The organism is Paracoccus stylophorae, assembly GCF_028553765.1.
In the GTDB taxonomy this organism is placed as follows: Bacteria; Pseudomonadota; Alphaproteobacteria; order Rhodobacterales; family Rhodobacteraceae; genus Paracoccus; species Paracoccus stylophorae.
Map to the genome: position 1 here is coordinate 1,230,602 of NZ_CP067134.1, position 113,878 is coordinate 1,344,479.

Consider the following 113,878-nt stretch of genomic DNA (forward strand, 5'->3'; position numbering starts at 1 on the left):
GCCCTGCGCGCCGCCGCGATCTCGTCCTTGCCCAGAGGAGAGCCGTGGGCCTTGGCGCTGTCCGACTTGTTGGGCGCGCCAAAGCCGATGATGGTCTTGCAATCGACCAGCACCGGGCGGCCGTCTTCCTGCGCCGCCTCTTTCAGGGCGCGTTCGATGTCGGCGGCATCGTGGCCGTCGCAGGACAGCACGCGCCAGCCCGACGCCTCGAACCGGGCGCGCTGATCGGTCCGGTCCGACAGGCTGACGCGGCCGTCGATGGTGATGTCGTTATTGTCCCACAGCACGATCAGACGGCCCAGTTCCTGCGCGCCGGCAAGGCCGATCGCCTCCTGGCTGATGCCCTCCATCAGGCAGCCGTCGCCGGCGATGACCCAGGTGCGGTGGTCGCACAGTTCCGATCCGAACTCGGCCCGCAGCGCCTCTTCGGCCATGGCCATGCCGACGGCGGCCGCAAGCCCCTGACCCAGGGGGCCGGTGGTGGTTTCGACCCCCTCGACATGGCCGTATTCGGGATGGCCGGCGGTGATATGGCCAAGCTGGCGGAAATTCCTGATCTGCTCGATCGTCATCTGCTCGTATCCGGTCAGATGCAGCAGCGCATAGATCAGCATCGAGCCGTGGCCCGCCGACAGCACGAAACGGTCGCGGTCGAACCAGTGCGGCGCGCCGGCGTCGAATTTCAGATGGTTGCGGAACAGCACCGTGGCGACATCGGCCATGCCCATCGGCATGCCGGGATGGCCGGAATTGGCCGCCTCGACGGCGTCCATCGCCAGAACGCGGATCGCGCTGGCCAGTTTCCAGTGATCGGGGTCGGCCTTGCGGCGGGCGTCGATGTCCATGGCGGTCCCTTCTGCGGGCTGAGATGCTTTGCCGTTTCTGTTAGGGGCGATGGGCGCGGGTTGCAAGCGCGGGCGGGACGCACCCGCCGGGCCGGACGTGCAGGACGGGCCGGCGCAGGGACGAAGGCGATGCGGCGTCAGTCGCTTCCGTCGGGCACCGGCGCCAGCGGCCTGACCCGCAGCCGTGTGATGCGGTTTTCGCGCCGGGCAAGAACCTCGAACCGATAGCCGTGAAAGCTGAAGACCTGTCCCTGTTCGGGGATCGACTGGGCCATGTGGATGACCAGCCCCGCGACGGTGTTGGCCTCGTCGTCGGGCAGGTTCCAATCCAGTTGCCGGTTCAGATCGCGGATCGTCATGCCGCCATCGACGGTGTAATCGCCCTGGCCGTTGGGCGTCAGGGTCTGGTCGGCGTCGGTGTCGTGTTCGTCGGTGATCTCGCCCACGATCTCTTCCAGAATATCCTCCAGCGTGATCAGCCCGCGCAGCGTACCGTATTCGTCCACGACCAGCGCGAAATGCGTCCGGCGCTTCAGGAATTCGCGCATCTGTTCGTCCAGCGCCGTCGTCTCGGGCACGAAATAGGGCTGCATCGCCACCGCCGTCACGTCGAATTTCTGCAACGCCGACGGATCGCGGCTTTCGCGCAGCGACTTGTTGACCGCGCGCAGCAGATCCTTGGCGTGGATGACGCCCACGACATTCTCGCGCTCGTCCCGGAAGACCGGCAGGCGGGTGTGCGGGCTGGCCAGCACCGCGTCGAGGATCTCGGCCGGCGGGCGGGCCGCGTCGATCATCTGGATGCCCGAACGGTGGCGCATGATCTCCTCGACCGTGCGGTTGCCCAGATCCAGCGCGCCAAGCAGCCGGTCGCGATCCTCCTTCTGCACCGCGCCGGTCGCGTGACCGATGGACAGCGCGCCCTCGATCTCTTCCTGCAACGAGAACATGTGCGATCCCGGATCGGTCTTCAGGCCGAAAAGCCCCAGAATCCCGCGCACGATCAGCCGCACCACGGTCACGATGGGCGACAGGATCAGCGTCACCCACCGGATCGGGCGGGCCACCATCGCGGCCACCTTTTCGGGCGCCGAGATGGCATAGGTCTTGGGCATCACCTCGGAAAAGATCAGCACCAGCACCGTCATCACCAGCGTGGCCATGGCAACGCCGCTGGACCCCAGAAGCCGCGTGAACAGCGCGGTGGCAAGGCTGGCCGACAGGATGTTGACGACGTTGTTGCCCAGAAGGATCGCGCCGATCAGCCTTTCGCTGTCAGCCGTCACCTGCAACGCGGCCTTGGCGCCGGCATCGCCGCGGTCGGCGCGCGAGTGCAGCTTGGCCCGGCTGGCGGCCGTCAGCGCCGTTTCCGAGCCGGAGAAGAAACCCGACAGCATCAGCAGGACCAGGATGGCCACGACGGTCAGCCAGAATGCGGAATCCAGAATACTTGAAGGGTCGTCCATGGGTCCTTGCCGTTCTTCAGTCGGTTGCCTCGTCCGTGGGGACGGACGAGCCGGCAACGCGCGCAAGCGGATGATGGTTCAGCACCAGATCGCGCATCCGCGCGTCCAGCACATGGGTATAGATTTCGGTCGTGCCAAGATCGGCATGGCCCAGCAATGTCTGGATGCTGCGCAGATCGGCGCCGCCTTCCAGCAGATGGGTCGCGAAGGCGTGGCGCAGCACATGCGGGGTCACGCGCGCCGGATCCACGCCCGCCCGCGCCGCAATCGCGTTCAGCAACCGGCCAAGGCTTTGGCGCGGCATGTGACCGGCGCGACCGGGGGCCGGAAACAGCCATCGCGCGCCGCTGCCCGCCACCAGCCGGCCAAGCGGGCTGTCCCGATGCGCCGCGTCGCGCACCGACAGCCACGCTGTCAGCGCCGATCTTGCGGCGCCGGTCAGCGGCACCATCCGGTCCTTGCCGCCCTTGCCCCGGATCAGCAGCAGTTCCGGGTCGCCCCGGCACGCGGCCACCGGCAGAGAGACCAGTTCGCTGACCCGCATCCCGGTCGCGTAAAGCAGCTCGATCAGGCACAGGTTGCGCGTCTTTTCGGCCCGGTCGCGGCCGATGTCGGGGGCGGCGGCCAGCATCGCGTCGATCTCGGCGCGATCCAGCGTCCGGGGCAGCAGCTTCGCCCGGCCCGGCCCGGATATGCGGATCGCCGGATCGTCGTCGCGCCAGCCTTCCTCCAGCGCAAAGCGCGTGAATTGCCGGATCGAGGACAGCCGCCGCGCGCGCGTGGCCCGCGACAGGCCCTGCGCGTCGCAATGGGCCAGATAATCCTCGACTGTCTCGCGCGTCAGATCGGCCAGCGCGGCGTCGCGGCCCGCCAGCCAGTCCGACAGGTCGCGCAGATCGCGGCCATAGGCCAGCAACGTGTTCTGCGCCGCGCCCGCCTCGGCCGCCTGGGCGTCCAGAAACGCCGAAATGGCGCGATGATCGGCGGGAACGGCCATCAGGGCGATCCGGTCATGTGCGGGCGCAGCGCAAGCTGCGCGGCGGCCAGATCGGCGTCCTCGCGCAGGCCCAAGGCGCGCAGCGCGGCCAATCCGCGCGCGGCACGCGCCAGATCGCCGTCAAGACCGGCATCGACATCCGCCATCGCTTCCAGCAACGCCTGACCCTTGGGAACGTCCGGTGCCTCGGCCGAGGCTGCGGGCGGGGCGGCCTGCAATTCCGCCGGGATCGGCTGCGCCCGGTCGACCGGCAGCCCACGCCATTGCCGCAGCCAGCGCGCCGCCTGCGCCGCGTCCGGGTCCGATCCTTCGGGCACCGTCTGGGGCAGATCCGCCGCGATCATCGCGGCCAGCACGTCGGCCATGTCGGCCGTGCGAAATTCGTCGAAGGCGCGGGGCAGGGCGGTCAGCGGATCGCCTGCGGCAATGGCCGCCTCAAGCGTGCGCATCGCGCCGGCGCGTTCCCAGACGCCGCCGGATGCGGCGGGTTTCTGTTCGGCATAGATGTCGCGCAGCGGTGCGGGCGCGATCGCCCCGGCCCGCGCCAGACGCTCCGCCGCCTCCAGCCGCGCCTTCCAGCCATTGTTCAGCCGCAGGTCGGATTGCGCGAACGCGACCGGCAGCGGCCCGGTCGGCAGCGGTTGGCCGATCGCCTCGTGAATGCGGAACTCCAACGGCGTGACGCGGTCCGAGGGCGCGATGGTCTCGCCGCTGTCGACGAACCCGTCGTCAAGAAAATGCGTCAGCAACAGCGCCTCGTGCCGGTCGATCAGGCCCAGGGCGTCGGCGCCGTGCAGGCCGATGGCAGCGGCCGCCCAGTCGCCCGTCTGCGCCAGGCAGAAGATCCGCGCCGCGAAGCTGGGCGCGACCCCGGGCGTGGTGTCCATGATCCGGCAGGCGCGGCCCTCGTCGCCCTGCAACAGCGCGATGTCGAATAGGCGCCGGAATACCTCGGGGTCGCCCGGACCGGCGGTCAGCAGCAGGGTCTGCGCCGAATCCAGCGCGCCCATGTCAAGCAGTCGGTCGGCCCGCGCCAGGAACAGCCGCCCCACATCGTCCGAACCGCTGGCCGTGGGCGGGGTCAGCTGCGCCAGCAGCAGGCGTCGCAACAGGGCGTTCATGGCCGGCAGCCGGGCGGGGGTCTGCACGATCAGCGGCGCCAGATCGGCCGGATCGCTGCCCTGCCACAGATCGGCGGGCAGCCCGGCCTTGCGCGCGGTGATCGTGCCTGCGGCGTCGGGGTTGCCGCCATCCAGCCGCGTGACCTGAACCGTGCCGACCGCGCCGCTTGCCGCGACCGGTCGCGCGCGGTCGCGCGGCGGCGGCGGCCGCTGGCCGGGTCGCCAGGCCGAGCTTTCGCGCGCCGGGCCGCGCACGCTGCCCGACAGCCAGTCGCTGGCCGAAAGCGGGCGGTTCTGCTGCGCCATCGCCGGGGCGGGCGCCCAGGTTGCGGCGACCAGCAGGGCCGTCATCGCGGCAAGGATGCGGGATCGCGCGTCAGTCACCCGCGCCACCGATGGCCACCGGGCTGCGGACTTCCTGCCGGACCGGCTCCATGTCGCCCAGATAGGCATAGCCGATCAGGCCGATCACGCCCGCCACAATCAGCACCGCCAGAACCTTGATCAACCGCATCGACATCCGCCTCGTTCGTCGTTCACTGCATCGCTGTCCGACGCTTTCTACGCCGGTTGAGCCCGAATATATATGGCAATTCCGGAAAGATCACGCCATTCAATGGCGCGATGGAAGGGGGCCGGATGAAGCAGCGGATGAGGCGGCATATTGTGCTGGTCGGCATGATGGGGGCGGGCAAGACCGCCATCGGGACGGAAATGGCCCGGCGTCTGCACGTCCCGTTCACCGATTCCGACCACGAGATCGAAACCGCCGCCGCCATGACCATCGCCGAGATCTTCGCTCGCGACGGCGAGGCGTTCTTTCGCGACCGCGAAACGCGGGTGCTGGCCCGGATTCTGGATGGACCGCCGGGCGTTGTCTCGACCGGAGGGGGCGCGTGGATGCGGGCCGAGAACCGGGCGCTGATCGGCGCGCGCGGCCTGTCGGTGTGGCTGAACTGCGATCTGGACACGCTGTGGCACCGGGTCCGCCAGCGCAGCACGCGGCCGCTGCTGAAGACGGCCGACCCGCGCGGCACGCTGGCGGCGCTGATGGCGCAGCGCAATCCGGTCTATGCCACGGCGGACCTGACCTTCGACGCGCGGCCCGGAGACACGATCGAGGCTGCGGCAACCCGGCTGATCGCCGCCGTTCGCCAGGCGCATCCAGACATCCCGGAGGCAAGATGACCGACGCCCTGACCGTTCATGTCCCCTTGGGCGCGCGCGCCTATGACGTCCGGATCGGCACCGGCCTGATCGACCGCGCGGGCGACCAGATCGCGCCGCTGCTGCACCGGCCCCGCGCGGCCATCGTGACCGACGAGGTCGTGGCCGGGCTGCATCTGGACCGGCTGCGCGATGCGCTGTCGGCCGAGGGGATCGACAGCGTGCCCCTGATCCTGCCGGCCGGCGAGGGCACGAAAAGCTGGCCGCATCTGACCCGCACCGTCGACTGGCTGCTGGAACAGCGGATCGAACGGCGCGACATCGTGATCGCCTTCGGCGGCGGCGTGATCGGCGATCTGGTGGGTTTTGCCGCCGCGATCCTGCGCCGCGGCGTGCGCTTCGTGCAGATCCCCACCACGCTTCTGGCGCAGGTGGACAGCAGCGTGGGCGGCAAGACCGGCATCAATTCGGGCCACGGCAAGAACCTGATCGGCGCGTTTCATCAACCCGCCTTGGTGCTGGCCGATATCGGCGTGCTGGACACGCTGAGCCGGCGCGATTTCCTGGCGGGCTATGGCGAGGTGGCGAAATACGGTCTTCTGGGGGATGCCGGATTCTTCGAATGGCTAGAGGCGCACGGCGCGCGGCTGCGCGACGACATGGGTCTGCGCCAGCGGGCGGTGGCTCGTTCGGTCGCGATGAAGGCCGGGATCGTGACCCGCGACGAGACCGAGCAGGGCGAACGCGCATTGCTGAATCTGGGCCACACATTCGGCCACGCGCTGGAGGCGGCGACGAGCTATTCCGACCGCCTGCTGCATGGCGAGGGGGTGGCCATCGGCTGTGCGCTGGCCTTCGATCTGTCGGCGCGGATGGGGCTGTGCAGCCAGGAGGCGCCAAGCCGCGTGCTGGCGCATCTGCGCCAGATGGGCTTGCCCGCGACGCTGGCCGAGATCGGGGGCGATCTGCCCGACGATGCGGGGCTGATCGGGCTGATGGGTCAGGACAAGAAGGTGGTCGATGGCCGGCTGCGCTTTGTGCTGGCGCGCGGCATCGGAGAGGCGTTCGTCAGCGACGCGGTCCCGACGGATCTGCTGGCGCAGGTGCTGCGCGACTCTCGGCGCGGCTGACCGGGCAGTCCCGTCGGGCCGTCCGCGCCCGCAGGACGCGCGCGCGGCACGGGCTTTTCAGCGCTGCGGGTAGCCGATTCCCTGAAGCGCGTCCGAGATTTCCGACAGCACCTCGGGATCGTCGATGGTCGCGGGGGGGTTGAACTGTTCCCCCTCGGCGATCTTGACCATCGTCGCGCGCAGGATCTTGCCCGACCGGGTCTTGGGCAGCCGTTCCACCACGCAGGCCAGCTTGAAGGCCGCGACCGGGCCGATCTGGTCGCGCACGCGGGCGATCACCTCGCGGACGATCTGTTCGTCCGAATTCTCGACCCCCTTCTTCAGGCACAGGAAACCCACCGGCATCTGTCCCTTCAGGCTGTCCGCGACCCCGATCACGGCACATTCGGCAACGTCGGGGTGGCCCGCCAGAACCTCTTCGATGGCGCCGGTGGACAGGCGGTGGCCGGCGACGTTGATCACATCGTCCGTCCGCGCCATGATGTAGAGATAGCCGTCCTCGTCGACATAGCCCGCGTCGCCCGTCTCGTAATAGCCGGGGAAATGGTCCAGATACGCCTTGCGGAACCGGTCTTCGGCGTTCCACAGCGAGGGCAGGGTGCCCGGCGGCAAGGGCAGCCTGACCGCGATCGCGCCCAACGTGCCGGGGCCGACCGGATGGCCGGCCTCGTCCAGGATCTGCACGTCGTATCCGGGCATGGCCACCGATGGGCTGCCTTTCTTGACCGGCATCCGTTCGATGCCGAACGGGTTGGCGGCGATGGCCCAGCCCGTTTCCGTCTGCCACCAATGGTCAAGCACCGGCAGGTTCAGCTTGTCTTCCAGCCACTGGATCGTGTCGGGGTCGGCGCGCTCTCCGGCCAGAAAGACGGCTTGCAGGCTGGACAGGTCGTAATCGCCGATCAGTTCGCCCTTGGGGTCCTCGCGCTTGACGGCGCGGATGGCGGTGGGGGCGGTGAAGAAGGATTTGACCTTGTGGTCCTGGATCACCCGCCAGAACGTGCCGGCATCGGGGGTGCCGACGGGCTTGCCCTCGAACACGATTGTGGTCGCGCCGGCGATCAGCGGCGCATAGCAGATATAGCTGTGGCCCACGACCCAGCCCACGTCCGAGGCCGCCCAGAACACGTCCCCGGCCTCGATGCCGTAGATGTTCTTCATCGTCCAGTTCAGCGTGACCAGATGACCGCCGGTGTGGCGGATCACGCCCTTGGGCTGGCCCGTCGTCCCCGACGTATAGAGGACATAGACCGGATGATTGCCCTCGACCGGCACGCATTCGGCCGGCTCGACCCCTGACTGGAACTCGTCCCACGCCACATCGCGGCCCGGCGTCAGCGTCGCTGCCTCTTGCGCGCGCTGGAAGATCACGCAGAAATCGGGTTTGTGGCTGGACTGTTCGATGGCCGAATCCAGCAGCGGCTTGTATTTGACGATGCGGTTCGGCTCCATCCCGCACGAGGCGGTGATGATCGCCTTTGGCTGCGCGTCCTGGATCCGCACGGCCAGTTCGTGCGCGGCAAAGCCGCCGAACACGACCGAATGGATCGCGCCCAGACGCGTGCAGGCCAGCATCGCCTCGACCGCCTCGGGGATCATCGGCATGTAGACGATGACCCGATCGCCTTTTTCGACGCCCTTCGCGCGCAGCGCCCCGGCAAGGCTGGCGACGCGGTCGCGCAGTTCGCGAAAGGTGACGCTGGACCGGGAATCGGTGATCGGGCTGTCATGGATGATGGCGGGCTGATCGCCGCGCCCGGCCGCGACATGGCGATCCACGGCGTTCCAGCAGGTGTTCGTCAGCCCGTCCGCGAACCATTCGCCGACCGGACCCTGATCGAAGAACGCCTTGCTGGGCGGGCGATCCCAGTCGATCTTTTCGGCCTGGGCCATCCAGAACCCCTCGGGATCGGATTTCCAGCTGGCGTAAACGTCCCGGTATGCCATGGCATGCCCCCCTTATCCTACGCTGCCCTTCTGTTACGTGGCCCAAGGGGGCCGAGGCAACAGTGTTAGCGGCACCCCCGCGCCGCGCGCGCCCGGAATTTGCATGTTTTCGCACCCGTATCGCGCGGAAATTTGCAAAACCGAAAGTCCTGCAAAACCCCTGCGACGCGGCGCCGGTTTTTGCAAAATGCAGCAGCGGCCGGCGTGGCTGCCGGGCCGGGTGATTCGCCGCCCCGCGACAGTTTCGGCGGTTCAGCTGTAATGCGCGACCGGGGTGCCGGCCAGCACGCTCATGTTCAGCAGGCCGCGCGTGGTGATCGAGGGGGTCACGATATGGGCGCGGTTGCCCATGCCCATCAGGATCGGCCCGACCTCAAGCCCGTTGGCGCGCATCTTCAGCGCGTTGCGCACCCCCGAGGCGGCGTCCGTGCCGGCAAAGACCAGCACGTTCGCCGAACCTTCCAGGCGCGATCCGGGGAAGATCCGCTCGCGCAGCGCCGGATCCAGCGCGGCATCGACCTGCATTTCGCCCTCATACATGAAATCGGGCTCGCGCGCGTCCAGCAGCGTCATCGCCTCGCGCATCTTGCGGCCGGTATAGGTGTCCAGATTGCCGAACTGCGAATGCGCGCACAGCGCGATCTTGGGGGTCATGCCGAAACGCCGGACATGGCGCGCCGCGCCGCGCACGGTTTCCATGATCTGCTGGGGCGTGGGATCGTTCTCGCACTGGGTGTCGGCGATGAACAGCGGCCCGTCTTCCAGGATGATCATCGACAGCGCGCCGACCGGTTGCAATCCGCCGCGCGCCAGGATCTGGCGCACATATTGCAGATGCCAGTTATACTGCCCGATCGTGCCGCAGATCAGGCTGTCGGCCTCGCCGCGATGGACCATGACACAGGCGATGGCGGTGGTGTTGGTGCGCATGATCGCCCGCGCGATGTCGGGGCTGACGCCGCGCCGTGCCATCAGCTGGTGATAGGTTTCCCAGTAATCGCGATAGCGGGGATCGTTTTCCGGGTTCACGATCTCGAAATCCTTGTCGGGGCGGATCGGCAGGCCGGCGCGTTCGGCCCGGGTCGAGATGACGTCGGGCCGCCCGATCAGGATCGGCACGTCGGTGGTTTCCTCAAGCATCGCGTTGGCGGCGCGCAGCACGCGTTCGTCCTCGCCCTCGGCAAAGACGATGCGGCGGCGGGCGGTGGCCGCGGCCTCGAACACCGGGCGCATGATCAGCGCCGACCGGAAGACCGAACTGTCCAGCTTGCGCTTGTAGGCGTCCAGATCGTCGATGGGCCGCGTCGCGACGCCCGATTCCATCGCCGCGCGCGCCACGGCGGTCGACACGATGCCGACCAGTCGCGGATCGAAGGGTTTCGGGATCAGGTAATCCGGCCCGAAGGTCAGCGTCTCGCCGCGATAGGCCGCTGCGGCCTCGGCCGCGGTGGTGGCCCGGGCCAGGGCCGCGATACCCTCGATGCAGGCCAGTTCCATCTCGTCGTTGATCGTGGTCGCGCCGACATCCAGCGCGCCGCGAAAGATGAACGGAAAGCACAGCACGTTGTTGACCTGGTTGGGAAAATCGCTGCGGCCGGTGGCTATGATCGCGCCGGGCGCCACGGCGCGGGCGTCGTCTGGCAGGATTTCGGGCGTCGGGTTGGCGAGCGCGAAGATCACCGGACGTTCGGTCATGCGCTGCACCATCTCGGGCGTCAGCACGCCCGGACCCGACAGACCCAGGAACAGATCGGCGCCGTCGATCACGTCCGACAGCGTGCGCAGTTCGCTGTCCTGCGCGAATTCGGCCTTCTGGGCGTTCATGTCCTCGGTCCGGCCCTTATAGACCAGGCCGTGAATGTCGCACAGCCAGATGTTGCGACGCTGGACGCCCAGCTTGACCAGCATGTTCAGACAGGCGATGCCGGCCGCGCCGCCGCCGGTCGAGACGACCTTGATATCCTCGAAATTCTTGCCGGCGACGCGCAGCGCGTTCGTCGCCGCCGCCCCCACGACGATGGCGGTGCCGTGCTGGTCGTCGTGAAAGACCGGGATGTTCATCCGCTCGCGGCACAGTTTCTCGACGATGAAGCAGTCGGGGGCCTTGATATCCTCAAGATTGATGGCCCCGAAGGTGGGTTCCAGCGCGCAGACGATATCGGCCAGTCTTTCGGGATCGGACTGGTTCACCTCGATGTCGAAACAGTCGATATTGGCGAATTTCTTGAACAGGACCGCCTTGCCCTCCATCACCGGCTTGCTGGCCGCGGCGCCGATATTGCCCAGGCCCAGCACGGCGGTGCCGTTGGTGACGACGGCGACAAGATTGGCGCGCGCGGTAAAGCGGCTGGCGGTGGCGGGATCGGCCTGAATCTCCAGACAGGCCTCGGCCACGCCGGGCGAATAGGCGCGGGCCAGGTCGCGGCCATTGGCAAGCGGCTTGGTCGCCCGGATCTCCAGTTTGCCGGGTCGCGGAAATTCGTGATAGTCCAGCGCCGCCTGACGTGCGGTATCCTGCCTGCGTTCGCTCATCCTTGCCCCCTCCGACTGGGAATGTAGTTCACCGTTAAACCATTCCCACGGAAAGGAACAGGCGGCTTCGGCTTGCGTTGGCGGGGCCGAGGCGCAAGACTGCCGGCAAGATGCGGCAAGGGGAACGGCGATGTCACTGATGGATGCGGCGCGCGAGGTGCGCGAAATGGCCTATGCGCCCTATTCCCGCTTTCGTGTCGGGGCGGCGGTGCGCGGTGCGTCGGGCGCGATCCATCGCGGCTGCAACGTCGAGAATGTGGCCTATCCCGAAGGCACCTGTGCCGAGGCCGGGGCGATTGCCGCGATGATCGCCGCAGGCGACACCGAACTGGTCGAGGTCGCGGTGATCGCGGACAGCCACGCCCCGGTTCCGCCCTGCGGCGGCTGTCGCCAGAAACTGGCCGAGTTCGGGCGCCACGACACGCCCGTCCTGCTGGCCACGCTGGACGGCGCGACCTTGTCCACGACCATCGGCGAATTGCTGCCCGGCCGCTTTGATCAGGACCATATGAGCCGGGCGGAATGACCGATCCGCGCGCCGTCATCGCGGCGGTCCGCGACGGGCACGGTCTGGACGGGCCGGGCGCCACGCTGATCGCGCAGGGTCTGGCCGACGGGTCGGTCAGCGACGCGCAGGCGGGCGCCTTTGCCATGGCTGTGCTGACGCGCGGCATCGGCGATGCGGGCCGGGTGGCGCTGACCCGCGCGATGCGCGATTCGGGCGATGTCATGCGGTGGGACCTGCCTGGCCCGGTCGTGGACAAGCATTCGACCGGCGGCATCGGCGATACGGTCAGCCTGATCCTTGCGCCGCTGCTGGCCGCGTCGGGCGTGTATGTTCCGATGATCTCGGGTCGCGGGCTGGGCCATACCGGCGGCACGCTGGACAAGCTTGAGGCGATTGCGGGCTTTGTCTGCGACCAGACCGAAACACAGTTTCGCGCCATCGTTGAAAATGTTGGCTGCGCCATCGTGGCCGCCACCGCCGATCTGGCGCCCGCCGACCGGCGGCTTTACGCGATCCGCGATGAATCGGGCACGGTCGAATCGCTGGACCTGATCACCGCCTCGATCCTGTCCAAGAAACTGGCCGCGGGGCTGGACGCATTGGTGCTGGACGTCAAGGCCGGATCGGGCGCGTTTCTGAAGACGCCCGACAGCAGCGACCGGCTGGCGCGCGCCCTGGTGCAGACGTCGAACGGGGCGGGCTGCCGCGCCTCGGCCCTGATCACCGACATGGATCAGCCGCTGGCGCGGTCGGCGGGCAACGCGCTTGAGGTGGCCGAGGCGATCCGGGTGCTGCGCGGCGAGGCGGGCGCGCTGCGCGATCTGACGCTGCATCTGTGCGCGGAATGCCTGCGCCTTGCGGGGCGGGACGCGGACGGTCTGGCCGGCAGGCTGGATTCGGGCGCGGCGGCCGAGATTTTCGGCCGCATGGTCGCGGCGCAGGGCGGACCGCGCGATCTGCTGGATCGGCCCGACCGCCATCTGACCGCCGCGCCCGTGACGCGCCCGGTGCCCGCGCCCGAGGGCGCGGTGGCGGGCATCGACGTCGCCGCACTGGGACACGCGGTCGTGGCGCTTGGCGGGGGCCGCATCCGGGCGGGCGACAGGATCAACCACCGCGTGGGGTTGAGCGAACTGGCCAGGCTGGGCGAACCCGTCGGCCGCGACCGGCCGCTGGCGGTGGTGCACGCGGGCGACGACACCGCGGCCCGAATCGCCGTCGCGGCCGTTCGGGCGGCCTATCGCATCGGCGCGCCAACCCTGCCCGGCCCGCTGGTCCGCGACAGGATCGTGGAATGAGCGGGAACCGCGCCTTTCTGATCGTCATGGACAGCGTCGGCATCGGCGGCGCGCCCGATGCCGACCGGTTCTTCAACGGCGACACCGCCGATACTGGCGCGAACACGGTCGGGCATATCGCCATGGCGCAACCGCTGAGCCTGCCCAATCTGGACCGGCTTGGGCTGGGGGCGGCGATCCATCTGGCCTCGGGGCTTCGGGCGCCGGGTCTGGGGTCCGAGCCGCAGGGCCTGTGGGGTGCGGCGACCGAAATCTCGACGGGCAAGGACACGCCCTCGGGGCACTGGGAAATCGCCGGCGTGCCGGTGCCGTGGGAATGGCACGTTTTTCCCAAGACCGTGCCCGCATTCCCCGACAAGGTGACGGCGCGGATCTGCGAACTGGCGGGCACGGACGGGATCCTGGCCAACTGCCACGCTTCGGGCACGCAGGTGATCGAGGATTTCGGCGCCGAACATATCCGCACCGGCTGGCCGATCTGCTATACCTCGGTCGACAGCGTGTTGCAGATCGCCGCGCATGAGGAGCATTTCGGACTGGACCGGCTGATCGCGTTGTGCCGCGACCTTGCCCCGATGCTGCACGGGATGCGCGTGGGCCGCGTCATCGCGCGGCCCTTTCTGGGCGAGGCGGCCGGCGCCTTCAGGCGCACGCCGAACCGCCGCGACTTTGCCATCGCCCCGCCCGCCGACACGATCCTGGACATCGCCGCGAGGGCCGGGCGCGTCACCCACGCCATCGGCAAGATCGGCGACATCTTCAGCCATCGCGGCATCGCGCACCTGCACAAGGGCAAATCCGACGCCGATCTGGCCGACCATCTTCTGCGTCTGGCAACCGACGCCGAACCGGGCAGCCTGGTTTTCGCCAATTTCGTCGAATTCGACACGAATTTCGGCCACCGGCGCGATCTGCCGGGCTATGCCGCGCAGCTGGAATGGTTCGATGGCGTCGCGGGCCGGCTGATCGACCGCCTGCGTCCGGGCGATCTGGCGATCTTCACCGCCGATCACGGCAACGACCCGTCCTGGACCGGCACCGATCACACCCGCGAACGGGTGCCGGTGCTGGGTTTCGGAGCCGGCGCGCGCGCCGTCGGGCTGGTCGGGTTCAGCGATATCGGCGCGTCCATCATGAAGCATCTGGGCCTCGATCCGCCGCAACACGGAAAGTCGTTTCTTTGAAGAAGACGGAACTGCATCTGCATCTGGAAGGCGCCGCACCGCCGGAATTCGTCCGCGCGCTGGCGGCCGAAAAACATGTCGATCTGTCGCGCATCTTCGACGCGCAGGGCCATTACGCCTATGAGGGATTCGACGATTTCCTGCGCGTCTACGAGGCGGCGACCGGCGTGCTGCAAACCCCGCGCGATTACGCCCGCCTTCTGGCCGAGGTGCTGGAACGCAGCGCCGGACAGGGCGTGATCTATACCGAGCTTTTCGTGTCGCCCGAATTCTGCGGCGGCGGCGATCTGGCTGCGTGGCGCGACTTTGTGGCCGCCATGGCCGAGACTGCCGCGGACATGCGCGCCCAGGGGATCGACAGCCGCGGCGTCGTCACCTGCATCCGCCATTTCGGCCCCGACCGCGCAAGACGGTCCGCCATCTGCGCCGCCGAGACGGGGGGCGAGACGGGGGGCGACTGGATCGCCGGTTTCGGCATGGGCGGGGCCGAGGCGGTGGGCAAGGCGACCGATTTCGCGTGGAGCTTTGACTGCGCGCGCGAGGCCGGGCTGGGCCTGACCTGCCATGCCGGCGAATGGGCCGGACCGGACAGCATCCGGCAGGCGCTGGATCTGGGCGTGACCCGCATCGGCCACGGCGTCCGCGCGATCGAGGATCCGGGGCTGGTGCGCGATCTGGCCGCGCGCGGCACGGTGCTGGAGGTCTGTCCCGGCTCGAACGTGGCACTGGGGCTGTATCCGGACTGGACCGCGCATCCCATCGCGCGGCTGGCCGATGCGGGCGTGAAGGTGACGGTCTCGACCGACGATCCGCCCTTCTTCCATACCACGATGCAGCATGAATACGACCGCCTTGCCGACGCGTTCGACTGGGGCGAGGACGAATTCGCACAGATCAACCGGTGGGCCGTCGACGCCGCGTTCTGCGACGCGGCCACCCGAGACAGGCTGAGAAAGGAATTTCCGTGACCGACCCGCATCTGACCGTCATCACCCACCCCCTGGTGCAGCACAAGCTGACGATCATGCGCCAGAAGGACGTCTCGACCGCCGGATTCCGGCGGCTTCTGCGCGAGATCAGCCTGCTTCTGGCCTATGAGGTGACGCGCGAACTGGAACTGACCACGACCACCATCGAAACCCCGTTATGCCGGATGCAGGCCCCCACGCTGGAGGGCAAGAAGCTGGCCCTGATCTCGATCCTGCGGGCGGGCAACGGGTTGCTGGACGGGATCCTGGAACTGATCCCGGCGGCGCGGGTCGGCTTTATCGGGCTGTATCGCGACCCCCAGACGCTGAAGCCGGTCGAATATTACTGCAAGGTGCCGGCGCTGGACCAGCGCATGACCATCGTCGTCGATCCGATGCTGGCGACCGGCAATTCGGTGGTCGCGGCCATTGACATGCTGAAGGCGCGCGGCGCCAGGAACCTGCGTTTCCTGTGCCTGCTGGCCGCGCCCGAAGGCGTCGCCCGGATGCGCGAGGCCCATCCCGACGTGCCGATCTTCACCGCCGCGCTGGACGAACGACTGGATGAGCACGGCTATATTGTGCCGGGTCTGGGCGACGCGGGCGACCGGATGTTCGGCACGAAATAGGTCCGCGTTAACCCGGATTTCAGCTTTGCGGCCTAGCGTTCGGCCAGGGCGGTGAAATCGCGGGTGGTCTGATGCGGGCGTTCTGGTGCGGGTTCTTGGCGATGGCGATGGCGTGGGCGGTGACGGGGCAGGCGGCCCCGGTGCCGTTGCCGCCCGACGGCTTCGACGGGGCGCAATATATCGACCGCACGGGATGCGTGTTCGTGCGCACGGGCGCGGGCTGGGCCGCGCGCCGGGACAGGAACGGCCGGCCGATCTGCGGCTTTCCCCCCACGCTGTCGTCGCGCCGCACGGACTCGGAGGGGGACGGTGTTGCGGAAACAGAGGCGCGCTCGCCCGCGGATATGCTGGCCGACACGCTGGCCGCCGGGCTGAGGGACGGCGAATTTCTGGCCGAATCCGCCCCGCCGCCTGACCGGCGCGACCCCTTGCCGGCCCCGCAGGACGATCCGATGCAGGCTCAACTGGACCAGCTTGTCGGCCATGACGCCGCGTTGCGCCGGGCGCTGTCGGGTGCGGGCGCGGGCGGGTCGGATCTTTGCGCGATGCTGGGATATGAGATGGCCGACGATCCCGCGCCGATCCTTGGCGGCGACGTGACGCAGGGGCTGTGCGCGGGGATGCGCGCGGCGGTGCCGGTCAAGCGGATCACTGCGGGCGCTGCGTCACGTGCCGACCCGCTGCAAGCCGGGTCGCCTTCCCGCAGCGGCACCGAAGCGGTCTCGGTGGTGCAGGACCGGCGTCCGCCGGCATCGGCGGCGTCGGCCCGCCGTCCGGTCGCGCCCAAAGGCAATGCCGATGCACGCGGACCCGCCATCGCGTCAGCGCCCACGGTCGAGATGATCCCTGCCTCGGCGCGCTATGTGCAGATCGGCGGTTTTGCCGATGACGAAAACGCGGTCGCCGCGATCCGTCGCCTGTCGGCGATGGGGTTCCGGGTCGCGCAGACGCGCCGCCGGGACGGCGACCGCGTCCTGCGCCTGATCCTCGCAGGTCCGTTCACGGACCGGCGCGATCTGGTCGCCGCGCTGAACAGGCTGCGCGCCAGCGGCTATCCCGGGGCCATTGCACGCTGAGACGGCCGAGGCTTGCCGCGCCACCGCTGCCCACCGACGCCGCGCGCCGCCGCGTCATGGAAGCGATGCGGAATCGCCTTGTCCGATCTGCACCATCCGGTGTTTCTTGCGACCGACCGACACCTTCAGCCCGTCCCCGATCAGCGCCGCATCGACCGGCATCTGCGGGTCGCTGACCGGCGCATTGTTCAGCCGCAGCCCGCCCTCGGCGATCAGGCGCTTGGCCTCCTTGCCGCTGGCGGTGATGCCGGTCTGGACCAGCATCTGCGCGACCGACAGCCCCGGCGTCAGCGCCGCGGCGGGCAGCGTCGCGATCTCCAGATCGCCGCCCGCGCCGCCCTGCTCGAACACCTCGCGGGCGGTCACCTCGGCGCTGGCGGCGGCCTCGGCGCCGTGCAGCAGCGTCGTCACCTCGTTGGCCAGCCGCACCTTGGCCTCGTTGATCTCGGACCCTTGCAGCGCGCCCAGACGCTCGCACTCATCGAGCGGCAATTCGGTATAAAGCTTCAGGAAGCGTCCGACATCGGCATCGGTGGTGTTGCGCCAGAACTGCCAGAACTCGTAAGGCGACAGCATCGCGCCGTTCAGCCACACCGCGCCGCCCGCCGACTTGCCCATCTTGCGCCCGTCGCTGGTCGTCAGCAGCGGCGAGGTCAGCCCCCAGACCACCGCGTCATCGACTCGCCGCGTCAGATCGATCCCGTTGACGATATTGCCCCACTGGTCCGACCCGCCCATCTGCAACCGGCAGTCATACCGGCGATGCAGTTCCAGAAAATCATAGGCTTGCAGGATCATGTAGTTGAATTCCAGAAAGGACAGCGACTGTTCGCGGTCCAGCCGGGACTTCACCGATTCGAAGGACAGCATCCGGTTCACGCTGAAATGCCGGCCGATGTCGCGCAGGAATTCCAGGTAATTCAGCCCGTCCAGCCATTCGGCGTTGTCCAGCATCAGCCCCGCGTTCTCGCCGTAATCCAGATAGCGCGCGAAGACCTGTCCCATCCCCTGGATGTTCGACCGGATCGCGGCCTGATCCAGCAGCGGCCGTTCCTCGGACCGGAACGACGGATCGCCCACCTTGGTCGTGCCGCCGCCCATCAGCGTGATGGGGCGGTTGCCGGTCTTCTGGAACCAGCGCAGCATCATGATGTTCAGCAGATGTCCGACATGCAGGCTGGCCGCCGTCGCGTCGTATCCGATATAGGCCGTGACCGGCCCGTCCAGCAGCGCCCGGTCCAGCGCCGCAAGATCGGTGCAGTCGGCCAGATAGCCGCGTTCGATCATCACGCGCAGAAAGTCGGATCCGGGGACATGGGTCATGGGCTGTTTCCTTCTGATCGGGGCGGATATACCGGCTGGAACAGCAAAGGAAAAGCACGATGATCCGGGCCTTGGGGATGATGTCGGGAACCTCGATGGACGGCGTCGATGCGGCCATGATCCAGACCGACGGCGTTCGCATCGCAGGCTTTGGCCGCAGCGGGTTCCGCGCCTTTTCCGACAACGAATCGGCGGTCCTGCACGCGGCCCTCGGTTGCTGGCCCGGCGATGCCGGCGTGGCCGAGGCGGCAGACATCGCGGTCCGCAGCCACGCCGCGCTGGCGCGGCTGTTCCCGCAGGCCGAGCTGATCGGCTTTCACGGCCAGACGCTGGCCCACGATCCGGGCCGGCGCGGCACGCATCAGGCGGGGTCGGGCGCGGATCTGGCGCAGGCGACGCAGCGCCCGGTGGTCTGGGATTTCCGCCGCGAGGATGTGCGGCGCGGCGGCGAGGGGGCACCGCTGGCGCCGTTCTTTCACTGGGCCTGCGCCGACTGGGCCTGCGAACGCGGCCTGCTGTCGCGCGCGCCCGTGGCGTTTCTGAACCTGGGCGGCGTCGGCAACATCACCTGGGTCGATCCCGCCGCGCGCGCGCCCCAGGCGGACGGCGCCTGCCTGGCCTTCGACACCGGGCCGGCGAATGCGCCCCTGAACGACCTGATGCGCAGCCGCCGCCGGCAAAGCCACGATGCGGGCGGTGCGCTGGCCCGCGCGGGCCGCGCCGACGACCGGATCGTCGCGCGCTTTCTGCGCGATCCGTATTTCGACCGCCCGCCGCCCAAATCGCTGGATCGCGACCGCTTCGCGGGGCTGAGGGATGCGGTGGCGCCTTTGGCCGATGCCGATGCGGCGGCGACACTGGTTGCCGGGATCGATCTGACGCGGCGAGTCGATGACGCGGTGGTCTCGTGGCTGCCCTCGCCGCCGTTGATGGTTCTGGTCTGCGGCGGCGGTCGGCATAACGCCGCGATCATGGCGGCGCTGCGCGCGGCGCTGCCCGCACAGGTTCAGCCGGTCGAGGCGGCGGGCCTGGACGGCGACATGCTGGAGGCTCAGGCATTCGGCTGGCTGGCGGTGCGGGTCCGGCGCGGCCTGCCGATCTCGGGCCCGATGACCACCGGCGTCCCCGAACCGGTCTGCGGCGGCCGCATCAGCCATCCGCGCCCGCTCTGACCCCCGGGCGGAACTGCACCGGGGCGTGCAGGTTGTTGTCCGGCAGGGGGCGCGCAAGCCCATCGGATCAACAGGGAGGAGACGACATGACAAGACAACTTCTGGGAACCGTCGCGGCACTGGCGCTGCTGGCCGGCGGGGCGGTGGCGCAGGACGCGCAGGATGCAGACGCCACCGAGGCGCAGGATGCCGGCGCACAGGTGATGGTCGAAGAGTGCGCCCCCGTCGTCACGGTGACGCAGACCCCGCCCCAGGTCACGATCGTGATCCCCGACGGCGAAGACCCCGAGCCGCAGGTGACGGTGATGCAGGCCCCGCCCGACGTCAGCGTCGAGAGCTGCGAACCGAACGTGACCCTGATGCAGGACGGCCAGCGAAGCGAGGCGCAGACGCAATTCACCGCCGCCGATCCCGACATTCGCGTGGACGCGGCGGAAGAGGCGCAGTTGACGATCACGCGCGAGCCGCGGACAGGATCGGGGTCCGACGCATCGACAGAGGCGACAGCGGATCAGCCCGAGGCGGCGGATGCCGCAGATGCGCAGGCCCAGCCTGCCGCCGAGGAGCCGGCAGCGGCCGGGGACGACACCGCGACAGTCGCCGGCGGCGATGAAGCTGCCGAAGGCGCGGCAGAGGCCGAGGCGTCCGGTGAGGCTGCCTCTGCCGAACCCGCCGAGGGTGAGGATGCGGCAGAGATGACTGCGGCGGACGCGGCCGCCGAGGACGCGGAGGCCGAAGGCGACGACGCGGCATCGGCGGATGACGCACCGGCCGAGCCTGTCGTTGACGGTGCTGCATCTGGCGGCGAATCTGCCGAACCGGCGGACGGTGCCGAGCCGGATGCAGAGCAGGCAGCGGGCGAAGAAACATCTGACGCGGCGATGGATGCACCTGCCGAGGATGCCGCAGCCGATGAGGGGGCGACGGACGCGGCACCTCAGGACGAGGCCGCGACGGAACCCGCTGATACCGATGCGGCTGCGGAACCGGAGGCTTTGGAACAGCAGGATCAAGGCGCTGCCGATAACGACGATCAGGATCAGGCAGTTGTCGCCGATGAAGACGGCGAGGTTGCCATTGGCAAGACCGGCGCGGTTGCCGACACCGATCCCGACCAGCAGGAAGCCGCCGCAGCGGCGGGCGACGGGCCGGGCGGCGACAGCACCGTGACCACGCCCGATGACGGCGGCGACGTCACCGCAGCGCCCGAACCGCCGGCGGAGGATGTCAGCACCGAGGCGGGCGGCACCGGTCTTGCCGGCGCGGCCGCGCAGCCGCAGGCGACCGAAACCGCCGAGGGCGAATTGATCGCGACGACGCCCGAAGACGATTCCGCCGCCGCCGACAACGCCGAGCCTGTGGCGGCCGGGACTGCGGCGCCGGATGCCGCGCAGGTGGATGCTGAACCGGCGACGGGTGACGCCGCCGCGGGCACAGGCATCGCGGCCGAGGCCGAGGCCATCGCGCAGCGCGAGGGCCAGACGGTCGTCGATGCCGACGAGGTGGTCGATTCGGGGCTGGACGGGTTGCAGGTCTTTACCTCGGGCGACGAGGAGATCGGCGAGATCGACAGCTTCGACGTCGAGGCCGGGCAGGCGATCATCGCCGTCGGCGGATTTCTGGGGCTGGGCGAACGCCAGGTGGCGGTGCCCTTGTCCGACATCTCGTTCCAGCGCGACGGGCGCAGCGATGTCCGGGCCTATCTGGGGCTGAGCGCGGATCAGGTCGAGGCTTTGCCGGAATATCAGCCGGCGGACTGAACCAGCGGCGGCGGCGCGGATGCGCCGCCGCGGCGCAAAGCGGGGCGGGGCGGCAGTTTTTTGTCCTGCTCTCTTGACGGGGGCGCGCGGGCTGCGTAAACCGCGCTTCACCCCGGCGGGCGATCAGCCGGGGGATGCAAGTGTGCGGTTGTAGCTCAGTTGGTTAGAGTACCGGCCTGTCACGCCGGGGGTCGCGGGTTCGAGTCCCGTCAACCGCGCCATTTGCAGCAATTCGCCCGATATATGTGCGGTTGTAGCTCAGTTGGTTAGAGTACCGGCCTGTCACGCCGGGGGTCGCGGGTTCGAGTCCCGTCAACCGCGCCATTATCCCCCCTCTCGTCTTCCCTCACCCTGTTGCCGGCCGTTGCGCAACGGCAGCGTGCGTTGCCGGATGTCGCGTGCCGCCCGCGCGCCGCGCCATCGCCTGCAAATGCTGGGATTTGGGCCGCACCGCGCGTGTACGCGGCCGGCACAGGGCGTACACAGGACGGTCACCGACAACGCGCGCTGGTGGGGCGCGGCGGGATTTGGGGACTCCTGTTCCGGGGCCGGGTTGGGTATGACAGGATGAGGGGCGGGTTCGGCTTGCGCGGACCCGATGGACGGACGCAGGCAGAGGCGAGAGGCGAGAGGCGATGAAGGACATGGAGGATGCGACGTCACTGATCGCGCGCATGGGCGAGGCGGCACGGGCGGCCTCGGTCGAACTGGCCGTGGCACCGGCCGAGTGCAAGCGGGCGGCGCTGATCGCGGCGGCGGGGGCGATCCGGGCGGCCACGGACACGATCCTTGCGGCCAATGCCCGCGATCTGGATTTCGGGCGCGACAAGGGGCTGAGCGATGCGATGATCGACCGGCTGCGGCTGGACGCGGACCGGCTGCGCGGGATCGAGGACGGTCTGCGCGACGTGGCCGAACAGCGCGATCCGGTGGGCGAGGTGGTCGCGGAATGGGATCGGCCCAACGGTCTGCATATCCGGCGCGTCCGCACGCCCATCGGGGTGATCGGCGTGATCTATGAAAGCCGGCCGAACGTGACCGCCGATGCCGGTGCGCTGGCGCTGAAATCCGGAAACGCGGTGATCCTGCGCGGCGGGTCGGAAAGCCTGCATTCCAGCGGCGCGATCCATGACTGCATGGTGCAGGGGCTGCGTCAGGCGGGCCTGCCCGAGGCCGCGATCCAGCTTGTGCCGACGCGCGACCGCGCGGCGGTCAGCGCCATGTTGCAGGCGCAGGGGCTGATCGACGTGATCATCCCGCGCGGCGGCAAGGGGCTGGTCGGGCTGGTCCAGCGCGAGGCGCGGGTGCCGGTCTTCGCGCATCTGGAAGGCATCTGCCACGTCTATGTCGATCGCGACGCCGATCCCGACAAGGCGCGGCGCGTGGTGATGAACGCCAAGACGCGGCGGACGGGGATCTGCGGTGCGGCGGAATGTCTGCTGATCGACCGCGCCGCCGACCCGGAATTGCGCGCGGCGCTGATCGCCGATCTGGTGGCCGCCGGCGTCGAGGTGCGGGCCGAGGGCGAACTGGCCGATCTGCCCGGCACGGTCGCGGCCCGGCCAGACGATTTCGGGCGCGAGTTTCTGGACATGGTGATGGCCGCGCGGCTGGTCGACGGGGTCGAGGATGCCATTGCCCATATCCGCCGCTTCGGCAGCCAGCACACCGAATCGATCCTGACCGAAAACGACGCCACCGCGCAGCGGTTCATGGCCGGGCTGGAAAGCGCGATCCTGATGCACAACGCCTCGACCCAGTTCGCCGACGGGGGCGAGTTCGGCATGGGCGCCGAGATCGGCATCGCCACCGGCAAGATGCACGCGCGCGGCCCGGTCGGCGCCGAGCAATTGACCAGCTTCAAGTATCTGGTCAGCGGCGATGGCGCGATTCGCGGCTAGGGCCGATCAGAACGCGATTTCCGCGCCCTTGTCGTCCATGTCCCATGACAGGCGGCGGTTCGCGGCGCGCGCCGCCTCGGCCAGCAGGGCGAACTGGACCTCGGAGGGGGCGGGCGGGCGCGGCTGGCCCTGACCCAGCCACGCCCACAGGTCGGGGTCGGGGCGCATGCGGTCGGAATCGGCCACCAGTTGCCAGCCGGGCATCCGGTGCAGCGCGATGACGCGCCCGCCCCACGGCATCGCCGTTTCCAGACACATCAGCGCCAGCATGACCATGCGGATCTCGGCCCGGGCGAAATCGCCCTCGACCTCAAGCTGGGTGCGCAGCCGGCCCTGCGCCGATGCGCCGTCCAGCAGCTTTTGCACCTCGTTGCGGGCGATGCGCTGGCCGCCCTGGGCCTGGCCGAAGGCCATGCGGAACGCCTGGATGCGGCTGCGCGCCGCCGCCACCGATTCGGCGATCAGCCGCAATTCGGGGCTTTGCGCGATGGCCGGAAAGTCGGGCGACATTTCCAGCAATTCGACCCCGTTGCCGATCGCGCCCAAAGGCGAGACCAGATCGTGACACAGCCGCGAGCCCAGCAGCGCCGCCAGATCGCCGGGCGACAGATCCGCCGCGATATGCGTTGTATCAAGGGTCATGCGGGATTACCTTTCGTTGCGGGCAGACAGGGATGCGGCGTGAACGAGATTCTGGAACCGGGAATGATCGTGCGCCATCCGGGCGCTCCGGAATGGGGCGTGGGACAGGTCCAGTCGCGGATCGGCGACCGGATCACGGTCAATTTCACCGAGGCCGGCAAGCGCGTCATCGACGGGCGCCGGGTGACGCTGGACATCGTGGCGACGGATGCGATGTGATGGTTGTTCGACATGGCGATGTTTGTGCAACCTGAGGTTGTTATATGCAAGTCCCGTCGCGTGATGCGCGCCTGGCGGGGCGCGCGTGTTGCATCAGGGCCCTGCTGCGCCTAGACAGGCGCGCGGCGAACCAGCGCATGACGAAGAACCCCGCATGAAGTCCGACCCTTCCTATTTCGATATCCGTATCGCCACGTCCGAGCGCGATCTGCTGGGCGCGCAGCGGCTGCGGTATCGCGTGTTCGTCGAGGAGTTGGGCGGCACCGGCCCGATGGTCGATCACGAGGCAAGGCTGGAACGCGACGAGTTCGACCCGATCGTGGATCATCTGTGCCTGATCGACCGGCGGCGTTCGGCCGAGGATCTGGAACATGTCGTCGGCGTCTATCGCCTGCTGCCCGGCTTGCGCGCCGAGGAGTTCGGGCGGTTCTATTGCGACGGCGAATACGATCTGACGCCGCTGCGCGATTCGGGCCGCTCGATCCTGGAACTGGGGCGGTCCTGCGTCGATCCGGCGCTGCGCGGCGGATCGGGGATGTTTTTGCTGTGGAACGCGCTGGCCGATTACGTCCTGGAACTGGGAATCGAGGTGTTGTTCGGCGTGGCCAGCTTTCACGGCACCGACATTCCGACGCTTGCCCCGGCGCTGAGCTGGCTGCATCATCATCACCTGGCGCCCGAGGGTTTGCGTCCGCGCGCCCATGCGACCGGGTATCAGCGCATGGACCTGATCCCGCCCGGGCGGATCGACCGGCGCGAGGCGATGGTGGGGATGCCGGCGCTGATCAAGGCCTATCTGCGCCTGGGCGGGATGGTCGGCGACGGCGCCTTCATCGACCGCGATTTCAACACCACCGACGTGTTCCTGCTGATGGACACGGCGAAGATGTCGGAAAAGCACCGCAAATTCTATGAAAGCCGCTGGCAGCCGCAATGAGCCGGCCGCCGCACGCCGCGCCCGGACCGCAGCGCAGCCCTGCCGGGCAGGACGGGCCGGCGTGGCGCGGCGAGACGCTGCCCGCGATGCCGCGGCCGCAGGGTGTGCGCGGCTGGTGGCGGGTGGTGCGGCGCGGGGTGCCGGCGATCCTGGTGCTGCTGGCGGGGGTGGTCGCGATCCTGCCGCTGCGCGGGGCCGAGCGCGTGCTGCACGGTCCGCGCAGGCCGTGGACCGGGGTGCATGTGCAGATCGTCTGCCGGCTGGTGCTGGCGTGTATCGGCCTGCGCTGGCGGCGCGAGGGGCGGCCCATGCGCGGGCCCGGCGCGGTCGTGGCGAACCATTCAAGCTGGCTGGACATCCTGACCCTGAACGCGGCGATGCCAGTCTTTTTCGTCAGCAAGTCCGAGGTCCGGGGCTGGCCCGGCATCAACATCCTGACCGCTGTGACCGACACGCATTTCGTCGTCCGCGATCCCAGACAGGCCGGTGCGCAGGCGGCCCAGTTCGCCGCCCGCATCCGGGCCGGGCACCGGCTGCTGTTCTTCCCCGAGGGCACCTCGACCGACGGGTTGCGCGTGCTGCCGTTCAAGCCGGCGCTGTTCCAGGGCTTTCTGGACCCCGATCTGCCGGACGGGCTGGCGATCCAGCCGGTCAGCGCGATCTATGACGCGCCGCCGGGGGCGGACCCGCGCTTTTACGGCTGGTGGGCCGACATGGCGCTGGCCGATCATCTGCTGGCGGTGCTGTCCGCGCCGCGTCAGGGCTGCGCGCGGATCGTGCTGCACCCGCCGGTGCCGGTCGCGGGCGAGACACGCAAGACGCTGGCCCGGCGCTGCGAGGAGGTGGTGCGGCGCGGGGTGCAGGATCGGCTGGCCTTGACCGAAAATAAGGATTGAAGCTTCGCCGATCCGACAATATCTGGTATCGTTCCCCCTTCGCTGCCTCAAGGACTGTCCCCATGACCCGCTTTGCCGCCCCCATCGCCGAACAGATCTGGGACATGAAATACCGCATGAAGGATGCCGAGGGGCAGCCGGTCGATGCCACGGTCGAGGACAGCTGGCGCCGCGTTGCCCGCGATCTGGCGCGGGTCGAGGATGCGCCGGAGGAATGGGAAGACCGCTTCTATGCCGCGCTGGAGGATTTCAGGTTCCTGCCGGCGGGCCGCATCCTGGCGGGGGCCGGGACGGGCAGGGCGGTGACGCTGTTCAACTGTTTCGTCATGGGCACGATCCCCGACAGCATGGGCGGCATCTTCGACATGCTGAAGGAGGCCGCACTGACCATGCAGCAGGGCGGGGGCATCGGATACGATTTCAGCACCATCCGCCCGCGCGGGGCCGAGGTGAAGGGGGTGGCCGCCGACGCCTCGGGGCCGCTGTCCTTCATGGATGTCTGGGACGCGATGTGCCGCACGATCATGTCGGCAGGCTCGCGCCGCGGCGCGATGATGGCGACGATGCGCTGCGATCATCCCGATATCGAACAGTTCATCCAGGCCAAGCAGGACAGCGCGAGACTGCGCATGTTCAACCTGTCGGTTCTGGTGACGGATGCGTTCATGCAGGCGGTGAAGGACGGCGGGACCTGGGATCTGACCTTCGGCGACCGTGTCTATCACACCGTCGAGGCGCGCGATCTGTGGAACCGGATCATGCGCGCGACCTATGACTATGCCGAACCGGGCGTGATCTTCATCGACCGCATCAACCAGCAGAACAACCTGCACTATGCCGAAACCATCGCCGCCACCAACCCCTGCGGCGAACAGCCCTTGCCGCCCTATGGCGCCTGCCTGCTGGGGTCGGTCAACCTGGCGCGCCTGGTGACCGCGCCGTTCGGCCCGGACGCGCGGCTGGATGCGGATGCGCTGGACGATCTGGTGCGCACCGCCGTGCGGATGATGGACAACGTGGTCGACGCCAGCAAATTCCCGCTGCCCCAGCAGGCGGAAGAGGCGCGGGCCAAGCGCCGGATCGGGCTGGGCGTCACCGGGCTGGCCGATGCGCTGCTGATGCTGGGCCTGCGATACGGCGCGCCCGAGGCGGTGGAACAGACCCGCGCATGGATGAAGGCGATCGCCAATTCGGCCTATCTGGCCAGCGCCGATCTGGCGCGCGAAAAGGGCGCCTTTCCGCTGTTCGATGCGCGGAAATACCTGGCATCGGGCTTCATGGAAAAGATGGACGATCACGTGCGCGAGGCGGTGCGCGAACACGGCATCCGCAACGCCTTGCTGACCAGCATCGCGCCCACCGGCACGATCAGCCTTTATGCCGGCAATGTGTCATCGGGGATCGAGCCGGTCTTTGCCTATGCCTATACCCGCAAGGTGTTGCAGAAGGACGGCAGCCGCACCGAGGAAGAGGTCGTCGATTACGCCGTGCAGATGTGGCGCGACCTGCATGGCGATGCGGCCCTGCCGGATCATTTCGTCAACGCCCAGACGCTGGCGCCGCGCGATCACGTTGCCATGCAGGCGGCGGCGCAGGAATGGGTGGACAGTTCGATCAGCAAGACGATCAACTGCCCCGAGGATATCGGGTTCGAGGAATTCAAGGATGTCTATCTGTCGGCCTGGGATCTGGGCTGCAAGGGCTGCACCACCTATCGCCCCAACGAGGTGACGGGCAGCGTGCTGTCGGTCAGCGAACGGACCGACACCGCGCCCGAGGCCGATCAGGGCGCGGACGTGGTCTATCTGACCGAGCCGCTGGACCGGCCCGCAGCCCTGGAAGGCACCACCTACAAGCTGAAATGGCCGGGCAGCGAACACGCCATCTACATCACCGTGAACGACATCGTGCAGGCCGGCCATCGCCGCCCGTTCGAGGTGTTCATCAATTCCAAGAACATGGAACATTACGCCTGGACCGTGGCGCTGACGCGGATGATCAGCGCGGTGTTCCGGCGCGGCGGCGACGTGTCCTTCGTGGTCGAGGAACTGAAGGCGGTGTTCGATCCGCGCGGCGGGGCGTGGATGGCGGGCCGCTATGTCCCCTCGATCCTCGCCGCGATCGGCGGGGTGATCGAACGCCACATGATCGCCATCGGCTTTCTTGAGGGCGAGGGGATGGGCCTGAAGACCGACCCCAAGGCCGAGGCCGTCGCGGTGGGCGAGGCGCCGCGCGGCCCGGCCTGCCCAAGCTGCGGCCAATACGGCATGCGCATGATCGAGGGTTGCATGACCTGCCCAAGCTGCGGTCATTCCAAGTGCCAGTGACGCGGCGCAGCCACGGGCGGTCTGACAGGTTCGGCGGCTGACCGGGAACGGGCGGCCGTCAGGGCCGGGCGCGGTTCAGGCGGAATCACGCGCATATCTGCGGCAGGATCAATCTGGATTGATGACAAGCCGTGGTCTGGAACATATCAAGAACAGATGGCACGACAGACACTGGATCAGAAACTGGCGATTCTCAGCGATGCGGCGAAATACGACGCGTCCTGCGCCTCGTCAGGCTCGACCAGACGTCATTCCCGCGATGGCAAGGGGCTGGGGTCGAACGAAGGCAGCGGCATCTGCCACGCCTATACCCCCGACGGGCGCTGCATCAGCCTGTTGAAGATCCTGATGACGAATTTCTGCATCTACGATTGCAGCTATTGCATCAACCGCGTTTCCTCGAACGTGCCCCGCGCGCGGTTCAGCGTCGATGAGGCGGTGCGGCTGACCATCGAGTTCTATCGGCGCAATTACATCGAGGGGCTGTTTTTGTCCTCGGGCGTGATCCGGTCGCCCGATGCGACCATGTCAGACATGGTGCAGATCGCCCGCAAGCTGCGGCACGAGGAAAATTTCCGCGGCTATATCCATCTGAAGACGATTCCCGACGCCTCGCCCGACCTGATCGCAGAGGCCGGCCGGCTGGCCGACCGCCTGTCGATCAATGTCGAACTGCCCACCGATTCCGCCCTTGCCCAATACGCGCCCGAGAAGAAGCCCGAACATATCCGCCGCGCCATGGCCAATGTCCGCATGGCGCGGGACGCAAACAAGGAGAGGACGTTTACCGGCAAGCGCCCGCCCCGCTTCGCCCCGGCGGGCCAGTCCACGCAGATGATCATCGGTGCGGACGGATCGAACGACGCGACGGTCCTGCGCCAGTCGACGCGGCTTTACGCCAGCTACAGGCTGAAGCGGGTCTATTACTCGGCCTTCTCGCCCATTCCCGACAGTTCGGCCAAGCTGCCGCTGATCCGCCCGCCCCTGGAACGCGAGCACCGGCTTTATCAGGCGGACTGGCTGCTGCGTTTCTATGATTTCGGGCTGGACGAGATCACCTCGGTGACGCGCGACGGCAATCTGGATCTGGACATCGACCCCAAGCTGGCCTGGGCGCTGGCGCATCGCGGGGTGTTTCCGCTGGATGTGAACCGCGCCAGTCGCGAATTGCTGCTGCGTGTGCCGGGATTCGGGATCAAGACCGTGGACCGGATCCTGGCGACGCGCCGCCACCGCACGCTGCGGTTCGAGGATCTTCTGCGGATGGGCGCCGCCATGAAGAAGGCGCGCGCCTTTGTCACCGCCGGGGGCTGGACGCCGGGCAGCCTGACCGACAGCGCCGATCTGCGCGCGCGCTTCGCGCCGCCGCCCGAACAGCTGGCGCTGTTCTGATGCACCGGGTCAGCCTGCCGCGCATCGGCACCGCCAAGGCGTGGCGCGACGCCGCGCGCGGGTTTCTGGCCGCCGGCGTGCCGCCCGAACACATCCTGTGGGGCGATCACGCAGCCGCCCCCGATCTTTTCGGCGGCGACAGCCCGCCACCGGGCGGCGGAACGGTGACGGTGCCGCGCAGCTTCGTCGCCATGGCCGAAACCGCCGTGTGGCACAGCGACCCCGAACGCTTTGCGCGGCTGTATGCATTCCTGTGGCGGCTGAAGGACGCGCCGCATCTGATGGCGGATCGCGGCGATGCCGAGTTGGCAAAGCTGCGGCAGATGGAAAAGAACGTCCGCCGCTGCCAGCACAAGATGAAGGCTTTCGTGCGCTTTCGCGAAATCGGCGCGCCCGACGCCGCCCGGCGCAGCTTTGCCGCGTGGTTCGAGCCCAGCCACCACACGGTCGAGCCGACGGCGGATTTTTTCGTGCGCCGCTTTTCCGACATGGACTGGCGTATCCTGACCCCCGACATCTCGGCCATCTTCGAGCAGGGCGAACTGTCCTTTCACCAGGGATATGCCCGGCCAGACCTGCCCGAGGATGCCGGCGAGGCGCTGTGGATCACGTATTTTCAGAACATCTTCAATCCGGCGCGGCTGAAAGTGCAGGCGATGCAATCCGAGATGCCGAAGAAATACTGGAAGAACATGCCCGAGGCCGCGCTTATTCCGCAGATGATCGCGCAGGCGCCGGGCCGCGCAGATGCGATGGCCGCCGCCGCGCCGACGCTGCCGCCCGCCCGGATGGCGCCGGCACAGGCGCAACTGGCCTCCTGCGCATCGGCGTGGGACGGCCCGGCCGAGGATCTTCCCCGCGCGATCCGCGCCTGCACGCGCTGCGCGCTGCATTGCCACGCGACGCAGGCGGTGCCGGGCGAAGGCCCCGCCGATGCGGATCTGATGGTGGTCGGCGAACAGCCCGGCGATCTTGAGGATCTGAGCGGGCGGCCCTTTGTCGGCCCGGCCGGGCAGATGTTCGACAGCCTCGCCGCCGAGGCGGGGCTGGACCGCGACGCCGCCTTCGTCACCAATGCGGTCAAGCATTTCAAGTTCGTCGCCCGCGGCAAGCGGCGCATCCACCAGCGACCCAACACCTCCGAGATCCATCACTGCCGCTGGTGGCTGGACGCCGAGATCGCGCAGGTCCGCCCGCGACTGATCCTGGCCATGGGTGCCACCGCCGCGCAAAGCCTGACCGGCAATGGCACGGCCATCCTGTCCCGGCGCGGCAGGATCGAGACCGGACCCAACGACCTGCCGGTGCTGATCACCCTGCACCCGTCCTACCTGCTGCGGACGCCCGACGCGGCAGAGCGCGCGCGCGCAACGGCGCAGTTCAGGCAGGACCTGACCACCGCCGCCGGGATCATCGCGCAGGAAGCGGGCTAGTCGGGGGCATCGGCTGTTCGACGCCGTTAAAAGTGCACAAAAGCCCGAAACCCCGATCCGCACCTGTCTATCGGGGCAGAGGGGGTCAAGAAATCCTTGACCGGAACCGGCAGATCGTCGACTGAGACCAGCAGTGTTGGGCGCAGTGCCGCCGATGTCACGATCATGCGTTTTCGGAGTGTCATCCGATGAAATATCGCCCAGAGATAGACGGGCTGAGAACCATCGCCGTCCTGCCGGTCGTTTTCTTCCATGCGGGGATCGGGCCGTTCCATGGCGGGTTTTCGGGCGTCGATATTTTCTTCGTGATTTCGGGCTATCTGATCACCTCGCTGATTATCGGCGATCTGGAGGCGGGGAAATTCAGCATCCTGAATTTCTATACGCGGCGCGTCCGGCGCATTCTTCCCGCGCTTTTCTTCGTGCTTGCTCTCAGCAGTCTTGCGGCGTTCCATATCCTGTATCCGTTGGAATTGAACGAGTTCGCGCAGAGCGTCGTGGCGACGATGTTCTTTTCGTCCAACATATTCTTCTGGATAAAAAGCGATTATTTCGCGACCGCCGCCGAACTGAAGCCGCTTCTTCACACATGGAGCCTTGGGGTCGAGGAACAATATTATCTGTTCTTCCCCCCGCTCATGATGGTTATCTGGAAGGGCGCGCGGAAGGTCCGGTTGTCACTCTCGCTTCTGGGCTTTATCGCGGCCCTCAGCCTTGCGGCGTGTCTTGTGTTGAGTGAGACCTGGTCGGGGATGACGTTCTATCTTCTGCCGTTTCGCGCGTGGGAACTGCTGATCGGGGCGATGTGTGCGATCGTGCTTGCCCGTTGGCACATTCCGGCCAATGGCCCCGCCGCGATCCTTGGCGCGGTCCTGATCGCAATCTCGGTCCTGTTCGGCTCCGAGCACGGCTGGCCATCCTGGCAGGCCCTGCTTCCGACCGTCGGGTCGGGGCTGGTCATCCTGTTCGCCTCCGGCAGCAGCGGGATCGGCCGCCTTCTTGCGACCGGGCCGATGGTCGGGATCGGGCTGCTCAGCTACAGCCTGTATCTGTGGCATCAGCCGCTGTTCGCATTCACGCGTCTGCGCTTGCCCGACGAACCCTCGGTCAGCCTGAAATTCGCCCTCATCGCGCTGGCCATCCTGCTTTCATGGTTTACGTGGCGTTTCGTCGAAAAGCCGTTCCGGACGCGGGGACCGGAAGGCTTTGTCGTCGGCGACAGGAAGGTGGCCGTGATGACGGGGTCTGTCGCCGTGGTGTTCGTGGCGGCAGGGCTTCTGGGGGATGCCACCGATGGCTGGCCGAAGCGCACCGCCCCCTCCGGTCTGACCTTCGCGCAGATCACAAGCGACCTGGCCGGCGCGCAGATCGATAACCTGCCATGCGACACCGATCTGGCCTTCAACCCCGCCCTCACCGCGCCGTTGCCCGAATGCGTGTTTGCGGCCGCAGGCACTGATCCGCCGCGGCGGGCGATCCTTCTGGGCGACAGCCATGGGTCGATCATGACGGAGGCAGTCGCCGCGCGGCTGGTTTCGGCGGGTTATGAGACGTCGGTCGCCACGTTCGGCGGATGCGTTCCGTTTCCCGGCTATCGCACGGTGTTCCGGGATTGCCATGCGGCCAACACCGCCATGTATCGCCATGTGGCGGAATCCGGTTACGACGTGATCGTTCTTGTCTTCCGTCCGCAACCGGTCTTCTTCGAAGATCACAGGATCATACCGGCCGGTGACGCCTCGCCCGATCAGCCGGTGGATGTTCTGGAAATGATCCGTTCGGGATTGATGCAGCTTATCGGCACCGGAGCGAACGTCATCCTGTTCGAGCCGGTTCCCGACATGCCCCGCGATATCGGCCATCTTGCCCGCAATCGTTTCGCGTTCGATGAAGATCACGCGACCGTCGAGTTCTCGATCCCGTTTTCCCAGTATCTCGGCCGGACCGAACCGGTCCTCGACTTCCTGCGCACGATCCGCGCGCCCGATCTTACGGTGCTGGAAACGTCGCGGGTGATGTGCGACGGCATCGACCGCGCCTGTGCGGGGATAGAGGCGGGCGTGGCCCTTTACATCGACGACAATCACCTGTCCCGGTTCGGCGTCCATAAGCTGATGGCCGGGGTGGACAAGGACTTGCAGGATGCCCTGGACGCCAGCAATCTTGCCGTTCCGCCGCAGGCCGGCCGGGCGCAGGAGGCCAGCGTTCAATCGCCTTTGCGATAATGGTTCCAAGCGCAGCCCCGCGCGGGCGCCCGGACGTTTGCGCAGGAACCTTATCGCCACGGCGAACGGTCACGCGAATGGTGGAGCTGCGTGTGAAGCTTGCTCGGAGACAGGCAGGCTGAGCGCAACACTCGGAACGCACGTGCAGATTTTTTTGCTGGAGGCCCCTTGATGGAGTCATGCCTCCCGGTCTTGATGTTGAAGTGGAAGGATTTATTGTTCGGATTTTTCAATGTCGAATGCTACCGGCCAGGACTCGAGAAGCGAAACCGTGGGCGTGGTGTTTGCCACGACGGGGAAGACATACAATATCCTGGCCCGCCGTGCCGCGAGAACGCTGAAGCAGTGCATGCCAACGGTCGAGATCGACTGGTTCACCGATGCGACGCTCAAATCCGATCGGGTATTCAGCCAGATCCACCGGCTGTCGGAATCCTTTTTTCGCCCGAAGATGGAGGCGCTTCGGAAGTCGCGTTTCGATCGCACGCTGTATCTGGACGCGGATATCATCGCGCTCTCGGATGTCAGCGAACTTTTCACCGCGCTTGACGACTTCGATCTTCTCGCCGCCCATGCCGAGAAAGGTCAGGTTGAATATTGCCGGAGGGCGAGCCGCCTCGCTGCATCTCGGCGCTCAACAGCGGCGTTCTGGCGGTTCGCAAGTCGCAGGCCACCGATGCCTTTCTGAGGGAGTGGGACAGGGAAGTAAGGGAGAAGGGGGAGCGTCGCGACCAAGCAGCCATGCGCCGGGTCTTGGCGCGCTCCCGGCTGCGATATTCTGTCCTTGGACCGGAATACAACCTGATGAAACATGTGCATCTGGAGAATTGGGGCCAGAGGCTGGGTTCACCGCGCATCATCCATGCGCCCGCACTTCACGAAAAGCCCTCCGCAAACCCGGAAGCGCCTTTCGTTCTGGAGGAGGCCCTTACACCGGAATTGTCATCTCGCAAACTCGTGCGCCATGACAGGTCGCTGGGCGCAGAGCATGCGGGGATCTTGCTGACACCGCGCCAGAAGAGAGAGCGTCAGCTAAAGTCGCTTCAGAAGCAGGTCAAAGATCTGAAGGCTGACAAGAAGCGTCTTGCGGCAGAGCTGACAACTTACCGAAGAAGTCGGAGCGTCAGGCTGCTGACGAGGCTGAACTGGCGTCTGCGCCGGAACCTGGACAGGCAGGGCCCCGTGTAATCTGTCAACGCCCCGCCGAAGGTCGGGCGCTTCGTTCCAATGCTCCCAAATTACCGTTGGATAAGTGCGAACCACTTCTCGATGACGATACTGGACCCAGCCATACCGCCTGCACCTGCCGTATCGGGTGGGAAAACAAAGCGTCACCACGGGCCGCCGCGCGGGGCCGGGGTAGGATGGCGGGGAAGGGGCGTCGCAAAGTCTGCTTGCCCCTCGCGTCGACCGGCTTTGGCTGCAAGATACGCACGTCCGCAATTCTGGAATGTCGTAATGGCGCGAGTTGCCCACGGTTCAGGCCCGCAATCCGCGCGCGATTCTCCACAACCCTCCGGCATCAGTCATCGCGCTTCGGTCTGACGTGTTTGGAAGTGGATAGGGGAAAGCAGCGGGGAAGAAGATGAGCAAACCGCCGCATTCTGGTTTTAAAACGACTATTTAATAGAAGGTAGTGGCGGAGGGGCTTCATCGAAAATCCCGGCTCAGAGTCCCGCAGTCATGTGTTGGCAGAACTGCACGCGCGCGCTCGTAACGCGACAGGCTTGAACAGGGTGATCCTGTTCCGGCCGCGCTCTCCACCTTCCTGCGCAGCTCTACAGTGCTGCGTCAGGCAAAGCGGCGCGTGGGCGACGGCGGCCGGCCCCTGATCTCCGCCAGAAGCGCATTCAGCAGGCTGGGATCGCTGCAGCAGGCGGCAAGCGTGCCGGGCGTATTCGTCCTATCTCCTGAACCTGCCCGCAAGGGGAAGGCTTTCTGGCCAAGCGCCGTTTGCACCAGATCCACCCAATCGCACGCGAACGGGGGCAGGTCGCCCGGTTGACGGTCATGGCCGAGCGGCCAGATCCGGTGGGTATAGCCGTTTCTGTACTTCGGCAGTGCGACCGGAGCAATCTGAAGGAACCGTGTCACCTTCGGGTCGTTGCGGCGCATCGCCTCATCTATCTGAGCAGCCGCAGCGATGGACCCGGTGCCGAAGGACAGAAGCGACAGGACCCGGCCCTTTGCCGCCTCGATGCAGAGGGCGGCGCCCGCTTGCCAGAGTGAACCGCCTGGCCTTGCCGCCGTGTCGGCTTCGGCGGCGAAATCGGCAAGGATCCTGCCGCAGAGCCGCGCGGCACGATGTTCAAGATAGGCCGATCCGTCCACTGCCAGCCTGCCGAATCGTTCCGACACCAATGCCGCCTCTGCCCGCATCCGCGCCGCGACGGTAGCGACCTCATCGACGCCGTAGGCGATATGCAGGGGGAAGATGCCGTTCTTCAGGAAAACCGGCGTCATGTGGGCGGCGATGCGGGAAATTGCTTCGGCCCCCAGGAAGGGATCGTGGTGCAGGATGGCAAGTTGCGGACATTCCGGCAGTTCGTTCGCGTTGAGCTCTCCCACCGCCTCGCGCAACGCGCCGAGCCCGAGGCCGAGCCGCCCGGCCTCGACGATGCCATCACGTTCGGCATGGATCACATGCCCCAGAAGCGCGTGGCGCGGCGCCCGCGGCAGGGCTGCCGTCGCGGCTGGCAGCCCGTCATCTTTCGCTGCCGCGCCGCTTGCCGGGGTCAGGCCGAAGGCCGAGGGTGAGCTGGGGGCAAGACGGACAATCCAGGCATCGATCAGGTTCTCGGCCCAGTCGGCATAGCTCCAATGCGCCATGCCGTCCCGGCCGCCCCAGCCGCCCCAGTCCGGCCCCCAGGAATTTTGCACGATGAACCCCGCGGCGTCGTAGCCGATCACCGCGAATGCATGGGCCCCGATCCGTTCCTGGCTGTGGCGGATGGAATGGATGCGCTTGCCATCGCTGCGTATCCAGCCGGCATGGATATGCGCCGCCACCGCCACCGCGCCCAGTTCCTGGATCGCGGACTGGAAATCGGCGAGCTGCGGGCGCAGCCGGAAATACGCGCCCGCCGTCACATTGCGGGCGTCGCGCGCCGCGCGGCGGGTGAACGCCCAGCCCTGCTGGCCCGGCACAAACGGCGCCACATCCGCGCCGCAGACACCGGAATGGAAGAACCCCTTGATTCCCGCGCGCAGGCTCGTGCCGCCGGCGCCGTCCTCGATCCATTCATCCTGCGCCAGCGCCATCTCGTAGAGCATCCGGGCGCTGACCGGTTTGGCCTCCGGATCGGTTGCCCGCCGCTGCACGTCGATCAGCGCGGCCAACGCGAAACCGACGCAAGCCGGCTCGGATCTTTGATTATGGATGCGCCGGCGGGGATCGCGGCCGGGCAGGACGGCGTCGCGAGGCGCGGTCATCGGCGGGGCATAGAACCGGTCGCGGGTGTCGGGACGGTCTGCGACGGCGGCGGCCAGCAGCGCGGGGGGCAGATCGGCTGGATCTGTACCGATGAAGGGCGACACGCCTTCATCGTCGGGATCGGCCAGCGCGGGCGACCAGGCCGCCGGCGGCTGCCGCTCGGCCGGGGTGCGGCTGCCGGACGGCAAGGCATCGTCGATTTCCTCACGCATCCGCGCCTCGGCAAGAAGCAGCGGTATCGGCACGCCGCGATTGGCTTCGTCCGGGTGCTCGGGGCCGCCGAGGAAAAACTGGCCGCCGCTTGTGTGCAGCGCGACCACATGGCGGGTCAGCAGGTTGAATATCGGCGACCCGGAATTGCCGCCGAGGGTCGATGCATCATGCGCCATGAGCCTTGCCGCCGCCTCTTGGTGTGTGGTCGGACGTCCCGGACCGGCCATCGCGTCGGGGTTGAGGCATCGGCCGGGACAAAGCCTCAGGATGCCAAGCTCGCCTTCAAAGACAGAGGCCAACCCGCCCGCGCCGACCAGCGCAGGCGGCACAAAGCCTTGCGCGGCCGGGTAGCCCAGAACGGCGACGGGGTCGTCCCGCCCCTGCGCCCGGCCGGGGTCGATTTCCAGCGGCGGGACCTTTTCCGGCGCAAGATCCAGCGGACGGTCAAGCTCGCACAGCATCGCGTCCCACAGTCCGTGTGGCCAAATCACTGCAGCGATATCGATGCCCTGCGCCGCAGGATCCGGTCGGTCGGCGAAGGTGATGCGGGTCTGGCGCAGGGCACGGCCATCGCCAGTGCCTACGGCAAGACGGCCAAGCCTGCGTGTCACCGGTCGGCCGGAATTCAGCATGTAGGTCAGCACGTGACCGGCGGTGAGGATGCGGGCATTGCGCCCGCCGCCGCCGGCGTTCACGACCCAGCCGGTGCCCACCCGCATCCACGCGCCATCCGACTGGCGCACATCTATTCTGCCGACGCTTCTGGAATAGGCGGCGGCGATCTGCTGGAGGGCGTCCATATGCTCGCGCAGCCCTGACGGCAGCAGGGGTGGCGGCGGGCCGGGCAGCGCGCGGTTCGTCAGCGCGATCCCCGGACGCATCAGCCTGACAATCCGGCCAACGCGCGTCAGCCCGCCACCGGAATGCCGGTCACCCCGCATCAGCATGCGAAGATGCGGAACTATGTCTGAATCCGACATCGGACCATCCCCCGCCACGGGCGCAGCAATTGCCAGGGCCACATGTCAGGCTATCACCGAATCACTTCTTGTGGCACGATCATATTAGCTGAGTGTTGTAAATGGTGCGCCGCCCCTTTTCCGGGTGGTGGCGGAAGTTTGACCCGAAAGGATCTGCGTCATGGCAATTCGTCACCGTGCGGCTGCGTCGCTTTCGCTGTTCCTGCTGACATGCCCTATCGCCGCATTCGCAGAAGCCGGCCCGGACCCCCGTCCTGACATGGCCGGGATCTGCCGCGCTGCAGCCGATGAGGGCAGGGTGATCTGTGCGGATATCGGAGCACTTGATCAGACGCTGGTCTACAATCGCTTCGGATCGTTCAACCCGTTCGGCATGATCTTTGCGCTGGACCGCGATCTGGCCGTGCTGCGCGAGGACTTGTCGGAGGCGGCAAAGGGGCAGGCGGCCGCGACAAAGCCGCTGCCCGCGGCCGAGATCAGGACCGCGGCCGACTGCGCGGCCCTGACCGGCTCCGAGCACGGGCATCCCGATACAAAGCTTGCAGCCGGAAACGTGCGGCTGAAGGATTGCAAGCGCCCGCGCCCCCTGGTGCTTCGCGCGAATGTCGGCGACGTGCTGATCGTGCGCGTGTCGAACTGGCTGTTTGAGCCGGAGGCGCCCGACTTTTCGAAGAACTTCTGCAAGGCCGCGCTGACGCAGGACAGCAACGCCGAGGCCGTGCGCCCGCATGTCTCGCGCGGGGACAAGGGCGCGCTGCGCCATCACGAGGTCGCCTGCCTCGCAGCGGACGACGCCGAGACCGAGGCCGGGGACCATGAGCAGACGATCTTCCCTGAACCGACCGACTGGCCCCGCACGCGCGGCGTCAACTTTGTCGTTCAAGGCCTGACCCCGCTGCCGATCGACGGCGCGATCCATCCGGCCTGCATCGGCACCGGATCGGCGTCGCCCGACGAAAGCTTTCTGTGCAAATACAAGCTGCACCAGGAGGGGACGTATTTCTTCGCCTCGCAGGCTGCGCCCGCCGGGGGCGAGGGGAATGGCGGGTCGATCGTCCACGGGCTGTTCGGGGCGCTGATGGTCGAACGCGCGGGGACGCGCGCCTATCGCAGCCAGACCTCCGCCGCCGCCTTCGACGCGGTCTGGCCCCGCGCGGAAAGCAGTGTCCGTCATGCGCGGAGCGACATCCTCGACTACGAGCGCGTGCTTGACAACGACGACGCGGCTCTGCGCGCGCCGATCCTCAACATGGCGATGGTCCTTGACGAGCCCGCGCCGGGCGCGCCGCCGGATCAACGCGCCTTTGCCGATGCGACGCGGCTGGAGATCGTGCATTCCGACCTCAACGCCATCATCTACTGCGACCCCTCCATCGCGGGCAACGATTGCCGCGCGGAAGCCGTTGACCGGCCCGCCCTGTCGCGCGAACCGGGCTTCAACGCCTTCCGCGAATTCTCGGTCTTCTTCCACGACGAGCTGAAGACCTTCTACACCCGCAATTTCGAGGAACTGGAGCAGTTCGGCCAGCTTGCCGGAGTGAAGGACGGCTTTGCGATCAATTACGGGGCCTCCGGGATGGGCTCGCTCCTCCTTGCCAATCGCAAGGGAATGGGACCGGCCTCGGAATGCGCCGAATGCATGTACGAGGAATTCTTCCTCGCATCCTGGGCCAATGGCGATCCGGCGCTTCTGGAATGGTATGCGGACGATCCCTCGAACGTGCATCATTCCTACCTGAACGATCCGGTGGTATTCCGGAACTTTCACGCAGGCCCCAAGGAAACCCATGTCTTCCATCTGCACGCGCATCAGTGGTTCGCGGGAAACGACCCCAGCCGGGGCTCCTATCTGGATAGCCAGACGGTCGCGCCGCAGCAGGGGTTCACCTACAACATCTATCACGGCGGCCTGCGCGGGCTGGACGGCCCTGAGCGCGGCTGGTGGGATACGCAAGGGTCGGGCAACCGCAACCGCACGATCGGCGATTCGATCTTTCACTGCCATCTCTATCCGCATTTCGCGCAGGGGATGTGGGCGCTGTGGCGTGTGCATGACGTGCTGGAGGACGGCACCCGGAAGCTGCCCGACGGCCAGCCGAATGCGGCACTGTCCACCCGCTTCCCGACCGCCGAGGAACGCGGCCACAGCCGCCCCGGCTCGGTCGACCGGCTGACCGGCGCCTGGATCGGTCCCAAGGCGGGCGATCCTGACGAAACCGTCGGCACCCCCGTGCCCGCGCTGATCCCGCTGCCGGGGGAGCCGCTGCCGCTGCTGCCGACCTATGCCACGGCTGACGATGTGGACGACACCGGCGATACGCCCATCCTCAGGGCCGACGCGAAGACGCCGATGCCGGGCTTTCCCTTCTACATTGCGGGCCAGCCGGGCCATCGCCCGCCGCAGGCCCCGCTCGACATTGCCCGGGATCTGGGCGAAATCGCCGATGGCTCGATCACCAATGCCGGCACCGACGGCATCCTGGCCAAGGTGGATGACCGCGCTATCGGCGAGGGCTGGCTTGATGGCGGTATCGGGCGGCACGTGGTGGCCGACGGGTCGCGGCGGGAACTGGGCTTCGGCCTGCCCGAGAGGATTTCTGATCTCCTCGAACCCGCCGCCTTCGACGCGCTGACGGAAGAGGAGCGGTCCGCGCTGACCAACCAGATCGTCGCCAAAGCCTTCGCGCTTGGCGACCTGTCCGCCCATCTGACCGAAGCCAGGATCGAGACCTTGCCGAATGACGGCACGCGGCTTGAACGCGGGGCGATGGGCTTTCACTTCGACGGCCGGCTCTATCGGGCCGAAGGCCTGAATCCGGGGCTTCGGCTGACCGATGCGGCAGGGACCGATCTTGCCGATGCACCGGTCAACGGGCTTTATCCCACCGCCCATGCGCCGCTGCCCGACGGATCGCCCGCGCCCAACCCGAAGAATTCCTGGCCGGTGAACGGCAATCCGCCCAAACCGGGCGCCCCCTTCGCCGATCCGTGCGGCGCCACCGCGCCCGAGACCCGCGCCGCCGTGACACCCGGGGTGGACCCGTTCATGCGCACGGCCGACGGGGACACGGACTACTTCCACGACCCGTTTCTTCTGGGCTTCCGCCGCTATGAGGTGTCGGCCGTGCAGCTCGACATGATCGTGAACCGCGCGGGCTGGCATGACCCGCAGGCGCGCATCAATGTTCTGACCGCCGAATCCGACCGGTTCAAGGAGGCGGCAGGGGTTGCGCCGAAGCCGATCTCGCCCACCATCAGCGACACGGAAGAGCCGTTCTTCTTCCGCGCCCTGTCCGGGGAATGCATCGAGTTCCGGCATACGAACGAATTGCCGAAGGATCTGCAGCTGGACGATTTCCAGGTGAAGACGCCGACGGATACGGTTGGCCAGCATATCCATCTGGTGAAGTTCGACGTGACATCGTCGGACGGGTCCGGCAACGGCTGGAATTACGAGGACGGCACCTTTGCCGCCGACGAGCTTGCCGCGCGCCGCTGCGCCTCTGCCGGAAACGTGACGCCGCGGGAGGATGCTGCAGGGATCACCCTCGACGCCGGCGAATGTGAGGGTCCGGACCCCGCGCTCCACGACATCTGGCGGTTGAGCCGCAGTGAGAACCGCAACCGGTTCCAGACGACCGTCCAGCGCTGGTTCGCCGATCCGATCCTGACAATGAACGGCGATCCCGACGATCCGCAGCTGCGGGACCGGACGCTTCGCACCGTATTCACCCACGATCATTTCGGCCCGTCCTCGATCCAGCAGCACGGGTTCTACTCGGCCCTCGTCATCGAGCCGGGGGTCGGCGTGCCGCCGGGTCCGGTGCAGCTGCCCGATGCCAGCGGCGATGTCGGTGCCGAGGCCGAGCTTGCCTCGATCTGCACGCCCGACGGCGCGAGTTGCGTGGGGCCGGTTCCCGCGGCCGACCGTCTGTCCGCCGTCGCCTGGGGCGGCGAGGTCTGGGACGGGACCAAGCGGCGGGTGCGGATGCAGGGCGACAATCCCACCCATCCCGACTATCGCGAATTCGCCCTGTCGATCGCCGACTTCGCGCTGCTTTACGATCCGCGCGACCGCACCAGCGCGGCGGAATTGAAGGCCACGGCCGGACTTGGCCCGGACGGTATCGCGGGGCCGGAAGATCCGCCCTTCGCCGATCCCTTCGGCATGGGCCAGATCTATTGCGAGGCGAAGTGGCGGCTGAGCCCCTATATCCTCAACCGGAAATGCGGGGTGGCAGCGACCAAGGAGTTCGCCGCCGATTTCGACGATCTGGACAGCGACTCCTGGTTCTTGTCAGGCGATCTTGCACCGGCCTGGATTGCGGGCGGCACCAATCGTGACGATGCCCACAAGGCGCGGTTCAGGGGCGACATCTTCGCCGAACCGACCCCGACGGCGGCCGAGGTCGAGACGCTTTTCGACCATCTCGTCTCCTACCGGCAGCGCGCGGCGGGCATCCTGACCCCGCCCGCAGACCCTGCCACGGCGACGCTTGCCAGGCCCGTCGCCCCACCGCGCCGTCCCGAGTCGATCTCGGTCGATCACCACGACCCCTATCTGGTGAACTATCGCGGCGCGCCGATCCCGCTTCGGGTGGGCGACAAGGTCGCCGGTGCCGCGCCGTCCAGCGATTGCCGCCTGCGCGCGATGGGCGTGGCGGGCGACCACGCCGCGGAATCCAGCGAGGTGGCCGCGACGCTGGCCGATGGCGCGTTCGGTGAATGTTCGGTCGACACCCAGATGACAGGCGCGCAGGGCGATATGGGCGGGGCGCTGCGATCGGCCCTGCACGGCGATCCCGAAACGCCGATCCTCGAAGCCTATCAGGACGAACGGCTGGTGATCCGCCTCATCCAGGGCGCGCAGGAGGTGCAGCATACGTTCAACGTCGCGGGCCTCGCCTTCCGCCGCAATATCGACCAGGCCTTCCCCGCGGGCAAACAGCCGCTCGGCCTTTCGGACGAACGGCGGGCCACCCCGTCCCTGCGCGACGACTGCCTTGGCAATGCGGCACCTCTGGGCCCGCCGGTGCCTGCCGCACTGGACGGGCGTCCCGACACATATCGGGCATGGCGCGACACCGCCGAGGAACACGGCGCGCATTCGCAGTTCTGGCAGGACTATGAAAAGGTCATCGCCGGATGCGACAACGTGGAAGGCATCACCTTCGCGCAGGAGATCGGCATCTCGGAACATTTCGAGATGAACGGATCGCTGCGCGCCGACATTCCCGTCAGCATCGAGACGGCGGGAGGGTTCTTGGCCGAGGCGCCATCGGATGACGTGCCGGAGAGATCGTCGGATTATCTTTACAATTTCGGCTCGGTCGATGCGCTTTGGAACGGGGCCTGGGGGCTGATGCGGATCTACCGCGATCCCTCCGCCCCCGACCCGGCCACTGTCGCGGTGTTCAACACCGGCAATGCCGACGCGCCGGAGCTGACAGCGGCGGGCCGGCCCATCGGCGAACGGCTTGGCGAATCCGGATCGCGGTCGGAATCCGTGGACGGGCAATCCATGCCCGTCGGCACCGGCGGCCTCGCCTGCCCCTATCCGGGCGAGGGCGAACCGCCGCAACGGGTTATCGACGCCGTGCTTGCCGCCGTCGAGACGCGGACCGTCTGGCCAGCAGCCAAGGGCACCGATTACGGCGCGGGGCGCTATGACCCCGACGGGTTGATGCTGGCGCTGCTGTCCCCGGCCGATCTGGGGATTGCGGGCGGCATCGGGTCCGCCGAAGGATGGGACGGCGTGACGCGCCGGACTGTCGCGGATGCCGTCGCATTTCGCTACCGCCACGGGCCGCGTCCGATGACGCTGCGCGTCCGGGCGGGCGATTGCGTGCGGCTGCGCTACGTCAACGCGCTGACGGACAGCGATGGCGGTCTCAGCGACAGGCTTGGCGATGCGACGATGCCGCCGATCGTGCCACTGAATGCCGATCCGTTTCCGCATGCGCCGGAACATGGCGGCAGCAAGGGCGGGCTGCAGCCGGTCGGGCCGGACATGCGCCCCGGCGGCGTCCGTCCGTCGGATCAGGTCGCGCTCAGTGTCGGGCTGCCCGGCATGGACCTTATCCGCGACCTGCCGCTTGCCTATGGCTACGGCGCGCCCGGCCTGGCCGCCGCGTCGGGCGAAGGGGTCAGCGTCAGCCGCCCCTACCTGTTCTACGCCGGCCGGATGCGGCTGGACCTGCCGGGCGAGGCGGGACTGCTTGACCTGCGCGCGGAGATTGCCGCCCGCGTGGCCCAGCACCTGGCCGATCTCGCTCCCGCTTGGCTGTCGGAGGGGACGGACAGTTTCCCGACGGCGGGCGAGACCGATTTTCTTGTCCCGGTCGAATTGCAGTCTGACGGCGATGCGGTTTTTTCGGTTCTCGGCCAAAGCTATGGCTTCATGCTGTCGCCGGCGGCACCCTCGGGTCCGCTGTCGCAGCGGCTCTGGGATGCCGAACCCCTGATCGACGGATCGCCCGACGGTCTTGACGAATTGGTCGCGGCGGTCTGCGACGGGGCGGAATGCCTGGACCGGGACGCCGTCCGGGCGCAACTGATGGAGGCCGCGCGCCGCGCCGCGCTGGAGGAGCTGGACGCTCGCGTCCACTGGATTCCCTATGCCTTCGGCCCGGTTCCCATCCGCTCGACGTCGGATGTCGTCAGCCATGTCCAGCACGGGCTGTTTGGCGCGATCGACGTGGTGCCGCGCACCTGGAACCCGGTCGGCGTGATGGGCCAGCAGATGGCGTGCGAGGTCGTTGACCGCTATGAGATCTGCGCGGCCCACCATGCCGAGGGCGCCGATCCCGGCCCGGGCGACGGCGGCACGATGCTGTTCGATGCCCAAGGCCCCGATGGCCGGGTCGAACGGACGCGCGAATTCGTTCTTTACTATCAGGACGGGCTGAATCTCTGGGACGACGGATCGCGCATCTCCTGGGAATGGGAGGATAGCGGCAATGCCGTGACCGAGGACGACGGAACGCCGGTCAGCATGGTGCCTGACTGCATCGTCTGCGACGACAGCTATGATCGGGGCGAGAAGGGCGTGAACTATCGCTCGCCGTCCTTCTCGCAGGTGCTGTCCGAACCCGCGGTGCGGATCGAGGAAAGCGATGACCTCAATGCCTTCGTCTTCCCGCCCGACTATCTTGCCGCCCATCCAAACGCGCTGCGCCTGAAGGCCTGCGAGGGCGAGCAGATCGTTGTCAGGGTCGTGCATCCCGGCGGGCGGGCACGGCAGCGGGCCTTCGTGATGAACGGCTACAACTACGACGACCTGTTCCCCGGCTTCGGCTTCCCCCGCTCGGTCCTGCTGGCACCGGGCAAGGGGATGACCGCGTGGCTGACGCCCAAGGCGGTGCCGGGCACGGCGATCTGGCATGACGGGCCGACCCATATCCGCGCAGGCGGCGTCTGGGGTCTGCTGGAGGTGGCGGAGGCGGAGAAATGCGGCGACTGATCTGCGCCTTCGTTGCAATGCTCGCCACGCCCGCGATGGCCGAGGATCTGCAACCCGCCCTGTCCGGGATCGTAAGCTTCACCACCTTGGACGGCGCGCCGCTGGAGCGGCCGGTGCCCGGCGAGCCCTTCGATGTGACGGTGACGATCCAGAACCGTCTTGGCGCCGATCCGCCCGCCGGGCTGCAACTGGCCGGCTGGCTGCGGCCGGTGGAGGACGACAATATTTCGTGCACCGAGGCCGCGCGCAGTTTTCTTGCCACCGGTCGGCTGCCGCGCGGCGCGCTGAAACTGAACGGCGTCCTGATCGCCACCGCCTCCGAGGACGGCGCATTCACCATTGCTGATCCCGAGATCGATCTTGCCAGCGCGAACCTTCTGGGTGCGGCGCGCTTGGCCGAACCGCCGGCAAGCCTGACCGCCGATGTCGAGGGGCGGCGACTCCTTGCCACGCTGGCAGACCGGGGAGAGGTGCTGTCGATCGCCGTTCCGACCGCCGTCGCAACGGTGCTGGCCGATGGCCTTGACCGCCCGACCGTCGCCTATCCCGCAGCCCGCGGGTCGGTATGGGCGCTGGAGGCAGGGCGCCACCGCCTGACGCATATTGCACCCGATGGACGGCGACATGTTGCGGCCGTGGGCGTCGATCGGCTGGAGATGGCCCCAGAGGGCGACAGGCTGGCGGTGTCCGGGCCGGGCGGCGCCGCGCTGCGCGATGCGGTAACCGGAAAGTTGCAGATCAGCACGGACGACCCGGCCGATCACGCCATTCCTCTTGCCGACCCAAAGGGAACCTTTGGGCTCGCTGCATTATCCGGGCAGGGCGTCGAGATCCGTTACACGGATGCCCCCGAACTTGCCGTGGCCGTAAGCCTTCCCGCTCCTGCTACGCGTCTTGCTGCCGGGCTGGGGGGACGGTGGATTCTCGCTTATGATGCCTCTGGCCAGGCGCCCGTCGCGTTGATCGATGTGGCCCGCGCGCGCGTGGTCCAGACCATCGCGACGCCGGGCGCGGTTTCCGAAATCGCCTTCACCGATCGCGCCGCCTATCTGATGACCGCCGACCAGTCGCGGGTCGGCGTGCTCGACCTCGCGGCGATCCGTCCGGAACGCGCCGCAGCGCTGCGCGAGGTGATGCTGGGGCAGGCGCGTGCCGTGCCGCTTGACCACGCGGGCTACCTCGCTCCTCTCTGGCCGCAGCCGGGCATGATCGCGGTTCATGCCGAAAGCTTCACCGGTTTCGTCATTCACGATTACAGCACGATGGGCGATGCACCGCCGATGAGCGCGATCCGCCTGCGCGGCGGGGTGCCGCACCGTGTCGCCGGGTTCGACCGCAGCTTTCGCGAGGTGGAACCGGGCGTTTTCCGCACCACCGCGATGCTGCCCGGACCAGGATTGTTCGAGCTTGTGACCACCACCGGCATCGGCGCGCTGTCTTTCTGCGCGCCCCTTGCGCCGACAGAGGGGATTGTGGCGACTGCCGCGCCGGGGCGGCTTTTGGCGGAACCGATCGATGCACGGCACGTGCGCCTGACATTTCGGGGCGGCGATGGCGCGCCCGTCGGCGATGTGGTCTTCAGCGTTCTGGTGAGCGGCCTTGCGACACCTTGGCGGGATGCCGTCACGCTTCGGTCAGATGCGGCGGGGCAGGCTCTGGACCTTCTGGCGCTTCCCGCCGGCGGACCTGTCGTGATCGCCGCACGCGGCCGCGACGGGCATCTTTTTCATCCCCTGGTGCTGGAGCGGCCATGACACGATATCTTGCCCTGTTTCTTGCCTGTCTCGCCGGGCCGTGCCTTGGCGATGAAGTCAGCGATGCGCCGATCGAAACGCTGATGCCCCCCGATCTTCCCGTCACCGATGCCGCCGGGCACAGCGACGGGTTCGTGACGCGCCTCCGGCATCGCGGGCCTGTGATCGTCAGCTTCTTCTATACCGGCTGCGTGTCGCTCTGCGATGTCACGAACGGCATCCTCTACGGCGTCGACCAGACGCTTCTGGAAGACGGCGGGGAACCCGTCACTCTCGTCAGTTTCAGCATCGACCCGTTCAACGATTCCCCCGCAGCGCTCCGCGAGTCGGCGGCGAACTTCACGCCCAGCGACAACTGGCTTTGGCTTACCGCAGGGCTGCGGGGGACGCAGCCGCTGATGGACGGAATGGGAGTCACCTTCGAGAGCATTCAGACGCATGACGCGATGTTCCTTGTCGGCGATTTCTGTTCGTTCCGCTTCGCCCGGATCGTCGGCCTGCCGGAGCCTGAGCAGCTGATCGCACTTGCCAGGAACGTGCCCGAATGCGGTTCTGGCTGATCGCGCTTCTGCTCATCCCGATGCCTGCACGGTCCGAAACACCGGGAGCTGCCCTGTTCCTGCGGGGAGAGGGTGCAGAAGTCGCCATCAACGCCACGATCGATATGCCTGCGACGCGGTTCTCCTGTGCCGGCTGCCACGGAGCCGATGGCGCGGGACGGGCCGAGGGCGGGACCGTGTTTCCCCCGATCAGGTGGTCGGCCCTGGACGTCGCGGGCTACGACGAGCAGGCTTTCATCCGCGCGTTGACCGAAGGGATTACACCGGACGATCGCACGCTGTCGCGCTCCATGCCACGTTTCAAGGCGGACAGACAGCTTCTCGCCGCGCTGGCAGATCATCTCAGGACGCTCGACGCCCTCGGCGGGATAACGGCAACCGAGATCGGCGTAAGGCCAAGCGGGGATGCGGCGCTGGACGCCGGCTTCATCGCGGCCATTGCAAGGGTTAACGAAGATGGCGGCGCCTTCGGTCGGAAGCTGGTGGTGACGGAGGAGGAGAATGCCGGACTGGACCTCGTCGCCTTTGCCCGCAATCAGTGGGCAAAGATGGAAACTGCATGTCTTGCCGCCGCGATTGCTGCGATCCGCGACGACGGACACCGGACCTTGTCGATCAGCGGGGTCGCAAACGATGATGTTGTCTACCGCGTCCGCGCCGCCGGGCTGAAGATCGATCCTGCCGCACAGGCGGTGCTTCACATCGGGACAGAGGACCACGTGGCGCCTATGCGCCGGTCGCATTTCGGCTGCATCGATCAACTTGGCCCGCTTGCGGCCAGCCTGGTTCAGGACGGAGGCCACGTGACGCTGGTTGTTCCCGACCGGCAAGCCCTTGTTTGGGCGGTTTCGTCGCGGCGCTCCGGGCAGGAGATGCGCGGCTATGTGCTTGGCAGCATGATCGGCCGCGCCGCGCTGACTGCCGGGCGGGACCTCACACTCGCCACCTTGACCGAAGCCGCGCAAAATCTGACAATTTCGACGGAACTGGTGCGGTTGTCTCGATGAAGAAGTCACTCGCCACCACTGGAGGCAGTCTGTCGTCTTGGCACGTATCTTTGGTTCACCGGCTAGACGTCAAAGAATCGCGTGCGTCCTGCGGTCATGCCTGGTTGATCAGCAGTGGATTACCCGAAGGGGGCGCGAACCGGGACGGGGAAAGCGAGGAGGATGGCGAAAGCTAGACGCAGGGCGGACTTGCGCCTGGCTGTCTACACGAGGTCGCGGCCGGCATCGTGGTGCGCTTGAATGGTCATATTTCCAGGTGACGCGGTCGCCGCCCCGGTGCACACTGCGCCGTGGCGGGATGGTGCAGAACACATGACCGCCAGGGGAAAAGGGAGGATATCCGATGATGGGCTTTCCCGCGGCCGCGCTGTCGGCCACGCTGGTTCTTTTCTGCGCGACGCAGGCATTTGCCGACGATCCTTCCGCGTGCAGGACGCTTCGCATGTCCGATCCGGGCTGGACCGATATCAACGTGACCAATGCGCTTGCAAAGACGGTGTTCGATGCGCTTGGCTATGACACCGAGATCGCGACCCTGTCGGTGCCGATCGGCTATGAGGCGCTGAAAAGCGGGCAGAGCGATGTGTTCCTGGGCAACTGGATGCCGGCGCAGACGTCGTTCCGCGAGGATCTGGACAAGGCGGATGCGGTAGAGGTGCTGGGCCGCAATCTGGACGGCGCGAAGTTCACCCTTGCCGTCACGAGGGCGGGCAGGGATCTGGGCGTCGCCGATTTCGCCGATCTGGACGCTCACAAGGACGCATTCGGGGGCAAGATCTATGGGATCGAGCCGGGTGCGCCGGCGAACCAGACGATCGGCAACATGATCGCAGCCGACAAGTTCGGCCTCGGCGACTGGGAACTGGTCGAGACCGGCGAACAGGCGATGCTGGCGCAGGCGGCGCGCAATCAGGCCGCCGGCACGCCCATGGTGTTCCTTGCCTGGGCGCCGCATCCGATGAACGAAAGCCTCGACATCACCTATCTCACCGGCGGCGATGCCGAGTTCGGACCCGATTACGGCGGCGCCGAGGTCTTCACGCTGGCCCGGACCGGCTGGCCGGAACAATGCCCGAATGCGGCGAGGCTGCTGAAGCAGATGACCTTCACCGTGCCGATGGAAAACCGGATCATGGGCGCGATCCTGGATGACGGGCAGTCGCCCGAGGACGCCGCGCAGGCCTGGCTGAAGGCAAACCCCAACGTGCTGGGGCCGTGGCTGGACGGCGTGACCACGCTGGACGGGCAGCCCGGCCTTGCCGCGGTGCAGGCCGCGCTGAAGTGATGGCGGCGGGGCGGCCTAACATTCTGATCCTGATGGTCGATCAGGCCAACGGCACATTCTTTCCCGACGGCCCGGCCGATTTCCTGCACGCCCCCCATCTCAAGGCGCTGGCCGCGCGGTCCACCCGCTTTGCCAACGCCTATACCGCCTCGCCGCTGTGCGCGCCGGGGCGGGCGTCGTTCATGTCGGGGCAGTTGCCGTCCCGCACGCGGGTCTATGACAACGCGGCCGAGTTCGCCTCGGACATTCCGACCTATGCCCACCACCTGCGCCGCGCCGGCTGGCAGACCTGCCTGTCCGGCAAGATGCATTTCGTCGGCCCTGACCAGCTGCACGGTTTCGAGGAGCGTCTGACCACCGACATCTACCCCGCGGATTTCGGCTGGACGCCCGACTGGCGCAAGCCGGACCAGCGCATCGACTGGTGGTATCACAATCTCGGCAGCGTCACCGGCGCCGGCGTGGCCGAGATCACCAACCAGATGGAGTATGACGACGAGGTCGCCTTCAACGCGTGCCGCAAGCTCTATGATCTGGCGCGGGCGGCCGATGCCCGGCCGTGGTGCCTGACGGTCAGCTTCACCCACCCGCACGACCCCTATGTCGCGCGGCGGACCTACTGGGATCTGTATGAGGGCGCACCGGAATGCGCCGCGCCCCCGGCCGTCCCCTACGCGCAGCAGGATCCCCATTCGCAGCGCCTGATGAATGCCTGCGACTGGCGTGCCTTCGACATCGCGCCTGCGGACGCGGCGCGCGCACGGCAGGGCTATTTCGCCAATATCAGCTATGTCGACGACCGGATCGGCGAAATCCTCGACGTGCTGGACCGCACCGGGCAGGAGGCGATCATCGTCTTCGTGTCCGATCACGGCGACATGCTGGGCGAGCGCGGGCTGTGGTTCAAGATGAGCTTCCGCGAAGGCTCGGCCCGCGTGCCGCTGATGATCGCGGCCCCTGGCATGGCGCCGGGGCGGGTCGATACGCCGGTCTCGACCCTCGACGTGCTGCCGACGCTGTGCGACCTCGCCGCGCTGTCGCTGGACGAGATCGCGCCATGGACGGATGGCGAGAGCCTGCTGCCGGTCTCGCGCGGCGCGCTGCGCGCGCCCGTGGCGATGGAATACGCCGCCGAGGGCAGCATCGCGCCGATGGTGGCGCTGCGGGAGGGAAGCTGGAAATACACCGCCTGCAGCGCCGATCCCGAACAGCTGTTCGACCTTGCCTCCGATCCGGGCGAGGATGTGAACCTTGCCGCCGATCCACGCCATGCCGGCCGGCTTACGCGCTTTCGCGACATGGCGGCCGCGCGCTGGAACCTCGCGCGCTTCGACCGCGACGTCCGCGAAAGCCAGGCCCGCCGCCTGATCGTCTACGAGGCGCTGCGCAACGGCGCCTATTTCCCCTGGGATCATCAACCCCTGATGCGCGCGTCAGAGCGCTACATGCGCAATCACATGGACCTGAACGCGCTGGAAGACGCCAAGCGCTTTCCGCGCAAAGGGTGATGATCCCATCGTAACCCAAGACGATCAGGCAAAGCAGCCAGCCACCGTGCAGGGCGACGATCAGCGGATAATGCTCCGGCGCGATCTCGCGCGCGCCATGCGCCAGCAGCCTCAGCAGCTCAAGCGATCGAAATAACCAAGTTGCTTTTTGGGCAGCTATGCTGCTTAATCGTCTGAACAGGATTTAACGGCAATCGCGCCCGTCGACCTCTCATGAGGTTGCCGGGCTTTTTTTGCTGGAATGTGCTTGGGGAGGGCGCTTTGCACAAGGTCGATGTCGGACTGGTCCTTTCAACCACTGGTCCCTATGGCGCGCTTGGACGCAATGCGCTGGCAGGGGCGCAGATGGCGATTAACGACCTCGGCGCCGAAAAGGGCGTTCAGATCAACGCACATCACGTCGACCCGCAGGGCCGCCCCGAGCTCTATCGCAGCATGACCGCCGACCTCCTGGCCAGGCGCGACGTCCGGCATCTGGTCGGCGGCATCACCTCGTGGAGCCGCAAGGACATGATCCCCGTCCTCGAACGCTATGGAGCTTTGCTGTGGTATCCTTGCCGGTAATCCCCCCTGATTTTAAGGGGATGCGGAAGTAGAATTTTCTCGGCAGGATGAACGAGGAGATTCCGATGAAGAAGACACGATTCACAGAAGCCCAGATCATGGGTGTGCTGCGCCAGATGGAGGGCGGTGTGCCTGCCGCTGAGCTGTGCCGCGAGCATGGGATGAGCAGCGCCACGCTGTACAAGTGGCGGGCGAAGTATGGCGGCATGGACGCCAGTCTGATCAGCGAGATGAAGGCAATGACCGAGGAGAACCGGCGGCTGAAGCGGATGTTTGCAGATGTGAGCATGCAGAATGATCTTCTGAAGGAGGCCCTCGGAAAAAAATGAACCGGCCAGCTCAACGCCGAGAGTTGGCCGTGAAAGCGGTGGCGATAAAGGGTATCAGCATTGCTCTGGCCTGCCGGGCATTCGACGTCAGTGAGACATGCTACCGGTACAGCCCGAAATTGGACGAGGAGAACGAGCAGATCGACGACCTGCTGCTCGGTCTGACGATGGCAAAGAAGACTTGGGGCTTTGGCCTGTGCTTTCTGTATCTGCGCAACGTCCAGGGCCATGGCTGGAACCATAAACGGGTGTACAGGATCTACCGGGAACTGGAGCTGAACCTGCGGATCAAGCCACGCAAGCGCCTGAAACGGGAGAAGCCCGAGGAGTTGGCCGTGCCCGAGGCCCCGAACGAGGTCTGGTCGATGGACTTCATGGCCGACAGACTGGAGGATGGACGACAATTCCGGCTGTTGAACGTTCTGGACGACTTCAACCGTGAAGGACTGGGCATTGAGATCGACTTCTCACTGCCTGCGGAACGGGTTGTTCGGGCATTGAACCAGATTATTGAATGGCGCGGCGCACCTCGAACCATTCGAGTCGATAACGGCCCGGAATACCTCAGTGGCACCCTCACGGAATGGGCTGAGAACAGGGGCATTACCCTGGCCTATATCCAATCCGGCAAGCCCCAGCAGAACGCCTATGTCGAGCGCTACAACCGGACGGTCAGGCACGAATGGCTGGACTTGTACATTTTCGAAGGCATTGAAGAGGTACAGCAGATTGCTACCGAGTGGCTCTGGTCCTACAACAACGAACGCCCCAACATGGGCAACGGCGGGATGACCCCCGCCCAGAAACTGAGAGTCGCCGCGTAGATTCTACGACCAAGCCCCCGCAAAAATGGGGGGATTACCGGCCTGGATGTCCCGGACCGTCAGCCCGGCGGCGTAGAGCCCGATAATCTTGTCGTCCATCCCGTCGATCCGGGTCTGGCCCTTCTTCACCAGCTCGGGCTCGAAGCTGCTGTCGCGGTCGCGGGGCACAGCCACCGGCATCTCGCCATCCTGTCCCTTCAGCACCTTGGGCGAGGCGCCATTCCGGCGGTTGGCCTGACCCAGCGGCGCATCCTTGCCTTCTTCGTAGCCAAGATGCGCCGTCAGTTCGGCACCCAGCATCCGCTCCATGAGCTTGATCTTGAGCTCTTTCATCAGCCCGGCCTCGCCAAGCAGGTCTTCAGGGCGCTCAACCCCCTTCAGAAGTTCGTCCAGCAGTTCCTTGGAGATTGTCATGCATGCTTCCTTTTGATGAAGCATGGCCCGGATCAATCATACACAGAAGATCTGACACTCTCAAGGACGCCGCGAACCTGCCTTTGCTGCGGAAGCGAGTTCTTCCCGTTCTGGGTGTCAGCGCCCAAGCAACACCGATATTGCAGCAAAGACTGCGCGAGGGCGATGTTTCGACCGGTGCTGACGGTCGCGCGGCTGGACAAAATGTTAGAGGGCTAGGGAAGTGCTAGCCAGATAGCACCTCACAAATTACACTTAGTCAGGACGTAGAAATATATTGAGGTAAGCCTTGGCCGATACACACACCGATGAACCAGACATCCTAACCATAACTAAAGTTGATGGATACCTTCAGGAGGCTCTGCTGAGGATGGTGGGTGAGGGGGTGACGGTCCGATTTGCCCTTAGTAGGCTTCTGACCTTCACCGCCCTGCAATATGTGGTCAACAACGGCAGCGAGGACACCGCCCGCATCTTCCGAGAAGCTGCCCAAACCGTCGAAGACGGCTACTTTCACCACCGCGAAGGCGAGCGCCCCCAGCCTAACTAGTCTTTCATAATCATTCTTCCGCGCCGTTCCTCAAGATAGATGCGGATCATTTCGGGCCGCGACGGTTCGGGGTCCATCTTCGTGCGTTCGGCATCCAGCCAGTCCAGCAAGTCGCGACGAAGTCGCACCGTGATAGCTTCGGAGTCAACGGGCGGGCGGCCCATTCGCTTACTGACACTTTTTGCCATTAAATAGTCCTTGACTTGCCAGATTTATTAATGGCAGAAAGTAAGCGAACCGGCAAGGTGTTGCAGCACCATACCGGCTCTAACCGAAACGCTGATCTTAGGAGGATCACCGAATGGCTACAGATTGCCTTAACGCCGCCGACACGCCTGCCGCAAGCTTTCGCGACGTTTACGGCGCCACCGAGGCGGAAATCAGCACGCTTAACGGTCTCGCAACCGCACTCCATGACTTGGCCCGCGAGTGCAACGCGATCGACCATGCCGGCCATGATACCATGCCGCTGATGGCGTTGATCGATATCGTGGAGAGAACGGCGAAGGAAGTGAAACGCCTGCACGCCGCGGAGCACGACGTCTATATGGCTGAAAGAAGGAGTGCAGCATGAGCGCGCTGGAAAAACACCTCGACAAGCAGCAGGAAGTCGCGATGCACCTGCTCCATGTGATCGATGCAATTGATAGTTTGGTCGATGGTAAAGCTTCGGCCGATGAGGTGACCCCGTTGATTTCGATAGCACGTTACTTCGCGACGAACCTCTACACGGACCTCGATTGCGTCAATCTGCCCTAGTTTCTTCCCGCTGGTTCCCGTGACTTCCGCTTTCAAGTGGGGGAACTGGCGGGGGAAGTGAGGCCTCAAGTCAAAATATTCGATATATAATTCAGTATGTTGGGGAAATTATTGGCGGAGGGGATGGGCCTGATATCCAACCTTCTCCACCAAGCTGACACTGCCCGCCCTGCGCTTAAGTGTATGAAGGTGCGAGATAATATCGTTCTTCCGTCAATTCGTGCTCCTGATCATTCATGGCCATTACTACCGTGACCGTAGAGGTTGGCGTTGGTGTGGGCGTTCCTTTCATTCTCGAATTCGAGGCTGGAATGAGCGATGCCGAAGCGCTCGCTCAGTCGTGCTTTGATCTCGCCCTTGATGGCCTCAATTCTTGTCCATCCATCTTCGGCGACGACCACGTGGCAGTCGAGCGCCGCCTCGTGTTCCTGCATCTGCCATAGATGCACGTGGTGGACATCCGTAACGCCGTCCACGTCCCGCATCGCGGCAATCACGGCCGAGTTGTCGATATCCGGCGGGCTGCCCAGCATCAGTGTCCGGATCGGGCCGCCGATCTCGGTCAGTGCGAGATACAGTATATACAGCGCGATACCGATGGTGATTGCGGGATCGACCCAGCGCAGGTCGTAGAGAATGATCAGCGTGCCGCCGACGATCACGGCGACCGAGGCGAGCGCATCCGAGAGGTTGTGCAGGAAGAGCGCGCGGATGTTCACGCTGCCCTTCTGCATGGACCAGGTGAGCGCCGCAGTCAGAGCGTCGACCACGAGCGCCACGCCGCCGAGGATCACGACGGTCCAACCCTGAACCTCGGGCGGATCGATCATGCGCATACCGCCCTCGTAGATCAGGTAAACGCCGACGAGGATGAGTGTCGTGTAGTTGATCAGTGCAGCGACAATCTCGATCCGGCCGTATCCGAAGGTCATGCGTTCGTCGGCGGGCCGCCGCGCGATCTTGCGCGCCGCGAAAGCGATCACCAGCGACGCCATGTCCGAGAAGTTGTGCAGCGCATCCGCGATCAGCGCGAGACTGCCCGAAACGACGCCGCCCGCGATCTGTGCGACGGTCAGAAGGGCGTTCGCCCAGATCGCGATGGACACGCGCCGGTCACCGGATGCGGGATCGATGTGGGCATGGCCGTGATCATGCGGCACGGTGCGTCTCCTCATGAAGATGGTTCGGGCGAGCGAGGCCGGGGATTTGCGGCACCTTGCCCCGCCTAATTGCGCGCACGCGTCTGTTCATCCAGTGGCGGATGACGTGGCGATAGAGCCAGTCGCGCAAGGCGCCGAAGTCCTGGCGATGCCCCCGGTAGAACTCGTCTGGTATAGCGTATGTTGCGAGATCGCGGGCGATGCCGGTCTTCTGGATATATGTGTCGTCGCCGGTCCACTCGACCGGTGGGCCGCTCAAGCAGTCGGTGCTGGCCCCGTAGCCGCAAAGGCTTTCCATCTCGATGAACGCCCGTTGCAGCGATTTCAGAAAGGGCGTGTCCAGGATGAACCCTTCGAGATTGATCCATCCATTCTCGGTCTCGACCTCTACCCAGGAGTGGAGGATTTCCGCGGGGGCCAGCGGATAAACCCACTCGGGCACGACACCGCGCTGGAGCGCCTTGTGGATGGTGAAGCCATGCAGGCGACACCGAATGCCAAGGCAACGTAGCAACGCCATGAGCAGCGTGCCCTTGGTGTTGCACTGGCCGTAGCCGTCCGACAGCACTTCTGAGGCCGGGATGTCGTCGGCACGATTGTAGCCGAAAGCGATCTCGTTTCGGACGAAATCATAGGCGGCACCGATCCGGTCATGCTCGCCAAAAGCCTGCCAGCCGCGGCCCGCGACCAGATCCGCAATAGGAGCGGCTTCGAAATCCAGCAGCCGCGTGGCTGTCAGCAAGGGGTCAATGGCGGGCAAGATGCATCTCCTCGAGTCTGGCGAGGATCTACATAAATGCTCCAGCGACTGTAGCTTCAAGTCCTTTTTCTCAGAAGGCGATCAATCGCTACCGGTCGTCGGCATGAACGGCTTTGTGGTGTTCGCCGTGTGCATCGCGCAGGATGTCGATACCGCCCCACGCCGCGATCCCGGCCACGACCACACCCACGACCAGGTCCGGCCAGTTCGTTCCCAGCCAGGCGACGAGACCGCCAGCCACGACGATCCCGAGGTTCGCGGCGAAGTCGTTCCAGCTGAAGGTGTTCGCCGCGCGGATGTTGACGTCCGGTTCGCGGAGTCGGGCGAGCAACCAGACGCAGACCGCGTTGATCGCCGCGGCGATCAGGGCCATGGCGATCATGATCGTCCCGAGCGGATCTGACCCGCCGATGTAGCGGCGCCATGCATCGTAGAGGATGCCTGCAGCGAACAGGATCAGCAGCCCACCGGAGATGTTCGCCGCTCCGCGTTTCCATTTGCCGGACCGGGACAGCGCAAACAGGCTGATAGCGTAGACGAAGCTGTCGGAAAGGTTGTCGAGGCCGTTGGCGATCAAGGCGCTGGAATCGCCGAACGCACCGGTTGCAAAAAAAGCCACGGCCAGACCGATATTGAGCGCCAGAACGATCCAGAGCGTGCGTCTCTCTTTTGAATCTTGTTCTGCGGCCATTTCTCGTTTTCGGCTCGTGGTTTACGATCGAAGAACTCCTGCGGCTGGTCTAAGTTCCTGCCGCGACATTGGCATGGTCCAATCAGGCCCCAATCTCGTCGTGCTCGGTCAGACATTCAGAATGGTCCCGCAATACCTCCAGCACCCGGCAATCCGCTGTCCGCCCGCCGCTGCACTCGTGGACCATGCGTTTCAGTTCCGTGCGCAGCGCCTTCAGGCGGGCCATGCGCTGCTCCACCCGTTTGAGCTGGCGACGCGCGATGGCATCAGCTTCATCACAGGGCCGATTGGGATGGTCGCTGAGGTCGAGCAGCTCGCGGATCGCATCGAGCGAGAAGCCGAGTTGCCGCGAGTGGCGGATGAAGGACAGGCGATCGAGTTGTGAACCGTCGTAGCGCCTCTGTCCGCCCTCGGTCCGGCCAGGTTCGGGCATGAGCCCGATCTGCTCGTAGTACCGGATGGTCTGCACCTTCGTGCCGGTCTTCTTTGACAGAGTGCCGATCGTGAGCATTCTCACCTCCAGAAAAAGTATACAGTCCTTGTAGGTTTTGCGGTGTGAGCGGGCAAGTGCGGGATTCACAGGCGCGTGATGTCGCATCAAGGCGCCATCTTCATGCTTGAACCTTCAGTGGCTAGAGGATGTAGACGCGCAGACACACAAGGATCAATGGCAGGCGAACAGGATTGTCTCTTACATCGGCACAGAAGTTTCTTTGGGTTTTGGCAGGCGTGGCAGCGCTTGCCTTCGTATGGCTTTTACTCTGGTCCGACTATCGTGCCGACAGCGCCCGAACTGACGCCGAGCCGCCTTTCTTCGCTGAGTTCGAACTGACGGACCACCAGGGTATGGTTCGAACCGAGAAGGACTTTGCGGGGCGCTGGATGCTTGTTTTTTTCGGCTTTACCAACTGCCCCGACGTCTGCCCGACGACCCTATCTGAGGTCGCGGCGGTGATGGACGGTCTGGGCGACGATGCCGCCAAGGTCCAGCCGATTTTCATCACCATCGACCCCGAACGGGACACGCCCGCCGCACTCGCCGAATACGTCCCGCTGTTCGATGCGGGCATCATCGGTCTGACCGGCACGCCGGAACAGATCGCCGCCACCTCCGAGACGTTTCCGATCTTCTTTGAACGCGTCGAAGAGGCTGCGGCGCCGGATGGTTACACGATGGGCCACACGTCGCATTTGTTCCTCTTCGATCCCGACGCGGGCTTCGCCGACTCGTGGCCCTACGGCACCTCCGCCGAAGAGATCTTCGCCGATCTGGAAGAGAGGATCTGACCGAAATGAACCGCATATCCGGAGAAATAGCCCTCGGGCTGGCGTGGATCATCGCGCTCGTCGCCTTGCTTGCCGTGCTTTTCATCGGCGAGGTGCTGGGGCAGACGCCCTGTGTGCTGTGCTGGTTCCAGCGCGCCTTCATGTTCCCCTTGGCCATCGTCCTCGGGTTCGGCCTTTGGTGGCGGGACGGCCGCGTGGGGCGCTACGGCATCGCATTGGCGCTTGGCGGCGGCGCAATCGCCCTCTGGCACATAGGGCTGTACGTCGGTCTTGTTCCCGAACGCATCCAGCCCTGCACGGCCACCGGCCCCTCTTGCACCGATGACAACCAACTGGTCTTCGGCGTCCCGATCCCGCTGATGGCGCTCGCCGCCTTCGCGCTGATCGGGGCGCTGTCGGCCCTTTCATTGAAGGACACACGAACATGAACCGACGCGGCCTGATCCTGTCCGTTCTCGCCCTCGGCGTCGCCGGTTTCGGCGGAGCCACCTGGTTTGCAACCCGCCCCGGCCCGGTGGCCGAAGCGGAGCCTGTTGCGCCGGAACTCGCGGACGCGATGATCCGCCCCTACTCGCCCATCCTCGGGCCTGCGGAAGCGCCCGTCACGATCGTCGAATTCTTCGATCCGGCCTGCGAGGCCTGTCGCGCCTTTCATCCCATCGTGAAGGACATCATGGCCGAGCATGGGGATGCTGTCCGCGTCGTGATCCGCTACACGCCCTTCCACGGCGCGGCATCCGAGGAAGCCATCCGCGTGCTCGAGGCGGCGCACATGCAGGACGTTTACGTGCCGGTGCTCGAGGCCGTTCTGCGGGAACAGCCGAGATGGGCGTCACACGGTGCCCCGGCGCCTGGCCTGATCCTTCAGATCGCCACCACGGCCGGACTCGATGCCGAGGCCGCGCGCACGCAAATGCTGGCACCCGATGTCGTGGCGATCCTGAATCAGGATCGTGCCGATGTAGAGACCGTGGGAGTTCGCCAGACGCCCACATTCTTCGTGAACGGCAAGCCGCTCGATCCATTCGGGGAGGCAGAACTGCGGCGATTGGTGGCTGCCGAAGTCGCTGCCGCGCAAAGCTGAATGGAAAGGGCAGGATCAAAACGATGAAAAAGTATATTTTGACCAGCACACTGGCGGCGCTTTTGACCCTTGGAGGGCTCTCAGTGCCCGCGCTGGCCGCACCCGAGGATGTTGTCGTCGAGAACGCGTGGTCCCGCGCCTCCATCGGGGTGAACCGTCCCGGGGCCGCTTACATGACGATCCGCAACACTGGCGACGAGCCGGTGACGCTGATCGGCCTTACAACACCGCTCGCGATGATGCCCGAAATTCACGAGACGAAGACCAATGCCGAGGGTGTGAGTTCCATGAGCCCGGCGGGGGAAATCGCGATCGCCCCGGGCGAGAGCGTCGCGCTCGAACCGGGGGGCCTGCACGCAATGCTAATGCGGCTGCAAGAACCGATGACAGAAGGGGAAACCTTTCCGCTGACCCTGCTTTTCGACGACGGAGGCGAAGTGACGGTCGAGGTGACGATCCTCGGCATCGCCGCGCGGGGGCCGGAGGACTGATGCGGCGACGGGCGATCCTGGGGTACGGCGCGGCTGGTGTCGGGGTGGTCGCCCTGATGCTCTTTGCCGGTTGGTGGCAGGTCGATGGCCCCGGTGGACCTGAGCCTATCGGGCAGCGGCCTGTGGCTCTGACCGCGATGGATTTCCGTCTGACGGATCATGAGGGCAACGCGGTCGGGCCGGAAACCCTGATCCGGCGACCGACGATGGCGTTCTTCGGCTTCACCTACTGTCCCGATGTCTGCCCGACCACGCTCTCGGACATTTCGGGATGGCTCGACGATCTGGGAGACGAGGCCGACGAGATGAACGTGGTTTTCATCACGGTCGATCCCGAGCGCGACACTGTCGAAACGATGGCCGAATATGTCGGCTACTTCCATCCGGCGATTCGCGGCTGGACGGGGCCGGAGGAGCAGATAGCGCGCGTCGCGGACGGCTTCCACGCCACCTACGAAAGGGTGCCGACGGAGAGCGGCGATTACACGATGAACCACAGCGCGAGCGTCTTCCTGTTCGCAGCCTCTGGGCGGTTCGTCACCATGATCGACTATCACGAACCCAGAGAATTCGCGGTGCCGAAAATTCGCCGCGCGCTGGAAGAAGAAATGGAGGGGGCGACATGAGGCTCAGAACTTTGGCGGCTTGTGTCGCAATTGCGGGGACAGTTCCCGGGGCAGCTATCGCGATCTCCGATCTTTTGTCGAAAGAACCCGTGCCGCCGGAACTTGCCCAGGCAGGTAGCTGGATGCCCCAAGGTCCTGAAGCCCCCCAGAACGTTGACATCCCCGTGATGCTGCCCGCGGCGGCATGGGCAGACGATGCATCCGACCTCAGCCCGCTGCCCCTTCTGCAGGTCGCGTTTGCCGACAGGCCGGTAAGGGCGATCGAGCCACCGCTGTCGACGTGGTCGCGCGACATTTTACCAGGCGAGACGCTCGATTTCTTGCTGTCCGAAGCTGGACTTGCGGCTTCTGACAGAGCCGAAGTTGCCCTCGCGCTTGGCGCGGAATACGATCTGCGACGGCTGCGGCCGGGGCACTCGGTCACTGTCGCTTCGACCATGGACGGCAGCCCCCGCACCGTCTCACTTGCCGTCGAGGACGGGGTTCGGATCGAGGTGATTTTCGGCGAGCAGTTGTCCACACAGGTCGTGACTCCGGATCCGGAAATCGTAACCCTTGCCGGCAAAGCCGTGATCGACAGCTCGATCTTCGCGGCACTCGACGAAGCCGGCATACCCGCCCGTTTTTCCGTGGACCTTGCGCAGATGCTGGGTGGGACCGTGGATTTCCGCCGCGAGATGGCCGGCGGCGAAGCACTAAGGCTTCTCTGGCGTGAGGCGCGGGTCGGCGAGGACAGGATCGGACAGCCCGAACTCGCCTTCGCCGCACTGGAGATCGGCGGTTCGCTTTACGAGATCGTATGGCCGGACGACGGCAGCGGTCAGGCGACGATCTACGTCGATGGCGAGGTGCTGCGCGTCTTCGCACAGCCGGTCGAGGGTGCGCGCCTGAGCTCGGTGTTCGGACGCCGCACGCATCCGGTCTTTGGCAACGTCCGGATGCACACCGGCGTCGATTTCGCAGCGGCACGTGGGACACCGGTTCAAGCGACGGCACCGGGGCGGGTCAATTTCATCGGCTGGCGCGGCGGATATGGTCGCGTGGTCGAAATCTTGCACGGCTCCGACACCATGACGCGCTACGCGCATCTGAGCGCCGTGCCGGAAGACTTGGCACAAGGCCAACGCGTTGCGGCGGGAGACGTGATCGGCCGCGTCGGCGCGACTGGCACGGCGACAGGTCCGAACCTGCACTATGAGGTGCTCGTGGATGGGCGCCCGACTGACCCCCTCTCTGACGACCGGCTCGCCGAAGCAGCCGAGCGCGAAGCGGATGATACCGCCGCGCTCTCGCGTCTGGCCGAGGCGCGGGCGCTTCTGAATGAAAACCTCGGCAGCGAGATTGCCGAAACGATAACCGAAAGGCTCTGATCCATGAAACGCATGACCCAAGCTCTGGCCATCACGCTCGCCCTTTTCCCGGCGGCACAGGCCCTCGCAGAGGCAACGGCGATCGACGTCCGCAAGACGAACGGATGCGGCTGCTGCCTCTCGTGGATGAACCATCTCGAAGAAAACGGTTTTGCGCCGACGGGCCAGGACATGTTCGGTGGATCGCTGGTTCGCTTCAAGTTCGACAACGGCGTGCCGCAGCGCATGGTCTCCTGCCACACCGCGGTCATTGATGGCTACGTGATCGAGGGCCATGTCCCGGCCGCTGACATCCGCCGCCTTCTCGAGGAGCGCCCGGACACCGTAGGCCTCGCCGTTCCGGGGATGCCCTATGGCTCGCCCGGTATGGGGCCTGAAGATGACCGCGAAGCCTATGATGTCTTCCTCATCCGCGAGGACGGGTCGACGGAAGTCTTTTCAAGCTACGCCGAAGGATAATCTGGCCCGCCCATGGAAAATCTGTCCCCGATAATGCTCGGCTTTCTCGGAAGTCTCGCCGCCGGTTCGCTCACGGCAGTCGGAGCAGCTCCCGTGCTGTTCGGGCGCATCCCGTCCCGGGCCACGCGCGATCTGTCGCTCGGCTTCGCTGCCGGTGTCATGCTGTCAGCCTCGTTCTTTTCGCTGATCATCCCGGCATTAGATGCCGCAGAGCCGATGTTCGAGAACGGCGCGATGCCTGCGGCCATCGTATGCGTCTCGATCCTTCTGGGCATGGGGGCTGTCGCCCTGATGAACGAAAAGCTGCCGCACGAGCATTTCAAGACGGGACGCGAAGGGCCCGAAGCGGCGTCATTGCGGCGGGTCTGGCTGTTCATCATCGCGATCACGATCCACAACTTTCCCGAGGGTCTCGCGGTCGGGGTCGGGTTCGGTTCCGGTGGCATGGAAGGTGGCCTCCCACTCGCCATCGGCATCGGCTTGCAGAACGCGCCCGAAGGATTGGCCGTCGCGGTGTCGCTGCTGGGCGAGGGATATCCGAAGCTGCGCGCCTGGGGCATTGCGGCGCTGACTGGCATGGTCGAGCCGATTGGCGGTCTGCTCGGGGCCGGCATCATCACACTGTCGGAACCGCTGCTTCCATGGGGACTGGCCTTTGCCGCGGGCGCAATGCTCTACGTCATCAGCCACGAGATTATCCCCGAAACCCATCGCAGCGGCTATCAGAACAGGGCGACGCTCGGCCTGGCTGTCGGGCTCGTTCTGATGCTGTTTCTCGATGTCTGGTTGGGGTGAGGCAATGTCACTACCCAAAGTGATCGGCGTCTTTGCCGCGCTTGCTGCGTTCGCAATCGATCAGATCACCAAAGCCATTGTCGTTGCGAATGCCGCCACTTTTAGCGCCGGGATTTCCGTGTTTCCGGGATTCAACCTCGTCTTTTCTCGTAATGACGGCGTGACTTTCGGGATGCTGGGCGGCGCGCCGTGGTGGAGCCTCACCGCTCTCGCTCTTGCCATCTGTGTTTGGCTTGCTGTCATGCTGTTTCGCGTCGAAAATGCGGCCGAAACACTTGCCTACGGCGCGATCATTGGCGGAGCGCTGGGCAATGTCATCGATCGTGTGCGCTATCGGGCTGTAACAGACTTTCTCGATTTCTACATTGGCACAACACATTGGCCTGCCTTCAACATGGCCGATGTATTTGTCGTCAGTGGCGTAGGGCTCTTGCTCGCCGCGCCATGGATCAGCGCGCGGCGTCCGATCAAGTCGTGAAGACGGAAATTCTGAACCGCATCGCTCTGCGCCCCTGTTTGCTTTCGCGGATGACGCTTGGTTTCGCCGCCGGGGCGCTGACGGTTCTGACTTTCCCGCCTCTTTCGATTCTCCTGCTTGTTCCCGTTGCCTATTCCGCGTTGTTTGTCGGGCTTCGCGATCTCTCCTTCGGGCGCGCTTTCCTCGTCGGCTGGGCGTTTGGTCTCGGCCAGTTCGGTTTCGGGATTTCGTGGATTGCAGAGAGTTTCTACGTCGAGGCCGAGCGGTTCGGGGCGATGGCGATCCCGGCCGTCGCGGGATTGTCCGCAGGTCTCGCGATTTTCCCGGCCATTGCCGCCGCGCTTTTCGCCGAAATCGCGCGGCGTGGAGCCATGGGCAGTCTCTTGGCCTGCCTCCTGTTCGCGACCTCCTGGACCGTGGCCGAGTGGTTGCGCGGTCACGTTCTGACAGGTTTTCCATGGAACCTCGCCGGCTACGCTTTGGTCGATTACGCCGCTCCTCGCCAACCCGCCGCCTGGGTCGGAAGCTATGGGCTAAGCTTTCTCACCGTGTTCGTCGCGGCACTTCCCGGCGCGGCTGTCATGGCGTCCGGGCGGCAACGATTGACCGTTTCGCTCATGGCGCTGGCGGGCATCGCGACGATGTGGGCTGTCGGCACGCTTCGCCTCCAGTCGGATGCACAACAGCCACCCGGTGTCGACCTGCGCATCGTCCAAGGCAACATTCCACAAGAGGAGAAATGGGCGCCCGAGAACCGCGAGGCGACCTTCGCGCGCTATCTTGAGCTTTCAACCCAGCCCGGCGATTTCGACGTTCTTCTTTGGCCGGAAACCGCCTTTCCGGGTTTCCTCGATGAGGATACGGAGGCACGGGATCGCATTGCCGCTGCGCTACCAGACGGCAGGGTGCTGCTCACCGGTGTGCCGGACCGTGTACCGAGCGAAGATGGCACCCGATATTTCAACACGGTCCAGGCTTTTGGCGCGACCGGCAGAATCCTGACCGGATACGCGAAACATCATCTCGTACCCTTCGGCGAATATGTGCCATTCCGCGGCTGGTCGCCCATCGAGCGGCTCACGGCGGGTCTGGGCGATTTTACGCCCGGACCGGGCCCGCGAACGCTTGCGCTTCCGGGTGTGCCGCTGGTCGCCCTAGCGATCTGCTATGAGATCATCTTCCCAAGCCATGTGGTCGACGACCTGTTCAAGCCAGACTGGATCTTCAACGCAACCAACGACGCCTGGTTTGGCACCAGCATCGGACCTGAGCAGCATCTGGCTTCCGCACGTATGCGCGCCGTAGAGGAAGGCCTTCCTGTCATTCGAGCCGCGAATACGGGCATCTCTGCGGTCATCGACACGAGCGGAGAGATCGTTGCGCGGCTCGATACCGGCGAAACGGGCATCATCGACGCTAGCCTGCCCTCCGCGCGACCGCCGACACTCTACGCGAGCTTCGGGGACTGGATGCTGCTGGCGCTCATCTTGGCTTCGTGGAGCTGGGCAACGGCGACCAATGCGACGGCGCGCTACCGCCGCATGAGAAACACCGTCATGCAAAGATGTGGATAGGTGTTCCGTCCTTCACCATTGCATAGATGTCCTCGATCTGCCGATCTGTGACCGCGATGCAGCCAGCTGTCCAGTCGCGGACGTCCGTTGGGTCGATGCCGGGTCGTGGACCACCATGGATGAAGATGTCGCCCCCGGGGGATCGGCCCTGCGCCTCGGCAAAAGCGATGTCGGCCTCATTCGGATAAGAGATGCCAACCGAAAGATGATAAGTGCTTTCAGGGTTGCGCTTATCGACTATGTAGGTGCCCTCCGGGGTCCGGCCGTCTCCCTCGAATTGCTTGTGACCCTCAGGAGCGAAACCCAGCCCGACCGGATAGGTTTGCAATACGCGATCGGCTCCGTCGAGAACAAGCAAGCGCTGCCCCTTATAAAGCCGAACACGGGTCACCTCGGGTCCGCCATAGCTGCGGAACTTGCTGGCACAGCCGGACAAAAACGCTGCGAACCCGCCCAACAGGACGGCGCGGCGGGGAAATCGGATGGTTTTCACTGCTCATGCCTCTTTGGTGAGGTCGGATATGGATATTACGGTACCTTGCAAATGCTGCGTGATCAATGTGCATGGGCAAGCGCGGCCTTTGTCATCTGTGGACCAACCTGTTCACCGCCGGACGGAGGCGCCTTGGCCTCTTGGCTGTTCAGCAGGCGCAGGGCGTTGGCCACCACCAGCAATGACACTCCTACGTCGGCTGCAATAGCGCCCCACATCGATGCCACTCCAAACGCGGTAGCGACAACGAAAACGCCCTTGGTCGCCAAGGAAATACCGATGTTCTGATGGATAATCGACATTGTCCGGCGCGAATGACCGATCAGCCAAGGCACCTTGCCAAGGTCGTCGGTCATCAGGGCAATATCCGCAGTCTCGATTGCCGCGTCCGAACCAACAGCACCCATCGCGATGGCGTAATGCGCCCGCGCCATGGCGGGGGCGTCGTTCACCCCGTCGCCGATCATGGCCACCATGTCATGCGTTTCGACCAGTTCTTCGATGGCTGTCACTTTGTCTTCGGGCAGAAGCTCGGCGCGGACCTCGTCGATGCCGACCTCGGCTGCAACGGCGCGCGCCGTCCGCTCGTTATCGCCCGTCAGCATGACGATGGTCTTCACGCCTTGCGCGTGGAGCTGTGCCACGATGCCCTTGGCGTCGGGGCGGATACGGTCGCGCAATTCCAGGATGCCGGTCACGCCGGTGTCGTCGCCCACGGCAACAAGGGTGCTGCCAGCCCCTTCGATGCGGTCGCGCAAATCCTTCGGAATGGCGTCACCGAAACCCTTCTCCTCGGCAAACCGGTCCGACCCTAGCCAGATCGACCGGCCGTCAGTGCGTCCTTCAAGTCCCCTACCAGGAACGGTTCGGGTATCTTCTGCGGCGGACACCTTGATGCCGTCGGCTTCTGCCCGCGCGAGAATGGCGCGCGCCAAGGGATGCGAGGAACGTGCCTCGAGCCCCGCGGCGAGGGTCATCAGATCCTGCGCCGATGCTCTACCCAGCGGATGCACCGCCGCCACCTCGGGCTCGCCCATGGTGATCGTGCCGGTCTTGTCCATGGCCAGTGCAGTGGTCTTGCCCGGTGCCTCAACATATGCACCGCCCTTGATCAGCACTCCGGCCCGCGCTGAACAGGTGAGTGCGGCGACGATGGAGACCGGTGTCGAGATGACCAGAGCACACGGGCAGGCGATCACTAGCAGCACGAGTGCATTGTAGAACCAATAATCCCAGGCCCCACCGAAAATGAGCGGCGGCAGCAGGGCAATTGCAATGGCGAGAGCCATGACGATAGGCGTGTAGATGCGGGCGAACTTCGCCACCCATTGCTCCACCGGCGCGCGGCGGGCATGGGCGTCGCCGACCATGCGGATGATCTTGGCCAAGACGGTGTCCGAGGCGGCCTTCGTGGCGCGCACCGTCAATGTGCCTTCGCCGTTGATCGTGCCGGCATAGACTTCGTCGCCTCGTTCCTTTGGGACCAGCGCACTCTCTCCGGTGATTGGCGCCTGATCGACCGCGCCCGCGCCGTCCGTCACCTCACCATCGAGGGGGATACGGTCGCCACCGCGTACTATGAAGCTTGAGCCTACGGCGACTTGAGCCGCCGGAACGTCGGCCTCGCTTCCGTCTTCGCGGATCACGCGCGCCGTCGGTGGTGCAAGATCCAAGAGCGCCGAGACCGCATTCCTCGCACGCCCGACGCTCCAGCTTTCGAGGTAGAGCGAGAGCGAGAAGAAGAACGCAACCGTCGCCGCCTCGAAGAATTCGCCAAGCCCTATGGCACCGGCCACCGCGACCACCATCAGCAGGTTCATGTCGGGCGACAGCCTCCGTGCGGACGACCATGCCTTGGGTGCCACGAGCCAGACACCGAACAGGATCGCAACCGCGAATAGCCCTGCCTCGACCAGTGGCATCGGCGCTTCGCCGTGCCCTGCGAAGAGGCCGAGTGCCCCCCCCATGCCGGTCTCGATGATGTGCCACAGAAATCCCGCGGCCCAGAAGCCGCCACTGAGCGCCGTAAACAGCCGCTGTCGTGCAAGATGGGCCGCCTGGTCGACCGACGCGTTTTCGGCATCCCAGGGCTTGGCGGTCATGCCGGTGCTTGCGACCAGTTCTGCAATTTCGCCGTCCGATACACTCTTGGCGCTGTCGAGAATAGTCATCCGTCCATTGATCACGTCGAACGCGAGATGCTCGGCCCCGCCGATCTTCGGGCCAACCACCTTGTTCAGGATCGCGACCTCCTCGGCGCAATCGAGGCCGGACACCTGAAAACTGCGCCCGCCCGTCGGCGCGGGCGTCGTCGGCTCGATGTCGCCGCACGTTCCCGCGCTCCCGCAACAGTTGCCGCCGTTTGCCTGGTCGTCTTCGGCATGATCGTGATCGTGGTGATGGGTGTCGGACGGCATGAATGGACCTCTGGATTCGGGTGCATCACCATGACATAGCCCCTACAGTAGCTAGAGCTTCAAGAGCAAAATACGGTGGTATTTCAGTTTGTATTTTTGCTAGAAAGTGCGGTGATCCGTGCGGTTTTAGCACTACCCATGAAAACCGTCGCGAGGAGTGGCATAAGCGGAAGGAACAACAATGCTGAGTATTACTCGGACACGGATGAAGATGGCTGTCGTCGCACTCTTTCTGACCGCAAGCTGCGGCTCGCAGGAGGTCGGCCAGTTGCCTGCCACTGAACCCGAGTCCGGCGTTCCCGAGATCGTTCTCGAATTGGCGGCGGACGGTCAGGATCTCTCAACCGTCCGCCTGCTGCCTGACGACGGGTGTTACTGGTACGAGCATCGCGGTCAGGTCGAGACAACGCTCCTGCCACTTCGGGCAAGAAACGGAGCGGCTATCTGTCGGCAGGCGCAGGCCTGACGAATGCGAACGGCAGCATCCGTCGCTCGGCGCGCATCACCACAGGTCGCCAACCTCTGGTGCCGCAAGGCTGCCTTCCGCCGAATAGAGATACGCCGTCGAGCCGATCTCGACACGTGGATAGAGACTGTTGATGTGCGCCATCACCATCCTGACGCAACCCGAGCTGGCTCGGCTGCCGATACTTTGCGGAAACGGGGTACCGTGAATCCGCAAATATGTGTCGCGATCCCCGACGTAGAGGTACATGGCCCGCGATCCGAGCGCGTTCTCGGGCCCGGGTTCCACACCACCCTCGAACTGCGCATAAATCTCCGGTTCCCGCTCGATCATGTTCTGGGTCGGGGTCCAGTGCGGCCACTCGACCTTGCGCTGTATCGTATAGATACCCGGTTCGTAGAGGTCGCCACGCCCGATCGCCACGCCATAACGCATAGCGGTTCCACCCTCCTCGATATGGTAGAGATATCGCGCGACCGCATCGACATGGATATCTCCCGGTACGAGACCGTCCTTCGCGACGACTCGTTGCGGCAGGAACCGCGGGTGCAGACCCCAAGGATTGGAGGTTTCGGGGACATAATTTGGAGGCGTCACCTGTGCATCCCAGGCAGCCTTCTGCGCCTCGGTGGGCCAGGTATCGGCGAGGAGTGGGCCGGAGACCGACGCTGAAAACAGCGCTGTGGTTGATCGAACGAAGTGTCGTCTTGTCAGCATTTGGCAGCCTTTGTTCTGGGCATTTGCGCAGGCTCGCGAGGCACGAGCAGCGCTTTCGTGTCTCGATATGCAACCTCCACCAACTAGAGCTTCAAGGCATTTCTTTCCGCTAGCGCCGCACAGGTCAAAGGGGCGTGTGCAATCCCGTTGTTGCCGCTCAGCCGATCTTCGCGCCCCAGAACGAGGTGTGGTCAGCCGCGAAGTAGCCGTCCGCGACCCGGAAATACCCCTGCAACTCGACGGTGTCGCCCGCAGTGAGCGGGACCATGGTCTGCAGCCAGATCGCGGTGGCTAGCGAGACATGGGTGGCGGAGATTTCGCCGAGGGAGCCGCGGATTTCCGTCGTGCCGTTCAGCACGAGCCGCCCGCGCATGCGGGCCGTGGCGCTGGCGTTGATCTTGTAAAGCAGCGTCGCGCCGAAGAGGTAGGTGCCATCCGAAGGCGCCACGAAATGGTTGTTCGCGGCGTCGAACGCCCCCTGATCGTTATAGTCGGTGTTGTTCAGGCCGATCTTCGTCCAGGTTCCTACGCCGACATAGTTGTCGTAGTTGGTGTACGCCTTGAACCGCGGCAGCCGGGGCTGATCGACGATGCCGTTCGCGTTGTCGACGCTCAGCCCGTCGAAGAAGGTGCTGCCGTCGGCGGAGACGGCGAGCCGGAAACTGTCCGAGCCGAACAGCCCCACCAGCGCCTTGGTCACGAAGCCGGTCTGCAGCGTCAGGCCGAGATCGTCGCCCGCAGCCTCCTTGTTCATGGTGTAGAACAGATCGCCGGTGCCGCCCTCGGCCAAGGTCTTCGCGGTCCAGAGCGCCGCGTTCAGCTTGGCCGAGAACGGATTCGACGCATCGGCCGTCGTGCCGAGTCCCAGCAGCGCAAGGTTCTGCAGCGCGGCCGGCGTGGTTCCTACCCAACCTGACCCGTCATAGACCAGCAGCAGCCCCTCGTCCTCGACCCACGCCCGCCAGCCGGTCCGTGGGGGCAGGCGGAGCCAGGCGCCATCGGTCCAGAGTGCGACGTTTAGGTCCCAGCTGGCCCAGTCGCCTGTCGCGCCCGAGCCGACGATGTAGCGGTCGCCGTCGGCGGGGCTCGCAGGGGGTGCTGCCAGGTCCCGATCGATAACAGAGAGCTGAACGAGCCCGTCGAGGATCCGCAGCGCCTCGTTGTGGGTGACGTGCTTCTGGGCCTGCGCCGCCAGGATATGGGGCAGCAGGAGATGGGTGGTGGCGTCGGACATGGGTTGGCTTTCAGAACGTGAGCGTGACAGTTTTCGGCGCGCCCCGCCCGACGAGGGCGGAGAGCTGGTAGATGCGGATGTTGACGGTGTCGCCGGGGGCGAGCGGCGCGCCCCAGTCGGCGCTCTGCTGGGCGGCGGTGTAGACGGCGCTGGTGGTGGCCGCGCTCAGCACCCGCTTCACGGCCGCGCCGTCGAGGATCTCGACCTCGTAGGTTTCCAGTTCCTCCGCCAGCGGCACCTCCAGCCCGCCCCAGCTGTCGGCGGAAAGAGCGCGGGACCGGCGCGTCCAGCGGATGGTCAGATCGCCGGGCGTGCGTGGGCGACGCCACGGCTGCTCGACATGGGCGACAGAGAAGGGCCGCAGTCCCGCGCCCGCGGGGGTAAAGGTCTGCGCCACATAGGTCTCGTCGCTGACCGGGCGGCTGGCCGGGCCGATGCGCCAGTTCCACGGGATGCCAAGATCGGCCTCGGCGATCGGCAGCGACGCGAGGCTGTCGTCCAGCACCACCACCCGCGCGCCGGCGGGCGCCGGGTTGCCCATGGCACCTTCCGTGCCGCGCTGTCCGCGCAGAAGCCGGGTGAGCCGATATCGACCGGGCGCGAGCAGCTCGGCCGCGCCGGCCTGCACGATCTCCCAGACCCCAGGCGCGCTCTCGATGGCAAGCGCGTTGGCGCCCCCGAACAGGGTCAGGTCGGTGACGCTTTCCAACGTGCCGGTGAGCAGATCGACCACAAGCGCATTTCCGAAATCGAAGCGCGAGGTGGGGCCCGCGTAGAAGTCGGAGACCAGCTGGCCAATCCGGGCGCGACTGCCGAACGTCGTCAGCAGCTCGAAGCCATCGGTCGAGGGGCTGCGGAACACCGCAATCTCGCCGGGCCAGGGAACCGCATGCGCGACGACCATCGGCCGATGCGCGGGCTGGTCCTCGGTCAGCTGCGGCAGGTCCATCAGCACCGCGTCCGGCGCGCCGAACACCACGGCGCGCGTCAGCGACGCCGCGCGGGGATCGCCGGGCGGCAGGTCGTAGGTCGCGCGATCCTGGCGGACCGCCTCGATGCCGCGAGCCTCCGCGTCGGCGATGGAGACGAGCCGCAGGTCGACCAGCCGCCCGTCATGGGCGAGCCGGATCGGGTCCGCCGGATCGAGCGCGAGCCGCGAGGGCGGCAGACGGAATGCCGCCGTCTCGCGCCCCACCCACGCCTCCATCAGCGCGCGGCGGCAGCGCCGCTCGGCTTCCTCGGGCGGCACCGCCATCGGGAAGCTCTCCGAGGCGATCCGTGTCGTGTCGACGGTGATGCGCCGCGCCTCGACGAGGGCCGCGTCGTAATCCTCGTCGGCGCGGGCGACCTGCCACTTCAGCGCCTGCGGCAGTTCCGTCTCCTGGCCCCGCGTCAGTTCCAGCACGTCGCCCTCGCGGGCGGCCACAAGATCGTCGGGATCGAACGTGGCGACCGACGCCCGGCCACGCATGATGAAACGGATCACGCCCTCGGTCTCCACGGCGTCGAAGCCGAAGTGGCGCGACAGCGTGGTGATCGACGCGCGCGGACTCTCCAGCGCCGTGATGGCGTAGCCCTCGACCGCGCCCCAAAGCCCGGTGACGTCGATGCGGTCCTCGGGCAGCCCGGCGCGCAGGCAGAGGTGCCGCACGAGCGCGGCAAGCGACACCGCCCCGAGCCGCCCCGTCAGCCAGTGGCCGAGCCGCCAGTTCGCGCCGTCCGTCCAGACGTCGGTCAGCGCCGGGAAGAACGGATAGGGCCGCGCGTCCCAGGTCCAGGCGGCGCATTCGGGCACATGCACCATCCGGCCACCGTAGACCGACGAGAGTGGGTTGTTCGCCGGGGTGCCCCACCAGAGATACGTCGCCTCGAGATAGGCCCGCTGGATCGCGTCGTCGCGCCAGCCCCGCGAGAAATGCGGCGTGAAGCTTTCCGAGGACTTCGGGTCGAAGAAGACGTTGGGCTGGTTGGTGCCCCGGTCGATGGCGGGACAGCCCAACTCGGTGAACCAGATCGGCTTGGATTGCGGCGTCCATGCCGTCGGCGTCCCGCTCTCCACCCCGCCCGGCCGGTCGTAATGCGCGTTCGACCACCAGGCGCGCAGATCCTTGTAGCGGAAGACCCACGGCTTGGCCGCCGCGCCGTCAGTGATCGGGGTCCGCACCTGCGCGGTGCGATCCGCCGCGCTGGCATAGAACCAGTCGAAGCCTTCGCCCCCCGCGATGTTCCCCTGCAGGTAGGCCCGGTCGTAGATCGCGGGCCAGCCCTCGGCCGCATCCGCGTGCTCGAACCCGTCGCGCCAGTCCGACAGCGGCATGTAGTTGTCGATCCCGACGAAATCGATCTCCGGATCGGCCCAGAGCGGGTCGAGGTGGAAGAACACGTCGCCGCTGCCATCGCCCGGCTGGTGCCCGAAATACTCGCTCCAGTCGGCCGCATAGCCGATCCTGGTGCCGGACCCGAGGATCGAGCGGACATCCGCGAGGAGGTCCCGATAGGCCTGCACCGCCGGATAGGCGCTGGCGCCCGAGCGGATCGTTGTCAGCCCCGGCATCTCGGTGCCGATGAGGAACGCATCGACCCCGCCTGCCGCCGCGCAGAGATGGGCGTAGTGCAGCACCATCCGCCGCAGGCCCCAGTCGCCAGGCGTGCCTGCCCACGAAACCGACTGACCCGCGACGCTGAAGCTGGCGGGCGTCGCCGTGCCGAACAGCGCCGCGACCTGGCTTGCCGCCGTGGCGGTCTTGTCCACGGTCCCGGCGTAGCCCGCCGCAGGCGAACAGGTGATCCGGCCGCGCCAGGGGAAGACCGGCTGGCCGGTCTCGGCGGCGTTGTCGGAATACGGGTTCGGCAGCGTGTTGCCGGGCGGCACGTCCATCAGGATGAACGGATAGAAGGTAACCCGCAGCCCGCGCCCCTTCATCTCCTGGATTGCCTGCACCACCGCGAAGTCCGACGGCGTGCCGCCATAGACGGGGCGGTCCTGATCGTCGCGGCTGACCAGAAAGGCATTGGCGCGGCTGACGCCGTTCACCGACCAGCTGGCGGGCGTGGTCGATTTGGCCGACACCTCGACGCCGGGCCGCACCTTGCACGATGCCGCGCGAAGGTCGTCGCCGAACCAGGCCACCACGAGGCTGACGCTCTCGACCGCCGGGGCCATGGCCTGCAGCCGGTCCAGCGCCTCCACCATGTCCGTGGTGTCTGCCAGCGCGTTCAGGTTCTCGGGCACCGTCGCGCCGCCATCGGTCTTGCGGATGGCCTGCGTTGCATAGGTGAACTCGCCCGAGGCGGGGATCATGGTGACGGCGCGGGTAAGCCCCTCGGCGGTGTCGGGATCGGCGAGCGGCCGGAAGACTTCGAAGGACAGCTGCGGCAGGCGGTTGCCGTAGGTCGAAAGCGCCAGTTCCTCGAAGACGACATAGGCGGTGCCGCGATAGGCGGGCGTGTTGGCTGCGCCCATCTTCCCCGCAATGAACGGGTCCGCCGTCTGCGCCTCGTCGCCGGGATACCAGCGCCAGGTGACGCCGGAGAGGTCCATCGGCTTGCCGTCGGCCCAGATCCGGCCAATGCCGGTGATCGGGCCTTCACACAAGGCCACCGCGAAGCTGGCGTAGTACAGATACTCGGTGGTCTTGACCTTGCCGCCCCCGCCGCCCTTGCCGCCGCCCTGCGTCGTGGTCTTCGTCTCCTCGCGGAAATCGGTCGCCCAGATGATGTTGCCGCCCATCCGCATCCGGCCATAGAGCCGCGGGATCACCGCGCCCTCGGTGGCCGAGGTGATGCGCAGCGTGTCGAGCCGCGCGCCCTCGATGCGCTGGGTCGGCGCCAGCGACGAGATGATCCAGCTGTCGACGACCGAGCCGATGCTCGAGCCGATGAAGCCGCCGATGGTCGCGGCGCTCACGCCGAGGATCGCCCCGCCGATCGAACCGCCGATGGCGGCGCCGGCTGCACCGAGAACAAGCGTTGCCATGTCGGGGTCTCAGCGTTGCGGGAAGAGGAAGGCGAAGGCGATGCGCCGCCGCCAGGATGGGGTGAGCGGTTCCTCGATCACGCCGAGCCGCTCATAGGCGTGGAGGAAGGTGTCGGGACCAGTCAGGATCCCGACATGCTTGGCGATGGCGCGAGGCTTCATGCGGAACAGGACCAGCGCACCGGGACCGGCTGCCGTTGGTTGCATCTCGATCATCATCCGCCGCGCACCCTCGGCTAGAACCTCGCGGGGGCCGGTCTCGCCCCAGTCGCGGCTATAGGGCGGGATCGGGAACGGCTCGGGGCCGACGACCTCGCGCCAGACGCCCCGCGCCAACCCAAGGCAGTCGCAGCCGATGCCGCGCAGGCTGGCCTGATCGTGATACGGCGTGCCGAGCCAGGAGCGCGCAATTGCGATGACGCGGGTGGGATCGGCGGAGGTCACAGCACGGACCCCTCATGCCCGCCATCCTTCGTGGCGTAGCGTAGAACTGTGTCCTGGCCCGGGATGTGCGGGAAGCCGCGGAAGTTGGCGGTGTTGGCGAACTTCGCGCCACAGGTCTCGATCCGCTTGTCGCAGCCCGCGCGGATGGTGAAGGCGTCGCCGTCGGCGATGGACCGCACCGGCGCCTCGAGCAGCGTCAGCACCGCGATGCCGTCCGTCACGTCATGGCCCAAAACCTCGGTGCGTCGTCCGGCGTTCGCTCCGCTCGTCCAGTCCAGCGTGCCGAAGGTGAACCAGCCGGAGGCGAAGCCGCCGAGGCCCGAGGCGGTGAAGGACCGGTCGCGCAGCAGATCGATCACTGCGCCCGTGCCCTTGTAGGCCGGGCCCTCCAGATCGACGCCGCAGCGTGCATCGCCGAGCGCGGCATCGCAGGTCGCCTGGAAAGTCCGCCCGACCGTCTGGCCGAGCACATGCGCAAGCGAGCGGACCTCGGCAACGAAGGCCAGCCGCCCGCGCCGGATCTGGCCGATGGCGCCGCGCCGCATCAGCACGCGCTGGCTCGTATCGGTCCAGTTCACCCGCCAGACCTCGACCTCTCCATTGTCCCAGCGGCCGTCGAGAATGTCGGTCTCGGTGATCCGGTCCGAGGTCAGCACACCCTCGGCATCCTGCGCGTCGACCGAGAGGTCCGAGCCCGAGCGCACCTCGGACGCAGTGAGCCCGCTCTCGGGTTCGAAGTCCGTGCCATCGAAGCTGAGCGTCCGGTCGTGATCGGTGAAGCCGAAGCTCACGCCGTCGACGCGGGTGATCCGCCAGCACCAGGCAAGAGTTGTTGTGCCGTCGTCGAGATGGGCCTGGAAGCCGTGCGAGAGGGTTTTCATCGGCAGGTTCCCGTCATGCGGTCGTCCAGATCGGCGATCCAGTCCGCCCAGTCCGGCGGCACCTCCGCGACAGTCTCGGCAGGAGGCCGGGCGAGCCGCGCCTCGGCATAGGAGGCACAGCCCGCATCACCAGCGCCCATCGTTGCGGCGCAGCCGGTCAGCAGGATCGTGAGCGCCGCGGCCATCGCGAACCGCGTCGCGCCCGCGCTCGACGCGCTCGTTCTTGTCTTGCATGGCATCGCGTTCCGCCTCCCGTTTGCCCACGCGCTCCCCTTCCGTGCGCCCCCAGACCCGACCGAGGACGACACCTCCAACCGCGGCTAGCGCCGCGACCAGCCAGATCAGGAGCTCAGCCATCGTCCCGCTCTCCGCGGGCTGCGGCCACGCAGAGGGCGATGACGAAGACGCCGAGGCAGCCGCCAACAATCAGACCTGCGAAGAACTCAAGCATCGCCGCGGAACCCCCGCTCGATCCGGTCCCGCAGGCCGATTAGGCCGAGCCCGAGGAACATGAGCCCCGCGGGCGAGGCGTCGCCACTGCCGGCGAGCAGCGCGACCAGGCGGGACAGCTCGGCGAGGGGTCCGGTCGCGGGCAGTGCGAGCGACGCGATGCCGGTGAGCATGGCGAGCAGGCCCGCCCACCAGGTCATGGAATTGGGTCGGACGTAGCGCATGGGATCAGGCCCTCCGGATCAGGTTGGAGAAGAAGGCGGCCAGCCGGGCGAGCCAGCCGCTCGGCGGTGGGGTGACTGGGGCATCGCTCTGCGCGGGCCGCAGGAGCGCCAGCGCTTCGCTCTCCGCCAGCCGCCGGACAGGCTGCGAGAAATCCACGCATCCCGTGCTGTCCACGGACCAGACCGGGATCGTGCCGCCGGGATAGCGGGCGTGGCGGAACAGGTCGCGCTCGGCTTCCCGCCGCGGAATGATCGCCGCCGGTCGCCGCCAGTTCAGAAAAGCGTCGGCGGCTGCAAGGCGATTTCCGGCATTGAGATGTCGGGTCAGCGCAGCCTTCGCGATGCCACCGGTATTGTAGTGGAAGCTGACCAGCGCATCGAACTCGTGCGGCTTGAGCGGCACCGTCACGGCGTGCAGGACGGCGGCCTCGTAAGCAGCCAAGTCGGCCCGGAAAACCCGGAACGCTTCGCGGATCCCGGCGTCGAGATCGGCGGGCATACCGCGCGGCATCGTGGCCGGATCGGGCGGCCCGGCGGCGGCGGTGTGGCCGATGCCGAAGGTCCAGACCTGTTTCACATCGAGATAGGGCCCGGGCACGATTCCTTCGTGCCGGACGAGGGCCAAGAGGCCCCGGTCGGTCATGTGCATGGGATTACCGGAGAAGCGAGAGGATCAGGATCAGAGCCGCGACGGCGAGGCCGACGCGCAGGCGATGGGTAAAGGCCGCTCGAGGGTCGGCCAGGTCGCAGCGGAGGGACCGCGCAAGGCGGAAAAGCTCATTCATCGCCGCCGCCTTCGTTGGCGCGGCGCAGTCGGGCGAGCAGCATCTCGATGAAGGCCGGGCCGAAGACCCCGACGAGATAGGCGGCCGAGCCCGCCGCCCCGCCCGCGGGGATCGCTTCGGGCGGAAGGCTGAGCCAGGCGGTGATCACGGCCATGGAGAGGCTGCCCATCCCGGCGGCGATCAGCCCGCCGAGCAGGATATGCCGGAGCGCTTCGCGCAGCCGCATCTTCGTGGTCAGTGCGTTCGTCGCGCCCCCGAGCGCGCCCCAGGCGGCGAGGATCACGGCGGTCGAGGCCGCGAGCTCGCGCAGCACGGCCGCAACGAAGCTGCCGGTGTCGTTCATCGCCGGATCTCCAGAAGCGGAATGGAGGTGATCGAGCCGAGCCGCTCGAGGTCGAGCGTCACGTCGAGCACGTCGGTGTCGAAGCGGACGGGCACGTCGAACTCGAAGCCCGCGGTGATCGCGACGCCAGCGCCCGGAGCGGCGCTGAAGGTGACGAGGCCGGTTGTCGTGTCGACCGACCAGCCGGAGGGCTGATCGACCCCGCCGAGCGCAATGCGCACGGTGCCCGCCACCGGCTTGGCGATGGTGCGCGTCCAGGATTGCGCGCCGGAGGCGTAGCGCTTCACCAGCTGGAAGGTGGTCGTCGCGCCGTCGCCGGTGCCAATGAGCTGGTCGGTCGGCACCGGTGTGCCCGAAGGCAGACAGGACTTGTGGTCACCCCAATCCTTGAACCGGAAGCTGTGGAGCCTGCCGTTGCGCGCTTCGAAGAAGGCGACGACCGCCGCCAGATCGTCCGCGCGGCGGATGCCGTAGGCGACGTCGTAGCGGCGGCGAGAGTTGGCCCAGCTGGCGTTGCGCTCCTCGTCGCCTGAGGCGAGCTCGACGATCTGCGTGCGCCGCTCCGGCCCGCCCCGTGCGCCCCGGCTGATGTCGTCCGGGAACCGGACCTCGTGAAACGCCATGGCTCAGAGCCCCCTGCGTCCGAGCGAGACCGCACGGGCGATGTCGGCCGCAACCTGTGTGCGGGATTGCCGGAAGCTCTCGGCGTCACGCGCCATGATGGTGACGGTGACCCCGCCCGCGCCGTAGCTCTGCGCCTCGCGCCGCGACAGCACCCGCTCGCCCCGCTGCAGGATCGCGGGCACCTCGTCGTGGCGAAGTCCCGCCATGCCGCCGCTGTGCATCCGAGGCGCAGCGGCGAAGGCCATGGCCGGAACCAAGCGCGAGGGGCCAGCGGAGCCGACTATCCCGCCCGCGTGCAGGACGTTGGCGAAGATGCCGCCCGCCCCGGAGAATACGCCGGAGAGCGCATTGGCGATCGGCCCCAGGATGAACCGCCGCGCCGCCAGCTGGGCGAGATCGGCCAGCAGCGAGGTGACGAGGTCGCGGAAGTTCAGCTTCCCGGTCCGGACGAAATCGCCAACGGCGTTCTCGGCCGACTGGAAGGCGCCGACCAGGCTCTGGCCGATGTCGCCGCCGATCTCGCGGGCCTTGCTGGCGTAATCAGACAGCGCGGCCGTAACCGCCTGCCATCCGGTGACCGCGGTCTCCACATTGGGCTCGGCTGCGGCAGCAGCGGCGCCTGAAGCGGCACCGGCATCGGTCGCGGCCTGTCCGGCGCTGTCGAGCGCGGTCTCGAACCGCTCCGCCGCGGCCGTGGCCTCGGCCAGCGCATCGGCGCCGTCCTCGTCGGTGCCACGCACTGCATCCCGCAGCGCCTGCCAGCTTTCGAGCGGCGCGCGGGCCCCTTCGGCCAGATCGTGCGCGGTGCCCCGGTAGAGGTTCGCCGATTCGAGCGCGCGGTTCGCCGCCTCGGTCAGGCCGAGATCGGGCGCGGTCAGCGGGTTGTCCTCGAACGCCCGGTCGAACGCCACCTGCGCCGCCGTCGTGGCGGCACTGGCTGCCCCCTCGAAGCGGTTCTCGATCTCGCCGAGATCGAGGTCCGGCACCAGCGAGATGCGCCGCTCCGACCCTAGGGCTTCAAGCCCCTCGTTGATGCCGCCGATGAAGCCGTTGATGCGTGAGACCACGCCGTTCAGCATCGCCTCCACGCCATCGACCAGGCTGTTCGCGGCCTGGAACGCCAGATCGCCGATGGCGGCGGGCAGCAGACCCCAGATCGCCTTGATCGCGTCGTAGGCGCCTTCGAAGGTGTTCGCCGCGGTATTGCCGAATCCGACGACACTCTCGATGGCGCTCTGCATGCCCGACGCGGCGTCGGCCTTCAGGTCGAAGAACATCGCCGTGGCGGCCGCGCCCGCCCCCGCCGCACCCATCTTGATGCGTTCCCAGACCTCGACCGCCAGGTCTTTCAGCAGCGACATCGCCTCGCCGAAGCCGCCTGCACCGGAGACGAGCCGGGTGAACTGATAGACAAGCTCGCCCGCGCCGACGATCAGGGCGCCGATGCCGGTTCGGATCAGCGCCCCGCGCAGCACGACAAGCGCCGTGGCGAGGCCGCGTACGGAGAGCGCTGCAGCGGCCATGCCAGCCACCCAGCGACCCGCGAGGAACGCGGCGAAGGTGGCGGCATAGGTTGTCAGGCGGCCGATATTGTCGAAGAGAACGCGGATCGCGATGCCGAGCGGGCCAGTGCGGCTGGCCACCGCCGCCATGGCGTTGGCGACGGCTTCCAGTGCCGGGGCTGCGGCGACGGCCAGCTGGTTGGAGAGCCCACGCCAGATCAGCCCAAGCCGAGAGATGGCGTCGTTCGTCCGCTCGATCTGGTCGGCATCCTGTTCGGAGACGACTACACCGAAGGCGAGGACATCCTCCGTCGCCTGGCGCAGCGTAGCGGTGTCGATCCGGCTCATCGCGATGGAGCCTTCCTCGCCGAAGAGCTGCCCCGCCACGGCTGCTCGCTCGGCGGCGGGCACGAAGTTCTCGATGGCCGCGTTGATGGCGCCGACCCGCTGGTCCAGCGGCAGGGCGATCAGCTCATTGGCCGAGAGCCCCAGCCGGTCGAGCGCATCGGCGGCGGGGCCGGTCCCGGCGGCCGCCTGGCTCAGACGGCGCGTCAGATCCTTGGTGGCCTGTTCGATGCCGGACATCGACACGCCCGCCAGCTCGCCCGCGCGCTCGAGCGTCTGGATCGAGGCGACGGTGGTGCCAAGCGACTGTGCGAGCTTGGCCTGCGCATCGACGATCTGAAGGCCGGAGCGGACCATCGCCACGCCTGCAGCGGCAGCGGCGGCCACGGCAGCGGCTGCCGCGACCCGGACACGCCGCGAGAAGGCAGCGAGCCGGGCGTTGGCAGCTTCCATTTCCCGGCTCAGCCGTCCGAAACCTCGGGCGCCGGCCTCGCCGACGCCTTCCAGCTCGGCACGCACCTGCCGACCACCGACCGCCGCAAGGCGGACGCTGACGCGTTTTTCAGCCATTGGGGCGTTCCATCTGTTCGTTGAGTTTGGCCACCATCACCGCTTCGATCACGGGCAGCAGTTCGGCCATGGCGAGCGGCGGCACGCCGAGGGCGTCCCCGAGCGCCAGTGCGGCGGACATGTCCCAGCCGATCACCGCGCCGGGCAGAACACGCAGCTGGCCGCCGAGACGGCCGACGAGGTCCCAGACCTGCCAACCCTCCGGAGTTTCCGGACGGTTCAGCCGCGCCGGGCAGTCCGGGCAGGCTTGCGCGCAGGCTTGGCAATATCGGTCGCCCCCGCCGAAGGACCATTCGGCAAGAGCGCGGAGGCGTTTTTTTCCTGTTCCAGCAGCAGCCCCTTCGAGACGTAGGTCAGCTGGAAAGCCTCGAAGATCGGCCAGACGTCGAGCAATGCGTCGATGGCCTCGGGGCTCGGGTCGATCGCGTTGCCTTCCGCATCGCCGATACCCTCCCAGGCGAGCACCGCGCGGCGCGCAAGCGCCTTGGCGAACGCGACGGCACGTTCCTCGTCGGAAGCCTCCTCGGACACCGCTTCGACAGCGGGATCGTTGCGCGTCGCCACCATCAGCGCGGTGGTCAGCGGGCGCAGCTGCACCCGCACGCCGGGCGCGAGGTCGTGCCAGCGCGGCGCATTGGTCAGGTCGAGCGTCAGCATCAATACGTCTCCACGTCGTTCACGAGGGTGGCGGTGCACATCCGGCCGACGACGCTGTCGCGCGCCGCCTGCCAGTCGAAGGTCGCCTGCACGCCCTGCGGCCCGGAAATCTCGATGCGCGGGCGCGGCAGGTAGACGGCGTGCACGGTGAAGGTGAAGCTCTCGCCGGACGGCAGGACATAGGCGAATTCCATCTCGCAGGCCTCGCCGTTGATCGCCTGCGTCACCAGCGTCTGATCGGCGAAGCGTACCTCGATCCGTCCCGTGAGCGCCGCGATGGACGGGTCCGCCCCGTCGATGCGATCATCCGAGCGGATGGTCTCGATGCGGTCGAGGTTGTTGGCATAGGTGATCTCGGCCGAGACCACATTGCCGAGCGCCGTGCCGTCGCGCGTGATCGATCCGTTGAAATGCCCGAAGCGCTTCAGCTCCAGCGCGGCGGGCGTCCCGGCGCTGGTCGTCGTGCCCACCGTCTCGCCCTGCGCGACCAGCCGCGCGGTTGCGGTCAGCAGCCCCGAGCGCTGCATCTGCCAGGTGATCTGGTCGAGCACGCAGCCGGAATACATCGCATAGCGCGGCACCTCCGGCATGCCGGTCTCGATCGACATGCTGGGCAGCGTCCAGGACCCCGACTGGAACTCGTGGCTGTACGGGGCTTCCGCGCCCGTGGTCGTGGGCGCGCCGAACGCGGCCTTCAGCCAGAAGCCGAAGGCTTCGGCGTCGAGCGGCACGACGACATCGCCATCGGCCGTCACCGCGTCCTTGATCGGCGCCAGCGGATCGCGGCCGTAGCCGAGAAGCTCTGAGTTCAGCAGCGGCTGCTCCGCGCCGAGCGAACTGCTGGCGAAGGGCATGCGGGTGAAGCCGCTGGCGGGCGGCGTTCCATAGGTCGTCTCGAACGCAAGCGCCATCAGCGCCCGCGCCCCTTGGGCTCGTGCCATGTTCGTCTCCTGTGGTCGGTTGGGTCAGGCCAGCTGGTCGGCCGTGGAATAGTGCAACACCACCGGAATCACGGCGGCCTTCAGGCTCGCCGCGCCCTCGACCGGCAGGTCGACCGGGCGCGGCGCTTCCGCCTCGACCCAGTCGCAGAGCCCGCCCAACGTGCGGTCGGCGGCGAGCGCGGTGCCGATGCTGGCGGTCAGCGTGTCGAAGGCGGCGTCACGGTCGGCACCTTGGACCACCGCCTCGATCTCGGCGCTGTGCTGGTAGTGGTAAGCCAGCGGCGACAACGTCACCTCGGGCTCACCCGGCTCGCCGTCGCGCAGGATCAGCAGGCCATTGGCCGGCACGCGCTCGGGCAGCACCTCGCCGCGCAGGGCCGTGGCGGGCAGCGCCGAAAGCCGCGCGTGCAGCGCGGTGAGGATGGTTTCACGAGGGCTGTGCATGGAAATCCTCGATGACTTCAGTGAAGATCATCAACGTGACCTTTACCCTAGGGCTGACTTCGATGCTAAGCTGCTTTTCGGTGGCAAAATGAGAGCGGCATGACCGGGCTATTCTATACCTATGTTTGGGGCACCCACGGTCGCCGTGGTGGGCCACTAACATTTACCAGCAAACAGAACCGCACGGTTGCCATCCGCAGCACGCAGGAGGGCGATCTCGTTTTTGGCGTGGTCAGCCGAAATCCTGGTGATCCAGATGTCCAGATCCCTGACGAGCTGAGGGGGCGGGTCGCGAACGTCTGGCAGATCAGCCACGGCACTGCAGACACTGCCGAATTCGGGATCGAGGCCCAGAATTCCTGGGACCGACTTGAAGACGGCAGCTATCGATGGCCGTTTGCTCTCCAACCGATCCGAACGTGGATTATTCGAGATGCTCCCGAGTTTCGCGATTTACCCGGCTACACTCCATCGACACATACACAAAGGGCCATCACAACGGTTCAGGAGCTAGGTGACGAGCTTGCAGCTACACTGAAAGACCTCTTGGCTACGAACGGTGAAGAGTTGGAGGTGATGACGCCGCGCTTCCAGACCATGGCAAGCCGTGTGAACCAGCTTCGCCAAAAACATCCATTCGCCCTCAACGGCTATTCCGTCCAGCCAAACGTCGAAGCCACCAACTGCATATACATCGCTACGCTGGGAAAAACCGGCCGCGTATTGAAAATTGGTCATGCGCAGGACGCGAAGCAGCGCTTAATCGAGTTCAACAAGTTCCGGCTTTCCAACGAGCCTCAGTGGGTGCTGCACACGGACCAGCCAATAGGTTCGGTGCAAGACGCCATTGAGGTTGAGAAGTATCTCGGCGAGGCGTTCGCGAAACATCGGACGGAGACGAACAACAACGAAATCTATGTCGATCTTGATCCGATGGCCGTTCTGACGAAATTGGCAACGTTTCGTCGCTAAGGGCAACGGGCCGGGGAGTATCAATTGCTGGCGAGCGTTGGGAAACTCTGAGCGCCGCAGTCAAAGTCTTCCCTCCGCCCAGTTGGCGACAATCAGCCCCGGCACACTGTCCAACGCCCGGTCTGCATCCCGAGCCAGATCCAGCCGCTTCGGCAGCTTGACCTGCGGCACCAGCAGGAAGATCGGCGCAGTGACCTTTCCGCGCCCGGTCTTGGAGCGCGACACGACCGCCTGGCCCTTCGTGTTCAGCCGTCCTTCCGCCACCAGCAAGCTCGGCCCGGTCCGGCGATAGACGAAGCGCAGGCGCAGCCCGCGTCGCCGTTCCCATTCACCGGGCGTGATGCGGCCGCCGCGCAGGGACTTGCCCGCGGCGGGCAGCGGGATCGCCAGCCAGAACCCGTTTTTCGAGCGGATCAGCGGCCCCGTGTCATGCGCGCCCACGATGACCGGAGCCTTGGACCAGACCAGTGCCGCGGCGTCCAGGCTCTCGCCCGACCTCGGGAAGTTCTGGCTCCGGATTGAGTTGGCCAGCCGTGTGCCGAGACCTGCGCCGGTGATCTGCAGCCGCCACGCTGACTTCAGCCCGGTTCCAGCTTCGCGCATGGCGGCCGTCACGGCGCGCTCGCCCGCCGCGATCTCGGCCGCCATCATCGCAACGATGTCGGGATCGATGTCGAGCTTCAGTTTCACACAGGCCTCAGATCCACGGTCCAGACGAGCCGCTCGCGGTCGCGGACGGGCTCGCCCTGGATGAGGAAGGCATCGCCGTTGATCTCGATCCGGTCGCCGGGGCGTGGGGCTGGAACTTCGGCCACGCGCAGATCGATCCGCGTGGTCTCGGACCAGAGTCGCGCATCGCCGAAGTCGGTGATCGCGTCCGCACGCTGGGCGACGGCGCGCACCAGCACGGGCGCGCCGCCGTCGGCGATGTAGACCGCGTCCCGACCGACGTTCGGATCGGCGAAGAGCGCGCCGACGGCAGCGGCGAAGGCGCTCATCAGAAGCTCGCGTTCAGCCGTACCCGGCCGATGGTGTCGCCGGCGCCGCTCGCCACCGCCTCGACAGCCACGCCGATGAGGGTGTTGTCGGTCGCGACCGTGGTGCAGCGCTTGTTGGTGTCGTCCCAATAGACCTTGGCGCCGACGGCCCAGGCCTGGGAGCCGACCTTTGTGATGTCGAAGATGCCGACGAGCGCGGTCTCGACCGCGTCGCCGAGGGCAGCCGCTCCGGCGGCGATGCCGAAGATGGAGCCCACGAGCAGGCCATCGCCCGAGGCGACGGCATAGGGCGCGGTCAGGGTGATGGTGTTGCCGGGCTGGACGTAGGTTTTCATCGCGAGGGTCCTTTCGGAAAAGCGAAGGGCGGCCCGATTGGACCGCCCGCCTGTCAGGGTTCTGCATGGGGTGCGGGTTACGCGCCCGGGTTCTTGTAGAGGCCGCGCCAGTCGATGGCCTTGGCGCCGAAGTCGAGGCGGCACTTGATCTCGACGCCGTCGACGTCGAAGCCGTTGCGCGTCTCGATGTAGGCGCCCTGCTGACCCTCGAGATAGGCGTACTCGATGGTGTCGATCTGGTTCGGCGAGGCCGCCAGATACCAGGCGGTCTCGCTGGCGGCGTCGAGGCGCGGCTCGCTGATCGGCGCCAGCGTGCGGATCGACTGCGGCACCACGCTGGACGTCGCGGCGGGCACCAGGTTCTGGGCGACCAGCTGCTCGGCCTTCAGTTCCAGCGAGGCGGGCACGATCAGGAAGGCGGGCCGAACGTTCAGCACCGTCTTCTTGTCGAGCCCCGTCTGCCTGGCCATGGCGGCGCGGGCCGCGCCGACACTGCTGACATCGAGCGCCGCGCCGGTGCCCGCGAGGTTCTTGTGGGTGGTGTGGAACAGCGCGTTGCCGTCGGCCATGGCCGGGTTGGCGGTGATGATGCCCCAGACCACGTCCGACTCCAGCTGGGCGATGGAGTTGCCGTACATCGCCGGGATGCGCGTGAAGGCATCGAGATCGTCGTTGATCAGCGTCTGGCGGGTGATCGCGACCACCCGGCCATAGGTCTTGACCTTGTAGCTCTCCTTGCTCTCGCCGAGCGTCCCGCGCTTGAACTCGCCGCTCTCGCCGACCTCCAGCAGCTGCGGCGCTTCGCCGAGTTGGACCCGGTGCATCGCCTTGAAGTCGGTGGCCAGAACCTGACGGCAGAACAGCATGAAGGTGCGGGGATAGGCCTCGTAGGCCTGCCGCAGGGTCTTGTTTGTGACCGCCGACAGGATCTCGGGGAAGTCCGAGGTCGAGTGCAGCGCCCGCGTCGCCACCTCGTCGCGCGACAGGCCCCGCGTATTGACGCCCGCATTGCCGAGGCTCTCGCGGGCCAGTTCCATGAGCGTCATGCCGCGATACTGGCGGGCGGCGTCCTCCAGCTGGAACAGCGTCGGGCTGTAGCGATGCAGGAGCGCGTTCGCCACCGCATCGCGGCGGGTGATGCGCTCGTCCCGGCCGCCGAGGGGGACGGAGACATGGGGGAAGGTCCGGGTTTCGTCCGACTTCGCGGCGACCTGGTCGAGGATCAGGCGGCGGGACTCGTCAACGCTGACGCCGCGCTTGACCAGATCCTCGGCGAAGCCCCGCTCGAGGTTCAGGCGGCCCGCGAGATCGTAGATGGTGGAGACGCGGTCGCGCTCGGCCTCGCGGGCGCGGGTGGCAACCGCTTCGGTGTCGGGCGCAGCGGGGGCATCGGTATTTTGAAGCTTCGGCTGGGTGCGGGTTTCCACTGCGGCGACCTTCGGGTCGGGCGCAGCCGGTTTCGGCTCGGTCATGGGGGTGTCCTCGGTTGCGACCGGCTCGGTCGGCTGGGTGGTGGCGGGGGTTGCGGCGTCGCTCGCCGGGGTCTCGGTCTTGTCCGTCATCGGGGATGCTCCTTGCTCTGTGGGGGCGTCCCGGCGGTGAAGGACGCAGTCGTGAAGGGGATGCTGGGCGCGGAAGCCCGCGGCGGGGTCGGCGCCGACCGCGACGGCGGAGACCTCGAAGGGCGTCCAGTCCACCGCCCGCCAAAGCTCGCGGGCGGCCTCGGGCTTCGAGACCTCGAAGCGGTGGACCTGGTAGCCGATGGAGACCGCGCGGATGTGCCCGGCCTGGATGTCGCGCCAGATCGGCTCGACATCGGCGCGTTCGCTGATCCGGACCAGCGCGATGCCGCGGCCGTTCTCGATCCGGGCAGAGCCCGGCACGACCGAGCCGATCACCGCGTCGAGCGTGTCGAGCTCGTGCACCTTCAGGAACGGCGCGCCCGCGTTCAGCCGGTCGAGCCGGACATGGGCGGGATCGAGGCTCAGCTCCTCGTCGTAGGGCTCCCCGAAGAATGTCGCGCGCCGGACGCGGGCCCCGGCCGACCAGACCACCTCGACGGTGCGGGTGTCGGCATCGGCGGTGTTCGGCGCAAGCTCCGCCGACCGGCGCATGGCCGGCAGTTCGATCATCGTGTCCATGAGGTCAGTCCTGTTGGTCGGCCTGCGCCGGGTCATTGTCCGCGTTGGCGGCCGGGTCGTCGGTGTCCGGTTCGTCGGCGGCCGGATCGGTCGCTGTGTCGCCGGTCTGCGCGCTGCCGGTCTTGGTGGCCCGTCGCGGGTCGCTGTCGAGCACCAGCCCCAGCGCATCGAGCTTGGCGTTGGTCGCGGCGATCTCGGCCAGCACCGCGTCCGGGTTGCGTCCCTGTTTCGCGATCACCTCGGCTAGCGTCATGGTGCCCGAGCGGATCGACAGCAGGTTCGCCATCGCGTCCTTCTGCGGATCGACCGCCTCGAACTTCGGCGGCGACCATTCCACAGGCACGATCGGCGACGGGATCTGCCCCGCCGCCCATGCGGCTTCCGTGAACCACCGCCACACCGGGGCGCAGAACATCGGGATGAACAGCTGCCATTGGACGGCGTCGATCTGGCGGCGGAACTCCACGAGACCCGCCCGGATCGAGGAGTAGTTCACTTGGGACAGGTCCCCCGTCAGCAGCTCGTAGGGCACGCGGAAGCCTGCCGAGATCGTGTGCAGGCTCGCGCGCTTGTATTCGCCGTAGCCGCCCGTCGCCGAGGGCTGGTTGAAGCGGATGTCCTTGCCGCCGCGGGCATAGGCGATCAGCCCCGGCTCGAACTGTTCCACCCGGTTGCCGTCGGCATCGACCACGGAGGGCGCGATGCCCTGTTGCGCCTCGTCGTCGCCGAAGACGATGGCGGTGACGCAGGCCTCGGTCTTCTTGCGAACCAGTTCGGCCACTTCATAGTCGTCGAGATCACGCAACGACCGGATCACCGGCGCGCCCCAGGGGACGCCGCGCGCTTGCGTGCGCTGCTTCTCGTAGACATGGGCGATCTCGGTCGCGGGGACCGGGCGGCTCTGCAACCCGTTCTGCAAGGCCCCGTAGGCGTCGCCCGGATGCTCGGCATGCAGCCAGTAAGCCCGGCGCTTCCCGACCGGGTCGAACTCGATCCCCTGCACGAGGCGCCCTGCGCCGAGGGCTCCGGACTTGGTGGCGTCGAGGAAGTCGGCTTCCAGCACCTGCAATTGCAGCGGCACCGGCAGGCCGTAGCTCGCGCGCCGCAGGCGGCGGCGCACCAGAACCTCGCCCGCCTCGACCATCTCCCGGCAGATCAGCGTCTGCAGGCCATAGAAGTCAAGCTGGCCATCGGCGTCGCAGTCCGCCGTCCAGCGCTCGAACAGCGTATCCACCTTCCGGTCCAGCGTGTCGTCACCGCTGGCGGCGCGGGGCATGATGCCCGCGCCGATGATGTTGTTGACCAGCACCGCCACGGCCTTGGCCGCATGCGGGTTGTTGCGCACCAGATCGCGCATGCGGTCGCGCAGCAGCGCCCCGGCGACGCCGATTTCGGTGTCGGCCGAGGATCCCGGCGCGCGCCAGCCGTCCGTCCGTCGCCCGCGCGCCGCGCCGTCATAGCCACGCGTCAGCGTCTCGAATGCCTGACGCGCCATCACGCGCCGAGCCGCCATGCGCGGCGCCACCGTGGCGATGGCGTGGTCGAACCAGGTCGCCGACATCAGCGATCCCCGCGCGAGAAGCCAGCGAGCCCCGCCACGGGCAGCGGGCGGCTGAAGCCCGCGATGGCGCGCTCGATGGTCCGGATGCGGGCGAGCAGATCCTCGGCCGAGCCGTAATCCACCGACTTGCCGTCATAGCTGACGCGCGTCGTGCCGCTGGCATAGGCCCGGCGCAGCGCCGAAAGCTCGGTTTCCGTCCAGTCGATCATGTTCAGAACCATCCCTCCCGCCGCCCGAGCCAGTCGGAGCGGCGCTTGCCCTGCGGGGCCTGTACCGGCCGGTTGATCTGCCCGGCGGGATCGGTGTCGGTGGGGGCGGCCCCGAGCTGATCCTCGAGGTCGCGCCATTTCTCGTCGGGCCAGCGGTCCGCGCCCGCGATCCAGGCGGCTGCGCGGGCGTAGACCCGGCAATCCAGCGCCTCGTTGCGCTCGCGCAGCTTCTGCCATTCCAGCCGGGCGAAGCCGCGCTTGGTGCGCACCGTCACCAGCTGCTCGGCCACGAACTGCTTCAGCCATTCGTTCTCGACCCAGTGCGGCAGGTGCACCGAGCCGGGCGGGAACGCCGCCCCGTCGGCCATCTCCTCCTCGGTCGGGCGTGCCAGCCGCAGGAAGCGGTAGGTTTCGGCCTTGAAGGTCGAGACCGCCACGGTCCAGAGCCGCGCTCCGCGACGCAGGCGTTTGCCGCCCTCGGTCGCGTCGACCAAGGTCGGCCCCGACACCGGGCTCGAGCGGTTGAACCCCTCGACGCCCTTCACCGGCGACACCTGTCCAAACCCCTGCGCCCGCGACCAGGAATAGACCGCTGGGGCCTCGTAGCCCGTGTCGATGGCGAGCCGCGCGATCCGCAGATGCGCCCCGCCTTCGTGCGGCCAGGATCGGTCCAGCAGCGCTGTCAGTTCCGACCAGGCGTCGTGCCGATCCGGCCCGCCTTCGATCACGACATGATCGACAAGCCAGCTTTCCAAGCCGCGGCCCCAGGCCCAGACGTCGAACTCGATCCGGTCCTTCTGCACGTCGGCCCCGGCGGTCAGGAACAGCCCGCCTGCTGGCACCGTGCCGGATTTCCAGCGTTCGCGCCGGTCGTAGAGCCGCTGCCAGTCGGGCGCTTCCCCGGTCTCGACCCATGTCTCGCCGAGGATGGTGTTGCGGAACGCCTTGATCGCCTCGTCCGACCCCTGTGCCGCGTCCCATGCCCGCACGATCCGCTCCCAGTTCAGCCAGCCGATCGGCGAGTAGAGCGCCGAGAGGTGATAGCCGACCGTGGTCGGATCGGCGGCCGTGGCGGTCGCGCGCCATTCGCCACCCTCCAGCATCGCCGTCTTGTGGTGCTCCGCGATTGCCGCGTCGCAGCCCTCGCAGTGATACTCCGCCGTCTCCGGGCGGCCTTTCTGCCAGCGCAGCCGGTCGAACTTCAGCCATTGCGCGTGGCCACAATGCGGGCACGGCACGAAGAACCGGCGCTGGTCGCTGGCCTCGTATTCCCGTTCGATCCGGCTCAGCCCCCGGATGGTGGGCGTCGAGACCAGCAGAACCTTGCGCCGATGGGCGAAGGTCAGCGACCGCGCCTCGGCCAGCGTCACCGGATCGCCTTCCTCGTCGGCGGACGCCGGATAGGCGTCGACCTCGTCCAGAAAGATGTACCGCGCCGGGGTGGATCGGAGCCCGACCGCCGAGTTCGCGCCGGTCATGATCAGGATGCCGCCCGCGAATTCCTTCGACAGCATCGTGTTGCCCGCGTCCCGCGACCGGGCCGGTTTGACCCGCTCCCGCAGCTCGGGGCTCTCGTCGATCAGCGGGTCGATGCGCTGGCGTGAGTTGCGCTTGGCCAGTTCCACGGTGGGCTGGACAGCGAGCATCGGCCCCGGCGCCTGGTGGATGGCGAACCCGATCCAGTTGTTCCCGGCCTCGGTCGCCCCGACCTGCGCCGCTTTCATGAACACGATCCGCTGCGTGGGATCCCCGGGCGACAGCCGGTCCATGATCTCGCGCATGTAGGGCGTGCGCACCGTGCGGTATCGCCCGGGCTCGGCCGAGGCGCGCCCCGAGAGCATCCGGTGCCGGTCCGCCCATTCCGAGACCGTCAGGTCCGGATCGGGACGCAGCCCGCGGCCCCAGGCGCGCAGGAGCTCGCCCGCGCCGTCGAAGTCAGTCAGGGCATCGCCGCTTTCACCGGAAGTCGGGCCGGACCTCGGCGAGTTCGTCGAGGTGGGCGCGTACATGTTTCTCCAGCACCTTTTGCATCGCGGCTGGCTCCACGGCGATCTGCTGACCTGTCGCGTCGCGGCACGAGGCCGACAGCTCAGCCGCCATCAGCGCCGCCGCACGCGCGGGCCAGTTGACCCACGCGTCCCGTTCCTCCCGCGCCAGCCGGAACACCAGCGCCAGCGCGCGCGCCCGCTCGATCAACTCCCCCTTCAGCTTCTGGAGCCGGATGCGCCGTTCCTGCGCCTTCAGCACCTCGTTAGCGGTCTTCGCCTGCAGGAAGGTCGTGCCGCCCCCGACGGCGGGGACCGCCAACCCCTGTTCGCGCAGCGTGTCGCCGACGGCGGCCACCGCCGCCTCGGGGACAGGCTTCAGCTTCGGCGCGGGCGGTTTCCTCGTCTTCGACGGGTCCGTCGTCTCGGCACGCCGGGCGTCGCTGGCGGCCGCGTTGATGCTGCCGTCGGGATAGAGGACCAGCCGCTCGGCCGTCTTCGCCTTCTGGATCGCACCGCGCGACAGCCCGACATGGGCGGCGTACTGGCGCTCGCTCATGCCCTGCATCGGCGGCTCCGATTATCATTCAAGATCATGTGCTTATCGAGTTGATAAGCGCGGCGGAGAGAGCGAACGTCACTCCAGCGAAGCGATGCAACTCGACCCAAGGAGCCACCACGATGACCAGCCGCCTGAACCCGATCACCACCCCGCGCTTTGAGGCCCGCGCCGAGAAGGCCCGGCGCAACAAGGAAGCGGCACTCGCCGCCTTCATCGGCAAGAAGGCCGAGATCGACGAGATGCTCGCCCGCCTGCAGGCGCTCAGCGACGACCATTTCAACTGCGCCCCCGACGAGGCGGGCTGGGCCATGGTCGGTACCCTCGAACACTACGCCAGCCTCCTGAAGCGCATCACCGACAGCGCCTTCGGCGAGGGCGAACACGCCCGCTGATCTCCGGCACTGCCGGAACTCCCGCCGCGCGCCCTGCGCGGCTCGGGGTCGTAGGAGGGTCGCGATGGTCGCGGCCCCCAATACGGAGACTCCAGATGACCAAGCTTTCCGACACCCAGCTCGTGATCCTCAGCGCCACCGCGCAGCGCGAGGACCGAAACGTCCTGCCGCTCCCCGGCTCGCTCCGCGGCGGCGCGGCTGCCAAGGTAGTCGGCGCGCTGCTCTCCCGCGGGCTGATCGCCGAGACGACGACCGACAGCCAGACCAAGGCGGACGCCGCGCTCAATCGCATCTGGCGCAACGACGAGGACGGCCGCGCCATCCTCCTGCACATCACCGACGCGGGTCTCGCTGCCATCGGCGTCGAGCCGGAGGGCGGCGACAGCGCGCCCACGGGCGCCGACGAGGCGCCGAGTGCGGCGGCCCCGCAGGACGCTCCCGCCGAGGCCGACCCCGCGCCCAAGGCGCGCACACCGCGCGCCGGCACGAAGCAGGCGAAGCTGATCGAGAAGCTCCGCTCCGACGGCGGCGCGACCATCGACGAGATTGTCGTCGCCACGGGCTGGCAGCCGCACACAGTTCGCGGGGCATTTGCCGGCGCGCTGAAGAAAAAGCTCGGCCTCGAAGTGACCTCCGACAAGGTCGAGGGGCGCGGGCGGGTCTACCGGCTCGAAGCCTGATCCCGACCCGGCGCGCCGCCGAAGTCCCGGCGGTAGGGAAGCCGGACTGGAACAGAGCCGCCGCTCGTCCTGAGCGGCGGCTTCTTCGCTCTGACGCGGATCGCCTCGAACAGCCGCCGGAGGCCAAAGCTCCGGACAATGCTCACGATGGTTTATGCTGAGCGCAGGATTATGCGGAGTCCGCGGCGCCGATACCCGACGCCACGGTGTTTTTCGGCGGAGTTCACTCCGCATAATTACGGCCGTTACCGGCGTCGGACAGCATTGCCATCAGCTTGTCCGGCACGGTGAAGCGGCCGCGTTGCAGGGTTGGCGGCCCCATGGCGGTCAGCGCTTCGAGCTTTTCTGTTGGATCAGCGCGCAGGTACATCTCGGTGGTCTGGACGCTGGCATGGCCAAGCCAGAGCGAGACCTTGCGCACATCTCCGGTGGCTTGCAGCGTGTGCATGGCGCAACTGTGGCGCAGGACATGCGGTGTCACCCGCTTGGCCGCGATCGAGGGGGCCGCCTTCGCCGCAGCGGCGGCGTGTTTTCGCAGGATGTATTCGAACCCCGATCGCGTCATCATGCGACCGGCGGCATTCAGGAACAACTGCGGGTCGGCCGATTTCGGGCGCACCGCAATCCAGCGCCGGACGGCGCGGGCCGTGTCCTGCCAGAGCGGCAGGATGCGTTCACGTCGCCCCTTTCCGATCACATGCAGGCTGGGCAACGCGGCATCGTCGAACTGGTCCAACCGGAGGCCGGTCAGTTCCGAGACCCGCAAGCCCGCCGCGAAGGCAAGATGCAGCATGGCCTGATCACGCAGCCCCGCGGCCGTTTGCAGATCGGGGGCGGCAAACAGGGCCTGCATCTCGGCCCGCGTCAGGTAACCCACCAGCGGCTGCGCGCTGCGCTTCATCGGGATCGCGTGGATCCGCCGCGCCTGATCGAGGCAAGCGGGCACGCGATACTCGACGTAGCGGAACAGCGAATGGATCGCCGCGAGCCGGGCATTGCGGCTGCGGGCCGTGTTGGACCGCTCCGCCTCGAGATGATCCAGGAAGGCGCAGATCAGGGTCGCATCGAGATCCTCGATGACGATCCTGCTGGGCCTCGTCTTTCGTCGCTCGGCCGCGAAGCTCAGAAGCAGCCGGTAACAATGCGCATAGGATGCGATGGTATGTTGCGAGGCGCCGCGTTCGCGCGGCAGGTGGTCGCGCAGAAAGGCGGACAGATGCGGAGCGAGGGGCGTCATGCCATACCCTCCGCCATCAGGGCCTCGCCCGCATCGGCAATATGCCTCATCAGCGTCGGCGTCGCCTGCAGATACCACCAGGTGTGGCTGGGATCGGCATGGCCAAGGTAAGTGGCCAGCGCCAGCATGTGCCGCGAGATCGCGCGGCGGTCGCCGTCGCAGGCCTCGAGCGAGCGCACCGCGAAGGTGTGGCGCAGGTCGTGGAGCCGTGGCCCTTTCTCGCCGGGCAAGCCGCGGATGCCGGTCTCGCGGCCGATCCGCAGGAAGAGCGCGTAAATCGTGACATAGGACGGCCGTCGGCCGTGGTCGTTCACGAACAGTGCATCGCCCGCGCCCCGGACCTGCGCACGCCGCCGCATGTAGCACTTAAGCGCCGTCCGTGCGGTGGGATGCAAGGGGACGAGGCGGTTCTTGCGGAACTTGGTCTCGCGGATCACCAGCCCCTCGGACGTCATGTCCCTCGTGTCGAGTCCGAGCGCCTCGGAGACACGCAGGCCTGTTGCCGCCAGAAGGCCGATCGCCGTGGCCAGCGTCTCGCCCCGGATCGAACCCGGAGGACCGAGCCGCCGGGCTGCCATCATCAGCGCGGCAATCTCGTCGCCCGTATAGATGTGCGGCATCCGCCGTTCGAAGCGCCAGCGCCCGAGGGCATCGGCGGGCGGGACCTCGTGTGCCGGGTCGGCGACGGCCAGATGTTCGGCAAAGCGCCGGACAACGGCCAGGCGATTGCGCGCCTGTACGTCGGATGTCGTCCGCACCGCCCAGTCGAGCACGCGGGCGGTCGTCACATGCGTATCGCCTGCCAAGGTGGCCGCAGCCACGAAGCTCCTGAGCAGACAGGGCTGGGTCGTGAACTTCAACCCGCGGGCCCGTTGCAGCGCGATGTAGTCGTCGAGGTCGCGGCTCAGCATGGCGCGCCCTCCGGCCAGACCAGGCCGAAGAGCGGTGGTGCCACTGGGCATGCCGGTCCGTCGGTCGGCCAGCCTTGCGCCACGTCCCCCAGCATGGAGACATCCACCTTCGCGTAATGCGCCGTGGTGTCGGTCGACCGGTGCCGCAGCACGGTGGCGATGGCGTCCAGCGTGGCGCCGCCGCGCAGCATCGCGATGGCGGCCGAGTGCCTGAGCAGATGGCTGCCGCGCGAGGGCGCATTCTCGATGCCGGCCCGACCGACCGCCCGGCGCACCACACCGCCGACTACGCCGGAACTGATGGGATCGAAGGGCGGCAAGAGCCGCGAGAATACAGTATCGCCCGAGGCGGCTGGCCGCGCCCCGCTCAGCCAGGCAATCAGGGCGTCGCCTGCATCCTGCGGCAATGGCAACCGGACTTCCCGGCGACCTTTGCCGCAGACAGCTATGTTCCCCGCACGCCAGTCGATATCGGCCAGGCGCAGCTCTGCCACATCGCGCGCCCGAAGCCCCAAGCGGGCCAGCAGCAGAAGGATCGCCCGGTCACGGCGGCCGCCCGGGGTCTCGGGATCGCAGGACGCGATCAGCCGCTCGACCGCGTCCGGCTCCAGATAGCGCGGCAGGCTCGCCAGTCGCCAAGTCTTTGCCGTGGGAACCGCACGGTCAAGGCCGGGCGCGGCGACCCCGCGCTGCGCAAGGTGGCGCAGATACAGGCGCAGCGCGCTTGCCACCATCTTCGGATAATGCACGGACCGCGCCGTCCGGGCGTGTTCGATCAAACCGTCGCGGATAATCCGGGGCGTGTAACGCGATGGGTCGCTGCCGATCAGCGGCAGGATCTGCGCCAGCATCCGACTGTGCCGCGCGATGGTGACCGTTGCCAACCCGCGCTGCCGGGCCTGCGCATCGAGCCAGTCCGCAACGTTGTGGTCCACCGCCGGTGCCTCGGCCACAGGCTGCGGCGGCAGAGTACCCCGCGCCGCGAGGTAGCGCACGAAGCCATCGACCCGGTTGATGTAGTACTGCCCGAGCGAGCGCGGCGACGAATGGCACTGGCAATCATGCGCAGCGAACCGCGCCACGATATCCTGCCCGGCATGATCCAGCGCGATGCCGCTCTGGACGCTCCAGGCCAGGAAATGCAGGGCGGAGCCCCGATGGATCCGAACCGAAACGTGCGAAAGCCCGGTTGCGGCAAGATACCGGGCATAATCGTCAACCAGGGCTTGGTGCGGTCCTGCATCCAGAAGGCGTCGCCGTGTGACCGGCGCGTTGAGTTCGTTCATGTTGTCCTCCGTGAAAGGCGCCACTGCGGCGCCACACGAAGGACAATCCGATTATGCCGACCGATGCAGGCAGGAAAACAAATGCGGGTCAGATACTTGCGACACCAACGCCCGGACGACTCCGCATAATCCTGCGCTCAGCATAAACCGTGTTATGCCGAGCTCGGCATAAGATGGTGAAAATGGCGCCCATCTTCAGGTTCTGCGCCAGCGTCGTGTGCAGCCCGAAGATCGGGAAGATCAGGATCTGCGTCACGACCGCGACGCCGTAGCCGACGATCACGTTGGCGACGGACTCGACCAGCGACATGAGGCGGGTCTGCTTCATGCCGCTGCCTCATCCATCGGCCAGCAGTTCAGCCGCGAGAGTTCGCAGCGCATGCGCCGCAACCAAGGGGACCACGCCGTTGCCACAGAGGCGAAGCCGGTCCACCCGGTGGGCCAACCCATCAGTGCCTCGACGAACAGCGGGTTCAAGGTCCGGCGCGGCTCGGAGGTATCGCTCCCAGCCATCGGCGTCACCAGGACCTTGTGTGGATGCCGCCCGGTTTGCAAGTTGATTTGCCTTGTTCTGAGTTTCTGATCGAGTGCGTGCTTGTGTCAGGCCTGATAGTGCGGCCTTTCACGCGCCGCCGGCCGGTATGGTGATCCGCGGGCCAGGTCCAAATCTGGCGGGCGAGCGAGTGGCTCTGTGTCCTGGACTGGTTTTCCTGACCCTGATCTGTTCGATCATTTTCCCATGAAGTTTGGCACCTCTCCCTACATCCTCGGCGTACCGGTTTCAGATGATGGTCGTCGCGGTATCACGCCGCCATCAACTGCCCCGGATCTCGATAATCCTCCTTGCGCGTCAGCATCGCCCAGATGCCACGAGCCATCTTGTTTGCCAGTGCGACTGCCACGAGCATTCGCGGCTTCGTCGCCAGCATACGCGCCAGCCATGTCCCCGGACGGGCGCCTTTCTGACTTGTCCACCGCACCACGGCCATCGCGCCGATGATCAGCAATCGCCGAATGTCTTGCTGGCCCATCTTCGACGTTCGACCGAGCCGCTGTTTGCCCCCGGTCGAGTTCTGCCGGGGCACGAGACCCAGCCAAGCGGCGAAGTTTCGGCCGCAGCCGAAGGTTTCCATCGGCGGCGCGAAGGTTTCGATAGCCAGAGCGCCGATCGGCCCGATGCCCGGCATTGTCTGCAATCTGCGGGTCGTGTCCGCCGTGCGGGCCAGTTCGCCCATCCGCTTCGTCAGCGCATTTATCCGGGCGGTTTGAGCGGAGATTTGTGAGAGCAGATCAAGGCAGGTCTCGCGCGCCAGCAGCGGAATATCCGTATTTTCATCATCAAGAATTTCCGCGATGCGCGGAAGATTGTGGATCCCCTGTGGTGCCACATACCCAAATTCGTAGAGATGCGAACGCAGCGCGTTCACCAGCTCGGTTCGTTGCTTCAGAAGTTGCTCACGGGTCCGGAACACGACGGCGCGGGCCTGCTGTTCTGCACTCTTGACCTCGACGAACCGCATCGTCGGACGGGTTGCCGCCTCGACAATCGCCTCGGCGTCGGCCGCGTCGTTTTTCTGCCGCTTGATGAACGGCTTCACGTAGCGCGCCGAGATCAGCCGCGCTTCATGGCCCAGTCGCACAAGTTCACGCGCCCAGAAATGTGCCCCGCCGCAGGCCTCCATGACAACGGTGCAATGCGGCTGCTCCGACATGAAACGGTGAAACTGTGGTCGGCTGAGCTTCTTGCGAAACAGAACGGTCCCGTCCGCCGATGACCCGTGCAATTGAAAGCTGTGCTTTGCAAGATCGACCCCGACGATGATACCTTTTTCCATGGATGCCTCCTTTTCCTCTCGTGGAACCAAGCACCACGAATGTGGCACATGGCGTTGCCGCCGAGGAAGGGCGGCATCCACCCCATCTGGCGGCCAAGCAGGCCGTTCACCGGCGTGTTCGCGAGGCTCGTCGCACCGTCCTTGTGATCCCGCGCCGTCGGCGTCATCCACATCCGCATCATCTCCGTCCGGTTGCCGCCACTCGACCGCGCCCCCGAACAGGCGCGCGGGGTCGGCCAGGTCGTCGCCCTCGCGGATGGCGAGGATGAACAGTCGTTCCCGCTTGTAGGGCGCGCCGACTTCCGCCGCTGTGAAGAGGCCTGCCGCAAGGCGGTAGTATCCGTCTTGGTCAAGCGGGTCTGTCGGCCCATTTCCGGCCGTCGCGCAGCAGCGCATTGGCGAGGAGGACGAGCTTGCGCATGACGGCGGTGATCGCGAGCTTTGGTGCTTTGCCGCTTTCAAGCAGCTGCTGGTATTTTCGCTTGAGGTCTGTGTTGAAGCGGATGGCGACGAGGGCGGGCATGAAGATCGCGGCGCGCAGGCTGGCGCGTCCGCCGCGGATCATTTCCTTTCCCTTCCACTTGCCCGAACGGCGCGTGAAGGGTGCCAGCCCGGCGAGGCTCGCGGCCTGTTTCGGCTCGAGGGTGCCGAGCTCCGGCATCTCGATCAGCAGCATGCACGCGGTCACGGCGCCGATGCCGGGAATAGAGGTCAGGATGTCGAGACGCTCGGCCAGGGCGGGGTCCGCTGCGATCAGGGTGGAGATGGTTTCGTCAACTTCGGCAAGCTGCTTCTCGATGATGGCCAGCCGCGCCTTCGCCTGGCGGCGGATCAGGCTGATCGCTGCTGTTTCAGCACGGTTTCCTGCCGCCGTCCGATCCTTGATCAGCGCCAGCCGCGCGACGTGCAACTCCCTCAGTTCGTTCATGAGTTCGCCACGAACCGGCCGCGGCGGCAGGTCGAGTGCGAGCCCCATCCGCGCCAGCAGCATCGCATCCACCCGATCTGTCTTGGCCTGCGTGCCAGTGGCCTCCGCGAAGCGCCGCGCCTGGCGAGGATTGACCTTGACCAGCGCATGTCCCGCCTTTGCGAGCGCTTCCTCCATTCCACGATGATAGGGGCCGGTCGGCTCGTAGACGATCCGCAGTCCTTCGGTGTTGCCGATCCATTTCAGCAAGGTCTTGAACCCGGCCTTGTCGTTTCCGAAAGAGTTGTGTTGCCGATCCGAGAGCCGGAACGCGTCCAGCCGGTCTTTCGAGATGTCGATGCCGATGATATCCTGCATCCGTCTTTTCCTTACCTCTGCTTGTCATGCAGGCCCGAAGCCCTGCTATCCGTTCAGGTCATGAGAAAAGACGGGGGCGATCACACTACCGCACGGCCCGCAACGGCCGACCCATTCTCGATCCGTCCCCCGCCGCTGCCCGGCATATTTGGGGTGCCGGGCAGCGGCTCCCTTATCGCAAGGAAGCCGAGGGAAGTCATAAGACAAGCCCATGCCGACCAGTCCTGCGGCGACTTCGGGGAAGCCGAGGCGGAGATGATGGGCGACATTCTCGAGGAACACGAAGGGCGGTTTGATTTCACCGATGATGCGGGCGACATGCGGCCAGAGGTGGCGCGGGTCCTCCGCACCCCGACGCTTTCCCGCGACGGAGAACGGCTGGCACGGATAGCCCGCAGTGACGATGTCCACCGCGCCGCGCCACGGGCGGCCGTCGAAGGTTCCAACATCGTCCCAGACAACAGCCTGATCCAGGGACGCGTCTTCCATCCGCGCCACGAGAGTGGCTGCGGCGTAGGTTTCCCGTTCGACATGGCCCACAGCAGGATAGCCGGGCATGGCGATGGTGAGCCCGAGGTCGAGCCCGCCAGCACCGGAGCACAGGGAGAGGCCGAAGAGGCATGCGTCTCCGGCCCCGGAAGCGCGTCCGGAGGAAGGTAAAGCCAGGTCATGCATGTCACGCGGCGGTCTTGCGCTTTCGCGCGGGTTCGGGGGCTGCGTCCATTGCCGGGGCGTCGGCGGGGGCTTCGGCATCGTCGCCCAGCCGCTCGGTCCTCACCTGCGCGAAGGTCCGACCGTCACCGTCGAGGATCGCGTCGCGGCCGGTTTCGGCCTGCCACCGCTCAACGGCGACATCGACATAGGCCGGGCTGATCTCCATCGCGAAGACGCGCCGGACGTTGGCCTCGCCCGCCATGATCTGCGACCCGGACCCCGAGAACGGCTCGTAGCAAAGCCCGCCGCGCGCCACATGCTGCCGCATCGGGATCCCGAAGGCGTCGAGCGGCTTAGGCGTCGGGTGGTCGGGGCGCTCGTCCTTCGCGAAGGACGGCATTTCCCAGGTCGAGGGCAGCGTCTGCTCGGCGACCTTCGGCGGCCGGTTCGGGCGGCGCCAGCCCATGAAGCAGGGCTCGTGTTTCCAGAGGTAATGGGAGCGGGTCAGAACCCCGCGGTCCTTCACCCAGATGATCTGCTGGTGCACGAACGCCCCAGCCTTTTCCCAGCAGGCTTCGAGCATCGCTTGGCGGCGGGAGGCGTGCCAGCAATACCAGGCGGCGTCCTCGGCGATGGCTTCCGCAACGGCAGCGGCGATGAAGCCGTCGTAGAGCTCGGCCCCCTGCGAACTGTCGTCCCAGGTCGTGCCGTAGGATGCCGACCAGTCCTTGTTTCGGGTCGGGTGGTTCGAGCCGTCGTAGTCGACGAGATACGGCGGGTCGGTGGCGAACAGCGCGGCGCGCTCGCCGTTCATCAGACGGCGCACATCGGCAGCGCTGGTGCTGTCGCCACACAGCAGCCGGTGGTCGCCGAGGATCCACAGATCGCCCGTCCGCGACGCAGGATTGCGCGGCGGTTCAGGGATGGTCACCGGCGGCACGGAGCCCCCGGCGCCACCTTCTTCACCGTCCCCCTCCGGCACGAAGGCCAGCAGCTTGTCGAGTTCGCCGTCCGAGAAGCCGACCAGAGACAGGTCGAAATCCTCGGCCAGCAGGTCGTTCAGTTCCGCCGAGAGCAGCGCCTCGTCCCACGTCCCGAGTTCGGTCAGCTTGTTGTCCGCGATCCGGTACGCCCGGCGTTGCGCCTCGGTCAGGTGCCCGAGCACGATCACCGGCGCCTCGGTCAGCCCGAGCTGCGTCGCGGCGAGCACGCGACCATGGCCGGCGATCAGTTCGCCGTCCTCAGCGACGAGACACGGCACGGTCCAGCCGAACTCGGCCATGCTGGCGGCGATCTTCGCGACCTGGTCCGGCCCGTGCGCCTTCGCGTTCTTCGCGTAGGGCTGGAGGCGCGACAGCGGCCACGTCTCGATCGCGTCCGGGGCGAAGCTCAGCGTCATGGTGGGCAAGGTTCCTCGGTCGGGTGGATGCCGGTGGCTTCCGGACTCCGGATGCCGGGCTGGACTCCACACGGGGGTCCAGCGGCTACCAGCGGTGTCCGGTCGGAAGGCCAGCGTTCATTGGTGTTTGCGCGGGGCGCGCGTGGCTCCGGCTTCCGGGTGGCTTCCCAAAAATCCGGCCCTGTCGCTGGCGATGTCCCGCGCTTCGCCCGCCAGCATACGAATGTCGCCAGGAAGGAACCGGAAACTGCCGTGGGATGGACCCCCGCCGGACCCTCGCTGGATACCGGGGTCCAGAAGAGCCCCGTCAACGCAAAGGGGAGAGCGAGCTTTCCAGCGCACTCTCCCCATCTTGCCTTCGGAATAGCATGATCATGTTGCAGATGTCGAAGGAAAAAGTGTTGCAACATATTGGAGTCACTGCGCATTCAGGCGCGCAGCGATCTTGGTCAGCGCCAGCTGCCAGCGACGCCAGGCGGTCGTGCGGTCGCACCCCAGCTCGCCGCTGATCTGCTTCCACGGCACCCGGGCCGCACGCGACCAGACCAGCTTGCGCTCCGCCTCCTCGATCCAGAGCACCCAGTCGAAGGTCTCCTCGAGCCGGGTGATCGCAGCGGCCGAGGGCCAGACCCGCATCGGCTGGGGTTCCATCGCCGCGATCTCGCGGCTGGTCCGCACGATGTCGGGCCAGGTGTTGAAATAGCCCTGCGCCTTCACCGGCGGCAGCTTGCGCAGGGTGCGGAACGCCTCCTCGAAATGATCGGCGACGCAGTCCGCGGTCCATTCCCGATCAGCCATGACGCGCCTCCCTGTCGGACGGGCGCGGGCCGTAGAGCTTCTCGCCCAGCTGGCGGACCAGTTCACGCTCGGGCCAGGTGAGGCGATCGTCATCGGCGGAGACCGCGAGGACGCCCTGTTCCCGCCAGCCCTCGCGCTTGACCTGCTCGGGATCGCGGCGCCGACCGCCGTAACCGTGGGGATGCCATCTCATGCGACACCCCCGTTCGTCTCGATCGCCCAGAGCAGGATGGCGATGGCGTCGGCCTCGTTGTCGTCGGCCGGGCTGAAGCCGCGGGCGCGGACGGCGGCGACCATGGCGGCCTTGTCGGCATTGCCCTTGCCAGCGGCGTGCCGTTTGATGGTACCGACTGGAACACCCTGATAGGGCACGCCGCGCAGCTCGGCCCATGCCGTGAGCGTGGCCATGAGCCCGCCGTAGATGTGGCTCGCGTCGGTGCCCGCGTGCCGGCGGACTTCCTCGAACCAGATGGCGGCGACAGGCCCGGACAACCGGTCGATCTCGGTCAGCCAGTTGGTGAAGCGCAGGTAGCGCATGCCGCCGCCATCGAAGCGACCGGGGCGGAACGATACCGTGCCGCTGGTGATCAGACCGTCGTGGCCGCGCAGCGCCCAGCCGGTCGTGGTGCCGAGGTCGAGCGCGAGGATGCAGCGGTCCGCTCCATCAACGCCATGAAGACCGGGGGGAGCGGTGACGGGTGTGACGGATGTGACGGATGGTTCCCTATCCGCTCCACAGGCGCGCGCATGCGCGCGCGTAACGGTCATATAAGTATGATCCGTCACATCCGTCACACCATCTGGATTCATTGGCATTTTCCTATTCTCCCGAGAAAAGGTCAGAGTTGCTGTCATTGGGGGCGATGCCGCGAAACCCCTTGGCCGCACGGGTGTTGTGGCGCTCGAACCCGCGCACGATCAGCGCCTCCGAGAACCGCTTGACCGAGCCGGCGAATTCGCCGTTCGTCTCGGCCCAGGCCTTCCAGTCCGCGAACATCGTGGTGGTGGCCGCGCTCAGGTGCGATCCGAGCGAGCAGCGTTCATCGATCCAGCGACCGATGGCGTCCTCTGCCTCGAAGTAATCCTCGGTCGCGGCCATCACGGCGGGCGGTGGGCGCAGCCCCGTCCGCTGCCATTCGATGCAGCCTTCGAGCGCCCATGCGAGGATCCCGTCGCGTTCGGCGAGCAGCCTGTCCGCCAGGTGCTTGTCGCGCCGCGCGGGCGGGATGGTGACGGTGAACGGCACCATGTGCAGGCGCCGCTTCATCGCCTCGTCCACGTTGCGGATGGAGGGCTTGTGGTTGCCGACGATCAGCAGCTTGAACTGCGGGATGAACTCGAAGAAATCCTGCCGCATGAAGCGGGCGGTGATCTTGTCGCCCCCGGTCAGCGCCTTCAGCTTGCTTTCGGCCCAGCGGCTGCCCTGTTCGGTCTCGATGGAGGTCACGATCCGCGCACCACGCAGCCCCGCCATGTCGGTCGGGTGGCGATCGCCCTGCGTGGCCATGAACATGTCCATCGGCGCGACGGTGGCGTAGTCGCCGAGGATGGCGGTCAGGGTGTTGGCGAAGACGGATTTGCCGTTGGCACCGGTGCCGTAGAGAAAGAACAGCGCATGCTCGGTGGTGACGCCGGTCAGGCAATAGCCCGCCATCCGCTGCAGGTAGGATTGCAGCTCGCCGTCCCCGCCGGTGACGGTTTCGAGGAAGCCAAGCCAGACCGGACAGGCACCGGCGACCGACGCACCGGCGATCCGCGTCATGAAGAGGCCGGGATCATGTGGCCGGGATGCGCCGCTCCGGAGGTCGACCACACCGCCCGGCGTATTCAACAGCCAGGGATCACGGTCCCACGGTTCGGTCGTGGTCGCGTGGCGACGGTCGGAACGGGCGAGCCGCTCCACGGCCGAAACCGTCGCGGCGGTGGAGAGCTTGGCCTTGAGCCTTGCGGATCCGGCACGCGCGGCCGCCTCGCGGCAGATCATCCGCGCCAGATCGAAGGCCTGCAGCGTCTCCTCACGCCGCCACAACTTGCCCGACCAGGTCAGCCACTGTCCCCAGCCCGCGACGTAGCGCCAGGTCTCGGCATGCCGGACGGCGAAGGTGGCGGCGAGCGCGTCCTCGGTGAAACGCACCGGCACGGGGCCGTCGTCGTCGCCACCGGCCGGGCCGCCGTCATCGCACCCGCCATCCTCGTCGTCGAGATCGCCGTTGCGGGCGGTGTCGCGTTTCCAGAGCCGTTCTGCTTCCTCGCGCAACCGGGCCTCCGGCCAGGGAGGCGAGACGCGGGCCGCGTTGTAGGAGACGATTTCTTCCCAGGCCTGTTCGCGCGGCACATGGCCTTCGCGCGCGCGGCGGATCCAATAGCCCATCACTCGCGACAGCGCGTCGAACCGTGTTGTGCCGTCGACGCCGCCTTCGCGAACCTGGCGTCCGAAAAGCTCGGTCACGCTACCGCGCTCGGGGGCCGCCATGTTGAAGTCGAGCCCGGCCTCGCCTTCGAGCGGCGGCATGGCGATGATCGCCTCGAGCAACTCGCCCAGATCGTAGTCGCGGGGGTCGTGGTGCAGGATGTCCACCAGTCGGCGCAGGCCCTGTTTGGCATGGATCGATCCGGCCACACGGATCGGCTGGTGGGCGGACCGGAAGGACGGATCGCCGCCGACCTTGGCGGCGATCATGTGCCGCGCCCGACAGACCGTGCCGATGTCCTCGCCCTCGGCGGGCTCGGACAGGCGCCAGTAGAGGTGCAGCTTGCGCTGGCCCTCGGCGGTGACACCGCCGGACGCCACTTCAAGCGTCGGGCATCCGAGATGCTGCACGAGGTGGTCGCGTTTCGCGCCGATGTCGCCATTGTCGAGATCGACCAGCACGACCTGCGTCTGCACGATGCTTTCCGCCTTGGCGTCGCCAGGGGCGGACACTGTGCCGGGCGCCACGAACAGCGCCATGCCGACGCCGCTGGCCCATGTGGCCTGCAGCGCCAGTTTCGCCGCGAGCGTGGCGTCCGCTTCGATGAAGGGGACATGCGGCGGGCCGTCGCCGGCACCTTTCTCGGCCAGCGCACGGACCGGAACCCAGCCGTCGCAGTAACCGAAGACGACGTCGGCATAGATCGCGATCATTTCTGCGTCGGGCGCGACGTCGTCGGGCGCTTCGGTATCGGACGGGACGGTCATGCCCAGCACCGTCCCCGCCAGGCGCAGAACCGGCATTCGAAGTGATCGGGGTCGGCGGTGTGGCGCGGCAACACTTCCCCGGCGTCGCAGGCGCGCAGGATCGTCACCGCCTTGTCGCTGGCCGACTGGGCGAGTGCGGCATCGAATGGCACGGATTCGTGCCAGATCTCGCAGGTGTCCTTGTTGATCGCGGTGAAGAGCGCGGGAGACTCGGTCAGGCCGAGATAGGCCTGATAGAGCGCGATCTGCGCAGCGTAGACCGGCTTGGCTTTCGTGACACCATGCTTCGCGATTTCCCGCCAGTTCTTGGCGTTCGCCGATTTGCACTCCCAGAGCGCCGGGACCGACATGCCGTTCGGCGCGGCGACCACCACGCCGTCGGCATGCCCCTGAACCCGACCGCCCACGACCGAAAAGCCGAACTGATCGCCATGGCGATTGCGCGTGCGAAGGTCGAAGCCCGCCTGGCGCAGCCATTCGATGGCCAGATCTTCGAGGACGTGTCCGAGCGCGAATATGCGCAGAGACTGGCCCGAGAATCCGGCGCCCGGGTCCTTCGGCGTCTTCAGGTATTCGTATTGCAGCCTGCGCTGGCAGATATCGCCGAGCCGGCTGCCGCCGAGGTAGTCGCGCGCGGGGCGTTGAGCCTGTTCCGCGACGAGGGCATTATCGATGCAGGCATTGACGGTATCCGCGAAACTCGGCGGCTTCTCCCGATGGTTGAAGTCGAAACCGGCGTCCATCAGAACGGCACCTCCGGATCGGGCTGGGGTGCGCTGGCCATCATCGCTTCCTGGAAGCCGTCGACGGCGGCGGTGGTGAGGGCGAGCGCCTGCGCCTCGCTGAGATCGGCGAACCGCTTGGTCCAGCCGATCTCGGCCATCAGTTCGGCCATGTTCTTCAAGGCGGCGCGGAGCGCGGCCTGTTCACGTTCATCGGGATCGATCATGCGCAGCCCTCATGTGCCGGAGCCGCATGCGGGCATGGATGGATGTCAGCGCGGCGCGCGAAGGGGATTGTGGTCATGGGAGAGCTCCAGATGCTCTCCTCACCTACCGGCCGGCTGTCCTGACTGTCGGATGTGCGGTTCGGAACACTTCGGGAACATGGACTTGTGCGTTCACAACTCTGCCGATAGCCTGAACTTTCCCCGATTCACCCTGGAGCCGAGTCGCGCATGGTGTCATTCAACCCGAGAAGCTTCACCAACCCTGATCGCCTCAAGAGCATTTCGCCGAAGCACCTACTGAAGTTTTTCGCGACGTGGGCGGAATATTTTTCGGCGCGGGGTTTTGAACTTCCGGACGAAGCGGATGAGGATTTTCCCTACGACGATCTTGCTGCAGTGTTGATGAAGCCCGACGAAAACGTGCCGCCCGAAATGGTCGACGCGCTTTTCTACGTGCACGAGACCGCGACCAAGGAAACCGCCGAGGAGCTGATCGAGGCGGCAGGACGGGCTGGCCTCACGATCGAGGCCGGTGAGGAACCATCCGATGCGGACATCGCCCTGCAGATCTGGCTCCAGAAACCTGATCTGCTGCGACGTCAGCATGCCGAGACCGTGGCATTCACACGTTCGCGTTTCATTTACTTCGCGGGCCACAGCGGCAAGCCGCGACCGGCTCCGGATCCGACCGTCGAACAGACCGCGATCATGCAGGAGCGGATGGACGAGTGGTTCGACCGCAAGCGCCGTGGCAAGGGCTCACGGGTATTCGCTTTTCCGCGCGGCACGAAGACATGGTTCATGGTCCGGCATGGCGAACCGATGCGGCGCGAGGGGCGACATCAGGATGATGGCGGATCGGGAATCGCCTACTACCGACCGCAGAAGCACGACGTCGTCATCTATGACGGCGAGTCTGACGAACTTGCCGTCAATGCAGGGACGAAAGGCGAAACCGAGCTCTACCTGCGGACGTTCGGCGGGGTCATCTTCGGGGACGAGGAGTACTTCGATCGCTCGAACCGCTTCACCCTCGATCCGCTGCTGGAGAAGGGTGAGAAATCGCTCGACAACGACACTGTCTCCGAGATCGTCAAGGTGCGCCTGATCGAAATCGAACGCTTCTGGGGTGGAAAGGCCAAGGAGAAGGAGGTGCGCAAGGCGAACGACCTCTTCATGGCCTGGGACGACAATTGGGAGCGGCGCCTTGCGGGCGGTTCCATCGACCGGGCCGTTTTCAAGGTCAAGTTCGATGGGGATGGCAAGGAGCGGACGGTTGCCATTCTCCCGCCGAGCCTCGCGCGCTATGACCGTGATGCCGACAGCGATCTGATCGACCGCTGGCTCAAGGATCAGGGATTTTGCCGCCCCAACGTCGGAGATGAGGACGATGACGTCGGCGTTCTGGAGGACGATTGAGCGCGTTCCCGGTCACGCGACCGACACGCGCGACTGGAAGGTGGACCTGACGGATTGCTGGACCCAGGTCGAACGCTACCTTCCGGAGACCTCCAAGTACGCAGAACGTATCGACTGTCCCTGGCCCGGAGGGGAACATTGCCCGCGCCATGTCGTGCGACATGCCGGCGGCTCGGTCCGTGCCGTCTGCAGCGATCCGGGGCGACTCTGCGAAACCCTCGACATCAATTCCGACGATATCCGCATCCGTGAACTCGACCGCCGCAGACTATTCGCCGACATTGCCACGGCGCTTGGTCTCGTCGCGCCCGCCGCGTTTGCGCGCGGGGCGGCCCTTCTGCACATCGGCGATCATGCCATTGCCGCCGGCCGGAGTTTTCCGGTGTTCGCTGCGCTCACAAGCCCGGGCGCGCCGCTCGGCCGGGCAGAGGTCCTCGACCTCGATCGTCGCAATCTGCCGTTCGTCCTGCTGATGACATCGCTCGGCGCGATTGACCCGGACGTTCCGGCCTTTCTTGCGGCCCGGCGAGGGCGTGTTCTGACGTGGGCCGAATGCCTCGACTTCGCTCCCCCACCGCGCAAGGGATTCGTCTCTGCCATGCCGGTTGCAGACCTCTTCGCGCCCGAGATCGCGGCACTGACGGACGCAGGTGATGTCGTCCAACATCCCGTGATGACTCTGCCTGCGAATGCGCGCTGGTCCGATCTGCGCTTCGCGTTTCGCGAGGAGGCAGTGCTCAACGTCAGCTACCTCGGGCAGACTCCGGCGCGCCTTGAACCGGACCAGATCGGCATGCGCGATGAGCGGAACGGCAGGCCGAACCGCCAGTGGCGGCTGCTCCTTGTTTGCGCCGCGCTTGGCGGGGCATTGCCTCGGTCCTTTCCGATCTCCACCATCAGGGGACGCCGTCCCTCGCGCGACGTGGTCGCTATCCTGGGGGAGTTTGAGCGCGGCTACGATCGGCAGCGCCAGCTTCTCGCCGCCGCGCTAAGGGTGCAGTTCGGGATCGACGACGATCCGTTCACGGCCGAGGACGATTGTTACGCGGCACGCTTCCTTGTCGATGCAAGTGCGCTGCGTCAGGGTCGCGCTGACCAGCGAGACCGAAATTTCGTCGACGACGACTGACCCTTTCCGAACTTTTTTCATCCCACCCAACCCCACGAAACCGCAAGGTTTCGTGGGGTTTTTCGTTTTCCGATCCCCCTGATTTCGAGGCCCTCCAACGAATTTTCGCCGGTCCCGGTCACTCGGGCCGCGTGCCCGTCCACCTGGACGAAGGCGAAACTTCATGGAGCGTTTCCACCCCATTTGCGACGCGCGCTCGCGCGTCTCCCGCAACATCACCATTCGCGCCGAACGGCTGGCCCGCTCGGGTTCCGTCCCCGGAATGGACGCCGAGGACATCAAGCAGGATCTGCGGCTGCATCTCTATCGCCGGGACGGGAAGTTCGATCCTTCCCGCGGTCAGTATGACACTTTCGCCGACCGCGTGCTGGCGAACCGCATCGCCACGTTGGCCGCACCGACCGAACGGCTGCGGGCCGAACGGGCTTGGATCGACTTCGACAGCCCCGCCGAGGGGCGCGGCGATGACGAGATGCTGCCGCTCGCGGAAACGCTGCCCGACAGCGCGATGCCGCATGCCGCCGTCACACGCGCAACGGACGAGGCGTTCGGGCTGGTGCGAGATGTCCAGCGGCTCCTTGCTGGCCTGACCCCGACCTGCCGCGCCCTCGCGCTGGCGCTGATCGACATGTCGCCGACGGAAGCGGCCGAAGCCCTCGGGATCCATAGGAGCACCGTCTACGCACGGCTCGCCACCATCCGGAAGGCGGCCGAGGCGCTTGATCTCGCGGCATATCTCGGCACCGCCCCGACAGTCTCGGAGGCTCGCCGGTAGGTGACAACAGGACCGGCGATGACCCGGTCCGCGAGTTTCATGCCGGGCTCTCGGAGGAATGCAACACCCCCACGCGGGGAAACACTCCGACCGCAAGCTCCAGGGCGGCGTCAGGCCCGGCAGCAGTCTTCCCGACGATCCCTGGACACCAACCGACGATAACACGGAGCATCACCATGTTCACGACTTCCCCCCTGAAACGCCTGCGCCAGTCGAGCTGGATGGAGGCGATCCCCGACACGATCAACGTTCCGGCCCTGTCCGACAGGCCGAACCGCGCGGTGCCGATCGAGCGCGCCACTGTGGACGACATCGAGTTCGCGCTTGTCGCCCTGGCGTGGCAGCAGTCCGAGCTCTACCGGCTCACGAGTGCGCTTGGCGACGTATTGAAGATGGCACGCCGCCAGGGCGCTTGTGGCGCGGACATCGCCATTTCGGCTGCTGTGCGGGATCTGGAGGGCGGCAAGTGAGCGCCTCCTTCGGCGGCGGGCCGCTCCGCATCATCACGGCCGATGAACGCCTGCGCGAGGCGCGCGGCATCAAGGGGGTGCTCACGGGCACCTCCGGCATCGGCAAGACCACGCAGCTGCTGACCCTCGATCCGCAGCGAACGCTTTTCCTGAACCTCGAGGCGGGCGAGTTGGCCGTCCAGGGCTGGCCCGGCGACGAGATCCGCATCCGCGACTGGGAGGTCGCCCGCGATCTGGCCGCCTGGATCGGCGGCGCCAACCCGGCCATGCGGGACGACCAGTCCTATGGGCCAGGGCACTTCGCGCGGGTCTGCGCGGCCTTCGGTCCCGCCAGCCAACTCGACAAGTACGACACGGTCTTCGTCGACAGCATCTCCGTCGCCTCTCGCATTTGCCTTCAGTGGTGCAAGGGCCAATCCCAGGCCCAGTCCGACCGCACCGGTAAGCCGGATCTCCGCGCGACCTATGGGTTGCTCGGCCAGGAGATGATCGGCTGGCTCACGCATCTGCAGCACACGCCCGCCAAGAACATTTGGCTGGTCGGTCTTCTCGACCGCAAGCTCGACGACTTCGGCAAGCCCTTCTTCTCGATGCAGATCGAGGGCTCGAAGACCGGACTCGAACTGCCCGGCATCGTCGACGAAGTCGTGACCCTGACCGAACTGCGCCCCGAGAAGGGTGACCCGTTCAGGGCGTTCATCTGCACCACGATCAACGATTTCGGGCTGCCTGCAAAGGACCGCAGCGGCCGGTTGTCGATGATCGAGCCCGCTCATCTCGGGCGGCTCATGGCGAAGATCCGTGGTCCGCGCCCAGAGGGCGCTGCCCGCCTGAACTTCGATCTGCCCGCGGACGCCACCGCACCCAATCCCCCGACGACGAAAGGAGCATGACAATGGCGAGCGACATGGATTTCAACGGCGCGGACACGCAGGATGCCGCTTTCGACCTCATCCCGGCCAACACTCTGGTCAAGGTCTGCCTCACCGTCCGCCCCGGCGGCGCGGGTCCGGAAGGCTGGCTGACTCAGAGCAAGACGAGCCCGGCCCTCTACCTCAACACCGAGGCTGTCGTGATGGAGGGGCCGTTCGCGCGGCGTCGCATCTACACCCGCATCGGCTTTCGCGGAAAGGCTGCGGGCGGTCCCGGCGACGACACCTACGGCAACCGCGGGCGCGCCATGATCCGCGGCATCCTCGAATCCGCCCGCGGTGTGCGTGCCGATGACCAGTCGAACGCCGCCCGCGCCGCGCGGATGGTCCGCAGCCTCGGCGAGTTGAGCGGGCTGGAGTTCGTGGCGCGCATCGGCATCGAGCGCGACAAGGACAAGCCCGACGACACTGGGCGCAACGTCATCAAAGCCGCGCTCGGCGCCGACCATGCCGAATACGCTCGGGTGATGGGCAGCGTGCCCCAGCCGCCGCAGCAGGGTCAGTTCACCGCCTCGGGCCCGCAGTTGGCGGACAACGGCATGGGCCAGTCGGGCGCGCCGTCCTCCGGCTCCGCGCCTTTCTGGGCACGCTGAGGGGGACGGCCATGATTCCGCGCGACTATCAGAGGGCGGCGGTCGATGCCGCCCGCGACCGCACCGCCGCACATGGCAACACCATGCTGGTGCTGCCCACCGGGGCGGGAAAGACGGCCATCGCCGGTTTCTACATCGGTGAGGAACTGGAACACCGGCGACACGACCGCGTTCTGGTGCTGCAGCACACCGACGAGTTGATTGATCAGAACCGCAGCGCCATCGGCACTGTCACCGGAATGCCGACCTCGGTGGTCAAGGCCGAGCAAGACGACTGGGACGGCCGCATCGTCTTCGGCAGCGTCCAGACGCTCGCCCGCGCCAACCGGCGCGAACGGATGGCGCCGGTCTCGCATCTCGTCATCGACGAATGCCACCGCTCCGCGGCTCAAAGCTATCAGTCCATCATCGACGAGGCCCGGGCACTCAATCCGGAGATCAAGCTGCTCGGGCTCTCGGCCACGCCCGGTCGCGGCGATGGGCGCAGCCTGCGCCGCACCTTCAGCAATGTCGGCTATCATCTGAAGATAGGCACGCTGATCGGGCGCGGTCTCCTGGTGCCGCCGCGCACCTATACAATCGATCTCGGCGTCGAGGACGAACTGGCCGGGCTGGAGGCCACTGCGGGCGATTACGACATGCGCGCCGCCGACAAGGTGCTGAACCGCTCGGTGCTTAACGAGGCGGTCGTCGAGCACTGGCAGGCAAAGGCGGCGGACCGGCGCAGCATTTTCTTCTGCGCGACGGTCGACCATGCCGATTCGGTGGCAGAAGCCTTCCGCGCCGCGGGCGTCACGGCCGAGACGATCTCGGGCGACATGCCCTCGCGGGTGCGCGCCGACCTCATCGCCCGGTTCGACAGGGGCGAGGTGCAGGTGCTGACGAACTGCATGGTCCTGACCGAAGGCTTCGACAGCCAGCCGGTTGGCTGCATCGGCATCCTGCGCCCGATGCTGCACAAGGGCACCTTCATCCAGGCGGTGGGGCGCGGTCTGCGCCGTGTCGATCCCGCGCGTTTCCCCGGTATCGTGAAGACCGACTGCATCGTGCTCGATTTCGCGGGCGCCGCGCTCCGGCACGGGTCGCTCGAACAGGAGATCGACCTCGACGAAGACGATCACGAGGCCGGCCAGGCGCCGTGGAAACTCTGCCCGACCTGCGAGGCGGAACTGCCGCTCGGCGCCTCGGTCTGCGATTTCTGCGGACATGTCTTCACGCGCGAGCGTGGCGAGGCCCGGCTGCTCACCGCCTTCGACATGATGGAGATCGACCTGCTGGAACGGTCGCCGTTCGCCTGGTGCGACCTGCATGGCGACGGCCAGGCGATGATGGCGAGTGGGTTCAATGGCTGGGCCGGCGTGTTCCACGACGGCACGCTCTGGCATGCCCTCGGACAACCGAAAGGCAGGGCGATCCGGCCGCTCGCCATCGGCACCCGGGTGCAGGCGCTCGCCGCCGCAGACGATTTCCTGCGCGCCACCGAGACGGGGACCGCCTCGATCAAGAGCCGTCGCTGGCTGAACGACCCCGCCACGATGAAACAGATGGCGCTGCTGCAGCGCGCGGGGCACGAGGCCAACGGGCTGGATTTCAGCCTGTCGAAATACGCCGCCAACTGCCATCTGAACTTCCGTTGGAACCGCGGCGCGATCACCGCTGCCGTTCTTGGCCGTGCGGAGCGGTCGGCTGCATGAAACGCCCCAATCCGCTGCCGCCCGACTTGATGACGCCCGCCGAGCGCCGCACTGAGCTGTGCGGCCTGCTGGCGCTCGGGCTGGTCAGGTTGCGGATGCGGGAAGACTGCGAAGTATCTGACGATACTGGAGAAAGTTGCCTACACTTGTCTAGCGACCAATGCCGTCATGCAACTCCAAAGCACCGGAGAACTGCATGACGAGTCACGACCCCATCCCCGCGCGCCTCGCCGCGCTCAAGACCACGCCGACGCCCGACCTGAAGAAGCAGTGGCGCGATCTGTTCGACAGCGAGCCGCCGCCGTTCAACCGCCGCTATCTCGAAAGCCGGCTGGCCTACCGTATCCAGGAGCTCGCCTATGGCGGGCTGAAGCCCGAAACCATCCGGCGGCTGGAACGGCTGGGCGAGGAATTGGACGGCGGCGACAGAAAGAAGCGGAGCATCCGCGCCGACCGCGACCGCCCCATCACGGG

At 66.7% G+C, this 113,878-nt stretch carries 108 protein-coding genes, 2 tRNA genes and 1 pseudogene (2 of these 111 cut by a window edge); 55 read left to right on the forward strand and 56 right to left on the reverse strand.

All coding sequences use genetic code 11. From position 1 onward, the window contains the following. From tkt to JHW45_RS06090, 5 genes are all read right to left on the reverse strand, one after another. Positions 1-845, reverse strand: the start of a protein-coding gene (gene tkt / locus JHW45_RS06070; RefSeq protein ID WP_272860034.1) for a transketolase. The gene continues 1,180 nt to the left of window position 1, outside the view; only the first 845 of its 2,025 coding nucleotides appear in the window; its start codon is at positions 843-845; its stop codon lies off the left edge, out of view. Positions 846-982: 137 nt separating this feature from the next. Next, a complete protein-coding gene (locus JHW45_RS06075; RefSeq protein ID WP_272860035.1) occupies positions 983-2,311 on the reverse strand; it encodes an HlyC/CorC family transporter in 1,329 nt (442 codons plus the stop codon). Between the two features lie 16 nt (positions 2,312-2,327). Beyond that, complete coding sequence (locus JHW45_RS06080) at positions 2,328-3,308, reverse strand: tyrosine recombinase (RefSeq protein ID WP_272860036.1); 981 nt, start codon at positions 3,306-3,308, stop codon at positions 2,328-2,330. Further along, positions 3,308-4,813 carry a hypothetical protein gene (locus tag JHW45_RS06085; RefSeq protein ID WP_272860037.1) on the reverse strand — a complete coding sequence of 502 codons (1,506 nt, stop codon included), beginning with the start codon at positions 4,811-4,813 and terminating at the stop codon, positions 3,308-3,310. The genes JHW45_RS06080 and JHW45_RS06085 overlap by 1 nt, the downstream gene beginning before the upstream one ends. Beyond that, complete coding sequence (locus JHW45_RS06090; protein WP_272860038.1) at positions 4,806-4,943, reverse strand: hypothetical protein; 138 nt, start codon at positions 4,941-4,943, stop codon at positions 4,806-4,808. The genes JHW45_RS06085 and JHW45_RS06090 overlap by 8 nt, the downstream gene beginning before the upstream one ends. Before the next feature lie 125 nt (positions 4,944-5,068). Between JHW45_RS06090 and JHW45_RS06095 the strand changes: the two genes are divergently transcribed. Both JHW45_RS06095 and aroB read left to right on the forward strand, forming a co-directional pair. After that, positions 5,069-5,617 carry a shikimate kinase gene (locus JHW45_RS06095; protein WP_272860039.1) on the forward strand — a complete coding sequence of 183 codons (549 nt, stop codon included), beginning with the start codon at positions 5,069-5,071 and terminating at the stop codon, positions 5,615-5,617. Continuing rightward, positions 5,614-6,726 (forward strand): 3-dehydroquinate synthase, encoded by a 1,113-nt coding sequence (gene aroB, locus JHW45_RS06100; protein WP_272860040.1) that lies wholly within the window; start codon positions 5,614-5,616, stop codon positions 6,724-6,726. The genes JHW45_RS06095 and aroB overlap by 4 nt, the downstream gene beginning before the upstream one ends. Before the next feature lie 57 nt (positions 6,727-6,783). Here the strand turns inward: aroB and JHW45_RS06105 are convergent, their stop codons facing one another. Beyond that, positions 6,784-8,673, reverse strand: a complete 1,890-nt coding sequence (locus tag JHW45_RS06105) for a propionyl-CoA synthetase (RefSeq protein ID WP_272860041.1) — start codon at positions 8,671-8,673, stop codon at positions 6,784-6,786. Between the two features lie 252 nt (positions 8,674-8,925). Beyond that, entirely contained in the window at positions 8,926-11,205 is a 2,280-nt protein-coding gene (locus JHW45_RS06110) for an NADP-dependent malic enzyme (protein ID WP_272860042.1), read from the reverse strand. Positions 11,206-11,335: 130 nt separating this feature from the next. On the opposite strand from JHW45_RS06110, the gene JHW45_RS06115 reads away from it, so the two are divergent. From JHW45_RS06115 to JHW45_RS06140, 6 genes are all read left to right on the forward strand, one after another. Further along, positions 11,336-11,731, forward strand: coding sequence for a cytidine deaminase (locus JHW45_RS06115; RefSeq protein ID WP_272860043.1), 396 nt, complete (start codon positions 11,336-11,338; stop codon positions 11,729-11,731). Further along, a complete protein-coding gene (locus JHW45_RS06120) occupies positions 11,728-13,011 on the forward strand; it encodes a thymidine phosphorylase (protein WP_272860044.1) in 1,284 nt (427 codons plus the stop codon). The genes JHW45_RS06115 and JHW45_RS06120 overlap by 4 nt, the downstream gene beginning before the upstream one ends. After that, complete coding sequence (locus tag JHW45_RS06125; RefSeq protein WP_272860045.1) at positions 13,008-14,195, forward strand: phosphopentomutase; 1,188 nt, start codon at positions 13,008-13,010, stop codon at positions 14,193-14,195. The genes JHW45_RS06120 and JHW45_RS06125 overlap by 4 nt, the downstream gene beginning before the upstream one ends. After that, positions 14,192-15,163: an adenosine deaminase gene (locus JHW45_RS06130; protein WP_272860046.1), complete on the forward strand. Its 972-nt coding sequence runs from the start codon at positions 14,192-14,194 to the stop codon at positions 15,161-15,163. The genes JHW45_RS06125 and JHW45_RS06130 overlap by 4 nt, the downstream gene beginning before the upstream one ends. Next, complete coding sequence (upp, locus tag JHW45_RS06135) at positions 15,160-15,792, forward strand: uracil phosphoribosyltransferase (RefSeq protein ID WP_272860047.1); 633 nt, start codon at positions 15,160-15,162, stop codon at positions 15,790-15,792. The genes JHW45_RS06130 and upp overlap by 4 nt, the downstream gene beginning before the upstream one ends. A 71-nt stretch (positions 15,793-15,863) precedes the next feature. Next, on the forward strand, positions 15,864-16,868 hold the full coding sequence (locus JHW45_RS06140) for an SPOR domain-containing protein (RefSeq protein ID WP_272860048.1): 1,005 nt from the start codon (positions 15,864-15,866) through the stop codon (positions 16,866-16,868). A 54-nt stretch (positions 16,869-16,922) separates the two neighbouring features. Here JHW45_RS06140 and tyrS read toward each other — a convergent pair whose 3' ends face one another. Continuing rightward, on the reverse strand, positions 16,923-18,191 hold the full coding sequence (tyrS, locus tag JHW45_RS06145) for a tyrosine--tRNA ligase (RefSeq protein ID WP_272860049.1): 1,269 nt from the start codon (positions 18,189-18,191) through the stop codon (positions 16,923-16,925). Positions 18,192-18,250: 59 nt separating this feature from the next. On the opposite strand from tyrS, the gene JHW45_RS06150 reads away from it, so the two are divergent. From JHW45_RS06150 to JHW45_RS06170, 5 genes are all read left to right on the forward strand, one after another. Continuing rightward, entirely contained in the window at positions 18,251-19,363 is a 1,113-nt protein-coding gene (locus tag JHW45_RS06150) for an anhydro-N-acetylmuramic acid kinase (protein WP_272860050.1), read from the forward strand. Between the two features lie 86 nt (positions 19,364-19,449). Continuing rightward, a complete protein-coding gene (locus tag JHW45_RS06155; RefSeq protein WP_272860051.1) occupies positions 19,450-21,123 on the forward strand; it encodes a PRC-barrel domain-containing protein in 1,674 nt (557 codons plus the stop codon). A 144-nt stretch (positions 21,124-21,267) separates the two neighbouring features. Beyond that, positions 21,268-21,344: transfer RNA gene (locus tag JHW45_RS06160), tRNA-Asp, on the forward strand. 26 nt (positions 21,345-21,370) lie between these two features. After that, a tRNA-Asp gene (locus JHW45_RS06165) sits at positions 21,371-21,447 on the forward strand. Between the two features lie 311 nt (positions 21,448-21,758). Continuing rightward, on the forward strand, positions 21,759-23,024 hold the full coding sequence (locus tag JHW45_RS06170) for a glutamate-5-semialdehyde dehydrogenase (RefSeq protein WP_272860052.1): 1,266 nt from the start codon (positions 21,759-21,761) through the stop codon (positions 23,022-23,024). Between the two features lie 6 nt (positions 23,025-23,030). On the opposite strand, the gene JHW45_RS06175 is transcribed toward JHW45_RS06170, so the two are convergent. Then, the gene (locus JHW45_RS06175; RefSeq protein ID WP_272860053.1) at positions 23,031-23,666 is read right to left on the reverse strand and encodes a histidine phosphotransferase family protein; all 636 of its coding nucleotides are present in this window, start codon (positions 23,664-23,666) and stop codon (positions 23,031-23,033) included. A gap of 39 nt (positions 23,667-23,705) precedes the next feature. On the opposite strand from JHW45_RS06175, the gene JHW45_RS06180 reads away from it, so the two are divergent. From JHW45_RS06180 to JHW45_RS06220, 9 genes are all read left to right on the forward strand, one after another. Continuing rightward, the gene (locus JHW45_RS06180; protein ID WP_272860054.1) at positions 23,706-23,885 is read left to right on the forward strand and encodes a DUF3553 domain-containing protein; all 180 of its coding nucleotides are present in this window, start codon (positions 23,706-23,708) and stop codon (positions 23,883-23,885) included. Between the two features lie 154 nt (positions 23,886-24,039). Then, positions 24,040-24,822: an L-ornithine N(alpha)-acyltransferase gene (olsB, locus tag JHW45_RS06185; RefSeq protein ID WP_272860055.1), complete on the forward strand. Its 783-nt coding sequence runs from the start codon at positions 24,040-24,042 to the stop codon at positions 24,820-24,822. Between the two features lie 86 nt (positions 24,823-24,908). Next, complete coding sequence (olsA, locus tag JHW45_RS06190; RefSeq protein ID WP_272860560.1) at positions 24,909-25,718, forward strand: lyso-ornithine lipid O-acyltransferase; 810 nt, start codon at positions 24,909-24,911, stop codon at positions 25,716-25,718. Positions 25,719-25,780: 62 nt separating this feature from the next. Continuing rightward, positions 25,781-28,045, forward strand: coding sequence for an adenosylcobalamin-dependent ribonucleoside-diphosphate reductase (locus JHW45_RS06195; protein ID WP_272860056.1), 2,265 nt, complete (start codon positions 25,781-25,783; stop codon positions 28,043-28,045). Between the two features lie 156 nt (positions 28,046-28,201). Then, positions 28,202-29,437 (forward strand): putative DNA modification/repair radical SAM protein, encoded by a 1,236-nt coding sequence (locus JHW45_RS06200; RefSeq protein WP_272860057.1) that lies wholly within the window; start codon positions 28,202-28,204, stop codon positions 29,435-29,437. After that, positions 29,437-30,870, forward strand: a complete 1,434-nt coding sequence (locus tag JHW45_RS06205) for a UdgX family uracil-DNA binding protein (RefSeq protein ID WP_272860058.1) — start codon at positions 29,437-29,439, stop codon at positions 30,868-30,870. The genes JHW45_RS06200 and JHW45_RS06205 overlap by 1 nt, the downstream gene beginning before the upstream one ends. Before the next feature lie 188 nt (positions 30,871-31,058). Then, positions 31,059-33,095 (forward strand): acyltransferase family protein, encoded by a 2,037-nt coding sequence (locus tag JHW45_RS06210; RefSeq protein ID WP_272860059.1) that lies wholly within the window; start codon positions 31,059-31,061, stop codon positions 33,093-33,095. 232 nt (positions 33,096-33,327) lie between these two features. Then, positions 33,328-33,783, forward strand: a complete 456-nt coding sequence (locus JHW45_RS06215) for a hypothetical protein (RefSeq protein ID WP_272860060.1) — start codon at positions 33,328-33,330, stop codon at positions 33,781-33,783. Then, the gene (locus JHW45_RS06220; protein WP_272860061.1) at positions 33,693-34,283 is read left to right on the forward strand and encodes a putative nucleotide-diphospho-sugar transferase; all 591 of its coding nucleotides are present in this window, start codon (positions 33,693-33,695) and stop codon (positions 34,281-34,283) included. Before JHW45_RS06215 ends, JHW45_RS06220 begins: the two co-directional genes overlap by 91 nt. Positions 34,284-34,886: 603 nt before the next feature. On the opposite strand, the gene JHW45_RS06225 is transcribed toward JHW45_RS06220, so the two are convergent. After that, positions 34,887-37,688: a trypsin-like peptidase domain-containing protein gene (locus tag JHW45_RS06225; RefSeq protein WP_272860062.1), complete on the reverse strand. Its 2,802-nt coding sequence runs from the start codon at positions 37,686-37,688 to the stop codon at positions 34,887-34,889. Positions 37,689-37,881: 193 nt separating this feature from the next. Between JHW45_RS06225 and JHW45_RS06230 the strand changes: the two genes are divergently transcribed. The 8 genes from JHW45_RS06230 to JHW45_RS06265 all read left to right on the forward strand — a co-directional run bounded on the left by JHW45_RS06230 (position 37,882) and on the right by JHW45_RS06265 (position 53,014). Then, on the forward strand, positions 37,882-45,183 hold the full coding sequence (locus tag JHW45_RS06230) for a cupredoxin domain-containing protein (protein ID WP_272860063.1): 7,302 nt from the start codon (positions 37,882-37,884) through the stop codon (positions 45,181-45,183). Continuing rightward, positions 45,171-46,937, forward strand: a complete 1,767-nt coding sequence (locus tag JHW45_RS06235) for a hypothetical protein (RefSeq protein ID WP_272860064.1) — start codon at positions 45,171-45,173, stop codon at positions 46,935-46,937. The genes JHW45_RS06230 and JHW45_RS06235 overlap by 13 nt, the downstream gene beginning before the upstream one ends. Beyond that, positions 46,934-47,497 carry an SCO family protein gene (locus tag JHW45_RS06240; protein WP_272860065.1) on the forward strand — a complete coding sequence of 188 codons (564 nt, stop codon included), beginning with the start codon at positions 46,934-46,936 and terminating at the stop codon, positions 47,495-47,497. The genes JHW45_RS06235 and JHW45_RS06240 overlap by 4 nt, the downstream gene beginning before the upstream one ends. Beyond that, positions 47,482-48,504, forward strand: coding sequence for a c-type cytochrome (locus tag JHW45_RS06245; protein ID WP_272860066.1), 1,023 nt, complete (start codon positions 47,482-47,484; stop codon positions 48,502-48,504). Before JHW45_RS06240 ends, JHW45_RS06245 begins: the two co-directional genes overlap by 16 nt. 343 nt (positions 48,505-48,847) lie before the next feature. Further along, on the forward strand, positions 48,848-49,789 hold the full coding sequence (gene choX, locus JHW45_RS06250; RefSeq protein ID WP_272860067.1) for a choline ABC transporter substrate-binding protein: 942 nt from the start codon (positions 48,848-48,850) through the stop codon (positions 49,787-49,789). Further along, positions 49,789-51,297 (forward strand): choline-sulfatase, encoded by a 1,509-nt coding sequence (betC, locus tag JHW45_RS06255; RefSeq protein ID WP_272860068.1) that lies wholly within the window; start codon positions 49,789-49,791, stop codon positions 51,295-51,297. Before choX ends, betC begins: the two co-directional genes overlap by 1 nt. A 261-nt stretch (positions 51,298-51,558) precedes the next feature. Continuing rightward, on the forward strand, positions 51,559-51,861 hold the full coding sequence (locus JHW45_RS06260) for a transporter substrate-binding protein (RefSeq protein WP_272860069.1): 303 nt from the start codon (positions 51,559-51,561) through the stop codon (positions 51,859-51,861). A gap of 65 nt (positions 51,862-51,926) precedes the next feature. Further along, a protein-coding gene (locus JHW45_RS06265; RefSeq protein WP_272857665.1) for an IS3 family transposase occupies positions 51,927-53,014 on the forward strand; the annotation gives its coding sequence in 2 pieces (ribosomal slippage) (positions 51,927-52,188 and positions 52,188-53,014; 1,089 coding nt in all). Between the two features lie 42 nt (positions 53,015-53,056). On the opposite strand, the pseudogene JHW45_RS06270 reads toward JHW45_RS06265, so the two are convergent. Further along, a pseudogene (locus tag JHW45_RS06270) lies at positions 53,057-53,428 on the reverse strand (transposase); the annotation flags it as partial. Positions 53,429-53,717: 289 nt separating this feature from the next. Between JHW45_RS06270 and JHW45_RS06275 the strand changes: the two are divergent. Then, on the forward strand, positions 53,718-53,978 hold the full coding sequence (locus JHW45_RS06275; RefSeq protein ID WP_272860071.1) for a hypothetical protein: 261 nt from the start codon (positions 53,718-53,720) through the stop codon (positions 53,976-53,978). Here JHW45_RS06275 and JHW45_RS06280 read toward each other — a convergent pair. Then, positions 53,975-54,166 carry a hypothetical protein gene (locus JHW45_RS06280; RefSeq protein WP_272860072.1) on the reverse strand — a complete coding sequence of 64 codons (192 nt, stop codon included), beginning with the start codon at positions 54,164-54,166 and terminating at the stop codon, positions 53,975-53,977. The genes JHW45_RS06275 and JHW45_RS06280 overlap by 4 nt on opposite strands. A 113-nt stretch (positions 54,167-54,279) precedes the next feature. On the opposite strand from JHW45_RS06280, the gene JHW45_RS06285 reads away from it, so the two are divergent. Beyond that, entirely contained in the window at positions 54,280-54,552 is a 273-nt protein-coding gene (locus tag JHW45_RS06285) for a hypothetical protein (RefSeq protein WP_272860073.1), read from the forward strand. Continuing rightward, positions 54,549-54,737, forward strand: coding sequence for a hypothetical protein (locus JHW45_RS06290; RefSeq protein WP_272860074.1), 189 nt, complete (start codon positions 54,549-54,551; stop codon positions 54,735-54,737). The genes JHW45_RS06285 and JHW45_RS06290 overlap by 4 nt, the downstream gene beginning before the upstream one ends. A gap of 230 nt (positions 54,738-54,967) precedes the next feature. On the opposite strand, the gene JHW45_RS06295 is transcribed toward JHW45_RS06290, so the two are convergent. From JHW45_RS06295 to JHW45_RS06310, 4 genes are all read right to left on the reverse strand, one after another. Beyond that, a complete protein-coding gene (locus JHW45_RS06295) occupies positions 54,968-55,897 on the reverse strand; it encodes a cation diffusion facilitator family transporter (RefSeq protein ID WP_090735052.1) in 930 nt (309 codons plus the stop codon). Then, complete coding sequence (locus JHW45_RS06300) at positions 55,887-56,657, reverse strand: transglutaminase-like domain-containing protein (RefSeq protein WP_137457499.1); 771 nt, start codon at positions 56,655-56,657, stop codon at positions 55,887-55,889. Before JHW45_RS06300 ends, JHW45_RS06295 begins: the two co-directional genes overlap by 11 nt. Before the next feature lie 88 nt (positions 56,658-56,745). Beyond that, positions 56,746-57,348, reverse strand: coding sequence for a cation efflux transmembrane domain-containing protein (locus JHW45_RS06305; protein ID WP_090735048.1), 603 nt, complete (start codon positions 57,346-57,348; stop codon positions 56,746-56,748). 82 nt (positions 57,349-57,430) lie between these two features. Beyond that, entirely contained in the window at positions 57,431-57,859 is a 429-nt protein-coding gene (locus tag JHW45_RS06310) for a MerR family transcriptional regulator (RefSeq protein ID WP_007426244.1), read from the reverse strand. A 209-nt stretch (positions 57,860-58,068) separates the two neighbouring features. Between JHW45_RS06310 and JHW45_RS06315 the strand changes: the two genes are divergently transcribed. From JHW45_RS06315 to lnt, 10 genes are read left to right on the forward strand one after another with little or no spacing between them, the layout of a single operon-like run. Next, positions 58,069-58,635 (forward strand): SCO family protein, encoded by a 567-nt coding sequence (locus tag JHW45_RS06315; RefSeq protein ID WP_040610613.1) that lies wholly within the window; start codon positions 58,069-58,071, stop codon positions 58,633-58,635. A gap of 5 nt (positions 58,636-58,640) precedes the next feature. Continuing rightward, on the forward strand, positions 58,641-59,063 hold the full coding sequence (locus tag JHW45_RS06320; RefSeq protein ID WP_272860075.1) for a disulfide bond formation protein B: 423 nt from the start codon (positions 58,641-58,643) through the stop codon (positions 59,061-59,063). Next, positions 59,060-59,719, forward strand: a complete 660-nt coding sequence (locus JHW45_RS06325; protein WP_119001077.1) for a DsbA family protein — start codon at positions 59,060-59,062, stop codon at positions 59,717-59,719. The genes JHW45_RS06320 and JHW45_RS06325 overlap by 4 nt, the downstream gene beginning before the upstream one ends. A gap of 23 nt (positions 59,720-59,742) precedes the next feature. Further along, positions 59,743-60,210, forward strand: a complete 468-nt coding sequence (locus JHW45_RS06330) for a copper chaperone PCu(A)C (RefSeq protein ID WP_119001076.1) — start codon at positions 59,743-59,745, stop codon at positions 60,208-60,210. Beyond that, positions 60,210-60,836 carry an SCO family protein gene (locus JHW45_RS06335; protein ID WP_119001075.1) on the forward strand — a complete coding sequence of 209 codons (627 nt, stop codon included), beginning with the start codon at positions 60,210-60,212 and terminating at the stop codon, positions 60,834-60,836. The genes JHW45_RS06330 and JHW45_RS06335 overlap by 1 nt, the downstream gene beginning before the upstream one ends. Next, positions 60,833-62,206, forward strand: coding sequence for a M23 family metallopeptidase (locus JHW45_RS06340; RefSeq protein ID WP_119001074.1), 1,374 nt, complete (start codon positions 60,833-60,835; stop codon positions 62,204-62,206). Before JHW45_RS06335 ends, JHW45_RS06340 begins: the two co-directional genes overlap by 4 nt. Before the next feature lie 3 nt (positions 62,207-62,209). Beyond that, positions 62,210-62,665 carry a DUF411 domain-containing protein gene (locus JHW45_RS06345; protein WP_119001073.1) on the forward strand — a complete coding sequence of 152 codons (456 nt, stop codon included), beginning with the start codon at positions 62,210-62,212 and terminating at the stop codon, positions 62,663-62,665. 12 nt (positions 62,666-62,677) lie between these two features. Next, positions 62,678-63,460 (forward strand): ZIP family metal transporter, encoded by a 783-nt coding sequence (locus JHW45_RS06350; protein WP_101498978.1) that lies wholly within the window; start codon positions 62,678-62,680, stop codon positions 63,458-63,460. A gap of 19 nt (positions 63,461-63,479) precedes the next feature. After that, positions 63,480-63,938 carry a signal peptidase II gene (gene lspA / locus JHW45_RS06355; RefSeq protein ID WP_090735086.1) on the forward strand — a complete coding sequence of 153 codons (459 nt, stop codon included), beginning with the start codon at positions 63,480-63,482 and terminating at the stop codon, positions 63,936-63,938. Then, on the forward strand, positions 63,905-65,512 hold the full coding sequence (gene lnt, locus JHW45_RS06360; RefSeq protein WP_119001072.1) for an apolipoprotein N-acyltransferase: 1,608 nt from the start codon (positions 63,905-63,907) through the stop codon (positions 65,510-65,512). Before lspA ends, lnt begins: the two co-directional genes overlap by 34 nt. Here lnt and JHW45_RS06365 read toward each other — a convergent pair. Both JHW45_RS06365 and JHW45_RS06370 read right to left on the reverse strand, forming a co-directional pair. After that, a complete protein-coding gene (locus JHW45_RS06365) occupies positions 65,493-66,005 on the reverse strand; it encodes a L,D-transpeptidase family protein (protein ID WP_040611036.1) in 513 nt (170 codons plus the stop codon). The two genes, lnt and JHW45_RS06365, sit on opposite strands and share 20 nt — an antisense overlap. Positions 66,006-66,067: 62 nt before the next feature. Next, positions 66,068-68,422, reverse strand: coding sequence for a heavy metal translocating P-type ATPase (locus JHW45_RS06370; protein ID WP_272860076.1), 2,355 nt, complete (start codon positions 68,420-68,422; stop codon positions 66,068-66,070). Between the two features lie 181 nt (positions 68,423-68,603). Between JHW45_RS06370 and JHW45_RS06375 the strand changes: the two genes are divergently transcribed. Continuing rightward, positions 68,604-68,888, forward strand: coding sequence for a hypothetical protein (locus tag JHW45_RS06375; RefSeq protein ID WP_040610620.1), 285 nt, complete (start codon positions 68,604-68,606; stop codon positions 68,886-68,888). Positions 68,889-68,924: 36 nt separating this feature from the next. Here JHW45_RS06375 and JHW45_RS06380 read toward each other — a convergent pair whose 3' ends face one another. The 16 genes from JHW45_RS06380 to JHW45_RS06455 form a co-directional block, all read right to left on the reverse strand. Further along, the gene (locus tag JHW45_RS06380; protein ID WP_090735029.1) at positions 68,925-69,605 is read right to left on the reverse strand and encodes a L,D-transpeptidase; all 681 of its coding nucleotides are present in this window, start codon (positions 69,603-69,605) and stop codon (positions 68,925-68,927) included. A gap of 157 nt (positions 69,606-69,762) precedes the next feature. Continuing rightward, complete coding sequence (locus tag JHW45_RS06385) at positions 69,763-70,839, reverse strand: DUF2793 domain-containing protein (protein ID WP_255330494.1); 1,077 nt, start codon at positions 70,837-70,839, stop codon at positions 69,763-69,765. Between the two features lie 10 nt (positions 70,840-70,849). Further along, complete coding sequence (locus JHW45_RS06390) at positions 70,850-74,815, reverse strand: baseplate multidomain protein megatron (protein ID WP_272860077.1); 3,966 nt, start codon at positions 74,813-74,815, stop codon at positions 70,850-70,852. Between the two features lie 9 nt (positions 74,816-74,824). Further along, positions 74,825-75,259: an NlpC/P60 family protein gene (locus JHW45_RS06395; protein ID WP_272860078.1), complete on the reverse strand. Its 435-nt coding sequence runs from the start codon at positions 75,257-75,259 to the stop codon at positions 74,825-74,827. Next, on the reverse strand, positions 75,256-76,140 hold the full coding sequence (locus tag JHW45_RS06400) for a DUF2163 domain-containing protein (protein ID WP_272860079.1): 885 nt from the start codon (positions 76,138-76,140) through the stop codon (positions 75,256-75,258). Before JHW45_RS06400 ends, JHW45_RS06395 begins: the two co-directional genes overlap by 4 nt. 126 nt (positions 76,141-76,266) lie before the next feature. Continuing rightward, positions 76,267-76,497: a hypothetical protein gene (locus JHW45_RS06405; RefSeq protein ID WP_272860080.1), complete on the reverse strand. Its 231-nt coding sequence runs from the start codon at positions 76,495-76,497 to the stop codon at positions 76,267-76,269. Positions 76,498-76,583: 86 nt separating this feature from the next. Then, complete coding sequence (locus JHW45_RS06410; RefSeq protein ID WP_272860081.1) at positions 76,584-76,814, reverse strand: hypothetical protein; 231 nt, start codon at positions 76,812-76,814, stop codon at positions 76,584-76,586. Between the two features lie 4 nt (positions 76,815-76,818). Beyond that, the gene (locus JHW45_RS06415) at positions 76,819-77,463 is read right to left on the reverse strand and encodes a lysozyme (RefSeq protein WP_272860082.1); all 645 of its coding nucleotides are present in this window, start codon (positions 77,461-77,463) and stop codon (positions 76,819-76,821) included. Positions 77,464-77,467: 4 nt separating this feature from the next. Further along, positions 77,468-77,599: a hypothetical protein gene (locus JHW45_RS06420; protein ID WP_272860083.1), complete on the reverse strand. Its 132-nt coding sequence runs from the start codon at positions 77,597-77,599 to the stop codon at positions 77,468-77,470. Next, entirely contained in the window at positions 77,592-77,942 is a 351-nt protein-coding gene (locus JHW45_RS06425) for a hypothetical protein (protein WP_272860084.1), read from the reverse strand. The genes JHW45_RS06420 and JHW45_RS06425 overlap by 8 nt, the downstream gene beginning before the upstream one ends. Continuing rightward, positions 77,939-78,565: a DUF2460 domain-containing protein gene (locus JHW45_RS06430; RefSeq protein WP_272860085.1), complete on the reverse strand. Its 627-nt coding sequence runs from the start codon at positions 78,563-78,565 to the stop codon at positions 77,939-77,941. The genes JHW45_RS06425 and JHW45_RS06430 overlap by 4 nt, the downstream gene beginning before the upstream one ends. A 3-nt stretch (positions 78,566-78,568) precedes the next feature. Next, on the reverse strand, positions 78,569-80,983 hold the full coding sequence (locus JHW45_RS06435) for a phage tail tape measure C-terminal domain-containing protein (protein WP_272860086.1): 2,415 nt from the start codon (positions 80,981-80,983) through the stop codon (positions 78,569-78,571). After that, a complete protein-coding gene (locus JHW45_RS06440; RefSeq protein ID WP_255453286.1) occupies positions 80,976-81,104 on the reverse strand; it encodes a DUF7697 family protein in 129 nt (42 codons plus the stop codon). The genes JHW45_RS06435 and JHW45_RS06440 overlap by 8 nt, the downstream gene beginning before the upstream one ends. A gap of 98 nt (positions 81,105-81,202) precedes the next feature. Next, positions 81,203-81,640, reverse strand: a complete 438-nt coding sequence (locus JHW45_RS06445; protein ID WP_272860087.1) for a hypothetical protein — start codon at positions 81,638-81,640, stop codon at positions 81,203-81,205. Further along, positions 81,640-82,581, reverse strand: coding sequence for a phage tail tube protein (locus JHW45_RS06450; protein WP_272860088.1), 942 nt, complete (start codon positions 82,579-82,581; stop codon positions 81,640-81,642). The genes JHW45_RS06445 and JHW45_RS06450 overlap by 1 nt, the downstream gene beginning before the upstream one ends. A 24-nt stretch (positions 82,582-82,605) precedes the next feature. Then, positions 82,606-83,025 (reverse strand): acyl-CoA transferase, encoded by a 420-nt coding sequence (locus tag JHW45_RS06455; protein ID WP_272860089.1) that lies wholly within the window; start codon positions 83,023-83,025, stop codon positions 82,606-82,608. Between the two features lie 99 nt (positions 83,026-83,124). Between JHW45_RS06455 and JHW45_RS06460 the strand changes: the two genes are divergently transcribed. Beyond that, positions 83,125-83,997 (forward strand): GIY-YIG nuclease family protein, encoded by an 873-nt coding sequence (locus tag JHW45_RS06460; protein ID WP_272860090.1) that lies wholly within the window; start codon positions 83,125-83,127, stop codon positions 83,995-83,997. Between the two features lie 60 nt (positions 83,998-84,057). Here the strand turns inward: JHW45_RS06460 and JHW45_RS06465 are convergent, their stop codons facing one another. The 8 genes from JHW45_RS06465 to JHW45_RS06500 all read right to left on the reverse strand — a co-directional run bounded on the left by JHW45_RS06465 (position 84,058) and on the right by JHW45_RS06500 (position 91,794). Continuing rightward, positions 84,058-84,687 carry a DUF6441 family protein gene (locus JHW45_RS06465; RefSeq protein ID WP_272860091.1) on the reverse strand — a complete coding sequence of 210 codons (630 nt, stop codon included), beginning with the start codon at positions 84,685-84,687 and terminating at the stop codon, positions 84,058-84,060. Then, positions 84,684-84,995 carry a head-tail joining protein gene (locus tag JHW45_RS06470; protein ID WP_272860092.1) on the reverse strand — a complete coding sequence of 104 codons (312 nt, stop codon included), beginning with the start codon at positions 84,993-84,995 and terminating at the stop codon, positions 84,684-84,686. The genes JHW45_RS06465 and JHW45_RS06470 overlap by 4 nt, the downstream gene beginning before the upstream one ends. Continuing rightward, positions 84,995-85,330: a DUF2190 family protein gene (locus tag JHW45_RS06475; RefSeq protein WP_036720074.1), complete on the reverse strand. Its 336-nt coding sequence runs from the start codon at positions 85,328-85,330 to the stop codon at positions 84,995-84,997. Before JHW45_RS06475 ends, JHW45_RS06470 begins: the two co-directional genes overlap by 1 nt. 77 nt (positions 85,331-85,407) lie before the next feature. Further along, positions 85,408-87,471 (reverse strand): prohead protease/major capsid protein fusion protein, encoded by a 2,064-nt coding sequence (locus tag JHW45_RS06480; RefSeq protein ID WP_272860093.1) that lies wholly within the window; start codon positions 87,469-87,471, stop codon positions 85,408-85,410. Between the two features lie 4 nt (positions 87,472-87,475). Continuing rightward, positions 87,476-89,032 carry a phage portal protein gene (locus JHW45_RS06485; protein WP_272860094.1) on the reverse strand — a complete coding sequence of 519 codons (1,557 nt, stop codon included), beginning with the start codon at positions 89,030-89,032 and terminating at the stop codon, positions 87,476-87,478. Continuing rightward, complete coding sequence (locus tag JHW45_RS06490; protein ID WP_177208251.1) at positions 89,032-89,241, reverse strand: phage head-tail joining protein; 210 nt, start codon at positions 89,239-89,241, stop codon at positions 89,032-89,034. Before JHW45_RS06490 ends, JHW45_RS06485 begins: the two co-directional genes overlap by 1 nt. Before the next feature lie 2 nt (positions 89,242-89,243). After that, positions 89,244-91,250 carry a phage terminase large subunit family protein gene (locus tag JHW45_RS06495; RefSeq protein ID WP_272860095.1) on the reverse strand — a complete coding sequence of 669 codons (2,007 nt, stop codon included), beginning with the start codon at positions 91,248-91,250 and terminating at the stop codon, positions 89,244-89,246. Then, a complete protein-coding gene (locus tag JHW45_RS06500; RefSeq protein WP_272860096.1) occupies positions 91,198-91,794 on the reverse strand; it encodes a hypothetical protein in 597 nt (198 codons plus the stop codon). Before JHW45_RS06500 ends, JHW45_RS06495 begins: the two co-directional genes overlap by 53 nt. A gap of 113 nt (positions 91,795-91,907) precedes the next feature. Between JHW45_RS06500 and JHW45_RS06505 the strand changes: the two genes are divergently transcribed. Both JHW45_RS06505 and JHW45_RS06510 read left to right on the forward strand, forming a co-directional pair. After that, positions 91,908-92,180 (forward strand): hypothetical protein, encoded by a 273-nt coding sequence (locus JHW45_RS06505; RefSeq protein WP_272860097.1) that lies wholly within the window; start codon positions 91,908-91,910, stop codon positions 92,178-92,180. A gap of 95 nt (positions 92,181-92,275) precedes the next feature. Then, on the forward strand, positions 92,276-92,860 hold the full coding sequence (locus tag JHW45_RS06510; RefSeq protein WP_272860098.1) for a DUF3489 domain-containing protein: 585 nt from the start codon (positions 92,276-92,278) through the stop codon (positions 92,858-92,860). A 223-nt stretch (positions 92,861-93,083) separates the two neighbouring features. Here the strand turns inward: JHW45_RS06510 and JHW45_RS06515 are convergent, their stop codons facing one another. From JHW45_RS06515 to JHW45_RS06580, 14 genes are all read right to left on the reverse strand, one after another. Continuing rightward, on the reverse strand, positions 93,084-94,097 hold the full coding sequence (locus JHW45_RS06515; protein ID WP_272857733.1) for a tyrosine-type recombinase/integrase: 1,014 nt from the start codon (positions 94,095-94,097) through the stop codon (positions 93,084-93,086). Further along, positions 94,094-95,008: a tyrosine-type recombinase/integrase gene (locus JHW45_RS06520; protein WP_272857732.1), complete on the reverse strand. Its 915-nt coding sequence runs from the start codon at positions 95,006-95,008 to the stop codon at positions 94,094-94,096. Before JHW45_RS06520 ends, JHW45_RS06515 begins: the two co-directional genes overlap by 4 nt. Beyond that, positions 95,002-96,294: a tyrosine-type recombinase/integrase gene (locus JHW45_RS06525; protein WP_272857731.1), complete on the reverse strand. Its 1,293-nt coding sequence runs from the start codon at positions 96,292-96,294 to the stop codon at positions 95,002-95,004. The genes JHW45_RS06520 and JHW45_RS06525 overlap by 7 nt, the downstream gene beginning before the upstream one ends. Positions 96,295-96,382: 88 nt before the next feature. Beyond that, on the reverse strand, positions 96,383-96,622 hold the full coding sequence (locus JHW45_RS06530; protein WP_272857730.1) for a DUF7220 family protein: 240 nt from the start codon (positions 96,620-96,622) through the stop codon (positions 96,383-96,385). A gap of 475 nt (positions 96,623-97,097) precedes the next feature. After that, positions 97,098-98,129, reverse strand: coding sequence for an IS110 family RNA-guided transposase (locus JHW45_RS06535; protein ID WP_272857729.1), 1,032 nt, complete (start codon positions 98,127-98,129; stop codon positions 97,098-97,100). 349 nt (positions 98,130-98,478) lie between these two features. Beyond that, complete coding sequence (locus JHW45_RS06540) at positions 98,479-99,414, reverse strand: IS110 family RNA-guided transposase (protein ID WP_074555568.1); 936 nt, start codon at positions 99,412-99,414, stop codon at positions 98,479-98,481. A 45-nt stretch (positions 99,415-99,459) separates the two neighbouring features. After that, positions 99,460-100,089: a DNA cytosine methyltransferase gene (locus tag JHW45_RS06545; protein ID WP_272860099.1), complete on the reverse strand. Its 630-nt coding sequence runs from the start codon at positions 100,087-100,089 to the stop codon at positions 99,460-99,462. Between the two features lies 1 nt (position 100,090). Beyond that, a complete protein-coding gene (locus JHW45_RS06550) occupies positions 100,091-101,467 on the reverse strand; it encodes a site-specific DNA-methyltransferase (RefSeq protein ID WP_272860100.1) in 1,377 nt (458 codons plus the stop codon). A 417-nt stretch (positions 101,468-101,884) separates the two neighbouring features. After that, entirely contained in the window at positions 101,885-102,265 is a 381-nt protein-coding gene (locus tag JHW45_RS06555; protein WP_099649490.1) for a DUF6362 family protein, read from the reverse strand. After that, positions 102,258-102,458, reverse strand: coding sequence for a hypothetical protein (locus JHW45_RS06560; RefSeq protein WP_071796301.1), 201 nt, complete (start codon positions 102,456-102,458; stop codon positions 102,258-102,260). Before JHW45_RS06560 ends, JHW45_RS06555 begins: the two co-directional genes overlap by 8 nt. Then, on the reverse strand, positions 102,455-103,033 hold the full coding sequence (locus tag JHW45_RS06565; protein WP_272860101.1) for a hypothetical protein: 579 nt from the start codon (positions 103,031-103,033) through the stop codon (positions 102,455-102,457). The genes JHW45_RS06560 and JHW45_RS06565 overlap by 4 nt, the downstream gene beginning before the upstream one ends. 52 nt (positions 103,034-103,085) lie before the next feature. Then, positions 103,086-105,479, reverse strand: coding sequence for a phage/plasmid primase, P4 family (locus JHW45_RS06570; RefSeq protein ID WP_272860102.1), 2,394 nt, complete (start codon positions 105,477-105,479; stop codon positions 103,086-103,088). Beyond that, the gene (locus tag JHW45_RS06575; RefSeq protein WP_272860103.1) at positions 105,440-106,186 is read right to left on the reverse strand and encodes a hypothetical protein; all 747 of its coding nucleotides are present in this window, start codon (positions 106,184-106,186) and stop codon (positions 105,440-105,442) included. Before JHW45_RS06575 ends, JHW45_RS06570 begins: the two co-directional genes overlap by 40 nt. Further along, on the reverse strand, positions 106,186-106,392 hold the full coding sequence (locus JHW45_RS06580; protein WP_272860104.1) for a DUF6511 domain-containing protein: 207 nt from the start codon (positions 106,390-106,392) through the stop codon (positions 106,186-106,188). The genes JHW45_RS06575 and JHW45_RS06580 overlap by 1 nt, the downstream gene beginning before the upstream one ends. 228 nt (positions 106,393-106,620) lie before the next feature. Here JHW45_RS06580 and JHW45_RS06585 point away from each other — a divergent pair, with 228 nt between their 5' ends. The 8 genes from JHW45_RS06585 to JHW45_RS06620 all read left to right on the forward strand — a co-directional run. Continuing rightward, positions 106,621-107,811 carry a hypothetical protein gene (locus tag JHW45_RS06585; protein ID WP_272860105.1) on the forward strand — a complete coding sequence of 397 codons (1,191 nt, stop codon included), beginning with the start codon at positions 106,621-106,623 and terminating at the stop codon, positions 107,809-107,811. Beyond that, a complete protein-coding gene (locus JHW45_RS06590) occupies positions 107,783-108,940 on the forward strand; it encodes a hypothetical protein (RefSeq protein WP_272860106.1) in 1,158 nt (385 codons plus the stop codon). The genes JHW45_RS06585 and JHW45_RS06590 overlap by 29 nt, the downstream gene beginning before the upstream one ends. A gap of 163 nt (positions 108,941-109,103) precedes the next feature. Continuing rightward, positions 109,104-109,715: a sigma-70 family RNA polymerase sigma factor gene (locus JHW45_RS06595; RefSeq protein ID WP_272860107.1), complete on the forward strand. Its 612-nt coding sequence runs from the start codon at positions 109,104-109,106 to the stop codon at positions 109,713-109,715. A 176-nt stretch (positions 109,716-109,891) separates the two neighbouring features. Beyond that, a complete protein-coding gene (locus JHW45_RS06600; protein ID WP_227493521.1) occupies positions 109,892-110,185 on the forward strand; it encodes a hypothetical protein in 294 nt (97 codons plus the stop codon). After that, on the forward strand, positions 110,182-111,078 hold the full coding sequence (locus JHW45_RS06605) for an ATP-binding protein (protein WP_272860108.1): 897 nt from the start codon (positions 110,182-110,184) through the stop codon (positions 111,076-111,078). Before JHW45_RS06600 ends, JHW45_RS06605 begins: the two co-directional genes overlap by 4 nt. Before the next feature lie 2 nt (positions 111,079-111,080). After that, a complete protein-coding gene (locus JHW45_RS06610) occupies positions 111,081-111,710 on the forward strand; it encodes a hypothetical protein (protein WP_272860109.1) in 630 nt (209 codons plus the stop codon). Between the two features lie 11 nt (positions 111,711-111,721). Next, the gene (locus tag JHW45_RS06615) at positions 111,722-113,404 is read left to right on the forward strand and encodes a DEAD/DEAH box helicase (RefSeq protein ID WP_272860110.1); all 1,683 of its coding nucleotides are present in this window, start codon (positions 111,722-111,724) and stop codon (positions 113,402-113,404) included. 196 nt (positions 113,405-113,600) lie between these two features. Beyond that, a protein-coding gene (locus JHW45_RS06620; protein ID WP_272860111.1) for a DUF2924 domain-containing protein crosses the window boundary here: on the forward strand, positions 113,601-113,878 show its 5' portion. Its footprint extends 178 nt past the window's final position; only the first 278 of its 456 coding nucleotides appear in the window; it begins with the start codon at positions 113,601-113,603; its stop codon lies off the right edge, out of view.

Coding starts and splice junctions, on each gene's coding strand:
- JHW45_RS06075 (WP_272860035.1), bottom strand. CDS start 2,311: ATGGACGACCCTTCAAGTATTCTGGATTCCGCATTCTGGCTGACCGTC.
- JHW45_RS06080 (WP_272860036.1), bottom strand. CDS start 3,308: ATGGCCGTTCCCGCCGATCATCGCGCCATTTCGGCGTTTCTGGACGCC.
- JHW45_RS06090 (WP_272860038.1), bottom strand. CDS start 4,943: ATGCGGTTGATCAAGGTTCTGGCGGTGCTGATTGTGGCGGGCGTGATC.
- JHW45_RS06095 (WP_272860039.1), top strand. CDS start 5,069: ATGAAGCAGCGGATGAGGCGGCATATTGTGCTGGTCGGCATGATGGGG.
- aroB (WP_272860040.1), top strand. CDS start 5,614: ATGACCGACGCCCTGACCGTTCATGTCCCCTTGGGCGCGCGCGCCTAT.
- JHW45_RS06105 (WP_272860041.1), bottom strand. CDS start 8,673: ATGGCATACCGGGACGTTTACGCCAGCTGGAAATCCGATCCCGAGGGG.
- JHW45_RS06110 (WP_272860042.1), bottom strand. CDS start 11,205: ATGAGCGAACGCAGGCAGGATACCGCACGTCAGGCGGCGCTGGACTAT.
- JHW45_RS06115 (WP_272860043.1), top strand. CDS start 11,336: ATGTCACTGATGGATGCGGCGCGCGAGGTGCGCGAAATGGCCTATGCG.
- JHW45_RS06120 (WP_272860044.1), top strand. CDS start 11,728: ATGACCGATCCGCGCGCCGTCATCGCGGCGGTCCGCGACGGGCACGGT.
- JHW45_RS06125 (WP_272860045.1), top strand. CDS start 13,008: ATGAGCGGGAACCGCGCCTTTCTGATCGTCATGGACAGCGTCGGCATC.
- JHW45_RS06140 (WP_272860048.1), top strand. CDS start 15,864: ATGCGGGCGTTCTGGTGCGGGTTCTTGGCGATGGCGATGGCGTGGGCG.
- tyrS (WP_272860049.1), bottom strand. CDS start 18,191: ATGACCCATGTCCCCGGATCCGACTTTCTGCGCGTGATGATCGAACGC.
- JHW45_RS06150 (WP_272860050.1), top strand. CDS start 18,251: ATGATCCGGGCCTTGGGGATGATGTCGGGAACCTCGATGGACGGCGTC.
- JHW45_RS06155 (WP_272860051.1), top strand. CDS start 19,450: ATGACAAGACAACTTCTGGGAACCGTCGCGGCACTGGCGCTGCTGGCC.
- JHW45_RS06170 (WP_272860052.1), top strand. CDS start 21,759: ATGAAGGACATGGAGGATGCGACGTCACTGATCGCGCGCATGGGCGAG.
- JHW45_RS06175 (WP_272860053.1), bottom strand. CDS start 23,666: ATGACCCTTGATACAACGCATATCGCGGCGGATCTGTCGCCCGGCGAT.
- olsB (WP_272860055.1), top strand. CDS start 24,040: ATGAAGTCCGACCCTTCCTATTTCGATATCCGTATCGCCACGTCCGAG.
- olsA (WP_272860560.1), top strand. CDS start 24,909: ATGCCGCGGCCGCAGGGTGTGCGCGGCTGGTGGCGGGTGGTGCGGCGC.
- JHW45_RS06195 (WP_272860056.1), top strand. CDS start 25,781: ATGACCCGCTTTGCCGCCCCCATCGCCGAACAGATCTGGGACATGAAA.
- JHW45_RS06200 (WP_272860057.1), top strand. CDS start 28,202: ATGGCACGACAGACACTGGATCAGAAACTGGCGATTCTCAGCGATGCG.
- JHW45_RS06205 (WP_272860058.1), top strand. CDS start 29,437: ATGCACCGGGTCAGCCTGCCGCGCATCGGCACCGCCAAGGCGTGGCGC.
- JHW45_RS06210 (WP_272860059.1), top strand. CDS start 31,059: ATGAAATATCGCCCAGAGATAGACGGGCTGAGAACCATCGCCGTCCTG.
- JHW45_RS06215 (WP_272860060.1), top strand. CDS start 33,328: ATGTCGAATGCTACCGGCCAGGACTCGAGAAGCGAAACCGTGGGCGTG.
- JHW45_RS06225 (WP_272860062.1), bottom strand. CDS start 37,688: ATGCTGATGCGGGGTGACCGGCATTCCGGTGGCGGGCTGACGCGCGTT.
- JHW45_RS06230 (WP_272860063.1), top strand. CDS start 37,882: ATGGCAATTCGTCACCGTGCGGCTGCGTCGCTTTCGCTGTTCCTGCTG.
- JHW45_RS06235 (WP_272860064.1), top strand. CDS start 45,171: ATGCGGCGACTGATCTGCGCCTTCGTTGCAATGCTCGCCACGCCCGCG.
- JHW45_RS06240 (WP_272860065.1), top strand. CDS start 46,934: ATGACACGATATCTTGCCCTGTTTCTTGCCTGTCTCGCCGGGCCGTGC.
- JHW45_RS06245 (WP_272860066.1), top strand. CDS start 47,482: ATGCGGTTCTGGCTGATCGCGCTTCTGCTCATCCCGATGCCTGCACGG.
- choX (WP_272860067.1), top strand. CDS start 48,848: ATGATGGGCTTTCCCGCGGCCGCGCTGTCGGCCACGCTGGTTCTTTTC.
- betC (WP_272860068.1), top strand. CDS start 49,789: ATGGCGGCGGGGCGGCCTAACATTCTGATCCTGATGGTCGATCAGGCC.
- JHW45_RS06280 (WP_272860072.1), bottom strand. CDS start 54,166: ATGGCAAAAAGTGTCAGTAAGCGAATGGGCCGCCCGCCCGTTGACTCC.
- JHW45_RS06285 (WP_272860073.1), top strand. CDS start 54,280: ATGGCTACAGATTGCCTTAACGCCGCCGACACGCCTGCCGCAAGCTTT.
- JHW45_RS06290 (WP_272860074.1), top strand. CDS start 54,549: ATGAGCGCGCTGGAAAAACACCTCGACAAGCAGCAGGAAGTCGCGATG.
- JHW45_RS06305 (WP_090735048.1), bottom strand. CDS start 57,348: ATGGCCGCAGAACAAGATTCAAAAGAGAGACGCACGCTCTGGATCGTT.
- JHW45_RS06310 (WP_007426244.1), bottom strand. CDS start 57,859: ATGCTCACGATCGGCACTCTGTCAAAGAAGACCGGCACGAAGGTGCAG.
- JHW45_RS06320 (WP_272860075.1), top strand. CDS start 58,641: ATGAACCGCATATCCGGAGAAATAGCCCTCGGGCTGGCGTGGATCATC.
- JHW45_RS06325 (WP_119001077.1), top strand. CDS start 59,060: ATGAACCGACGCGGCCTGATCCTGTCCGTTCTCGCCCTCGGCGTCGCC.
- JHW45_RS06330 (WP_119001076.1), top strand. CDS start 59,743: ATGAAAAAGTATATTTTGACCAGCACACTGGCGGCGCTTTTGACCCTT.
- JHW45_RS06335 (WP_119001075.1), top strand. CDS start 60,210: ATGCGGCGACGGGCGATCCTGGGGTACGGCGCGGCTGGTGTCGGGGTG.
- JHW45_RS06340 (WP_119001074.1), top strand. CDS start 60,833: ATGAGGCTCAGAACTTTGGCGGCTTGTGTCGCAATTGCGGGGACAGTT.
- JHW45_RS06345 (WP_119001073.1), top strand. CDS start 62,210: ATGAAACGCATGACCCAAGCTCTGGCCATCACGCTCGCCCTTTTCCCG.
- JHW45_RS06350 (WP_101498978.1), top strand. CDS start 62,678: ATGGAAAATCTGTCCCCGATAATGCTCGGCTTTCTCGGAAGTCTCGCC.
- lnt (WP_119001072.1), top strand. CDS start 63,905: ATGGATCAGCGCGCGGCGTCCGATCAAGTCGTGAAGACGGAAATTCTG.
- JHW45_RS06370 (WP_272860076.1), bottom strand. CDS start 68,422: ATGCCGTCCGACACCCATCACCACGATCACGATCATGCCGAAGACGAC.
- JHW45_RS06375 (WP_040610620.1), top strand. CDS start 68,604: ATGCTGAGTATTACTCGGACACGGATGAAGATGGCTGTCGTCGCACTC.
- JHW45_RS06380 (WP_090735029.1), bottom strand. CDS start 69,605: ATGCTGACAAGACGACACTTCGTTCGATCAACCACAGCGCTGTTTTCA.
- JHW45_RS06385 (WP_255330494.1), bottom strand. CDS start 70,839: ATGTCCGACGCCACCACCCATCTCCTGCTGCCCCATATCCTGGCGGCG.
- JHW45_RS06390 (WP_272860077.1), bottom strand. CDS start 74,815: ATGGCAACGCTTGTTCTCGGTGCAGCCGGCGCCGCCATCGGCGGTTCG.
- JHW45_RS06400 (WP_272860079.1), bottom strand. CDS start 76,140: ATGAAAACCCTCTCGCACGGCTTCCAGGCCCATCTCGACGACGGCACA.
- JHW45_RS06405 (WP_272860080.1), bottom strand. CDS start 76,497: ATGGCTGAGCTCCTGATCTGGCTGGTCGCGGCGCTAGCCGCGGTTGGA.
- JHW45_RS06410 (WP_272860081.1), bottom strand. CDS start 76,814: ATGCGCTACGTCCGACCCAATTCCATGACCTGGTGGGCGGGCCTGCTC.
- JHW45_RS06415 (WP_272860082.1), bottom strand. CDS start 77,463: ATGCACATGACCGACCGGGGCCTCTTGGCCCTCGTCCGGCACGAAGGA.
- JHW45_RS06420 (WP_272860083.1), bottom strand. CDS start 77,599: ATGAATGAGCTTTTCCGCCTTGCGCGGTCCCTCCGCTGCGACCTGGCC.
- JHW45_RS06425 (WP_272860084.1), bottom strand. CDS start 77,942: ATGAACGACACCGGCAGCTTCGTTGCGGCCGTGCTGCGCGAGCTCGCG.
- JHW45_RS06430 (WP_272860085.1), bottom strand. CDS start 78,565: ATGGCGTTTCACGAGGTCCGGTTCCCGGACGACATCAGCCGGGGCGCA.
- JHW45_RS06435 (WP_272860086.1), bottom strand. CDS start 80,983: ATGGCTGAAAAACGCGTCAGCGTCCGCCTTGCGGCGGTCGGTGGTCGG.
- JHW45_RS06440 (WP_255453286.1), bottom strand. CDS start 81,104: ATGTCCGCCGCACTGGCGCTCGGGGACGCCCTCGGCGTGCCGCCGCTC.
- JHW45_RS06445 (WP_272860087.1), bottom strand. CDS start 81,640: ATGCTGACGCTCGACCTGACCAATGCGCCGCGCTGGCACGACCTCGCG.
- JHW45_RS06450 (WP_272860088.1), bottom strand. CDS start 82,581: ATGGCACGAGCCCAAGGGGCGCGGGCGCTGATGGCGCTTGCGTTCGAG.
- JHW45_RS06455 (WP_272860089.1), bottom strand. CDS start 83,025: ATGCACAGCCCTCGTGAAACCATCCTCACCGCGCTGCACGCGCGGCTT.
- JHW45_RS06460 (WP_272860090.1), top strand. CDS start 83,125: ATGACCGGGCTATTCTATACCTATGTTTGGGGCACCCACGGTCGCCGT.
- JHW45_RS06470 (WP_272860092.1), bottom strand. CDS start 84,995: ATGAGCGCCTTCGCCGCTGCCGTCGGCGCGCTCTTCGCCGATCCGAAC.
- JHW45_RS06475 (WP_036720074.1), bottom strand. CDS start 85,330: ATGAAAACCTACGTCCAGCCCGGCAACACCATCACCCTGACCGCGCCC.
- JHW45_RS06480 (WP_272860093.1), bottom strand. CDS start 87,471: ATGGACACGATGATCGAACTGCCGGCCATGCGCCGGTCGGCGGAGCTT.
- JHW45_RS06485 (WP_272860094.1), bottom strand. CDS start 89,032: ATGTCGGCGACCTGGTTCGACCACGCCATCGCCACGGTGGCGCCGCGC.
- JHW45_RS06490 (WP_177208251.1), bottom strand. CDS start 89,241: ATGATCGACTGGACGGAAACCGAGCTTTCGGCGCTGCGCCGGGCCTAT.
- JHW45_RS06495 (WP_272860095.1), bottom strand. CDS start 91,250: ATGTACGCGCCCACCTCGACGAACTCGCCGAGGTCCGGCCCGACTTCC.
- JHW45_RS06500 (WP_272860096.1), bottom strand. CDS start 91,794: ATGCAGGGCATGAGCGAGCGCCAGTACGCCGCCCATGTCGGGCTGTCG.
- JHW45_RS06505 (WP_272860097.1), top strand. CDS start 91,908: ATGACCAGCCGCCTGAACCCGATCACCACCCCGCGCTTTGAGGCCCGC.
- JHW45_RS06510 (WP_272860098.1), top strand. CDS start 92,276: ATGACCAAGCTTTCCGACACCCAGCTCGTGATCCTCAGCGCCACCGCG.
- JHW45_RS06515 (WP_272857733.1), bottom strand. CDS start 94,097: ATGACGCCCCTCGCTCCGCATCTGTCCGCCTTTCTGCGCGACCACCTG.
- JHW45_RS06520 (WP_272857732.1), bottom strand. CDS start 95,008: ATGCTGAGCCGCGACCTCGACGACTACATCGCGCTGCAACGGGCCCGC.
- JHW45_RS06525 (WP_272857731.1), bottom strand. CDS start 96,294: ATGAACGAACTCAACGCGCCGGTCACACGGCGACGCCTTCTGGATGCA.
- JHW45_RS06530 (WP_272857730.1), bottom strand. CDS start 96,622: ATGAAGCAGACCCGCCTCATGTCGCTGGTCGAGTCCGTCGCCAACGTG.
- JHW45_RS06535 (WP_272857729.1), bottom strand. CDS start 98,129: ATGGAAAAAGGTATCATCGTCGGGGTCGATCTTGCAAAGCACAGCTTT.
- JHW45_RS06540 (WP_074555568.1), bottom strand. CDS start 99,414: ATGCAGGATATCATCGGCATCGACATCTCGAAAGACCGGCTGGACGCG.
- JHW45_RS06545 (WP_272860099.1), bottom strand. CDS start 100,089: ATGCATGACCTGGCTTTACCTTCCTCCGGACGCGCTTCCGGGGCCGGA.
- JHW45_RS06550 (WP_272860100.1), bottom strand. CDS start 101,467: ATGACGCTGAGCTTCGCCCCGGACGCGATCGAGACGTGGCCGCTGTCG.
- JHW45_RS06555 (WP_099649490.1), bottom strand. CDS start 102,265: ATGGCTGATCGGGAATGGACCGCGGACTGCGTCGCCGATCATTTCGAG.
- JHW45_RS06560 (WP_071796301.1), bottom strand. CDS start 102,458: ATGAGATGGCATCCCCACGGTTACGGCGGTCGGCGCCGCGATCCCGAG.
- JHW45_RS06565 (WP_272860101.1), bottom strand. CDS start 103,033: ATGACCGTTACGCGCGCGCATGCGCGCGCCTGTGGAGCGGATAGGGAA.
- JHW45_RS06570 (WP_272860102.1), bottom strand. CDS start 105,479: ATGCCGGTTCTGCGCCTGGCGGGGACGGTGCTGGGCATGACCGTCCCG.
- JHW45_RS06575 (WP_272860103.1), bottom strand. CDS start 106,186: ATGGACGCCGGTTTCGACTTCAACCATCGGGAGAAGCCGCCGAGTTTC.
- JHW45_RS06580 (WP_272860104.1), bottom strand. CDS start 106,392: ATGATCGATCCCGATGAACGTGAACAGGCCGCGCTCCGCGCCGCCTTG.
- JHW45_RS06585 (WP_272860105.1), top strand. CDS start 106,621: ATGGTGTCATTCAACCCGAGAAGCTTCACCAACCCTGATCGCCTCAAG.
- JHW45_RS06590 (WP_272860106.1), top strand. CDS start 107,783: ATGACGTCGGCGTTCTGGAGGACGATTGAGCGCGTTCCCGGTCACGCG.
- JHW45_RS06595 (WP_272860107.1), top strand. CDS start 109,104: ATGGAGCGTTTCCACCCCATTTGCGACGCGCGCTCGCGCGTCTCCCGC.
- JHW45_RS06600 (WP_227493521.1), top strand. CDS start 109,892: ATGTTCACGACTTCCCCCCTGAAACGCCTGCGCCAGTCGAGCTGGATG.
- JHW45_RS06610 (WP_272860109.1), top strand. CDS start 111,081: ATGGCGAGCGACATGGATTTCAACGGCGCGGACACGCAGGATGCCGCT.
- JHW45_RS06615 (WP_272860110.1), top strand. CDS start 111,722: ATGATTCCGCGCGACTATCAGAGGGCGGCGGTCGATGCCGCCCGCGAC.